Raw genomic sequence first — 99,355 nt, 5'->3', positions numbered from 1 at the left:
GGGTTCACCTGCGGCTGCGGCTTCGGTACTTGATTTAAATTAGGATTCACCTGCGGCTGCGGCTTTGGCACCTGATTTAAATTTGGGTTCACCTGCGGCTGCGGCTTCGGTACTTGATTTAAACTTGGGTTCACCTGCGGCTGCGGCTTCGGCACCTGATTTAAATTTGGGTTCACCTGCGGCTGCGGCTTCGGTACTTGATTTAAACTTGGGTTCACCTGCGGCTGCGGCTTCGGCACCTGATTCAAATTAGGATTCACCTGCGGCTGCGGCTTCGGTATTTGACTCGGCACCTGATGCGGAGTTGGTATCTGAGGCGTAATGACTGGTGGAGTAACTGTTTGCCCAGGTGTTGTTGTCGGTGGAGTCTGTGAACCACTTGGAACCTGGGCCTGTTGTGGAGTTAGACCTAAAAGCTGTAAGCAAAATGAATAATGTTGCGAATTTGGATTATTAACATGACTTTTACAACCAGACGCAGATGGATTAGCAAGAGTAGCTATCGAATATGTAAGCGCCAAAACCAATATAAATATGTTCATAAAGCTCTCTAATCTAAAGGAAAATTATTAAAGTTAATTATCACATATTATGTAAATTCGCCGGTTCTTTTTGCCACTCACATCAACTTTTCTACACAGTGCAATGTAAGAAATAGAGCTATCTATTTATTTTCCCATAGGAATAGATGTAAGAAAGTAAATTTCTTTAGCTAAACAAAATTTTAATTTCAAAAAAGTCACCCTCCACGTTAGAACTGGCCAAATTCAATTAAAACTCAGAGGGAGATTTATGAAAAAATTGGTTCTACTATTAGTGCTTACGGCCCTGACAGCAACGACTTTTGCTGCACCAGAAAGAGGAAGAAGAAATAACAATGATGACGAATTAAGAAATCGTCGCTCACGTGATGCTAGATACAATAGAGACTCACGTCAAAATAGACAACGTGACAGAAGATATGATGATCGTCGAAATGATAGAAGATACGATGACAGACGCTACGATGACCGTCGCAATGACAGACGCTACGATGACCGTCGCAATGACAGACGTTATGATGACAGACGCTACGACGACAGAAGATATGACGATCGTCGCACAACAAGACCTGATCCGACACGCGCTTACCGCCGCTACCGTCACACACCAAACCGTGACTATGTAAGACACAATCGTCGTTGGACAACGGCCCGTGACTATCACAGAACAGTAAGACCAATCTATGTTTATAATAACCGCTGGCTAAGAATTAGTGTCTCTTATGTTGATGGTTACTACTGGGATTACGACTACCCATACTTTATCTACAATGGATACCGTCACCGTTACAGCGCCTATGATACGTGTAACTACGAGCTTGTTGATAGCTGGAGCGATTCAGTTGAGAGAACATTTTACTCATTCTCTTGTTCAACTGGATACGACCTTTGTGCAGATCTGCGCGATGAACTGAATGATTATGAATACGATTACCGTTATTTCTGTGCTGAAAGATATAACTGGTAGATTCAATACTTATATAAGGGCCGCATAGTGTGGCCCTTTTTTTATTTTCGAATGAATCGATTAAATGAAGAAAAAGAAATTAAGATTGAAAGAACGATGATTAAAATAGCAAAACCGATAATTTCAGTAGAGCTGAAAATATAATTTAAATCGAATTGAAGTTTTGCAACAGCATAAGTCACAAGCTGTCCAAGAGTAACTCCAACAACAACGGCACTCACAGACATTAAGGCCATCTCTTTCATAATGGACTTTCTAATCTCACTAAAACGAATCCCAATGATATTGATAAGAGAGATATCTTCTCGGCGAGACTCTAATTGGTGTGCAATGAGAGAGTAGATCACAAGAAGTCCAACAAGAAAGACAATGAAACTCATTGTAACGAGAATCTTTGTGATACTCTCCATAATTGTCGCAACCCTTTTAAGAGAGCTTTGAATATCAATTAGAGACACGTTTTGAAACTTGGCCGCAAAGTCTGATTGAAGCTGATCATTAACATCGCCCTCGCCTTTTCCAATGGCCGCAATGAAAGTCTTTGGAGCATCCTCAAGAACACCTGGGCCAAATGAGATAAAGAAATTTGGCAAGAAGCTCGTCCAACGAATAGAGCGAAAGCTTACAACTTTAGCAATAATAGGCATCCCTAGAATATTATACTCAAGCTCATCACCAAGATTAATCCCCAATCGACTCGCATAGCGCTGCTCTAAAGAAACTTCTGCCACTTCATCAGATTCAAAGTCAAAGCGCTTAGGCATACGCCCTTCGACAATCTCTTCACCTCTTACAAGATGATCGCGGTAACTTAAGTTAGCACTGCGATTACGACTACGTTGCTCCCTTTGCTCTTCTCTTGTTAAATCCCCAAGTTTTTCTGGGTTATAACCTTCACCATTAATCTTTACGAGTCGCCCACGAACCATTGGGCTGATATTGAGAAGATCTAGCTTCTTCTGAGAAACAAAAGTTTTTAGCTCCTCAACTTGTTCAGGCTGAATATCGAAGAGGAAGTAAACAGGGCGCTCCTCTGCAGGCATCGAAAGTTCCGCTCCAATGATATTCTTAACTGAAGGGATAAGAGTCATAAGACTCGTTGAAATGAACAGACATAAGAAGATAAACAAAGTTGAAATCTTATGACGAGTCACATACTTAAAGGCCATATTAGATGATAAGCTAAGTTTTGGATTAAGTTTTCCAAGCCATGAAAGAATAAAACTTCCCACAGGAAAGAAGACCCCCACAATAAGTAGGAAGACTGCAATGAATGCACTACCAACAATTAAGCTTTCAGACAAGTAAATGGCCATCACCCAATAAAAAAGTACAATTGGGATAAATAGCAGGTAATCGGAAATATTATTAGATAAGCTCGTATCATGATCAAAGAGTGCCTTTTGATCGACTCTTAAATAAGGAATAATAAGAGCTGGTGCCAAGACAATTGTAGAGGCAACCCCTACGGCCATTGTGACAAAGAAAGTAGAAAGGCTAAATTCAAGAGCAAAATTAATTCCTAAATTTCGACTGACCATGGTTTGAATAACGGGACTAAATGCCGTCCCAATCGCAATTCCTAAAAGTGAACCAAATAGGCCTAGAAAGAAAAGCTTTAACGTATAGATCTTAAAGATATCTTTCTTTCTCATACCAATAAAGCCAAGAATTGCTAAATCCTTTCTTCTCTTTAATAGAAAGCCTCTAAAGAGGTAGATGAGGCCTAGCCCTGCTAAAAATAGCCCGCATAGAGAAACAAGCCCAAGAAAGTCAGCGAGATAATCCATTGAACGCCCCACTCTTTCAGAATTAGACTGAGGAGATCGGATGCGAATTGATGAATCGATTATTTTAGCTTTTAAATCCTTTTCCGCTTTAACAAGTTCTTTGTCACTTAATTCTTTGGCCATCTTAAAATGTAAACTTCGCCAAATGGTACTTCCAGGTTTGATAAGATCAGTAGCATCTAAGACCTCATTCTTTAGATAGAGTCTTGGGGCCAGCTGTCCCATGGAAAAACCTGCAGAACCATCTTCTTCGACAATCCCCGCGACTTTAAACACTTTTGAACCAATCTTAATTTCTTTGCCAAGATCAAGTCCAAGTTGCCCAACAAGTTCAGGGTAAATAAAGACTTCATTATCTTTTAAATCACGAAAGCTCTTGCCACTCTTTGCTAGGATATCACCATAGAAAGGAAACCCGTGGCCAAGTCCTCGTATATTGACGAGTCGACTTTTTTCGCCGTTAAAGAGCATCGAATAGAGTGAGCGGTTGCGAGTCATCTCACTATAGTCGAGATTAGACTTTGCAATCTCTAAGCTATCTTTCGTGATCGCAATTCGCGAGCTTACTGAAATATCAGAACCAAGAAGAGATTTTGACTTTGCCGTTAAAGCACTATCAAAAGAGGACTTAAAGACCTCAATGGTTGAGAGTCCAACCATTCCTATCGAGAGATTTAGAATAAAGATGATAAAGAACATTGGAGAGCTTCTAAGCTCTCGCATAACCATTTTAAGCTTCAAGACTTAGCACTCCATTTTCTAAGTGATAAATCTTCTCACACCTCTTTGCTAAATCCTTATCGTGAGTGACAAGGACAAGACTCATCTTTTCATCGCGAACGATATCAAAGATTAAATTCATAACTTCATCACCAGTATTCTCATCAAGACTTCCACTTGGCTCATCTGCCAGAAGAACACCTGGGTGAGTAACGAGAGCGCGAGCAATGGCAATTCGCTGCTTCTCTCCACCACTTAATTGATTTGGAAAATGCGTCTTTCGGTGACTCATCCCTACTTTTTCAAGAAAGTAATCCACACGATCTTTCTGATGGCCATTGCCATTTACCTCGAGTGGTAAGAGGACATTCTCATATGCATTTAGATGTTCTAATAAATGAAATTGTTGGAAGACCACACCAATATGCTTTGCTCGAAGATCTGTGATCTCTTCACTATTTAGATCTTTAAGTGAATTATTGCGATATGAAATATCACCACTAGTGGCATCATCAATTCCACATAAGAGTGATAAGAGAGTTGATTTTCCACTACCAGATTTACCTAGGATTGCGATGGTCTCCCCTTCGCTAACTCCAAGCTCAACACCTTTTAAAACATTGAGGATTTCTTCTCCTTGAGAAAAATCCTTTCTAACTTCTTTAAGTGATAATACTAATTCAGTCATTATAAAGCTTTCCTTATAAACGGTGCGACCGTCTTTGCAATAATCTTGTGTCCTTCCTCATTTGGGTGGATGCCATCGTCAATATTATACTGACGCTGTCCTGCTACATCCTTAAGTAAGAATGGAAGTAGTGTAACTCCCTCTTCTTTCTTTAAATCAGGAAACATTTTTTGAAATTCTTTCGTATACTCAGGCCCATAATTTGGTGGAATCTGCATTCCAGCCAAAATAACTTTTACACCCTTACTCTTTGCAAGCTTGATAGCATTTTTTAAATTCTCTTTTGTTGAATGAAGCTTTATTCCACGGAGCCCATCATTTGCCCCAAGGGCAAGTAACATGACATCAGGCTTTCCTCTTAGTGACCACTTAAGGCGAGAAACAGCAGAAGCTGAAGTAGAACCGCTAATACTTGCATTCATCACTTCAATTTCAATGCCTTCTTGTTTTAAGATATCTTTCACAAGATTTGGATAGGCATTCTCTGGATCAATTCCATAACCGGCAGTAAGAGAGTCTCCGAGAAAGAGAACTTTTGGCGCAGCAAATGTTGAAAGGCCAATTAATAGAACTAGTAAAAATTTATTCATAACAACTCCAATCATATTATTTTAGGGCATCACAGCAAAAATAGCGAAGTTCATTTCGCTTTTTTACAAAGATTTAACAAAGCCTTTATTAATGCTTTGCTGGCCCTCTTTCATCAGTTAAACTAGATAAGTGAGTCAAGGAATCGAGATACTTCAAAAAATATTTGGTTATAATGCCTTTCGCGGCAATCAAGAAAAGATTGTGGAAAGTGTCATTGCAGGAAATAACGCACTGGTCCTCATGCCAACAGGTGGTGGGAAGTCTTTGTGCTATCAAATTCCAGCACTTGCCCGCTTTGGGACGGCCATTGTTATCTCTCCCCTCATCGCTCTTATGAAAGACCAAGTTGACGCCCTCATTGAAAAAGGCGTCGAAGCGGCCTACTTAAATTCTTCAATTTCTCATAGTGAACAGGATGATATTGTGGGAAATCTTCTCAATGGAAATATTAAGATCCTCTACGTCTCGCCAGAGCGTATGATGAATGAATACTTTCAGCGAATCTTAGATCGCATTGAGATTTCTCTCTTTGCCATTGATGAGGCCCATTGTGTTTCTCAATGGGGCCATGACTTTAGACCTGAGTATATGCAGCTTGGCATGATCACAAAGAAATTTCCAGACATCCCTCGCATTGCACTTACCGCAACGGCCGGTGAAGCAACACGTGGAGAGATCATTCGCTGCCTAAACCTCCATGGCTCAAGTCTCTTTATCAGCTCTTTTGATCGACCAAATATTACATACGAAGTTCAAAAGAAGACAACGAAAGAAAAAGACTTCTATCGTCTCACGCAATTTGTTCAAGATAATCTTGATGGCCAATCTGGAATCGTCTACTGCCTTTCACGTAAAGGTGTCGAAGAATGTGCAGACAAATTAGTTAAAGCAGGCTTTAAGGCCTATGCCTACCATGCGGGAATGAGTGCCAGTTACCGCGAAAAAGTTCAAGAGAAATTTATCACTCAAAAGAATGTCATCGTTGTGGCAACCATTGCATTTGGAATGGGAATTGATAAAGCCGACGTACGCTTTGTTGCCCATATGGATATGCCAAAGTGTCTTGAGTCCTACTATCAAGAAACGGGACGAGCAGGACGAGATGGCCTCCCTTCTCAAGTTTTAATGTTCTATGGACTAAGAGATCTTGTTCTTTTAAAAAGAATTGCTAATAAAGGCGTTGGCGCAGCAGCTCGTCGCCGCGTAAATGAAGAAAAGCTTGATGCCATTCTTGGTTTTTGCGAGGCCACAACTTGTCGCCGTGAAGTTCTTCTTAATTACTTTAATGACCCCTATCAAGGCCCATGTGGTAATTGTGATATCTGCTTAAGTGAACAGACTAAGCAAAAGCTTATTAATGCAACTGAAATTGCCAAGGCCGTTCTCACTTGTGTTTATGAAACTGACCAGCGCTACAACGTCCACTATATCGTCGATGTTCTCAAAGGAAATATTTCTGGCGTCATTCAAAAAAATGGCCACCACCATATCACAAGCTTTGGTTATGCGAGTAAAGAAGACGAAGGCTTCCTCTATTCTCTTTGTCGCCAACTAATTGCCCAAGGCCATCTTAAGATGATTATGGATGGAAGCTCAGAGATTAAACTTACTCAATCGGCCATCGACGTTATCGAAGATCGCAAAGAAGTCATGATTCGTGCAGACTTTAAAAAAGGTGCGCCAGCATCAAAGTCGGCTGCGACAAAAACAAAAGCAACAAAGAAGAAAGCAGTTCGCAAGAAGGCCACCACAAGAAAGAAAGCTGTCGCCACATATAGGCCAAATGATGGAACTGATAAAACAATGTATGAGAATTTAAAAGTTCTACGCTCTAAACTTGCCAAACAAAAACGCACACAGGCCTTTAAGATTTTTCCAGACAAGACTCTTATGGAGATGGCCGCCCAACGCCCACAAACTCTCGATGATCTCGAAAGCATCTATGGGGTTGGACCTAAGAAGCTTCAGCGCTTTGGGAAGATTTTCCTTGAAGCGTTAAATGGGGATGCTTAAACTACTTCTTACGCGAAGATAACAATTATATTCATCTACGGATTCCTCTAAATTTAATTTATGTGGTAAAATTACATATAGAGGAGATTGAATGAAAAAAGTAATACTTCAAAGCCTAATTTTACTACTAGCAAGTACAACATTTGCAGAAGACTATGGTATTGCAAGATACAATACTCTAGATAAAGTCACAGGTAGTGGAGGCATACTACTTTTTTTCCCTGACAATGATGATGGAAAAAACCTCCTTAGATATGGACCAGGGACGCTTTATCATAAACAATCTAAAGAATGTGCATCAATCAACTTACTAGATACAGACAAACATCCACTAAAAAAGATAAGCTGCCCAAAGCATGTCTTAGAAAAACTCGAACTAGACAAAAAAATGCGAAAACATCACGATTGGGCCTCTTTTAAAAATGACTTAAAAAACTGTCTACAAAAAGAAGACCTTATTTGTCTGCGCGGCTTGATTTCTCCAAATGTTAGAATTTCACCAAATGCACCAGGCTTCTTCTTGAAGAAGGAAAAATTATTAAGAAATGAGCTTGAGAAAAAAGACTTCAAACTTATTTTAAACAAACTAAACAACTTCAAAAAATTCGACACAGGCTTTGGCATTTATTACACTTTAGAGGTAGCCGACCATAATATTTACATAGGGTCTATAGAATCAAATAACGAAAAGTTTTTAATAATAAAAAGTTTTACTACTAGTTCCGATTAAGACTCTTGTCAAAAAGATAGAAAGAACATCCTTCAATGTAACTTGATAAACTCATTGAATTGAATCCGAATAAGTATAATTATCTTTAAGCGTTTAGTTAATCAGCAGTATCATTTGGAGAAATATTGATACCTTCAATAATCCATTTATTATTATAACTCTTTGACTTAGTAAATCCTACACCATAGTGTTCGTCGTCTACAACAAATCTTAAGTATGCAACTCCTTCATTTTTATCTATTTCTAATTGTCCAAGTCTATCGATAATATTTTTCAAACGTTTCTTAGTTAGAATATATTCTTTCAAATAAAGCCTACTATGAATTACACTAGAAATTTGTCTTTCATATTTATATGAAGGGTTTATAAAATAATGAACACACTCCTTAGCCTTCTCACTTAATGCACATCTTTTAAATTCTTTTAGAATCTCTTCAAGTGAATCATATCCTTTAACATATAATAGTTCTTCAGAAACCCTTTCCGGGCATGAAACAACATTATAAGACTTTAAAGCAATTCCCTCTTGCTCTACTCTGATACAATCTCCTGTCTTGTATCGATAAAAGTATCCTGATAAATTTAAACTACTTTCACGCCTATGAGCATCAGTAAAGAGCTCCTTTTTTATTTCGGGGAAACTATCAGGAATGAAGGCGTAAGATATTAAAACAGGAACATTCATATTAATGTTCCAGAAAAATGATCTAGTATCTTTTTTATAACTTTCGAAGAACTCTGGCTCGAGGTCTTTATCCTTACTAGTGCCAGAGTTAGTTCCAAAGACTAACGAAATCCAAAAAATACATAATACGTTTTTTAAAATATTATTCATTATCAATGCCTCTCTCTAGGTGTTTTATCGTAGACGTTATCCAACGGAGAATGCCTAAAACTAATTCAAATATACGACTCAAACTTTTGAACATATGGCCTAAGAGCTTCAATTTTCTTGCAGGTATCTTTATTTTCTTTCTTTAAACAATATTTGATAATCTCAAACTTGTCCTGACTAGAAAACATGACTTCGAATGTTTTGGCCTTATTTCCCTTATTCAGTTTCACATATTTAAAATCATGGTAGCCTAAATCATTTCTAAAAAAGGAAAAGACAACACTGTCTTCAGAAGTCGAATAGTATTTTGTAGGTATCGCTATATACTTCTCATTATTTAATAACTTTTCGATCTTTTCATCAGTTAGCTTTGGATATCTATTTTCGATTTCAAGTTTCTCACAATTCAATTTCTTATAATTACAGTATTCATAAATTTCTAACGGATAAACACTTCTGAACACTCTAACAATATCCTTATCCATATAACGATAATGTATTAATTCACCATTAAAATCCTTTAATCCTTCATAATTAAAAATGAGAATATCCCTACCTGATATCGAAAGTGTAAACTTCTTATAAGTATCTAGATCAAAATCTTTAAGATATTCCTTTCCACATCCACTACGTAACTTTCGATTATCAATTACTACGGGCTTAGCACAATTCATAAAATCTCTTCTAAGCTTTAATATTAATACATCCCAGGAAAATGGTTGCTTAACACTTCTAGAATACGAAGGTGAAGAGAATAATAAGATTAAAATCATCAATATTGATTTTGAATAAAGCGTGAATTTAAGCAAGAATGCCCTCCTATTCATAAATACTTCTTAGTCGCTAATACAGACTTCATTCACTCACAAATATATGAAATAATTATCGGGTATAAATGAACTGAATGTTACCTATTTCCACACAAGTTATATTGAGTCCGAGTTCATCGTATTTAGCAGTGTCAAAGTCAAGAAATTCTAAAGAAAGAGATTCCAGAAACTAGAACTTCTCTCAAAAAAATTGCCAACAATATGAGAAAAGTTGATTGGTATGAATGTGAGTCTGTTGTACGAGGAGATTTGTTACTCAGACGTGCTACTTCCTTCATTTCTAATGAAGGCAGTCTGGTATCATTTATTTGCGATAGAAAAAGAGGAAAGAACTTTGATACACATTACAACTTAACTAGGTGAATAAAATCTCCTGTTTTTTTTTACAACACAAGATGTTACAATATATTTTATCAGGAGAAAGCGATGAGGATAATTATTCGACTACTAATTTTGATAATAGTATCTACTAACGCAATAGCAAGTAATGAATTTGACACAAAAAAATATGAAAGCTCTGCTGGCTACATGGGCGCAGCTTATGAATTCATCTACTTCCCTGAAAATGATACAGGCAAAGGACGCTTAAAGTATGGCAAAGGGACAATGTATCATATTAAAAGCCGAGAATGTGCATCATTGTATGCTACGATGGGCCAAGCAAGAAATATAAAAAAAATAGGTTGTCCTAAGCATGTACTTGATAAATTAAAAAGAAACGAAGAAGTAAGAATACATAATACGTGGGAAGACTTTAAAGCAGACTTCAAGAATTGCTTAACTAAAGAAGATATAGATTGCTTAAGAGGTTTAATTTCTCCAAAAGTAAAGTATAACCCTGGTTCTTTTGGTCATTTTTTAAACAAGGAAGAATTGTTAAGGAATAGGCTTGAATCAAGACATTTTCAATTTCTTCTGGGAAAGCTCGATTCATTTAAAAAAGGAAAGTCATCCAGTGATCTGTATTTTTATTATGAAGATAAATATTATGATATATTTATTGAAGCTTATTCTATTCCTAATACCAATCAAAAAACTCTAGTAATAACTCGATTTTTCACTCAAACATTTTAAAGCGGCTATAAGAATTCGGCTCCAGGAGTTTTTTCATTTTTTCGTTATAAGACATTATTTCTTTGAATTACAAGACAAAGAATAACTTAACTAAGAAACTAAAATGAGCAACAGGCTAATTGTTATAATTATTATAAATCAACCTCCAGCGCTTTTTAACCTCAGGCTCCCCTCTCGACATAAACTTCGCAATCTTATCTTTAGTAAAATTTCGATAATCCCTATAATACTTTACTAAAACAGCACTCAAATACTCATGCGGAAGTTCACAATATTTATCAGGAAACAATTGATACGGGTATTTCTTGAAATCATTATTAGACCTTAAGTAGTACAGTTTATTAATTCTCAATCTTTTTTTGTACTGTTTACCTAGAATTTTTTTATATAATTTTAAATGATAAGCCTTACTCGACTCAACATCATGATGAAACCTATAAGAGATCTCATCATTAGGCATCAAACTTTCTGCATACGAATAGCACCCTTCAGAAAGACTCTCCTTGCGAAGCCATTCATAAACTGCTTTTTCATCATTTAAATTAAGCTCTAGCAAGTCGTAAGTATCATATACCCACTTTTTAGAAAGATACTTCGCTTCAGGAACTCTAAGAGTTTCAGCGATCCACTCCTGAACTTCTAAAAGTTTTTCTTCTTTTGATTTCTTTGCAACTTCACTTTTTTCTTTTTGATTACAACCAAAAAGAATAAACAATAAACTAATTAAGACAATCTTCCTCATTAAACTCATTCCTTATTTCTGAATTATACAAATCATATATTTCCAATATCCACTCCAGGTGTTTTTTCGCGATTAATTATTATCATCAAGATATTTATAAAATTCTTCATAAACTTCTTTCCTCGTTTTTAAATTATCTTTATATTTATTAAAGTCGACATAGTGTTTATATAACTCAGGTTTTTCACTGTAATACTTACGTTTCGATACATTGATTCGTCTTATCGTTCCATCATCGTTTTTTTACTCAAACTTTTGAAATTTAAATATTTGTTGATCAGTAATACCAATATCTGCGCACTGGTATATCCAGCGATAAAAAGAGTCTGCATTTAGACTCAAATCAAATATAAAATCTTTTCTTTGATACAACTCTCTACCTCTAGTATTAAAAGCAAGGCCTGCAATTTGAAGGAACTCATCTTTCTGAGTGTCTTCTACCTGACTATCAGTCAATCTCTTATCGTATTGTAAGCTTACCCAACAAGACAAAGAGTTTAAGTACTTAATTTTTTCATTATCTTCTACTACCCCACGTTTTTTCATCACAACATATAGGTTTTTCAGCCAATTATGATAGGCTCGCATAACAATTGGGTTCCAGTCTTTATATACTTCTTCTCCAAATCGTTCTAGATCATCACGCATCCCGTTATTGTTCGCATCCACCCCTTCGAGAACTTCCGTTTTATCTTCATAGTCAATATCGTAACTGCGTTTATACTCATTCATCAGTGCAACCATAGTCATACCAATCATAAACGGAGCGACAGCAAGTAAGGGTAGTAACATTTTTGCGTTCGCCAATAAAAATGGAAGTGTAAACCAAGCGATAATGGCTTTTACAATTTCTTTTAACTTCAATTTGATTACCCCTAAAACAAGATTCGATAACTACTTATCGGGTAACAATACCTAAATATTACTAGTTTAACAGCTCAGAAATAGGTTTAAATAAGATGGGAGCGATGAATGTCCACCTCAAGAAATGCTAAAGATTTTAATTATGAAAATTGGGTATATGAGAAAACGATGACAGATCTTTTTTGGATAAAATTTGTTACTCATTTTCACTTCGTGAAAATATCGTTCTTTTTATGCGAAGACTTTCCCATTGGCCCTGAGACGAACCGCTCGGGCTTGAACCCTCGCTCTCGACTCTAATCTCTAGCTAAAGAGTTGGGGCCTAGCACCGCAAACAATAGACTGGCTTTGGCCAGTCAATTTTGCGGGTGCTTAATAGCGATCTTTAAAACGTATAATCAAAGATTGATTGATATGAAGGTTTCCGCGACGGTAGTCGATGAATTTTGCACGCATTAAGTTTTTTAATGAGTGAGAGAAGTCCACATCGGCCATGGCAAATTCCTTGTAAGGATAACCGGCCCAAAGGTTTTTAAGTTCTGAGTGAAGGTCTTTTTCTCTTTTTCTGAATTTACCTTGGTCTTTTAGATGGTAAATGATGAAAAGCTCTTCGTCTTCAAGATCAATTCCTAGGCCATAGCAGATGGCACTAAGGGCATGAACTGCTGCGATATACTTCTTATCTTTACCGAATTCATTTTGAAAATTAACGAAGCCTTTAAAGAATGCATCGAGTTTGAATACCATATTTTCATATACGGCATATGTACTTTTCGATGAGTCATTAGAGACGTGGATACACTTATGAAGAAGCTCTTTAAATTGATCCATTTTCTTAAATTCTACTTTTTCTAATATTTCTTCAAATGTTTCTTGTAATTGGTCCATAGTCGTCTTTCTATCACATAATTCCTAAGCTGCCTATTGAGTAATACCGCGAATCTGATACTCTCGTGACGGCTTACGACGGCGATCGTATTCCTTTTGTCCAGGAGAGCGAGAGTCATTATAAATATCCTCTGCTCCATAATAATTACTGATCATACATACATTCAGTGCTGCAATACGATCACATTTTGATTTTACAATTCTCTTATAATTGGCCACGGCCTTTTGATTGCGGGCCTGTCTTTCTGGTGTTAAACGGTAGTATTCTACAAAGAGATTTCTATCCGCTGGATTAATTTCATCCTTGTACACATTGTAAACGAGCTTCTCGCAAGAAACGTCCTTAAGCTCACCTTCAATAGTAGGAAAGTGATTCTTTAATGTTGTTGCAGACTCAGAGCGGAAGCCACCCTGGTCGTTGTCCCCTGCAAAGAAAGAAAGGTTTGAATAAATATCTTCAATCTTGGCGGTCTCATTTTCACATGAGTTAAGCATTTGATCGACTCTTGTTAGAAGCTTCTCAAGATTCTTCTTTGTCACCTCGGCATTTTCATCATCACAAGAAATACACCACTCTCTTTCAGCGAAGTCCGAGTTCACATAGAGCATGGTTGCCAGAAGTGTATTTTCAAGTCCACTCATGGCATCCGCATGGGCAGTTGGAATGATAAGATCAAGGACTGTAAATCTTCGAGTGGCCTTAACTTTTTCAACAAGTTCATCAAAGGCCTTATTAAAATCAAGCTTCTTGAATTCAACAGGACGCTCATTCAAAAGAAATTGATTCTTAACCAGAGTTTCAATGGAATATTGTAATTTGTAGTTACCAACTCTAATGGTGGCCACACCGTTTTTAATCGTTGCAGGAGGGAGCTCACCGATGCCAGTCTTCTTTAGCCAGCGAAAATACTTATGTTGCTCTTTAATATTTTTAAAGGACTGGGCATAGACCTCAGGGTCTTTGCGTCTTTGATTATAGCTATCCGTAATATCCACAAACCTGCGGTAAAAATTCTTTAGAGCAAATTCTTCAACGATGGCCTCGCCAGAGTACTCCTCTTTCTCCACAATCATTTTTGCATGAGTCTGGGGAGCTGTCGCCAAGAGGCCAACAAGCGCTAAGATCTTAATAATCGAGTTCCTCATAATTATCTCCCATACGCTTAACGGAGTAATTATATCAATTATTAAATATTTATGTCAGAGATCTAAAGATATCAGTAAGATAGCAAGGCCATCGACATGGCCTCGCTCTAGTTATGCCAATTAAAATTGTGCTGATAATTGAAAGATAAAAGATGAGCCACATTCGAATTCATCGAGCTGATTGACTCCACAATCCATTGCTGAAACCGAATAGTCCATTGTGAATGAGCCTTTTTCGGTATTCAAATTGAAGCCATCTGCTAAATCAAGGCCTTGGGCCGTAAGAGCTGGAGCGATTGCTCTTTCTAAGTTCTCTGCACTAATTGAGATTTGTTTTAGCTTACCAAATAAAGTCTTCTTAACCACTGCTGGTACCACAATATCAATTTCATGCTCTTCAAAGATAATTTGAACTGCTTTTTTAGAGACAACGTTTAATTTCATTTTATTAAGTATTTGCTTAGTAGGAACTCCTTGCGAGATTTCATTACGTGAGCCTTCAACACTAATAACCATGTCGAAGTCACCTTCAATTGTCGACTTTGTTCCAGTAAGAGCATCTCCCTTAACCTCATAGAAATCCTTACCACGAAGCTCGATCGTAATTTCCATTCCATTTTCAAGGTGATTAAAGCTTGTATTAACAGTCTTAGCTAATTCATTATAGCTTACACCCTTGGCAAGAGCTTCAGTCATTGCCGTTGAACAAGATTCAACCTGCGCAAGATCTCCTCTTTTAAGTAAGGCAGCGGCCTTAGTGGAACCCTCAAGTGCACGAGCATAATTTACTGCAGCTTCACTATTTGAAAAGCGACAACTTGATAGGCCATCATTAACTGATAGTGATGCAAATGCTTGAGTGCTTAATAAAGTGATTGCTGTGGCAATAATAAATTTATTCAATTCAGGCTCCCTTGTACCTTCTTAAAAGTCTGGCAGTAAATTATCATATCTAGGAAATCTATCGAGTTATTTGAAAATTTGCCAATGGATGTCTTAGATTTAGACGCCTATTTTAAACAGGGAGAAATGGTCTTAAAACTTAAGATTTCTCTTAAGTTTCAAGACCTTAGAGCTTATTTAGCCTTCATTTGCTCAATAAATAATCGATACAATGAAGGAAGAACAACAAGTGTTAGAAGTGTTGCAGATATAATTCCTCCAACGACAACTGTAGCAAGAGGCCTTTGAACCTCTGCCCCTAGCCCTGTTGAAAAAATCATCGGCAGGAAGCCGAATATATCCGTTAAGGCCGTCATAAGAACTGGACGAAGTCTAACCATCGTCCCCTCCCTCACAACGTCATCAGGAGATTTTCCATCAGCTAAGAGTCGATTAAAGTATGTCACAAGAACAACACCGTTTAGAATACTAATCCCACAAAGAGCAATAAAGCCAACCCCAGCAGAAATACTAAATGGTAATCCTAAAATCTTTAATGAAAGGACACCACCAATAAGGGCCATTGGTGCACAAAGAAAAATGAGTAAGACTTGTGCATAATTCTTAAAGGCCGCATAGAGCATAACTAAAATGAGAAGCATGGCCAAAGGAACCAGAACACTTAATCTTTCTTTAGCAGAAATAAGATTCTTAAAACTTCCACCCCATTCAATATAGTAACCTTCCGGAAGAGTTACTTCTTTTTCAACAATCTCTTTTGCAACTTTAACAAAGTTTTCGATATCTCGAGTTTGTGGATTAATAAGAATAGCAAGTCTTCGAACTGAGTTTTCACGACTAACTGATGCATATGTTTCAGAAAGCTCAATATCGGCCACATCACTAATCTTAACGGTGTAGCCTTCAGAGATTCCAACTGGAAGATTTGAAATTGTCTCCACATCCTTCCTCTCGTTTGCAGACAAACGAGTCATGATCGGATACTTCTTCACTCCATCATAGATATCCCCAACTTGGGCACCACCGATAGCAGTTGAAATAACATCAAGTACAGGTTTACTACTTACGCCTAGTTTAGCTAGTTCATCAAGCTTTGGCGTGTATTGAATCATTGGAGCGAGCCCTTTTGATTCAACTTCAACCTCTCCTGCACCAGGTGTTTTTGCAATGGCCGCAGAAACCTTAGTGGCGATCTCTTCAATGACTTTTAAGTCTTCACCGTAAACCTTAGCAGAAACTGATGCCCTTGTTCCTTCAAGTAACTCGTTAAAGCGAAGCTCTACAGGTTGAGAGAACATGGCCACTTGAGCTGGTATATTTAAGGCGAGGGCCTTTCTTACTTCCTCCATAAGCTCGGCCTTGTTTTTGATATGTTCATTCTTAGGCCACTCATCTCTAGGCTTAAGCATGACATATGAGTCCGAAATATTGACACCCATCGGGTCCGTACTAATTTCGGCGGCTCCTGTTCTTGCGAAGACCGTCTTTACTTGAGGAAACTCTTTAATAACATCTTCACTTAAGCGTTGAAGGTGAATTGAGTTTTCAATACTAACATTAGCAGGACGGATAAACTGAACAGCAAAGTCCCCTTCATCTAACTGAGGAATAAACTCTGAGCCCATGCCCATAAAAAGAATTCCACCGAGAGCAATAGCAGATACGCCAAAACCTAGGACAGTCTTTTTAAATCTTAAGGCCAATTCTAGAATTGGTGCAAAAGCCTTTTTTGCAAGAAGCATGATTCTTGGTTCACGATCTTTTGTATTAGAGCTTAAGAAAGTTGCAGCTAGAGCAGGTACTAAGGTGAATGAAAGTACAAGTGCTGAGGCAAGGGCCATAATAAAAGTTGTGGCCATTGGACCAAACATCTTTCCTTCAACCCCAGTCAGTGCAAAGAGTGGAATGAAAACAGTAATAACAATAATCTCTCCAAATCCAGCTGCTGAGCGGATTTCAATAGCACTTTCCACAACAAGGTCTTTAATTTCAGCACGTGTTAAGGCACGTCCAATTTCGTTTGTTCTCTTTTGTAAGCGGTGGACACAATTTTCAATAACAATAACAGCACCATCAACAATGATCCCAAAGTCCAGAGCACCAAGGCTCATTAAGTTTCCTGAAACATTTTGCCAGCGCATTAGAATGAAAGTAATTAAAAGTGAAATTGGAATTGTTGCAGCAACAATAATTGCGGCCCTAATATTTCCCACAAGAAGCATGAGAAAGGCCATTACAAGTCCGGCACCTACAATTAGGTTATGCTCAACTGTACTTAGAGTAGCATTAACCATATTCGAACGATTATAAACGATTTCGAGATTTACCCATGAAGGAAGATCCTTTTTAATCTCGTTGATACGCTCTTCAAGTCTAATTGATACAGCACGAGAGTTTTCCCCAAGAAGCATGAAGGCCGTGCCGATGACAACTTCTTTTCCATTATGAGTTGCTGCTCCTGTGCGAATCTCTTTATCAAACTTAACAACGGCCACATCTTTAACACGGATGATATCAAGAGAACCAAGGCGTTTGATAACAATATTTTCGATATCAGAGATATTCTTTAAAAGACCAACACCGCGAACAAGAAGTTGCTCACCAGTTTGAGGAATATATCCTCCCCCAACATTCTGGTTCGTACTCTCAATGGCATTTTCAATATCATCAAAGTGAATTCCAAAGCGGGCCATTTTATCAATGTCTGGCTGGATGAAATATTGCTTCTCATAACCACCAATTGTATTAACTTCTGTCACACCTTTAACAGTTAGAAGTCTTGGCTTGATCAACCAATCTTGGATTGAGCGAAGCTCCATAAGCTTCAGCATCTCCTCTTCTTCAGTTTTTACCTCGCCCTTAAAACTTAAGGAGTAGTGAAAGATCTCTCCAAGGCCTGTACTGATTGGCCCCATCTCTGGTTTTATTCCTATAGGAAGATCAATATTAACAAGTTTCTCTGAAGTAAGTTGTCTGGCACGGAAAATATCCACATCATCATTAAAGATGACAGTAACCTGTGAGATGCCGTACTTCGATACAGATCGCGTTTGCTCAACTCCTGGCATTCCCGTTAAGGCCGACTCAATTGGAAACGTTACCATTCTTTCAATTTCTTCAGGAGTTAACCCTTCAACAGGAGTATTAACCTGCACCTGGGTATTTGTGATATCCGGAACGGCATCAATTGATAATTTATCAAATGAGTAGATACCTCCAATAATTAGAATGGCCGTCGCAATAAAAACAAAGAGACGATTATGAACACTAAATTCAATTATTTTATTCATCATGATTCTTGCCCCCGTCCTTAGTGTGCGTGGCCGTATTCAGACTCATCTGTCGAGAAGATATCTGAAACGCGAAGAAGACCGATGCCGCTAATAACGATTTCATCACCTTTAGCAAATGATCCCGTTAACTCATGCTCGTCTATTAACTTAAAGAAGCCTTCCCTCTTGCGATAAAGAGCGCGCTCCTTTCCAACAACCACGTAGGCGCTATCAGGAATATTATAAAAACCCTTTTCAAAAGATGTCGTCTTTATAGCAAGTCTCTTCTGAGCTTCATGAGACAATTGAAAACCGTGTGTTTCATCAACCTTTGTGATGGCCTTGCCTTCACCAGTTTTTTCGTCACCATGCCCGTGTCCATGGCCATGATCGTCGTGGTCGTCATGTCCTTCGTGATCTTCATGTTCATCATGTTCCTCATGTTCGTCATGGTCAGAATGTTCCTCATGCTTATGTTCATCGTGTTTGTGTTCGTCATGATGAGATTCACAACCAACTAAACCTATCAGTAATATTAGTAAGAATATTTTTTTCATATTTGTTCCTCTAGAATTGTTCCTCTTAGTAAATAGATATTCCATAAAGCTTCGACTGCTCCCATTTCGTAGTCGTTTCGCCTAATGGAAAAGTCCACCATTTGTCTGTGGGCCTCAATAATCAGCGATGTTGAAATCACACCGCGATCAAAGAGCTTTTCTATTCTCTTATGTTTTTTTTCTAAGACGGCCTGAGAAACCATTTTCTTGTAAACTGATTGATAACGTTGATATTTTTGAATCCAATTCCTAAGATCAATTTGAAGATCAAGTTCATCATAACGAATTTGATACTCACCTTTTTTAACTGCGGCCATCCCCTTGGCCTTTGCTCCATCATTTGTATTAAAAACTGGTAAGTCAAAAGTAAGGCTTAGACCAAAGGCATGCTCTTTCTCATCATCAACTTTGGAGTATTCATACATAGGCCCAATAGAAAGATCACTATAAGCATTGGACTTGGCGACATCATACTCGGCCTTTGCAACGGCTAGTTGTGCGAGTCCTTTCTTATAGTCAGTGCTATCTTTTAACTCTAGTGATTTTAAGTTGATCTTTTTAAACTTAAATAATTTTGGCAGAGCACTTTTTGTGACAACACAATTCTTTCCTGCATTTAATTTTAAATGGACTTGTAGGTTTGCTTTTTCAGCAATTAGTTCTGATAGCCTAATGTAGTAATCATCCATCGCAAACGAAAGAGTCTCATACTCGACTTCTTGGCTTGGTGATAATGATTTTCTAATCTTGCTCTTCTTATCTAGCACTTTCTTTAGAGAATCGTAAGATTCTTGATAGACAGGAATGAGTTCTTGAATTTGTCTAAGGCGATACATATTTAGAATATTTTCTAAAACAACCTTTTCCTTTTCACCTTTCGACTCAAGACTTCCAAGCTCTTTTAATCTCTGTGCCCATGCTTTACGTGAACCTCTCTTTCCCCCTAGCTCAAAAGTTTGAGTTAGCTTAATCATGGAAGAGATTTCATTACTCCCTGCAGAGACGACTTCTGTTTCAACCTCAGGGTTATAAACCTGATTGGCCGAATTAATTTCACCATCAAGTATTTCTTCATTGGCCTTTGCCAAGTGATTGACTTGATGATTTGACTTAATTTTCTTCAAAAATTCATTAGCATCTGTGATACGACAACTCTGTCCATAGGTGTTTAAGCCTATGCACATTGCAAGAATCACGACGCTACTTCGACTAGTATTCATCGCATTAATCCTTTTTAAATAAGAATGTTAAAACTTTAAATTTGAAAATTTACGATAAAGAAGGTGGCTTCTTTGCCGGGTCGAGGTATGGGGATTTGAAGAAATCCAATCTTGGTGTTTGTGTCTTATGTATTTCAAGAAGTGGTAATTTTAATTGAACAGTATGTTCGAGATTGGCCAGGAAGTGCAGGCCTGTGCAATGAATATGGCAATGATCAGAACCACTGTCGTGATCATCACAATGTTCTGGATGATCGAGTTTAGACTTCTCGACTTTAGTACTTTCTGCATTATCCACAGAGACTTTAATTTCATGGGCCTCATGAGTGAAGCTCACAAAAATCATAAAGACAGTGAATAGAGAAAGTAGAATTCGCATCATGAGTAAAATACTAACATGCTCAGATATTGGAGTCTAGCCTCCAGTCTGTTTCCACTTTAAATTTTTTTTATCGAAGTGCGCCTTAACCTGATCAAGCTTTTCACCGTGAACTTCGATATAGTCGTTTTTAAAGGCACCTCCAACACCAAGAGATTTTTTTAAATCCTTAGCAAGTTTCTGACACCATTTTTTATTTGCAGGAAGATCGCTAATTTCAACAATCGCTCTTCCCTTTCCTGAAGTTAGTCTTCTAATTTTTAAAACAAGTTCAGATTCATTAACTTCTTCATTAGAATTATTTTTACTATTTTTTTTTCTTAAATCACCGGCCTCATCAGACCACACTAATTTTGCATCTTTCATTCTTAGATCATAACTCAGAAACTAGAATTTGGCATTTTCAAAAAATCAATCTCTTCAGGAGTGGATTCTCGGCCGAGTACTTCATTGCGATGCGGATAACGTCCAAAACGTTCGATAATTCCCATATGCTGATGCATATACTGAAGGGCCATATCATTATCCAATTTTTCAAACAGCCTTAGCCCTTCTTTTTGAATTGTAAGAGATTCACTGTGCATATAGGGCATATAGAGAAAGTGTTTTTTTCTTGTCGTAAAACCTTCATCGGCTTTTTGGAGAATTGCCTCTTGGGCCAAGACCAAGGCCATATCATCACTGGCAAAAGAGCGTGCATCACCACGATAAATATTGCGAGAGAATTGATCGAGAATGATGATTTCGGCCAAACGTCCAAGATGCTCTTCCCTCCACTCAAATAACTCTCCCTTGGCGGCCTTAGTATGAAGCCTACCAAAGCGTTTCTCAATCTCGCGATCAATGCGGGTATCCTTCATCCACTTTTGTTCGTCGGTAAGCTCATCAAACCAAAAATCAAGTACTTCGTGGTACATAAACTCTCCTATTTAATGAAATTTTACCCGATATCTTGTTCAAAATTCGAAATCTGGGTAGAACCTTTTCATGAAAAAATTAATCCTTCTAGTTTGTTTATTTACACTAACAAAATCAGTCTTTGCGGCCGTTAGCAAGGACGAGTACGAGCAAGTCAAAGATGCTCTCTACCAAGCTTATAGTGAACTTGCCCCATCACAAAATGAAGTTTTACAAATTAACTTACCAATTGCAGGTTTACCTGATTCGTATTGGTGGGATATTGATATGATCCATGCCTCATATGTTCAGGCAACAAATCAAGAAGATCAAATTGAACACCGTATTTACTTAATGGGTGGCTTTGGTCGACTTGCGGGAATGACTCCAGATGGGCTTGCCCTAACGGCATGTCACGAGATCGGCCACGGTATTGGTGGAGATCCTAAGAAGGATGATCCAATGAATATGGGCTATCACTCTTCAATGGAAGGGCAATCTGATTACTTTGCCACGAAAGACTGTCTTGCAGTTGTCTTTAAATATCTTCCAGAATTACGTGAAGTAAAAGAGAAGCCTATCTATAAAGATCTTTGTTCAAAACAAGATAAGCATGAGTACTTTACTTGTCTTAGACTTCTAACTGCAATGGAAGCTGATCAGGCCTTCTTTAAAAGCAATGGTGACGAGGTAAGTTTTGGGACCTATTCATCAAATGTGGCCACAGAGCTTAATTCTGATCCGTCTTACTACCCTGCGGCCCAATGTCGCTTTGACACGATGATTAACGGGATTTTAGACCTAGAGCGTCCAGAATGTTGGTATCCAGGTGGTGAGAAAAACGGAACATTGCGCTAAATACATGCAAATTTTCGACATGTTCTCCATTAAATGCTAAGGTTCACACTATTATTAGTAGTATTTAACCAAACAAAGGGTATTTAATGGAAACTCATATGGAAAAAGTAAGCTACATTATCGGTCGCCAAATTGGTTCTGATTTTGTTGCACAAGGAATGGAAATCAACGCTGAAATTTTCGCAAACGCAGTATCATCTGCAATGAAAGGTGAAGCAAGCCAACTATCACCAGAAGAAACTCAAAAAACAATGACTGAGTTCCAAGAGCACATGGCAAGACAACTTGCTGAAGCAGCAAATAAGCTAGCTGAAGAAGGTCGTGCATACCTTGAAACAAACAAAGCAGCTGAAGGTGTATCAACAACTGCTTCAGGTCTACAATATAAAGTTCTAGAAGCAGGTTCAGGTGCAACTCCAACTGCTGAGTCAACAGTAGAAGTTCACTATGAAGGAAAACTAATTGATGGAACTGTATTTGATTCTTCATTCCAAAGAGGACAAACAATCCAATTCCCAGTTGGTGGTGTAATCAAGGGTTGGACAGAAGCGCTTCAACTAATGAAAGAGGGAGACTCTTGGGAACTAACAATCCCATCTGAGCTTGCTTACGGTGAGCACGGTGCAGGAGCTAAGATTCCTCCACACGCGACTCTTATCTTCAAAGTACAACTTATCAAAGCAAACGCATAAGTTTATAGAAGGGCCAAGTCATTGGCCCTTTTTCTTAACTTCCTTATAACCTTTCTTAACCAAACTTAAACTTCTAAATTGTTAATAAAAAGCTACATTTCCATCCATAACTTATGGGAGGATTCATGAAAAAAGTATTAATCTTTTTGGCAGCACTACCATTTTTCTTTAATACTGCTCTAGCAGAAAGAAAAAGCGGAGATGAAACAAAATTATCAACAACTGAAACAGTCGGTGCGATGAAGCACACGAGACGATTTAGAAATTTCTTAAGCGCGGCCCGCATTGCTGGCCTTGATGATATCGTAACGATTGATCATCCGATCACAATCTTTGCACCGAATGATGCAGCATTTGCGAAGCTACCTCCTGAAACAGTTGAGTATCTTCTAGCAAACCCTCTAGAGCTTAGAAAACTTCTTCTTTATCATATTGGTTACGGACGCCACGACAAGAGTGATCTTAGACAGAAGAAAGAAGTTAAGACATTCCATGGAAGAGTTATCCTTGTGGATCAAGATAGTGAGGAATTTATTCTAAACTCAAGTACTCTACGCCTTGGAACTCTTAAGAAGCACGATAGAAATATCATTGTTCACGAAATCAATGAAGTTCTTATGCCTTCAGAAGAGCTTCCAGCTAATAACTTTCAAACTGTTGAGTATGTTGATCTTTCTCGCTACCTGGGAACTTGGTACCAACAGGGTGCATACGATGCTTTCTTTAACCTAAGATGTCAGGGAACAAAGGCAGAGTACACACTTAAGCACCACAGAATTAGAGTTAAGAATTCTTGCCAGCTAGTTAACGGAAAAGAAAAAGTTGATAAGGCATATGCAAAAGTTGTTGATGAAATTTCGAATGCAAAACTTAAGGTTAGCTTTGTACCACTACTTGGATACTTTGGAGTTGGTGGCGGAGATTACCAGATCATCCACCTCGATGAAGAATATACTGAGGCAATCGTAGCGGATAGAAATAGAAATACCCTCTTCATCCTGACTCGTGAAAGAGAGATTGAAGAATCAAAATATGAAGAGCTAGTACAAATTGCAGTTGATCAGGGCTTTAGACCAGAGTACATCAAAAGAACTCCTGTGTATGAAGTAGTTGAGCCAACAGTAGAACCAACTGAGCCTAATGGCCATACAGATGGTGATAGTCATAGCGATAATCATGATGGTAATGATCATCACAATGATCACAACGGTGATAATCATCACGATGATCACGATGGTGATCTTGTCATTAAAGATCCAGTTGAAACTGACGTGATATTTTAAAAAAGAAAAGGGCCAGATTCTGGCCCTTTTTTTATTCGACTCTTACTAGATTTTTACAAACGATGATATTTCTCTCTTTCTTTGGAAAGTGTGGAAAGAGATTGTATTTTGAGGAAAGTGAATCAACCATAAACTTTCCATTTCTCTGCTTCTCTAAAACAAGGTCATTAAAGCCAGTATACTCATCATCATGAAACCAGCGTTTTTCAACACCTGTGTACTGACGATATAATCTAAATTCATCTGACTTATCTATGTCTAACTCACCTTCAAGAGTAAGAGACTTCTCACCTTTTTCAACAGTTGCATGGCAATATCCCTCCTCACACTCGATGCTAACAGAGCATCCGCTAGAGCTTTCATAATTACCCGCTAATTTGGCGGCAGATGAATTAAAAGAAATAAGAGCAAGTAATGCGACTAGTGTAATTTTCATAGTGAACCTCATCAGATTTTTTTTTGAATCTATCAGAAATCGACATGAGATTATATAAGGGTGGTAAGAAATATTATGGTGATTAGATTTTAAACAAGGGGGCATTGCCCCCTTAAGTATATGAAATTATAGAGAATACATTTGAACGATGATAACAGCAAAAAAGATTGCTAGAAAAAGGGCCACACATAAATAGAAACCCCAAACACTTCCCTGCTCTTGCTCATTATTATCATGTTGTCTAACTTTACCTTCATAATCAAATTTCTTTACTTCTACAGAAGTATCTACTGATGCGTTTTCCATACATCCTCCATTGTTTTTAAATCAAATAATTTTTAAATTGTGATAATTGATCTATGACAATGGTGGGCTGAGCCCAGAGTGAATGCCAAAAAATAGACTTGTGACAAGTATTGGTTGTGTGTTTGAAAGTCGACCATAAGAAGGTGCTCTTAGGTCATTATCGAGATGAATTAGATGTAAGTACTCATCAGGTAAGTCTTCTAAAGACTTAAGCTCAGGTGTTCTGGTGTGATTTTCAATTGATGAGCTGGCCTCTTGATTAAAGTCCAAAAAGATCTTGGCACTATCTTCAAAATCAATCTGTGTTGAAGCAGCACTTGCGATACTTCCTAATAGGAAGAACCAGATGAATAGGATTATTTGCTTAATTTTCAAAGCGCCATAGTCCTCTTATATTTGTGACCCCTGTTACGCGCCACTTATCTTTTTTCATTAAACTAAATACGACTTCAACTGGCTTAAGTGTATATTGGCCATCGTTGATATTCTTCATAATCGTCGCATTTGTTTGGGGACGATTTGAGACAAGTGGAGGTCTTGTTAGCTTTAACAAGGCAATCTGCATATCGAATTTATTATCAAACTCTGGCACGATAATAATCGTTCTAACAGTTGCGCGACTTCCCTCTTTTTTCACGTCTACGACCTTAAATGAAAGTAGGCCCTGAATGGCCGAGAGAACTTCCTTCTTAGTCTTTTTGATATTCTTTTCCCATGTCACAACATCTTTTACGAAGCCACGATAGTCAGCAATTTGCTGCTGATTTCCAAAGCCTGGGTCATAGTAATTGAACGTTTCTTCAAAATTGACCGAGAAAGTTTCACGAATCACGCTCTCAACCGTTTCCTCTGGAGTTGGTTTAGAACAACTAATAAATGAAGAAATTAAAATTAATAAGACAAGAAATCGTTTCATCCACACATTATACACTTAGCTTGAGCTATGGCCTAATCATTTCTTTGTTAAATCTCTGTATGGAAATTGACGTCACTAAAACATGGAAAATACTAGAGTACGTATTGCATTTATAAATATGATCTGGTGGAAGCTTCTCCATCAACTCTCTGTGAGCGGCGGCCAAATTTGTATATGGAAGCTCAGGAAAGAGATGGTGGATGGCATGGTAATTAAGTCCATTAACAAAAATAAAAAATGAACTAAGTCCCGACTCTATTGTCACAGTGTCTAAGAGATGTTCTTCCCAACTCATAGGCTCTAGTTTCTCATTAGTATAGAGATGATTGAAGAGTGCGCGATACATATTTAGCGTTGAAGAGATCACCACAATTGCAAACCAAATCCATATCGTACGCATGGGAAGGATTTCAGAAAAAATTAGGGCCCCAATAATGGCCTTATAGAGTACACACATAAGGTCATTTCTAACCATACGGGCAACCTCTTTTTCTTCGTTACGAATTGGTCTCTTATAATCCATAGAAAAAGCGAGGGTGGACATATTTTGATAAACCCAGACCTTCTGTTCCCTAGTTAAGAATGGATAAACAAATGGAAACACCCCAAAGCGAATGACCTGCACGATAGGCAGTGCAACTGATGCCATAAGAGGTCTTGATAAAGTAAGAAAGCTAAACTCTGAAATATACTTATATTCTGGATCTCTCTTGGTACCATAAGTTTTCTTACCGTGGTGAAAGAGATGGGCATCTCCTAGATAGACTGGATAAGCGTTAGGCCAACCAAAGAGAATATTAAAGGCCGTACGATACCCTTTAATCTTCTTTGCGATATGACTCACCTCATGAACTAAGATTGTTCCACGATAGATAAAGAAAATCGCAACAATTAAAGTGAAGATATTAAAATGGAAACATGTGTAGAAGAAAGCACTCCATCCAATAAGAGCGTTAATAAGTAGATCAAACCAAACCCTACCCTTGTTTAGGGTGTGGTGATTCTTTAAGATCTCCTTCATTAGCTGAATGTCATCTCTTTTAGATATTACCTCTCTCATTATACTTTTCTAGCATATGAGAAAAGTATCGATAAGATAGGTAGTGAAAACTTAACCTAATTTAACAATATTGCTCTTTCAAAAACTCAGCATAGCGACTTAAGGTTTCAAACCATTTTTGCAATGAGTCTTCATCCCCATCTTTTAGAGCTTTTTGTAAATTAAATACGATTTGATCCAGTTGAAAAAAGCCATAGGACTTTGCCGAGCCCAAGATCGTATGACAAACGCTACTCATTCCCCCGATATCATTAAGTTTATAGAAAGAGGATAGCTTCTCATAGTCTAGTAAGGTGTACTTGATAAAATCAGGAATTAAGCTCACTAATTCAGGGTCAATATCTGCTTTTACAAAAATCATAAAATCCTCCTAGACCAAATTCAAATATGAGTCTTTATACAAGCAGTTATAAACTGTTTTCTTTAATATCGAGCTTGCAATTGGCTTTTGGATGAACATTGGGAAATCAGTGCCAATACCTTCAATTAGGGCACGATAATTCTTGTCTTGAGAAATAAATATGAATTGAATATCTGAGTCATTTAATGACTTTATCACTCTTCTTATACTCATCCCGTTTGACTCCCCTAGATTAATGTCCAAGATCACAAGATCCACCTCATTTTGAGAGATATACTTAACAGCTTCAAACTCATCATTGAATGTTACGACATCAAACTGAAGGTCAGGCTCCAGAATTGGGCGCAAATAATTTGTGATTCTTGGGCAATCATCGAGAATCACAATTCTCTTCTGATGACATCGAATCTTATTCTTATTGTTATTTTGTAGTGCTCTTGATCTTTGCTCAAAGCTTAATTCTTTTGCCATTAAAACTCTCCATGATTAGGCTTGAGTTAAATACTACATCTAAGCTATGACCCCAATGTGACGAACTTATTAGGCCCCGCTAACAAGTCAATAATATCAACAAGATAAAGCTTGTTTTATGATTCTATTCTTAAAGTTTTTTGGTATAATAGGAAAAGATTGCACCCAAGAAAGAAGGCCGAGTGAAGAATTATCTATTAATTGATGATGATATAAGAATCTATAATCTCATGAAAGTTTACTTAAATAGTGACGAGAATCTTCATTATCTTGAATCCACAGAAGCAGTACAACAAACTCTTGAAGAGAATAAGATCGATATCGTCATTATCGATATACACTTGGAAGAAAGTGATGGGCTTAACTACTTCGTTGAGCAAAGGGATATCTTTACGAAATATAATATCCCAGTATTTATCATCAGCCAAAACACAGACTTAGTAATGAAACTCAAGGCCTTTCAATTTGGTGTTGATGACTATATTGAAAAACCTTTTGAGCCATTAGAGTTATTTGCAAGAATTAGGGCAAAAGTACAAAAAAATAATAAGTCTTCAGATACTCTCTCTTTAGGTGACTTGGTATTTAATCTACAAAGTCGTACTTTAGTCATGAAGGGCCAGCAGGGCCATGAGGACATTCTTCTTTCAACGCTTGAGTTTAACCTCTTACTATTCTTTGCTAAATCTCCTGAAGTCATTCATTCAAGAGAGGGATTACTTGATAATGTCTGGGGTAATAAATTAGATGTAACAGATCGAACGATCGATCATCACATTAGTAACTTAAGAAAGAAAGTAAAATCAAACTCTCACTTCATAAGAACGCACTTCAATCTTGGATACTCATTATCAGAATATAAAAAATAGCGACTAATTAAAATTGGCCAACAAGAAGTTCACGTAGCTTTTAAAAACTTCATTTATTTCTACAGTTTTCTCAAAATCACCAGAGTCAACATGCTTCTTTAGCTCCCTGACAATTTCATCTAGCTGATCAAAACCATATGATTTAGCACTACCTAAAATTCGGTGACACACTCTACTCATGCCATTGTAATCTTTGACACGATAACAAGATTGAAACTCTTTAAAATCAACGACTGTATTTGTGATAAAGTCAGGAATAATTTCTATTAAATCTTTATCGATAACCGGTCTCGTGAACTTCAAAAGGCACCTAATTATTATTCAAAATGGTTGCAACTTTATTCATTAATAACTCATTATCAAAAGGCTTTACGATATAGTCGTCGACACCCATCTCAATGACAGATTTAGCAATCGAATAATCTGGGTTTGCAGAACAAATACAAACAGGCACTTCTTTTAAGCGCTCATTTCTATTTCGAAGAACTAAAAACTCTCCACCAAACTCACTAGACATATTTAAATCGAGTAAGATGAGATCCGGTAAATTTTCATCAAGATATTCATATGCTTCTGTTAAGTTATTAGATGAAGGAACCTCAAAGCCAAAGCCTTCTAAGTGTTTCTTTACGATCTTAATGAATCGATTATCGTCATCAACAACAAGTATACTCTTACCTGAAAAATCCACTTACTCTCCTTTGCTTGCAAGCACTTTATTAATCAGCTTTATGACACCATCTTTTTTTACTGGCTTAATTAAATATTCATCACATCCAATTTCAAAACAACGCTCCTTATCTTCTTTTAAGGCATAAGCTGTTAAGGCAATAATAGAAGCTCGACCAATATTCTCGCTTCTTTCTAAGTCTCTAATCTTTTCAATCGCCTCAAAGCCATCCATGATAGGCATTTGTAAATCCATTAAGATTATATCAAAGTTATTCTCTTTCTTATAAAGATCAAATGCTTCTTGGCCATTTTCGGCTTCGATAATAGTCGCATTCTCATTTTTTAAATAAACCTTAATCAAATTACGATTATTAATAGCATCATCGACGAGAAGTATCTTAAGTTCACTAGCGTCTAATTTTTCTTCCTTATTAGGGCCTTCATTTTGAACTAAAGGTGCTTGCTGATTTTTTTCAACCTCAAGCGCTAAGGAAATCACAAATTCGCTACCGATGCCTTCCCTACTTTTAACATGGATACTTCCTCCCATTAACTCCACTAACTCTTTAGTAATGGCCAGCCCTAGGCCTGTGCCACCATGCTCTCGAGTTGTCGATTTCTTCCCTTGGTCAAATGCCTTGAAAATATTATCTTTCACATCTTCCGGGATACCAATACCAGAATCAATGACATTAATAATTAAGTTCCCAGGAAGATCGGCGCTTGTATTTTCTTGGACTTTAACAAGAATACTTCCCTCGTCAGTAAACTTAATAGCATTACTAATTAGGTTAATTAAGATTTGCATGATTCGAGAAGAATCGCCGATGAAAAAGTGAGCTAAGCTCTCTTCGATAGAATAAGAGAGGGAAATATTTTTCTTCTTGGCCGGCCATGTAAAGATATCCATCACTTCTATTAATAAGTCTTTTAAGTTAAAAGTTCTTTTATCAAGAGAGATGGCCGAGGCTTCAATTTTTGAAATATCTAAAATATCATTTACAAGATTTAATAAAACCTCACTAGAGCTTTTAAGAGAACTAGCATATTCGACATACTCATTTGAAATATCGGCCTTCGATAGAAGATCAGAAAAGCCAACAATTGAGTTAAGTGGAGTTCTGATTTCATGGCTCATATTCGCCAAGAATAAAGACTTTGCCTTTGAAGCCTCCTGCGCACTCTTTGTTGCATCTCTTAGGCTTTTTTCATACTCTAGTTGTTTAGTCGTATCGAGATTAACACCAATATGGCCATAAACTTGACCATCGTTATTTCTTAAAGGGGTTGCAATTGTTTTTGTGAAAGTTATTTCACCTGTCTTTACATTACAAAATTTAATATCGAGATCAAATTCTTTAGAGTTTGCAGCTGCTTGTGCCCACTTCTTACCAACCTCTTGCCTTTGTTCAGCATAAATTGCCTTAATCCAACCTTCACCAAGGGCCTCTTCTTTTGTCATCCCTGCATATTCGAGCCAACGTCTATTCTGATATCGGGCCAAACCATCTTCTGTTGTTAAGAAGACACCAACAGGGAGTAGTTCAGATAGTGTTTGGAATTCATTCAAGCTTCCTTGCAGCTCAGAAAATGCCTTCTCTCTTTCTTTTAATGCGTTCCAAACTTCAATTTTCTTAGAAATAAGTTGTGATAAAATTTCAACAAACCTTATCTCTTCCTTACTGAAGCCTCTTTTCTTTATAATACGTGATGAATAATTTAACGTTCCATAGATTTCATTATTAACTCGTATTGGTGTCCCAATAAAGGATTCAAGTTTCATATTTACGTAGACAGGGTGAGCACACATTTGCTCATCTTCACCAACATTTTCAAAAACAATTGTCTTGTTCTTTTTTATGACTTGATCACAATACGTATCCGCAATATTTGCTTCAAAACCCTTCTCTATTTGATTATCAGGCCCAACAACTTCCACAACATGATAAATACCATCGTTAATATGACTAATGATACCGTACTCTAAATCAAGAACATCCACTCCCCTTGATAAGAAACTTGGAAAAAAGTCGAATGGATCACCTGTTGAAGCAAGATTCAAACGTTGAATCTCCTCCATCATAAGAGAGAATTTACTGACATTATTTAAGTCACTTCTAAGTCTTAGGAGTTGGCATATTTGATTGGCCAAAGTCTTTAACATCGAAATCTGAGAATCATCTAAGCTTCGAGGTTTTGTATCGATAATACATAGTGTACCTAAGCGGTGCCCATCTAATATCTCAAGAGGAAAACCAGCGTAGAAGACAACTTTAGGGCCATCGCAAACAAGAGGATTATCTTTAAAGCGATCATCAACTCTAGCGTCTTCCACAATCAAAGGTTCACTTGAGTGAATTGCATGAGCACAAAAAGATAACTTACGTTGCGTTTCACAAATATCGATCCCAACTTTTGATTTAAACCACTGCCTTTCCTTATCGACAAAGGAAAGTAAGGCGGTTGGAGCATTCGTTATTTCAGAAGCTAACTGAGTGATATTATCAAAAACATCTTCATCTTGTGTATCTAGTATTTTCAAAGACTCTAGTAACGATAGTCTTTCTTTCTCATTCTTTGTTTCTTTGGCCGTTATCATTTTTCTACTTTCTTAAAAAATACTGCTCTACTTCACACCATTCTTAATTTCTTCAACCACTGATGGGTCAAGAAGTGTTGAAGTATCTCCAAAATTATTAAAGTCATGGGCCGCAATCTTTCTAAGAATTCGACGCATAATTTTTCCCGAACGTGTCTTTGGTAGCCCCGAAACAATTTGAATTTTATCAGGGCGAGCAACTGCGCCGATTTCTTTTACGACTGTTGCATTAATAAGCTTCGTTACTTCGGCTTCATCAGTAAGGTCGGTGACAACGTAAGCATAGATACCTTCACCTTTAACGTCGTGAGGGTAACCTACAACCGCACTTTCAGCGATGGCATGATTCTTTCCAATAGCATTTTCAATTTCGGCCGTTCCAAAACGGTGTCCTGAAACATTGATAACATCGTCCACACGTCCAGTGATTCTAAAGTAGCCTTCAACGTCACGTTTTGCGCCATCACCAGAGAAGTAATAACCTTTATATGTTCTTAGATAAGCATTCATAAAACGCTCATGATTCTTATAAACCGTACGTAGCATTCCAGGCCACGGATACTTAATACAAAGCTTTCCTTCGGCCATCGTTTCACCAATCTCATGCCCATTATCATCAACGAGAACAGGAACGATTCCCGGAAGAGGAAGAGTTGCCTTACATGGTTTTGTTTTTGTAAGCCCTGCTAGTGGAGAAATCAAAATCCCACCTGTTTCTGTCTGCCACCAAGTATCAACAATTGGACATTTCTTCTTTCCAATAAATTCATTATACCAGTGCCAAGCTTCTGCATTAATTGGCTCACCTACTGAACCAAGAACCTTCAGGCTTGAAAGGTCGTACTTGGCCGGAACATCATCTCCAGCGGCCATAAGGGCACGAACAGCAGTTGGTGCTGTATAGAAATGTGTTACCTTATTTTTTTCTACGATGTCCCAGAAACGTCCCGCATCTGGATATGTAGGAACACCTTCAAACATCATTGTCGTGGCACCATTTAAAAGTGGCCCATAAGTAATATAAGTGTGACCAGTGATCCAACCAATATCGGCGGTACACCAATACATATCCTGTTCATCCACTTGGAAAACATTGGCAAAAGTATATGCTGCCCAAACCATGTAACCAGCTTGTGTATGAAGAACACCCTTAGGTGTTCCAGTTGATCCAGACGTATAAAGAATGAATAATGGATCTTCGGCGTCATGTTGTGGAGCTTCGTGCTTGTCTGATGCTTTATCAAAAAGCTCATGCCACCAAACATCGCGTCCTTCTTTCATCACGACGTCATTTCCTGCACGCTTGTGAACAATGACGTTCTTTACGCTTTTGCAGGCCTTATCTTCTAGTGCTTCATCAACGATTGACTTAAGCTCAGTCACTTTCGTTCCACGAAGTCCACCATCGTTTGTCACAAGAACACTACATTGAGCATCTTCAACTCTTCCCGCAAGAGCTTGGGCAGAAAAGCCACCAAAAACGACAGAGTGAATTGCACCAATTCTTGCACAGGCAAGAACTGTAAACATTAGCTCAGGAACCATCGACATATAAATGCAAACGCGGTCACCTTTTTTTACGCCAAGTCCTTCCAGCATATTTGCTGTTTTACAAACTTGAGCGTGAAGTTCTTTATATGTAAATTCTTGGTTTGCTTCATTCGGATCGTTGGCAACAAAGACCATCGCCTTCTTATCACCACGAGTCGCAAGATGGCGATCAAGACAATTTTCAGTAATATTTAATTTCGCTCCATGAAACCAGCGGATATCGCCGTCTTTAAAATTACCTAGAGTGACTTCATCCCATTTTTTTGAGAATTGAAAATTTTCTGCAATTGATCCCCAGTATTCTGATGGGTTATTCTTGGCCTGCTCATAGGCAGCTTCATATTCCTCGAAAGTTTTTAAACGAATATCCATATTCATTACCTCGCTAAATTACTTATTAATTTATTATGATAGAGGTAAATTTTCTCGCAACTTTTAAGATACGTCTAGTACTGGTAAGGATTCTTAACTTCTATTATCTTAGATAGTAAGGCCCTTAAATCATTCATTTGCCCATACCAGTAGTTTGGTGATTCAAAATAGCCAAAAGTATACTTGAATGATGGATCATCCCACCTCTTAGCAATCCATGCACTAAAGTGAATTAGTCTTAGAGCTCGTAGTGAAGGAATAAGCTTAAGTTGCTCATAAGGAAATGAGCGAATGCTATCATAGGCTTCTAGAAAGATATTGCGATCAATGACGGATTGTTGATCATCTCCAGGGCAAATAGGCCAAACATCTTGAACCACTGGCCCCATCACCATATCGTCAAAGTCCACAAAGAATGAGTCATCACCTCTTAAGATGATATTTCCTTTATGAAAGTCACCGTGGACTCTTTGATAATTTACATTTTCAAATAGTGGCTTAGACTCACTAATAATTTGCTCACAAATCGTAATGAAGTGCTCGCGAATATCTGTTGGAATATAATTTGTTGAAGCAAGAAATTTTAAATTGGCGACTCCGTATGTTTCAGGAGTGAGCTTAATTCTATGATCAGCGCTCTTTAAGGCACCAACACTATGAATACGGGCCAGAGAACGCCCCATGATTTCAAGCTGCTCGATATTCATCTCTTCTGGGTTTCTGCCCCCTCTCTTTTCATAGAGGCAATAGAAGATCTTGTGATTTGGCATCTCAAATAGAGTTGTGCCATCAATTTCAAGTGGAGCGATTACAGGAATCTCCGCATCATTAAGATCCTTTATGAAATTGTGCTCATCGATGATCTGATCCTTCGTCCAGCGCCCTGGACGATAAAATTTGGCCACAATAAAATGGTCACTTGGGGAGTTAATCTCGGCCTCAGGGCGATCCACCTCGATCTCATAGACACGGTTTTCAATACTATTTAACGGTAAACAGCGCCCCGTCGTCTTGAAACCAACTGCATCAATAGCATCTAAAATTGCCTCTGGATTTAATTGGAAGAAATATTGGGTCTCTTCACTACCCCATACATAATCACTCATGTAAAAAATCATATGCTTGCGCACAGTGCCATGGCAATGAAAACCTAGGGTGTTAGAAAGCGTTATACTTAGGAGAGATTATGTACAAATTTGCACTTTTAGCACTTATTTCAACTTTTAGCTTTGCCGCAACTTTTGAGTTTGTAGGCCCTTGTAAAAGAGGTGCACTCTTTAAAACAGAGATGCAGCTAAAAAATGGTTCAACTGTCGGAAGTGCTACGATTGATCTTCTTAATAATTTTGGTATTGCCTACAAAGGAACTCAAAGGGCGATGAACTCGATCTTTGATACGCCAACAGGACTTGATGCCATGGAAGTCTTAAGTGATACACAAATGAATGCTCACGGTTGGTGCTATTCTGTTAATGGCCAAAGCCCAGAAGTATATCCAGATGAAGTACCACTAGGAAACGGAGACCACGTGATGTGGTGGTTTGGCTATGCTCACTACGATAGTGGTGAATGGCTAACTCAATGCGAGCCAACTTGGAAGCGCGCCCCTTCACAATTTTGCCACTAAGCTCGCTGCAATTAGCTCGAACAACTTAGTGTCGAGCAACCTGGCCTTGATGTCGACCAATCAGGGGCCTTAACAAGAAAAGGTCTTGTGAATTCATTTAACTCATATGGATTAGCAATGGCCTTTTCAAGATTTCGAAGAGATGTTTCATCCCCTTTTTCTAAATCATCTAAAACCATCTGCACAATATAATTACGTGGAATAAAGACAGGATTGGCTTCGTTCATAACACCAAAAGCAATCATTGGATCGACTCTTTGAAGCTTCTGCTCTCGTTGCCACTTCGTTACCCAAGTATTAATTCGTGCATTATCGACATCACTTAAGTCCTTATAGAAGGCATCTTGCCAAGAGACTTCCTTACCTTCCATCACACTCATGAGAGTTCGATAAAAGAGAGTCATGTCGGCCTGCAATTCATATTTTAAGTCAAAGAGCTCATCGATAAATTCACGCGTACAAGTTTTAAGCCCCAACTTCTTGGCCACACTCTCCTGATAGAAGCTGTGAAAGTATTCTGGAAATTGATCAAGAACTTCATCTAAGCTTTCAAGACATACTGTCTGCAGGGCCTCTTTAAGTTGCGCAAGATTCCAATAAGCAATACTTACTTGATTAATAAAACGGTAGCGTCTTTCTCTAAAGTCCGTTGTATTTGGTGTCCAATTTGGATCAAAGCGATCAAGCCAACCATATGGCCCATAGTCTATTGTAAGGCCTAGCATCGAAAGGTTATCAGTATTCATCACGCCATGAACAAAGCCCACACGCATCCACTCGCTCATTAAAAAAGCTGTTCGACGAGTGACTTCTTTAAACATCTCCTCGATGCTCATGCCCGGAAAGTAATTATCAATGGTGAAGTTAACAAGCTCTGTTAGCTCCTCCAACTCATGATTGGCCGCATGGATTTGATAGTGGCCAAAGCGCAAAAAGCTTGGAGCAACGCGAGTACAGATAGCACCTTTTTCATAGGCAGCGTTTCCATCATAGAACATATCACGTAAGACTTGCTCACCTGTTTCAACAAGGCATAGTGCTCGAGTTGTTGGAACGCCTAAATTAAACATGGCCTCCGAACAAATATATTCTCTTAAAGATGAGCGAAGAACGGCCTTGCCATCAGCTCCTCTTGAATAAGGAGTAAGTCCGGCACCTTTTAATTGAATCTCAAGACCTTCATAAAGCCCTAGAGTCATGGCGCGGCCATCACCTAGTTGACCGGCCCAGTGACCAAATTGATGTCCTCCGTAGCGAGTTGCCACCGGAGTGGTATGGTACTCTTCTTGGTTACCACTAAGAAGCCTTAACCAACTCTGTTTGTCTGTCTCATTAATTCCCATTGCCTTCGCAAGATCATTTGACCAGCAAAGCTCTTTAGGAGCGGGAGACTTTTCAGGAGTGACACGACTAAAGTGCGCTCCAGGAGTTTGTTGTGGACGACCAGTGAGGTCTTTATACTCACGCAGTCCCTTATATGCAGCTTCTAATTTAATCATAAGTACCTAGTAATGTGGTGGTTTGAAATCTTTAAGATTCTCAAGAGTCATCTGCTCACCCGAACTATCTCCTTGGTGAGCAAGGAGATTTCTAATATGAGTCACAAGTTCATCAATGATAAACTCTTGTTTAGTAACAACCTCGTTTAGTTGGCCAAGTAAATGATCCTGGTGACAAAACTTTTCTTCTAATGCGATTAATTTCTTTTCAAGTTCTTCATTATTCATGTCTATAAACTACTACATTACTCAACTAGCGTCTATTTCTTAGTCGATGAATACTGTAGTTTTGGGCGCTTACAGCTGTCAAAAAAAATAGGATTTTATTAATAACTCCTAATCCGTTACATGGTACAATTACTGCCATGAAAAAGAAGTGGAATACGGCCACAAATTTCATCTCCATCCTTCTTGTTGGGTTTATTATTTACAAGCAGGCCCCTGCTGTACTCAATAACTTTAAAAAAGAAGGAAGTACTCTTACTCCAAAAGAGTATGTAGATCTTCGCACAAATAAAAAACTCGAGTTTCCAAGTAAGGATTTGCAAAACAGAAGCCTTGCCATCTTTTGGGCAACTTGGTGTGGGCCATGTAAGGTTGAAATGAAGCGCCTTCATCAATCAGTACAAGAAGGAAAACTTGCGGCCCATCAGATCTATGCCATTAACTCCTTTGAAAATGAATCCACAATCAGACGATTCATTGGGCAATCCCCTTATGAGTTTCGTTTCATCTCTTCACCCTATGCCGTAAAAACCCTTGATGTTAAGTCTACTCCCACAACAATTCTCCTTGAAGGCCCTCATGTCAACTCCATGAGTTCAGGACTGAGCTTCATCGGGATCTGGCGCGCTGAACAATACCTTGCCAAGAAGTAGTTTTCTCGACAAATAGTCACTCTCTAGCTACTATTAACAATACTTTATTTTTAAAACGAGGATTCTATGGGAAGAAAATGGGCCAATATCGTCAAGAAGAAAGGCGCTCTTGATAAGGCAAAAAGTCAGATTTATACAAAGCTATTATTTGAAGTAACAAAAGCAGTAAAATCAGGTGGCGACGACCCAGGCTCAAACTTTATCCTTAAAATTGCTCTTGATAAATGTAAGGCAAATAACGTTCCAAAAGATAATATCGATCGTGCCGTTAAGAAAGGCCTTGGCGGAGAAGACGACGGATACGAAGAAATCAACTATGAAGGCTATGGGCCAAATGGTGTTGCGGTATTCGTTGAGGCCTCAACAAATAATCCAACTCGTACTATTGCTAACGTAAGAGTTCACTTCAAGAAAGCTGGTGGTTCAGTTGGAACAACGGGAACACTTCAGTACGTCTTTTCAAGAAAGGCCCTATTTGAAGTTCCAGTTGCACAACTTGATGAAGACGAGTTCACACTAGAGATGATTGATGCTGGTGCAGAAGATATCGAAGTGGAAGATGGCTACTTTTCAATCACAGGTCCAATGGAAGTCTTTGGTTCAATTTCTAAGAAATTAGAAGAGATGGGGATTACACCAGAAGAGGCAACTCTTGAACAAATTCCACAAACATTCAAAGAAGTTGATGATGAGACGTATTTAACTATAATGAAGATGGTGGATGGACTTGAAAGTGATGAAGACGTTCTAAAGGTTTACCACAATATTCAATTTGATGAGCGTTTCGAAAATTTATAATGGATAAAGCAAAACTAACCTATACAAATGAACAAGGACGAGAGGTGAAAACCTCTCAATTCCTTAAAAACCGTGGCTCTTGTTGTAAGACGGCCTGTCTTCACTGCCCTTACGGTTTTACTTTAAATAAGCACGGCATTCAAAGCCAAGAAGTTACTGTCGACTTAATTGCTAAAGCACAGGCCATCTTAGATGCCAATCAAGAGCAATCACAATCAGTGGCCTCCGCACTTATGGGATCGGCCTTTGGTGGAAGCAAGCCTAAGAAAGTCACGATTTCAGAATCAAATTCAAGTGATTTTGCCTTTGTTGAACTTAAGGGTGAGATCTTTGGCCTGATCGAAAAAGGTAGCGTCCAGGCAAAGAAGCTCTATCTAAAAGAACAATTTAAAGAGCAAGGACTTGATCTCGACACAGTAAATTCAGTTATATAGACACTGTTCACTGTTTTTACACGCTCTTCTTTTTTTCAATTTCTCTGTGAAAGATCTGTAATCAATTTATATTGAAACAGATTAAATGGAGAAAATATGAAGAAGATGACTCTACTTTCAGTAGTGCTTACGGCACTTCTTAGCTCACTGACTGCTCAGGCTAGACATGACGAATCGTACTTTGAGAAAAGACAGCGCGAACGTATGGAAGAGCGTCGTAAGGAAAAGGCACTTGAGAAGAGGGCCAACCAAATCAATTGGGGAGCAAATTACCAAGATCTTCTTAATGAGAACTCTCGTTTTTTCAAAAGACTATTTGAACGTTATGAGAATGGAAATATCATAGGCCTAGAGCTTGTGATTGCTTCTAGTTCTTGGTCAAATATTGAAAGTGGTTTTGGCCACACCATGCTACGTTTTGTGGACAATGTAGGAACAGAAGCTGATGACGTGGTTCTAAGCTTTGTTGCAAATGTCGACACCCTAAAGCTTAACTACTTTAAGGGAATCTTTGGCGGCTACCCTGTTTTTCCTCAAGTAAAAAGTCTACGTATGTTTATGGATGAATACAATAATAAACAAAGACGTGACCTTGATCGCTATATCATTATTTCAAATGAAGAAATTAGAAAGAATATAATTAACCAACTAAGAAATCAGTGGGAACAAGTTACTAACCATCGTGTCGAAACACAGAAGTCTGTTCTACAAGAAACTCTTGAAGAGCTCAACCAGTTTTCAACACAGAAGTATGGAGAAGGAAATTACGGCATCCTTCCTCTGCGCTCTGGTACAGGATCGGTCTTTGCACTTACTCCCGTTCCAAATAACTTAACATCAAATTTTAAGACAACTGTTGAAGAAGTCTTTCCTGTTAAATATGAACTACCTGAAAGTAGCGAATTAGGAGATTACACATTCTTCTCTAATAATTGTGCTGGTGCACTTGTTAACTTCTTAAAACAAGTTGGCTACCCATATCACAAGAAGATGGGATTTAAGGGACGTATTCCACTTGCTCTTCCAGACTATCTACAAAGAGCACTTATTAACCCATACCCTATTATTAAGATTCACTCGCTAAGAGAACTTAAGGATAAAGCAGCAAATATTCTCGAATTAAAAGATGAAACTTATCTGCAATACGATATCAACACAGACCAAGTTAAGAAGCTTCAAAAAGCACTTAGTTTAAATGAATTTAGAAAGCTTAATGAAATTGCAACTCTAGATCTTGATGCTTTTAAATACTATGCATCTCAGATTCAAGAAACAAAGGCCGTCTCCTTTGATGAGCTTCACGGAATTACAAAGGCCCCAGATGCTCTTTATGAAATTTGTAATAATTCAAAGTGTGAACAAGATATCATTAAAGGCCTTGAAGAGTTTTACGGAAAAGGTGCCTTTTCTAAGATCAAAGAAATCAACAAGGAAAAGTCACTCAAGGCCATCACGAAGTGGAGACATGACCACAGCACAAAGAGAAGAAAGAAGGTCATCACTCGCCCTTACAAAGGTTTATTAGTTAATAAGAAAATATTAGATCATCAAAAGAGATTCTACCTCCTCGATTCGAGATGGTAAGAAATAGGAGAAATCATGAAAAAGATTATGCTTTTAACATGTCTTATATCAATTCTAATGGGTATTAGTGCTAAAGCATCATGCCTTGAAGTTTATAAAGAAAATCATCGAGCACCAGACTATCAAGATATTGGAGCGATGGCCGGTATTTCTTCAACAATTTCAGGAGTTACTGTAGCAGGAGGAGAATTTGCCCTAGGCCTATCAACAACAAGTGCCGTTGGAATCCTTCATCCAGATAGTGCTCTTAGCGAACTGACGATTTCTAAATCAATTAAAGGTGGTGTCTCATCGACAGTTGACTCTCTTTACTACGGAGCATCTAGTACATCTGCAGCAATGGGAATCATCAAAGATAGTGACTATAGAAAACAACTGAAGCTTATCCAAGCATCTGAGCTAGCACCTAAACTTATCAGTGGTGACATTATCGAGATGACAGGAAAGATCAATGATAATCGTCCAGTGGATAAGAGAGTTTCTGTAAACGAAGTTGCCAGTGAAATTCAATTAGCAAATGAAAGAATGGAATTCTGTCTTGATAGTGAAAATCTTATGACAGTAGATGAAATTCAAAAATATATCGAAGAACAACTATAAAGGAGAGAACAATGAAAAAATCATTAATTGCCCTAGGGCTACTTTGCTCACTAGCAGCTTCAACACAAGCATCATGCCTTGAGCTATACAAAGAAAGAAATAATGCACCTTCAGACAGTGCTCTTGCAACAGGAGCAGCACTTAGTACAACAGGTGTAGCAGTAATTTATGGTGGTGTTGAACTTGCATCAACAACAATTGCTGCCGGTACTGCTCTACTTGAAGACTCTGATAATATCATTATCGACTTAATCGCTCTTGATATCATTGAAGATGGCCTTTCATCATCAACTCACGCTGTCTACCACGGTTCTTCTAGTACACTAGCTGCAACAGGTGTAATTGACGATAGTAAGAGAAACTTCAGAGGACAGATTGAGTTAATTCAAGACGCTCAGCTTTCACCAAAAGTAACAGGATCAACTCTTGCAGAATTTACTGAAGACCTAAACGATAGAAGATCTTCAGGAAACAAGGTTTCTGTTGAGCAAGTTGCAGATGAAATCCGCGTAGCTGATGCACGTGGTGAGTTCTGTATGGATGCGGATGATATGATGTCGATGTCAGAGATCCGTAACTACATCAACAACCAACTTTAATAAGTGTTTAAATAATAGGCCCTATCAAGGGGCCTATTGTTTAATCTCTAGACACTTCCCTCTTCCAAGGCCCTTAAATCACATCACTTAATTGGCACCATCATTGCTCCTTAATATAGGTATCGAAAACTAAATTAGGAGAGAGAAATGAAAAATGTCTACTGCTTGGGACTTCTTGCCACTCTAATTCTAAGCGCAAACGTTAAGGCCGAAAGCTTTCGCGGTAAGCTCTATGATAAAGATGGACAAGCAAGAGCTATTGTTAAAGTAGATGGACAAGAGCAAGACCTATCTCTTAAATTTGATAAACGTTATCACAAGTACATGGATAAAGTTCTAAAGAACTCTCCGGCCTACGTCTTTGAATTTGACGGTGAGGTATCAGGAGATAAACTAGCAATCGATAAAATGCCAAGAGTTGTGGCCGACCTTGAGGACCGAATCGGAACACTCACAAGAGCAAAAGATGGGCGCTATTATATTGATGATCAACTCGTGGAATTTGGCCGTTCGAAAAAAATCTATGGAAGTGAATTCGATTACATTTCTCGCCACTACTTTGAAAATAAGAAAGTTCATACTCAAGGACATATGCAAGATGATACTTTTATCATCAATGCTATCATTCCTGCAGACCTTTTTACGGTGGGAGAAAATCCATATCCAGCAAATGAAAAGTTTAATAAGAATCCACTGAAGTATATCTTAAAAGAGATGCCAAAGAATAAGAACTCACAGTCGCTAGAACCATTTCGAGGAACAATTAGACATCGTGATAATTATGAGGCAACTCCAGGAGACCATGTCTTTATCGTAACTTTAAGTGGCCGCCAAGGGGATGAGCCAGGGGCAGCTGCAGGACACTTTGCTATCGGTATGGGAGAAGTTCAAAATGACCTCTCGATAAAGGGTGAAACTTTTAACTTTTATTTTAAAGGTGAAAAAGAAGTTCTAGCTAGTAACACAGACCTTGTGAGCTACTATGGCCACCTCATTCAAGGACAGGTTAACTATAGGCCGACTTATACCCTAATTGGTTATGCACGTTCAAAAGAAGATATGCTTAAAGTAAGAGATATTTTTGAAGATCAACTACACCGTGTACGCACCGAAGCAGGGCTTGAGATTACGCCATTTTATAATTGTACAACGACATCAAATGATACGATGAGAACAATTGGTATAAAAGGGGCCCATGAATTTGCAATTAGCAATATCTTTGATTACCAAACATACTTACCAATGAGTTCCAAAGCTCCAAAAGATGGGACAAATGCTTCAACTCTCTCTCAACTACGTTATATCTTAAAAAGAGATACTGAGCACTACGTTCCACGAAAAGCATTTGAGTCCTTTGCTAAGGCAATGGTTTATCAAAGTAAAAGACTAAAGCTTAAAAGAACAGATTATATTTTCTTACCACAAACCCCTTCTCAAAGACCGACTGGAGGGATCTCTTATGACGAAGTCCTATCTGAAGGAAAGAAGATTATCGACTTCAAGGAAGAGCGTCTGCTAAGACTTGAAAGAGAGGATAATGCTCGTAAAACACTCGAGAACCCTAACGCTTCAGCGGAGCAGCTTGAAGAAGCTAAGTCGATTTTAGATAATGCTCCTACGAAAGAAGAAGATCAAAAACAAATTAGCGAAATCCTATACAGAATAGATTAAAATTAACTTTCTCCTAAACTTCTATCTTGAGAAGATAGAGTTTAGGAGTTTTTATGTATAAAACCTTAGTAATCATCCTCTTATTTATCCCTCTATTTTCTTATGGAGAATGGAGTACTCACCGCTTCTCTCTTGGACTTGGTTATACCTATCACGACACAACAATACAGGTTGGAAAGAAATCCTTAGGGGCGTTTATTTTAAGCACCGAAGACACTCTTGGACTTGATGATACACAATCTTCAGTACGTTTAAGTTATGAATGGCGCTTTAGTAAGAACAAGAGGCACGCCTTATCAACAGGTTGGTATAGTCAGCACAGAAGTGCGCGAAGAGTTCTCGATCAAGACATAAAATATGTGGACAAAGATAATAATGAAATCATTATTAATGCTGGGACATCTGTCGATACACTCCTAAACTTTGATATAATCCGACTTGCCTACTCTTATTCCTTCTTTCTAGATGAGAGGGTCAATATCTCAACCGGTATTGGTTTCTATATAATGCCTCTAAAGTTTGCAATTGGAGAAACAGGAAAAACCCAAACTCAAAGTGATTTCATTGCACCCCTGCCAACTTTTCAGCTAAAATCAGAAGTTAAGATTACACCAAAGTGGACTCTCTCAAATGAGTTTAATATCTTCTATATTCAAATCGGAGATTATACCGGAAGCATTATCGCAACGAATCTATTTATTGATTATCAATTCTACAAGAGATTTTCAGTTGGCCTTGGCTTTGAGGCCTTTAAGTTAAAAGTTGATATGGAGGAAACATCAGATGTATTTGATGCTGAAGTTGGAGGAGAATTAAATTTTGGAAATAATTCGCTAGTGGCTAGGGTGCGCTACGAATTATAGGTGCTTGATAGATTTTCAAATAAAGATCAATCCAATTTAGCAAGTCCCTTCTCTTTTTATTGAATTGAGTAATTTGCTCCTTACTCAATGTCTTTGAAAATTTATCAAAGAATTTAAAGAATGTCTTATTTTGCTTTAAGACTTCATTTAGAGAAACAATATCTTGGAAATTCTTTTTTAAAAAGTTTTGATAAGCTTTTTGTTCTTTTAGATTCAAGGCCTTAATAAAGTCCTGATGCCAGCTGCTACCTTCCACTCGAGTACTCTTATACTCCTTTGCAAAGTCATTAACTAGCTTAACTTGATTACTAGAGAGCTTCCCAAAGACATTCTCAAGACGCTTGACGCCTCTTTGTTCATAGCTTTCTTCATATTCCTTACGATCATCGATGCGCTTCTTTACAAGCTTCTGCCTTTGTTCAAAGTTAAGGTTTGATAAGACTTCAATCGATATTTTATTAACCTTCTTCATAATTCGGGCATAAGGAGGATATCCCTTAACGATTGCTTCTTTAAGAGAGTCTTTCTCAACCTGATAATTTTCAACGAGGTTCTTTAACTCAAGGACTTCCTTATGATGCTCAAAGAAAGCATTTGTTACCTTGATACGTAATTCTTTTTCTTGTTCGTCATCAAGGGAGAGATAATCATCAATCTTTTCACTTAAGAAATCCGGTGCTTTCTTGAGTATAACTTCACGGTAGCTACAACTGGCAAGAAAGAATAATGATAAAAAAAGAGAGATAATAGTTATTCTTTTGGACACTCAACTTCCTTCCACTTAGAATCGTTTGTGTAGCGAAATGTAGGTGCATTTTCAATCCCAGTTTCTTTTAGCCATACATCCCATCCCCATTGTCGCATAACTTGGTAAACTTCGGGATACTTTTTACTCGTCAGACAAGTATTCGGTTTTCTTCGAATCACAAATTCAGAACAACCCAAAAGAAATAGAAAGGAGAATAGAAAACAAAGCAAGAATTTCATTTAAAACCACTTCTCCACTTGAAAAATAAAGTCTAAATAAGAATTATCCGCCACATAGAGATCACTATTATCAACTTGTAAGTCGTAGCGATCAATTCTTTGATTAACTTTAAAAGTTAGTATTCCAATTCTATCTTCATATTTCAGATAATCAAACTTAAGAAAAAAGTTTTGTTGAGTTGATTTCTCAACATTAACTCTTTGCGACTGCCCAGTTAGAGTGAAAGTATCCGCAGATAAGAACGACATCCCTAAGCTTGCTTTGAAGTATTGAGAAAGATCAATTTGTCCTTGAAATCCAATGACAACTTGATGACTATCCTCGGCCTTTAGATTTTCATTACCAAATTCAAATTGATTAATACCACCATTATAAAAAAATGCACCAACATAGCTCATTAAGTAGAAAGTATTAAAATCAATACCTGCTATCGCATTAATCTGATAATAGTCCTGGCCATCAAATGGGCTAACAGTCCTACTTAATGGTGTTTTCCCGGAGTTTGTCGCCCCCCAAACAACTTTTGTGCTGACATCAAAGAACACTTCATCCTTATCGATAAAGCGATATCTTAACTCAATTGCAGGATCATAAATTCCAAAAGGACTCTCCTCTGGAGTCTCTTCATCCAGTTCGTTTTCAAGATGAGTTTCAAAGTCAGCTATTTCTGCATGTGTACTAAAGGCCGCTAAGAATTTATCAGAGAAAGCATAGCGGTATTCAAGGCCCGCAACGAGAACCGAGCGATCCACCTCAAAGAACTCTTCAAGCCCAGCACTTCTATTATCAAACTCCATTTCATCAAGTGACCAATAGAGCGAATACGTTAGAACACTCTTGCCCTTATCTGGGAAACGATACAAATAATCTAAGCGGTTAACCGCAAAAGCAGAGAATGCTATTAAATAAACTAATAAATACTTCATAACATCATTCCAAAACTTAGAGCATAGCGCTCATTGATAATATCAACAGAAGGAGCAACGACAATATTGCTCTTACTATTAAAGCGGTATTGCCCTTTATCATCAAAGTGAAAGTCATACATGAGATAACTAGTTAGACCACCTATAAATGCCCCCATAGAAACATCTCGAAAGCTGTGTTTCTTTGCATCGATTCGACTCCACCCAATATAAGTTGCGTAAACGAGAGGGAGTGAGGCAACTAAGTAGTTGCGATGAAATCTTTTACTATTAAAGATATCCTTACTCATCCACATCCCTACAGCGAAGGCATGAGTTGTGTGACCGCTTGGAAATGAAAGATAATTTGAGCTATCAGGCCTTTCTTTGTTGGCAGTATACTTAATACCAAATGTTATCCCTTGGGAAATAAGCATCGACTCAGTAAAAACAAATGCTTTTTCAAGGGCAAACTCATCACGACCAAATAGATAGTAACCATACATTCCGGCAGTTAGTAGCTCAGGGCCATGATTTCCCAACTCATATAACCACTTCGGCACAGAGAGGTCATCTTCATTATAATCATAATCTCCCCCTTCAAAGTCTGTCTTAACAAAGGAAGGTGAAATAATCGAATAAGTAATTAGCTCTAGAGCAAAGAAGGCCGACATGAATTGAATTTGAATGGGAGAAATATCCCATTTAGACTTTCTAATATGCTCAGAAGGAGCAACAAAGGCCTGGGTACTTAAGGTAAGAAATAGAAAAGTAATAAATGCTTTTAACATCTATTAATGAAAACAAAATTCACCTAATTCGTCTATTTATTTTACTTTAAGGACAATAAATAAAGAAAGAGTACTACAAATCAAAAAGCCCAATGCAATTGGCGTCACATCACCGCTATACAATTGTCCGATTAGCCCACCAATTGTCGCAGAAATGATAATCTGAACAGAGCTAACGACAGAGTTTGCAGTTCCTGCAATATGGCCCATTGGCTCTAATGCCAGTGCAATGAAATTTCCAAAGAGAAGACCAAAGCTAAAAAGGCTCAGAAGTAGAAAGCCATAAAAGAGAAAGAATGGAGGTAGTCCTCCAGTAAAGAATAGAATGATATTAAATGTAATGGCGATTAAAGAAATTGTCGTTAAAGCAAGACGACATAATTTCTTCATGCCAAACTCTTCAACAAGTCTAGAGTTTAAGAATGATGACAGTCCAATAAATGAAGCAAGCACACCAAAGGCCAAAGGAAAGTCCTCTCCTAGTCCGTACTTAATTTGTAGAATTTGTTGAGAAGTATTTAAATAACCAATAAATGCTCCAAATACTAATCCTGAAGCAAGTGTGTAGCTAATTGTAACAGGATGACTAAGGGTCTCAATTGCAGCATCCTTAATCTTCTTATATGAAAGAGGCCTGCGATACTCTTCATGTAGTGTCTCTTCTTGTCTTAGCGTAAACCAAGTAAGACAGATAACAGCAATAACAAGCATAATTAGAAAGATATCGCGCCATCCCCCAAAGCTAAGAATCACTTGCCCAATAGTCGGAGCAAGAGCGGGAACGAGGACGAAGATGATCATAATTAAAGACATCGTCTTGGCCATGAGCTTACCGCTAAAACGATCTCTAACCATTGCTGTTGAAATAATCTTTGCCGATGCAGCTCCTAGACCTTGCGTAAAGCGGCCAACTAACATCATTGTAAAAGTATGTGCGTTTAAAGAAATAAGTCCGCCAATAAAGAAAATAGCAATCCCAATATACATGGCAGGCTTTCTTCCTATTGCATCAGAGATTGGGCCAAAGAAGAGTTGTCCGACTCCCATCCCTAAGAAAATAAAAGAAATAATCATCTGGTTATCATTAGGATTTTGTACTCCTAAACTTTGACCAATTAAATTAAGTGCCGGCAACATTGCATCAATTGATAATGCAGCAAATGACATAAGAGCGGCCATAAGAGTGATAAATTCACGACGGCCTATTTTTTTTTCAACTTCTTCTACTGATAAATCCACTAGCTTAAATGTCCCATTTTTCCTGATTGATAATCTTCAAAAGCTTGTACGATCTCATCTCTTGTATTCATCACAAAAGGGCCATGTGAAAAGACTGGCTCATCAATAGGCTCACCATTTAAGATCAACAGCTCTGCGCCTACATTACTTGATAACTCAACCTCTTGGCCATCCCTTTCAAAGATCACTAATTGGTGTTCGTTAACTTGATTACCATTTACTGCAACACTTCCTTTTCGTACGAGAACAAGTAAGTTTGTTTTATCCTCTAATGAAAGTAGGAAGTTAGAATTCTTTTGCATTTTTGTTTGAATAAGATTTATTGGTGTATAGGTCTGACAAGGCCCAACTTTACCTGCATATTTTCCTGCAACTAATTTCAGTTCAACATCATTCGTTGGGTTAATCACTGGAAAAAGCTCTCCTTTTATTCCCTGATAGCGAGGAGCTGTCATCTTGTCTTTCTTAGGTAGGTTTACCCACAATTGCACCATTTCAAAAAGACCACCTTCCTGAGCAAATTTCTGAGAATGAAATTCCTCGTGAACAACACCGCTTGCGGCCGTCATCCATTGAACATCACCGCTACCAATAATGCCTCCACCGCCAGCAGAGTCACGATGCTCAATTTCACCTTCAAAGGCAAAAGTGACAGTCTCAAATCCACGGTGAGGATGCTCTCCTACACCTCTCTTTGTTTGGGTTGAAGAAAACTTCTTTGGAGCTGCAAAGTCCATCATTAAAAACGGAGTCGTGTAGTAATAGATATCATAACCTGGATGAAACATTGTATGGACGTGAAAACCATTTCCTACCCAATGTTTTTCAGGTGGGTTTAAAATATACTTTATTGCTTTTTCTTTCATTTATTTATCCTTAAAAAATTTCGCTCGGCCCTAGGGCAACAATACGATATGGATTTAAATCATCATGACTATAGAAATAGTGTCTTTTAATATGATCAATATTTGTCGTCTCTTTAATTGCATCAATTGAATAAAGATCTCTTACATAGCGAGAGAGATTCTTATAATCCTTAATGCGCTTAAGATTACATTTAAAATGGGTCACATAAACACAATCAAATCTTAGTAAAGTAGGAATTAGTCTTAAGTCTGCTTCAGTTAACCTATCCCCTAATAAGAATTTTTGACCTTCAAGTATTTCTTCCACACGATCTAGAGATGAGAATAGTTTTTTTACTGCTACTTCATATGCTTCTTGAGTTTTTGCAAAGCCACTTCGATAAACACCATTATTGATATCGGGATAAATAAAATCATTTAGCTCGTCGATTTTGTTCGCTAACTCTTTTGGGTAAAAGTCATCAAGGTTTCCTGTAAGATCATTAAACTCATTATTAAAAATTCGAATAATTTCAGATGACTCATTATTAACAATTGAATGAGTTTTCTTGTCCCAAAGCACTGGTACTGTAACAGTTGTGCTAACCTTAGGGTCGGCCTTTAAGTAGAGTTCTTGCAAGTGATTTAGTCCATATAACTCATCACCCGTTGCACCTTCATATGACTTATCAAAGCTCCAGCCAATCTCTAACATATCAGGAGAAACAACGCTGACTCCAATATGAGACTCTAGTGACTTTAACTTGCGGTAGATAAGTGTACGGTGTGCCCATGGACAAGCATAGCTAACATAGAGGTGGTAGCGTCCACTTTCAGGTTGGAACTTTGGGTGGTTACTACTTATTGTCTCTCTAAATGATCGAGGTACACGATCATAGGCCCCACTTTCGTCACTCGTAATGACTGAAGAATTGATCCACTTTCCATCGACTAAACGTCCCATACTTAATCCTTTGTTTGATTAATACGGGTACAGAATAACGAACAAATAGATCGATTAAAAGATCATTTACCTGATCGAGATGTACTATTTATAGATCATTTAGTATTAAGCTGACCGCAGGCCGCAAGAACATCGTCACCCTTAGTGGTACGTACCATTGTTGGTATCTTATACTCTTCTAAAACCAGCTTGAATTCATTAACACTTTCTAGCGCTGGCCTCTTATACTGGGTTCCTGGAAATTCATTAAATGGGATAAGATTGATTAATGCACGTCGATCCTTAAGTAGTTGCCCTAAGGCCACAGCATCTTCTTGGCGATCATTTAAGTCCTTAATAATGAGATACTCATAAGTCACAAATTGTTTATGACGTAGAGGTATTCCATCGATATAGTCGAGAACTTCTTCTAATGGATACTTTCTATTGATTGGAATTAGTTCATTTCTGATCTCATCAAATGGCGAGTGCAGCGATAGGGCCAAGTTAACTCCAGGAATTTCATCCTTCCATCTTTTTAACCCTGGGATATAGCCACTCGTCGATATTGTGATTTTTTGATGGCCAATAGAAGTTCCATATTGAGATGTAAAAATATCACATGCCTTCTTTACTTCATCGAAATTATGAAGAGGCTCACCTTGTCCCATAAAAACAATATTAAGAATTCTCTCTTCACCCGGACGATTCTCTCTTAGCCAATGCCAGGCCCCTAAAAATTGCCCAATGATTTCTGCTGCCGAGAGGTTTCTCTTTAGCCCCTGTGTTCCAGTAAAACAAAAAGAGCACTTCATGGCACAGCCAACTTGCGAAGAAAGGCAGATTGAGTATTTCTTATTAAATGGAATTAGAACACTTTCAACTTTAGAACCATCAGATAATTCAAATAGAAATTTTACCGTCTTATCTTCGGCCTGCTGAACTTTTACGGCCTTTGGTAAAATAAAGTTGAAGTTATCTTCGATAAAAGAAAGAGTACCCTTGGCAATATCAGTAATGGAATTGCTGTATTCATTTTTTCTTTTATAATACCAATTATAAAGAAGATTAGCGGCCGAGACATTGAGGCCGTTTTGTTCCAATAACTGTTGTAACTCATTGAATGTAAGTTGAAAAAATGACTGCTTCACAAACCTCACATTATAAGAATTAACACATATAGTCCATGCCAAAGAGGCAAAAGGGGTCAATAATGAAAGTTTTATTAATTAGTTTATTTTTAATTCTTACTTTAGCCCAAGAACTAGGCCTTGGCGTAGGTATGAAGTCCCCTAATATCGAAATTAAAAATATCGAAGGCAAAGAAATCATTCTCGATGATATGGATAAGAAAACAGTTCTCATATTCTACCGTGGCTCTTGGTGTCCATATTGTATGAAGCAGCTTCAAAGTATTCAGAAAGAGATTATGCCAAAACTCGATAAAAACTCTAAAGTAGTTGCCATTAGTGTCGATCAAAAAATCATCGCAAAGAAAATGCAAAAGAAATATCAATACACTTTTGATATCGTCTCAGACCCTAAGGCGGAGTTACTTTTGGCCTTTAATATCGTCAATAAACTCGATGATAAACTTGTTAAAAAGTATAAGCAATCATACAAAATTGATATTGAAGGAGATTCAGGTCAAACTCATCACATGGTCGCTCATCCAGCGGTCTTTGTTATCAAGAATGCAAAGATCACTTATCAAGATATCCATAAAGAATATAAAGATCGAACGAAGAATGATGATATTTTGGCAGCACTTGAGTAAGTTCTATTTTGAAAAGAAAGTTGCGATTCTTCCTTCCACTAGAACGAACTGATCTTTTTTATAAACGGCCAGTGCCTGAAAGTTTCCTTTTGGTAATTTTATGGCACCAGAGAAAGCTGCAAACTCATTATCAAGAATAAGTATTTCATTACTATTTGGATCCAATCCAAATAAGATAGAATCGATAACCTTGAGACTAGAGACAACAGGACCTAAGTCATTGTCATCAATAAAGATTTCTCTTTCACTATTTAAAAGAAAATCGGTGGTTGAGAATCTTGTGGCAATAACTCTATTATTTTTTTCATTTGGGATTGAGAGAATCACTAATTCTTGAGTTTTCTTATCATAGGCAAGACATCTGATATAAGCGTATTTTGAACGAACGCTTGATAAACGTCCGCGACTCTTTTCTTCAATACCATTGCTTCCTTCCAAGAACCCCGCATACTGATCCACAATCTTGGCCCTGTCATTTATTCGAATAATAACGAAAGATTTATTAAAACCTATTAACATGATTCGTTTTGGACTGATAAAACTTACACCCACAAGAGATTTAATATCGATACTATAGAGTGGATCAATACGAACATAATAGAGAATATTTTCTAATTTCTCGTCTAATAGATACAGATAAAACTTATCCGTTACAATGGCAAAAAGCTTAGATTCAACATGATAGTCGATATCTCTAACCTCTCCCCTTATATTACTTGGAAGAGTGATATCCTTAACCTTAACTAAATCATCCCCACTTTGAAACATGGCAATTTTTCTTCTTACATCATGTTTAAAATAAGGCTTTTCAACAGAGTAATTTCCTCTCAGACTAAAAGGCTTAAGAAGCCCATTCCAATTCTTAGTCGACCAATCCCAGTTCTTTGGAGTCCATGAAAACCTCACAGGATCACTATGTCCGATGAAAGGAGGTGGCCCGACTTGAGTAAACGCTTGAATCGAATTAAAAAATAAGATGACAAAGAAAGAAACGAAGGCCAACGATTGAAACCTACTGAGGTAGCGAACTTCACCATCTTCATTATCGACAAGGTTATTACCAAAGAAGAAAAGAACGATGGAGAGGATGAGAAGAATTGACCAAAAGATAACAACACCCCAAGTGTAAGTGTGTAATCCAAAGATTTCAAGTGCGAAGCCTTGGCCTATATCCCGTAAGAAATGTCCTCCCGTATGCCTTAGGGCCATAAAAATGCCAATCGTTGAATAAAATATCAAAAGTCCAAGATATTTTGGTCTGAGTCCGTAGCGCATAATAAAGAGAGTTGTTAATGTAACAAACATAAGAGCGGCCCTCTCCTGCCAGCATAGAATGCAGGGATTATCTCCGAGGCCAAAACCTAATATCACACAGGCAATTCCAACGGGCAAGAGAATCAGGGCCATCGATGCTAAGGCAACGACATTGTAAAAGCGCTCAGATTTATCAGTCATAGGCATCTCAGTAATTTCCAGGAGGAAGAATCATCGACTTAGTTGCAACAAACCAAACAAGTAACATTAAAAAAGTCGCACTATAGAGAAACTTTTCTGCTTGTTTCTGGTTTTGCGGTCTTTTCCACACGAGAAAACCGGCAATTATTAACAGTATTATTTCTAAAAATTCCATGAAATCTCCTTCTATAAGCTCGATTCGGATTTAATAAAAACTTAGCTAAGTTAAATTCCCTTAAATTTGGCCATGAAGTAAAATAAAGAGACGACTAAAGGAGTAGTAATGAGAAGTACTAAGCTAATTTTTCTAATGCTTATTTCAACTGTATCACTTGCAAAATTTGGTGCTAAATCACAACCACTATATCACTGTGTAAACTACGATGAGAGTTCTGTTGTGACAGATGCAATTATTCATCAGTCTCGTTTTGGACGAGGTCCACTCTTTCATGAGATTGAGGTATTTGTTGAAGATGTAAATCAAAACAGAGAGTTTTCTTACCGTAAAAAGGTAAATTATATTCCAAAATATGATGCAAAAGTTGAATCATTTACCACTGGAAGTTTTAGAATCAGACTTGATCATGTGGTTGGTGGAATTGACGGAAATATTTGGGCATTCGTTAGGATTCCAGACTATGGAGTTCATTCATTTGACTGGTCATGTAAGGTAGTAGAGGGACAATAAATGTCCCTCTCAAAAAATTAAACTTTTTTAACTTGAGTTGCACAAGGTCCACGCTTACCTTCCCCAAGCATATAAGTTACTTTATCGTTATTATTTAACTTATTGCCACTTTCAATAGCTGAGATATGGACAAATAAATCACCTTCTCCACTATCTGGTTTAATAAACCCAAAACCCTTTGTTTCATTAAAAAATTTAACTTTACCTGTTTGCTCTGTATTCATAATCTTCCCTATTTTTCCAATACCGACAATCAGTTGCCGGGAACTAAATTAACAATAGAAAAGTTATCGCCAATACAACGAGATTTGAGAATTTAAAATAAGTTAAGATTTTCAAATTAAAAGAATTTTAAACATCTTCTCCAGTTATAAGACAAGATTGTTTTCGATTTTAATAAGAATTGACTTGACCTAAGAAAAGGCAATTTAAAGAAGTCGCACCTTATTAAGTGCGACTTATTTTTATTTTAACAAGAAGTGGTAGCAGTACAATTGGAACAATCGTAAAGACTACCACAATAATTGCACCAGCTGGAAGATCGTAGAAATAACTCAATGCCATTCCCAATAAGCTTAAAACTAACCCTATACCCCAACCAATTAAAAGTTGAGATCTAATACTATGAGAGAGTAAAGTACTAATAAGGGCCGGTACGACCAAGAATGAAAACACAAGTAATATTCCTGCAATACCAACAGATGATGTTATGACAACACCAAAAAGAGAAAAGAAAATAAAGTCCCAAAAAGCAGAGCTATTATTTTTATCAAGCGTAGATCTTAGGATCTGTTTTCTGAATATATAGTGAATTATAGCAACAATACTATAAATAACACCGGTTTTAATAACATCGGCCCAAGTTACCCATAATATTTTTCCAATAAGTATTTCTTTAATATGTTCTGCACCATGGGCCATCATGTTTACGACAAGTATGACAGCAGAAGAAGCGAAAGCATAAACTAAAGCAATTAAGACTTCCTGTGATATATACTTTTCAAACTTCTTGGCCCAAGCAAAGTACGCTGCGGCCACAAAAGTGAAGCCTAATGAAACAAAGTAATTAAGCCCACTATGGTGATCAAGATGCAGGAGTAAGGCGACCGTTGAACCAAGGCTTGCAACTTGTGCAAGTGAGAGATCGACAAAGATCACACCCCTTCTTAGAACATGAAGTCCTAAGTAGCAGTGAATTCCCACTAAAATTAAACACATGACAAACGGTGCAGCTAAAAAAGAAATTACTTCCACTAATCCTCCAGTGCTTTAGCGAGAATATTATAAAGAGAGAAAATATCACGGGCCTCAGAGCTACCATCGACTGCAACAGGAACATTTCTAATCTTTACATCTTTGATCGTTGTACGAATTCTCTTTGCCACACTATCATCAAAATAGTTTTCCACTAAAATGTGACGAATCCCTTCCTTCTTCATCTCTTTAATAACAGTGATTATATGAGATGCCGTAGGAGGTATTCCTGGCTTAGGTTCAAGAACATTTTGAACTTGAATCCCAAATTCATCTAAAAAATAAGTTAGCGTACGGTGAAACGTTATAATCTTAGTTCCTTTCTTAATCTTGGCGCTAAGATCTTTTATCAATTCTTTAGTGCGTTTTTCATATGCTATGTAATTATTTTCGTAAGCCTGCCTATTACTTTCATCTAACTTAATGAATCGATCACGAACTCCCTTCGCAACTTCTAGGGCCTTACTCGGTGAAAGCATAAAGTGAGGATTTCCTTCCGGATGAACATCACCATGAGCACGCGTTAGCTTCCCCTTAACCTCATCTGTTAGTTTCACAAGAGCGTATGCTTCAAGTCTTCCTTCTTGTCCGATACGAACTTTTGGATTGCGACTTCCTCTAACAACAAGCGGGAGCCAACCGACTTCTAGGCCCGCACCGATACTAATTAACAGATCGGCCTTAGCAACTTTAAAAGTATAGCTAGGTTTTGCTTCTAGGAAGTGAGGATCTTGAGTACCTTTAGCAAGAGAGTGTACACTCACACTCTCTCCACCAATTTTTTTTGCAATATCTGCTAAATTTGTCGTCGTTGTTACAATTCTCAATTGAGCGTAAGAGCTCATACCTAGAACAAGTAACAACCCTATAAGAATTGACTTCATTTTAGCGACCTAGTACTGGTGTGCCGGGTGGGCACCGATACTAAAGCTTAACTGAAGACTTACTCTTTTTTCAGGACGATCTTCACCATCATGAATTTCATCGTATTGCATTCTTACAGCTGAGAATTCAGTAGGAACAAATGCTAAAAGTGCAGTATATGCATTTTGATCTGCAATTGACTCATCCTTAGCAACACCTAGGAATTCATATTGTGCTTGAGCAAACCAGCGTGGTGCAAATTGATAACGTAAGAATGTCGAATAACCACCATTTTTAACTTCGTTTGTTCCCTGAACATCTTTGTGGATAAACTCAGTTGACCAAACAAATGACGAATACTTACCTTTTTTAACTGGACGCCATTTTAATGTTAAGTCTGTTCCTAGGACAGTTGATTTCTCAGCTTGTTCTTCAAAATAAAGACCTGAAAGACCCCACTCTAGAGTTAGTGACTCAGATAAATCCCAAAGGTTTTTTAGGTTAGCGACTGTAGTGATCGAGTGTGGATCTTCAACAAATAATTCTTCATTTGTTGGCTGAAGAAACTGAACAGTTAAATCACTATACCATGGCAGTGGCGCTAGATATGATACACTTACACCAACTTCATTTAGTCCTTCTTCTCCAAACATATACTCTTGAACAAGACCACGGTAAATGAATGGCTGAGCGTGAGAATGTACCATATTGTACTTACCAAATTGGGCATAGAACTTCCCTAACTTTACTGTAAAATCAGGAATTGAAATTGTTTCAGCAAATACTTCTTCAGGCTCAAATGCATAACCATGCTCTTCCTCGCCACCCTCTTCATGATGTTCCTTGTGAACAGCAAAAGTCGCCTCAGCTCTAAAGTATGCATCAACATCTGCACTAAACTGAAGCTCTGCTTCTTGTAGAGAAAATCCATCGTGATCATTATCACGAGACGAGTTTTTATAGATAGTTAAAGCATTTAAACCGATGGCAGGATTAAACCCATTGCCTCTTGAATTGTCAGAAAGAGATTGCGCAAAAGTGTTTGAGCCTAGTAATAAAATAGAAATATAAAATAAGTTTTTCAAAATAAACCTCATTGAAAATTAATTAATTAAATTTAAAAAATAAAAAGTGAATGTAATTAAATTAACAATGAGTTGGTGGCCCTCGAGGAGCTGTTTGAATAGATAGAGATTGTAATGTGTGACCGACTAGGGTCTGATAACGATCTGTAACGAGAAAAAGAAAACTTGCTTCAAGTTCTTCAGAGAAATCAGAATTACTAGCATCATATTTGAATTGAGAAACTTTAATACAGAAATGGCAAGCTTGATCTAACTTACTAGTCTCATGCTCATTTTCATGAAAATGCAGGCTCGCTGTAAGAAAGCTTACAAGAAAAGTTGCCGCAAATATGAATCTAAAAAATCTCTGCATTAACTCAATACTAGCAAGACTAAATTTAGAATGTCTTGTTTTTTTTTAACAAAACAATCTATTTAGATACTTAGCATCTGCCCAATATAGAGATTACTAGACCTTAACGAGTTCCTCTTTCTAATTTGGAAGGTCGTTGTATTATAGAGCTTGGCAATACGTGTTAGGTTATCTCCCTTCTTAACACGATAGTGAAAAACTCTCACGCCCTTAGTCACATCAAGCTTTTGACCAACGTAAATATTATTGCCATGAATTCCATTTAGCCTTCGCAAGTAAGAAACACTTAGGCCATAACGTCTTGCAACTCGCCCTAGGAAATCATTCTTTTTAACAAAGTAGAACTTCTTTCCAACAACACCCTTATACTCATTAGCTCGAAGGGCCAATCTTTGACCTGGATAGATACGACTACTTTTTAAATTATTAATACGCTTTAGACGATTAAGTGAGACTTTGTAGCGACGAGAAATCTTTGTTAGAGAGTCTCCTCTTCTCACACGGTAATGAGTTGGAAATGAGTTAAGCTTTCCCCACTGACGACTACTGGCAAGTTTATTTTGAATCTCTTTAATATTTTGATAATCTTTTCTTGGAAGCCAAATCGCATACTGTTTAATCCAATTTGGCGTACGCTTATACTTTAGAGCAGGATTGATTTTTTCAATCTCCTCTCTCTCAATATTAAAATGTTTTGCAACATCTTTAATATGAACTCCACCAGGAACTTCGACTAATTTTAAATCAGGATAAGTTGGTGACTCTGCAATGATCTCTTCATCAAAGCCAAACTTTGCTAAGTTTTCTCCGACATAGGCCGCTGCCAAGAACTTAGGAACATAATTTCTAGTCTCTCTAGGAAGTAGTTTACGATCAGCTAACTCCCAAAAGTCACGAGTTCTTCCCTTCATAATGGCACGTAGAACTCTCAGCTCACCACAATTATAGGCAGCAATAGCAAGTTCCCACGAATTAAAAACAGTATAGAGATCCTTTAGATACTTTGTTGCGGCCTCTGTACTGTGGACAGGGTCTCGCCTCTCATCGACTACTCGGTTCACAGCAAGCCCATAACGCTTTCCAGTTGCTTTAATAAATTGCCAAGGCCCTACAGCACCAGCATGTGAAAGGGCGGTTTTATTATAACCACTTTCAATTAATGGTAGATAATAGAGTTGATAAGGAAGTTCCTCTTCTTCAAGAACTGTTTGTATAACTTCTTTGTAATACATTCCTTTTTTAATGAATTGCTCAAATCGAACACGGTCTTTGACAGCAAAGTAATTGATCCATTTTTGGACTCGCTCATTTTGATAGAGCTCCATTTCATGCTTGATGCTATCTTCATCTTGATATGAAATGGTGTTACTACCAGCAGGGGCCTGACCAACACTCTCCTTCTCAGGTGAAGCACATGAGAGAAGAGTTATTGAAAGAATTATAATTGATAAGTACTTAATTGAATTCAGAGAGTTAATTTTTTTCATACGAAAATTCTACGGGAATTTGTATGATTTTAAATATACTCTGAATCAAATTAGAATTTTCCGAATCTAGTTTAGTAAGTCATCGGAAACATCAGAAACTTCGATCTGTAGATCCACATCTTCGTAACGATCCGGCACATTTGACAGCTTTGACTGAAAGAGTTCTTGCAGCTTACGGATAGAAATCAGTCCTTCATCAGACTTCTTCCATATAGCATAGAGTGACATACGAATTGGTTCACCTAAGTGGAAAGTTTTTAATCCCAAATATTCTTCTAATGGATTCTTTGGTAAGAACATGACACAGCGGCCTCTTAGACAAAGTTTATGAACAAAGTCGATATGATCGCTATAAACTTTCTCTTTTGGTATCACACCATTTTTTCTTAAGTGCTGATAGATGATGCGATTAAGGTTCTTATCCCAATTACTTTCTGCAAATGGAATATTTACCAGTAAGTCTTTTTCATCTCTAAATTTATCATAGAGTTCTGTTGAGCAACAAAAGACAATTTCAAAGGAGCCAATTTCAGCAACATTTAAACTCTTTCTCTTGGGCTTTCTAAGAGAGATCCCCCAGTCGATATTTCCGTGAAGAATATTATCCACAAGTACGTCGTGATCGCCCTGTCGGATGGTATTTACTGTTCCATACTTTGTATAAAGGTCCCAGTACTGAGAAGCAAATTCAGTTGCAAGATCATAAGAGATCGTCTCTTCAATTCCAATTGATACAGGATAGCCACCCACAACATCTTCAGAGAAGTGCTCAAGAAGTTTACTTCCCTCTTCAAAGATACCTTTAGTTCTCTCAAATAATTGCTGCCCCTCCGGAGTCAAAGATAGACCTTTTGAACTACGATTAAAGAGCTTCATATTGAATTTATTTTCAAGACGCTTAAGTTGCTCACTAAGAGTTGGTGAAGATGTACCGATAATTTCAGCACCCTTTTTAAGTGATTGAACTTTGGCCACTTCATAAAAACAGTAGAGATGATTCCAATTGATATCTTTTAGTTTTTCCAAGCATATTCCTCGATTCATTTAACTTTGCTCCTTACCTTAACAAGTCCATCACCAATTAGCAAAAACCGAATATCCCTTAAGGCGCATAACTGCTTAAGACTCGGAAGAAAGTGGAAAAACCTGATTTAAAATGAAAAGGATCATTTTTATAACGTGTTCAAAAATCTTATTAATTAAATTCATCATATCAACCTCTTGTCGTTCTTAACTTTTAATATTGAGCTTATGAAATTCAATCTGTGCACTTTGCAACTCGATATAGAGCTGAGTACGCATATCATTTCGAAGCTCCCATGCATCACTAGGGTTTTCTGCCCAAGCGGCCAACCAGCACTCAATGGCGTCCTTTTCTAATTTCATCACCCACATTGTTGGCTCTTCAACATCACAAAAATAATCAGACTTCTTTGCCACTCGATGTGCAATTTCACGAACTAACTTGAGATCTGAGTTTGGCGCAACATAGAACTCAATATGGGTCCATACAAAGTGATCATTCATGGTGAAGTTTTGTATCTCTTTTTGAAGTAACTTAGAGTTTGGGATAACAAGCCTTACCCAATTCCACTTCTTTACAACTGAATAGGTCAGCCCGATCTCTTCAATTAGGCCGTAGTGGCCATCAATAGTGACGGTATCCCCGATCTTAATTGATCTAAAAAAGGAAATAATCACACCCGCAAAAAGGTTCTCTAGAAAAGGCCTTAGGGAGAAACCAGCAATTACCGAAACAATGGCAGCAATGATTGAAACATAGACAGTTGGAATTTTCCCTAAATAAGGAATGGAAACAAAGAGCGACCAAAGTATAAAAAAGAGTACAGGAAGAGCTCTCATCATAAATGAGAAACGACCTTCAATTCCTTCTACCCCGTGTGACTTTAGCTCTTTTTCTTGATCATCAACTGGCGAGTCTGTTTCAACAGCATCACTAATATCTCTCTTACGGATATTCTTAAGCTTTCTCTTTTGAACTCTTCTAATATTTAAGAGAGCAAGGAAATACCCCCCTAAGAATAGGAGGGTAATGGTAATCGGGTATAAATAGTCTACCAAGGAGTTAGCTATTGGCTTCATTTATAAGCTTTGAATTCTTCATTCTATTATCAACAACCTTATTACCAGGAACGATATCGTTTAATGGCGTATGAGATAGAACAAAATATGTAATTAAACCGGCCATGATTCCAGGAGCAACTTCATAAATCGTTGCACCGTAACCAAGGTTCATCCAAACAACAGTAACAATTCCACCAATGAGAACCATCGAGATGGCCGTAATTTCAGATACCTTCTTACCAATTGCATAGATAAAAATTAATGGACCAAAGCAAGCTGCTAGTATCGACCACGACAATAGGACGAGCTCAAATACGTTCTTACTTCCATAGAGGGCCACGGCCAAGGCGATAATAGTCGTCCCAGCAGTTGCAACTTTTGTCAGATAAATATTGTCTGATTTCTTCGGCAGGATATCTCTTGTAAAAGCTGCTGAACAACTTAGAACTTGAGAATCTGCTGTCGACATTGTCGCGGCAAAGATTCCCGCTAGAACAACACCAATAAGAATTTCAGGAAGTAGCTTTTGACTCATTAGAGGTAGTGCTAGTTCGGCATCAAAATTTGCAGAATTTGGAAGTAGAAGTCTTGCAGTAAGCCCTACTCCAATAGTCATAATAGTAAAGGCGATGAACCACGCATAGTAATAAAGTCTTGTCTTATTCATATTCTTAGTATCATCAATTGTCATAAAACGAATCATGATATGCGGTTGGCCAACAACACCAAAACCTGCAAAGACCCAACCAAGAATAAATAGTGAAATCCCCGTTCCTCCAGGAACATTAAGTCCTGTTGGTGTAAAACTTAAGAAGCCAGGAGATACAGCACTTAGCTTAGAAACATAAGCATCATAACCACCTACTTCGTTAATACCAACAAAGAATAAGATCCCCATTGCAATAATCATAACAAATGACTGGGCAGCATCTGTCCAAATCGATGCCCTAATTCCACCTGATAAACAGTATGCAAAAACGATGACAGCACCAATAATTGCACCAGTACTATAATCCCATCCAAAAAGAACGTGTAATGCTTTAGAGCCGGCCTTAAACTGAGCAGCAGCATAAACACCCAAGAATAAGATTGTGATAATTCCGACAAGAAGTCTTAACTTTTTAAAGCTTGTCCCTCTTTGCCATCTCGAAAGGACACCTCCAAAACTTAGCAGATTTTCTTTTTCTGTAACCTGTCTCAATTTCTTATGAACAAAGAAACTCATGACAATATCACCAACAATCCAACCTATCATAACCCATGATGACTGAAGTCCACTGGTGTAGGTATAACCAATAAGTCCAATAAACATATAACCACTGTTATTAGTGGCAACAGCTGACAGGGCCGCTAACCATGGCGGAGTACTATGACCTGCAAGCAGGTAGTCAGAATTATTTTTCTTACTTTTTAAACTTGAAGAAACTCCAATCAAAACGAAGAGGAGTAAAAAAAAGAGGAAACTGTAAACAATCATTTAACAATCCTTTTTTTGGCATAGCTATCCATCCACTAAAAAAACACAAAGCGGTAGCGAACAAGATAGCTCTTGCTAATTAATAAAATACTAATTTAAAAACTTATTATTTAGAGTATTGAGAGGCAATTCTCTTCATCTTCAATTAGGCTTCGACGAAGAAAAGATGTCTCTCTTAACGCCTTACCGTGCCCCTCTTCACAAATAGAAGTCTTTTTTTGTACTTTAGATGTGCGGGACTGCTTCTTATCAACGACGCTATAACTTACTAACTGTACTAACTTTTCAGATTTCTTATTGTTCATTTAATTACCTTAACATTCTATATATTCATTAAGAATTGATTAATTTACTAATTAGGTTATCCCTAACCTCTTCGTAATTCACTTGAGCGATGAACCGCTTTATCCACGCCCATTTTCACAAAGGCATCAATCCCACTGCTTCTAAAACTATCAATGGCCTCAATTGTGACTCCCTTCTTAGAAGTCACCTTGGCGATTAAATCATCAAGCTCTGTCTCACAATTTATTAGTGCACTCTTTGCACTTCCCCTAAAGAGCTGACTCGTTATTGCACGTGATTCGATAGCACCAAGGCCCCACTCCTTTAGAGAATCTTCTAATGCATTCATAAAATAATAAATAAATGCAGGCCCAGATGCAGAGACGACAGTCACTTTGTCAAAGAGTTCCTCTGTCTTCATTTTTAAGATCATCGAACTTTCACCAAGAAGATCTTTTAAGAACTCAATTTCACTTTCTTCAACTTGCTCAGTGGTACTTAACAGGCAGATACCTTCTCCGTACTCCATTGGTAAGCTAGGCATTAGCCTAATTACTTTTGATGTACCTAATAAATTGCTAATTCTTTCTTGATCGATTCCGGCCATGATCGAAATAACAACTTTACTTGAAAGGTCGATGCCTTTAAGCATTTCTGATAGCTCTGTGAATTGTTGTGGCTTACAACCAATTAAGAAGTAGTCTGCATCGGCCGCTTCATTTAATTCAACAATCGCCTCACCTTCAACCTCTTTAGCAAGTTCGATTGCTCGTGTGCGACTCGGCGTATATGTGAGATATTTGTTCTTAATTTTTTGGCCCTTATACATTGAACGAACAACTGCACCGGCCATATTTCCACAACCAATAACCGCAATTTTCTTCATGATAACTCTCCTATTATTTTAACTAAGATCTAATCTGCCCATCACCAACAACGACGTAGCGTGAGGTAGTCATTTGCTCAACCCCCATTGGCCCATAGGCATGTAATTTTGTTGTCGAAATTCCAAGCTCAGCTCCAAGACCTAACTGTCCTCCGTCGTTGAAACGAGTTGAAGCATTTACCATGACACAACTTGCATCAACACTTTGTAAGAACTTCTGACAATTCTCTTCATTATTAGAAACAATACACTCTGAGTGATTACTACCGTATTCACCAATATGATCGATGGCCTCATCAAGAGAAGAGACTGTTTTGATTGAAAGGATATTGTCCAGGTATTCTGTTGACCAATCCTCTGGTGTCGCCTTAACAAAGCTACCTTTTGTTTGATTTGCAAACTCTTCATCAACTCTTAACTCACACCCCTTTGCAAGGAGCCTCTTGGAAATCTTGTCATTTACCTTTGGTAAAATATCTTTATGAATAAGTAGCGTTTCAATTGCGTTACAAACACCTGTTCTTTGAGTCTTTGCATTTTCAACAAGTGTTACGGCCTTTTCAATATCCGCTTCACTATCAATATACATATGACAAAGCCCTTGATAGTGAGCAATCACTGGCATCTTTGCATTTTCAAAAACATGATTGATTAAACCGTGACCACCACGAGGAATAACAACATCGATATCATCCTTAAGGTTTAGTAGATCATTTAAAACTTCACGATTATCAGATGCTAGAACTTCTACAACATTCTTGTTCACATATTTAGAGATCGCATCCTGAATGATTTTTCCAAGAACTTCATTTGAGTGCTTGGCCTCTTTTCCACCTTTTAAAATAATGGCATTTGAGGACTTAAGCGCAAGAGCTGCACAATCCACAACAACATTAGGACGACTCTCAAAGATCATAAGAATAACCCCTAGAGGGACTCTTTGACGCTTGATCTTTAAACCTAGATCATTTGTAAATTCATTATAGAAAGATCCTACGATTTCAGGTTGATCCTTAATCGTCTTAACTCCTGAAATAATGTCGTCTATTCTTTCATTAGTAAGTTTTAAGCGGTCAACCATTGCCTTCGAAAGATCATTCTTAAATGCAGCATCTAAGTCGAGTTGGTTCTTTTCTAAGATAAGCTCGCGATTTTCATCTAAGGCCTTTACTAAATCATCAAAGATTAGGTCCTTAGTTTCTTTATTTAGCTTCAAAAGTTCTTTTGATGCTTTTCTTACTGTACTAGCTAATTTTTTCATCGATTATATCCTTTTCTAAAATTAAGTTAATTGTATGGACGACTTCAATTGATGTTCTAAAACCAATCAGGTCTTCAATTTCATCACTGTGACGTCCCATAATTTGTTCAACTTCACAATGTCCATATTCACAAACACCAGAAGCAAAGACTTCACCGTCACAAATGATGTCAACGCAGTCCCCTTTGTAAAATTGGCCGTAAACATCAACGATGCCTTTTGGAAGAAGTGATTTACTTTCATTAAGGGCATCAAATGCACCTCTATCAACTTCGATATAGCAATTAGGCTTCTTCATTGAAAGTAGCCATGCCTTTCGCTCTTCTGGGTCATAAGCGTTCTTAGGAGCAAAATAAGTTCCTAGCTCCTTTGTCAGGGGATCCAAGATAAGTCGCTCATTATCCATCGAGCTAATAACGGCCTTAATACCAATTGGTGTAATTTTTGTGATGGCGTGAACCTTAGATTCCATTCCACCTTTTCCCACTGCTGTCTTTCCCTGATAATTCACATCTTCTAAGACATCACTACCAAATGGCACCGTTTCAATTCTCTTAGCATCTTCATACGCCGGGTCCTTATCATAGAGGCCATTAGTTGAAGTAATCATAAGAAGTGCGTCAGCATTAATCATTTGCGCTGTTTGTGCAGCCAAGTGATCATTGTCACCCAGTGCAATCTCAGTAAAAGAGATTGTGTCATTCTCATTTAAGATCGGTGTAATATTATTCTTTAAGAGAACGTTGATACTTTGCTTGGCATGCAGGTTTCGTTTTCTATTTCTAAAATCATCATGTGTTAGAAGAATTTGTGAACAAATCTTTTGATTCTCTTCAAATAGTCGAGAGTATGTATTTAGAAGCTTTGGCTGTCCGACTGCACTAGCTGAATGCTGAAGATCTAACTGACCTCTTCTTGGTAAGTGCTCTTTTAAAAATGACTTCCCAACACTTACGGCACCTGAGCTGACAAGGACAACTTCAATCCCCTCATCAATGAGCTCACAGATATCCTCTACAATTTTTCGCACCTTTCTAGTATCTAACTTGCCACTTCCTTTTGTAATAACATTACTTCCAACCTTTACAACAAGGCGTTTTACTCCCTGTAGTTCTTTACGAAGTCTCATTCTTTCCCCTTATCTTGTTAAAAAACAACATGACATAAATTCCAAAAAACCAAAAGCGAGTCGGACACAAATTAGGGAATGCCAAACAAGACAATTTCCGAGCAAAACAATCAACATATGCTCAAAAAATATTGATAGGCCTTAAAATTTTAATAAAAATCACAAAATATTCGCTACATGAGAAGGGTTTGAGATTATAATATTTCCATTAACTTATGCTTTAAAAATACAATTTGGAGAGAACTTGAAAAGAAGAATTGAAGTTATTAAGCCTGATAATTTTGAACAAGAAAATCACTTTTATCCTAAGGTACTAAACGCACAACTACACCCTTTAGTGAGCCATTTTTTTAATTTGGATCACGAAAGAATTATTAAAAGATATAGTCATCTTAACCCACAAATTTGTACTGATACCTTAAGGGATATTCTCTCATATGAGTGTAAGCACTTCTTCTGGGGTGGATCTGACTTATTCTATGTTACAACACAAGCTGGAAATAGACGCATGGTTGTTCTTGAAACAAACTCTTGTCCTTCAGGTCAAAAGTCAATGCCACCAAGAACCGATGCGGATGAACATAGAGGATATAAATTCTTAATTGAGAACTCTTTTCTTCCTGCACTTAAAAAGAGAAAGAAGAGACTTCCACAAGGTGCACTTGCTGTCATCTATGATAAGAACTACATGGAGACATCTGGCTATGCTTCAACAATAGCAGATCTAACAGGTGAAGATGTTTACCTCGTTCCACACTTTAATGGTGAAGAACAAATGGCCGATTTTGAAAATGGTGTTCTACATATCACTCTTGAGACAGGAGAAAGAATTCCTATTAGAGCGGCATTCCGTTATGTTACACAGAAGCCATGGAATCGCATTCCAACAACTTCAAAAACATTCATCTTTAACTCAACTCTCGTTTGCCTTTCTGGTGGACGCAATAAGCTTTTAGCAAATAAGGCCTATGAGCTTTATAACTCAGAGATTGCTGAATCAGGCCTTAAGATTAATATGCCTGAGACGATTAAAGATGTTAATAAGTTAGAAATTCCTCTTTGGGTTCAAAAATTTGGTGGAAAGGCCGTTATTAAGATCCCTTACTCAAATGCAGGACAAGGTGTTTTTACAATTACGAATCAAGATGAGCTTGATGCCTTTATGCAAATGGATTACCCATATGATCAATTCATTGTCCAAAGTTTAATTGGTCACTACGAATGGAGTTCCACAAGTGAGCATGGTAAATTCTTTCACATCGGAACAGTACCGAATAAGAAAGGAAATATTTATATTGCTGACTTAAGGCTTATGGTTTACTCATCACCAAAAGGTTTCATGCCTTGTGCAGTCTATGCACGACGTGCGAGAAAGCCTCTTGAAGCAAGCTACCCTGAGGATAGCTGGGAAGTTCTAGGAACAAACCTATCAGTTAAAACAGGTGAAAACCAATGGGATTCAGATACATCAAGACTGATGCTTATGGATCAAAAAGATTTCAACTCTCTTGGTATTGGTACTGATGACTTGATCGAAGCATATATTCAAACAATTCTTACAGTTGTTGCGATTGACAAAATGGCAGAACAACTTATTAGTAAGAAAGGGACTTTCAGAACGAAACTCTTTAGAAGTTTAGATAATGATAAGTCACTCTTTAACGAGATTATGATCTCATAGCATAGGAAGTATTATGGGTGCAATACAAGTCATTAAGACAACTGAAGAAATCGATTTAAATTCATTTGCGCATGGTGAAATTCACCGCTTACAAATACATCTCTCAGATAATGCTCTCGGTGTGCCTTGGCGTGTACCAATTATCATTATGAAAGGTGTTGAGGACGGCCCAGTACTTGGTATTACAGCAGCAGTACACGGGAATGAGCTCAATGGTATCTCAACAATTTTCAAACTGATTGAAGAAGTCGATCCTAAAAAGCTAAAAGGAACAATCGTTATGGTTCCAATTAGTAACGTTCCGGGCTACCTAACAAATCAACGTCGATTTATTGATAATATTGATTTAAATAGAATTATGCCTGGAAAACTTACTGGAAATCCAAGTAATCTCTACGCACATTACTTTACGCAAAAGATCGTTTCTAAATTCAACTACCTTCTTGATCTACATACAGCAAGTCATGGCCGTGTAAACAGTCTCTACCTTAGAGCTGACTTAGAGAACGAGGAAACAAGAACCCTCGCCTTCCTACAGAATCCACAAATTATTGTTCAAAAATATGATGAAGAAGGAACACTAAGAGCTTGGGCCAATGAGCAAGGAATCCATGCAATTACCGTTGAAATTGGTAATCCAAATGCTTTTCAACACGCTCTTATTGATGAAACCCTCGATGGTATAAAGAATACTCTTCGCTACTTCTCGATGATCGAAGGAGACGTTCAAGATATGATTACAGATGCCACAATCTGTGACCACTCTTATTGGATCTACTCGACAAAAGGTGGAATTGTTGATGTTCTTCCAAAGCTCACACATCGAGTAAAGAAAGGCGAAGTTATTGCAAAAGTTTACGATGTCTTTGGACAAGTAAAAGAAGTTATCTGTGCAGACCGCTCAGGTGTTGTTATTGGTAAAAACGTAAGACCTAATTGTGAAGCAGGACAAAGAATTCTGCACCTAGGAGTTGATCTTAAGGAAGCACTTCCTGAAGAAATTCCTGGCCACGATGATTTTGAAATATCTGAAAAATAAGAATAAGAAAGGGGGATTTAGATCCCCCTCTTTTTTATAAATTTACATTCATTGTTAGGCCAATATTTGTTCTATCAGCTCTAATATCTTCCGCAATAAAGCGCATATTTGGTGAAATCGAAATATCACGAGTAAAGAAATAAGTCATTGCTATCGTTTGCTGAAGAACTTTCTCATTAATACGCTCACTCCTAAAATGATCGGCCGAGTAAAGATCAGTGATTAACCTTAGAGAAAGAGAGCGAGAAAAGTAAAGCTCACCAGCAAGGCTTAATGAGAAAGAACGGTTTACTTGCCTGTCTTTACCTGCAATCTCCATCCCATTAAATGAAATTGTACTCTTATCATAGAAGTACTGTGTCGCATTCCCTGAAAGAGCAATATAAGCGGCCTTCCATACTTTATAGGCCAAAGAGTGGCTAACATTAAAAACAGAGTTAATACCGAGGTCCTTATAGTAGTCCCACGTAGCATATTGGTATTGTAGAAACGTTACATTTTGAATCCCCAAAAGGTAGTAAGTTTTAAAGTAACTTAGAACAGGGTTATCAATATTTAAGCTATCACCGTAAGTATCAAGTTCATACTGAACCATTGGATTTTCTGAATCAACACTCCCATGAAAAGGGGCCTTCTTTTCGATCCCCACTTGAAGAGATAGGTTATCTGTTTTTGAAAGACGATACTTTACACCAAAATTCCCAGTAAAATTAGTTAGTGAAGTTGTATTCCCAGCATTTCTAATATTAGGCCTTTCAGCGTCATTGAGGTTATCAAGAGCACCAGCATTGTATTTAAATGAAGAATAAAAAGACCATCTCTTTAGCGATCCTGATAATGTCTTCAGTGTCGGGTTATCTAATACTTCTTCCTTCGTGTTGAAGCTCTTTGTCTTGGCCTCTCCTTCAGACTTAGCAGCAGGTGCCGCAAAGGTAAAAGTTGAGATTAGCATAATTATTAATAACTTCATTTTCTCTCCATTAATTAAAAAAGCTCAAAAAGCTTTCACTATTATTTGTTGTTTTATACTTAGTTTCACCCACGAGGTCGTTTGCGATCATGGCCGATCGCCAAGACATCAAACTAGTCTGAGGATCAGCAACCCCATGGCCGTGACGACTAAAGTTCATCGAATAAATTTTTCCATTCTCAATCGTTGTTTGAATACTATAGTCCTGCCCAACAATAATTCGTCCTTGAGAATCCTTGGCAATTTTATCTGATAGCCCCTCTAAGAAGCTTGGTAGAACACTCTTGAATCCAGTTGCTAAAATAACAATATCAGCTTCAATAATTTCTTTGTTTTGATTAAGAAGATTATCAACCTTAAGCTTATAAGACTCACCTTCCTTTTCAATTTCATTAAGCCAACGCATAGGTGAAATCGTGTAATCAGGAAGCTTCTTTAAGTAGAAACGATCAAGATATAACTCGTTATACATCTCCTGTAGATACTGGGGAGTATTTCCATCACTAGCTAGAAGTTGACTTTGTGTATATGAATCTTTTTGCTCTTGAGATAAGGAATGGAAATTTAAAACAAATTCAGGAGTAAAGATCTCATTAGTAAATGGTGCTTCATCAAGAGGCTGTAAATTATTTCGGCCACTTAAAAGAGTTACCTTTTCAACTCTTCCCCACATGCCATTGAGAGCATTTCTAAATGTTTCAACGCCTGTTTGTCCTCCGCCGACAACAACGACTTTCTTACCTTCTAAATCGAGAGTCTTCATTTGCTTAGACTTTGCATGAAATAACGTATTTGAAAGGAATGGCTTCGCACAGTCAGGAATATTCTTAGTTGGCCCAGATGCAACACAAATATTTTTTGTAAAGTAGCTGCCCCCCTCTTTAATGACTTCAAATTTCTCACCATCGTGTTTGATGTCGATTACTTTAGAATCAAAGTCAATGTCATGACAAAGTTGTTTTGAAACCCATTTACAATAGTCTTGAAACTCGTATCGATTTATTGATTTTCTGTCTGTATTTAAAAAGTGATAGAATTGTCCATTTTCAACAAGATAATTCAAGAAACTAAATGAACTTTTAGGGTCAACCGGTGTCACAAGATCCTTTAAGAAAGATGTTTGCATCATGGCGTCCCCAAACATTAGTTCAGGATGCCAACTAAACTCCGGCTTATTATCTAAGAACTTAGTATTAATATTACTTAGTGGATTCAAAAGTGCCGCTAAGCTTAGATTAAATGGCCCAAGGCCAATTCCAACAATGTCATAAATATTGTGCATATAACTTCCTCAACTCAACCCTAACTATTTCAAACAAGAGGATTTTTAATATTACTTCCTAGCATTGGTTTTAAACGCTCCCCTGTTTCGCTATAACCAGCAACAAAACGAACAGTATTAACCAATACTTTCTCAAGTTCTTTTCTTAATAAATTAACTTTATCCGCAACCTGACGATCACCTTGGTAGTCAGAAATAACTTCACCAAGTAAGTGATAGAAGTCTCTTTCTTTAAATTCGAGAGATTCTTCTATTACTCTTGATAAATAACGTAATACTGTAACAAAGTGACCTGTGATAAGATCGTGAATCAAGTACTCTGCTGGTAACTGATCAAGCTCAACTCCAAAGTCAGCATCAATATGCTTTGAGTTTGAGGCCATTCTAAAATCACCATGAAAGTCCTTTATGATTAACCTTTGTGGCCTTCCCTCTTTCAGAACGAGAATGGTATTTTGCCCATGAGCGACTAGGCCTAGACCGTGCTCTACTTGTAGGTGGTAAAGAGGTATAACAACAACACTGAAGTACTCTTTGATCCATTCCGAAACACTTAAACCAGATGACTTAATATACTCAGCAACCAGTGCATTACGATCTTTAGTAAAGAGAAGTGCTGCTGTTGGAATGGCAATTTCATCATTGGAGATTCTATTCTCTACGCTTTCACGCCAAACACAGCCCAGTAATTCTTTATAGCGATATGATCCACCTTCAATACGATTAAACTCTGGTAAAGGACAGCTTACTGCTGCAACTTCCTTTAGGACATCGACCTTATTCTTAAGAAACTTATCTGAATCAATAATTTTCTCAATCTTTTCAGATAAGAGATAACCCTTCTTAATATATTTTTGAGGAATTCCTCTTACACATGAAGTATTTAAGATAGAGATGGCCACTTTTACATCATACTTACTTGTAAATGAATTAGAGGATAAAGTTCTAATCGATACTTGTGGTGTGTATTCATGGCCCATCTTTCCAAGAGAAATAATTCGTCTTTGAAAGACTAAGTGATTAAATTGAACACTTATATACTTACTCCACTGCCAAGGATGAACCGGAATAAGAATATAGTCATCAAAGCTCCCTGAGACTTCTTGAACTTTCCTTTTTGCAAAATCCACTTCAGCATCAGTAAGGGAGTCGGAATACAGGTCTTCAATTTTTAATTGATCGAGATTCATCCCCCATTCTAGGCAATCTCGCTTAATCGCACACCAATGAAGCTTATAACTACTTCTCGATTCTGGAGCATATAATAAAAGCTCATCACTTCCCCAACCGAGACGCCCTTTATTCATGATGATTTTTGGGTGTCCTGATAAAATCTGGTCAACTTTTTTAAAATTAAACTTAGATATATCTTCAATGGTAATATCTTCTAATGAAGTCGCTTGAATGATATCACCATAAATTGTCTGATTGCCTTCTTCAATAAACTGAGCAAGTGTTTCATCACTCATCTTACAAGTATCTTGTACCTCAAAGAAGAAGTCCGCAAGAGTATACTCATCGATAATTTTTCCAGCACTATACTTTTTAAAGCTATCATTTTCTATTTGTAGATTTCCCCAAACACTAATACGGCCTTGAAAACTATAGTAGGTCTCATCAGAAATTCTAAAAAAGAAACGATCGTGGCAATACTCAACATCAAAGAGCTCTTCAAATTGAAGTTCTTCAATTGCTTTAATGATAAGATTTTTATGAAGCTCAAAGAACTTTCTTGTATTCATCATGACTTCATCTCACTAAAAAACCTTGTACGATCGGCTTCTAAAAGATTAGAGGTCTTATGAGGAAAACTAAAGACTCCCTTGTGTTCCCATCCAGGAAGTAGTCTTGCGAGAGTTAAAACCTTCTTATTATCGACTCGTGGTTCTCCCCACACCTTTTGAGTCCTACTATCATCTTCAAAAAGAAATTTTGTTAAGTGAAAGATTGAATCAAAAACAGCACGCGTTCCAAGAAATTTTTCCTCACCAATGAGAATATGGATTCCACGATCATATAAAGAGGCGTTACAGTAAGGAGCAATCCTATCATCAAATCCCCAATAGACTTCGAAGTATCCGGCCTGCTCACCATCGATATCAACAATAATTGGCAGTTGATAAGGAGAATCCTTGAGCCCTTGTACATATTCTCTGAGTTCCTCAAGAGGCTTATTCATTTCCCAAAACTCGTAGACATATTTCTTATTATGCCATTCGTGAAATATCAAAAGATCCTTATCCATATCAAAAGCACGAAGGACTATTTCATGATTGTGCTTTGAAGTAGCTCGATATAATTCTCCTTCATAAACACGTGGTCTTCTTAAAAGGGCCTTGATTGGATTCGAGATTCTATTATAAATATCCCATGGGTTTTTAATTGTATTTTCGTTGATATTAGAGACACAACACCTGAAATTTCCCTTTTGGTAGAGAAAATCACTTTCAATTAAGTAGCTCAAAAATGAAGAACGAGAGTGATTCTTATAAATAAAATTCCTAAATTGTGTTAAGTGAAATAACTCGGCCTTAGCATCTCCATTTGCTAGGGAAATGATTGTATTAAACACTGAATTTATAATGAGATAGTAAGTATAAACTTTATTAACATCCTCGGGAGATAAAATATTCCCCTTAGACTCACTGATGAATTCATACTTAGTACCAAATCGTTCAACACTTTTAGCAGTGAAGCCAGTACCCTGACAATCACGATAAATTGTTCCAACAGGAAGTCCATCATTCATTTTAAGAATGATATTTTGCATATGGGCACCAAGAAGAATTCCGTGATCTTCAGACAGAGTAATGAACTCTCCGACTACATTTTCAAGAAAAGCTTCAAACCAATACTTTCTTGCAAGAAAAATATTTCCACACGCTCTTTGAGCATTATCTTCGACTAGACTTAATAAGTGAGACTTACCAGTATAAGGATTCTCTTCGGCCAAAGTGCCAAGTAAGAGACAATTATCTGAAACGAAGTTTTCACGTAATTGAAGAGTCGATTCAATAATAGGACTTCCAACTTCACCTCTTAAGGCAACATAGAAAGGTTCATAAAGAATATGAAACTTATCGCTAAATTTTGAGACTCCTTCGTTTTTAAAAACTGTCTCCATCTGCATTCCGCGGATGGCCTCCTCTGGTTGAAGATGTCTTATCGAATTTGTAAGCTTCACATCCATTGAATACTTAACTAAGTATGGCGCGTCGGGGTTATAAAGAGATCTAAGAGAAGAAAGAGCAAACCAGTTATTTTTTCCACTTGATACTTCAATAACCTTACAGATGTCTTGTCTTTCTTTAAAACTACTCAAACGACGCCATTGCCATGGATGCATCGGAATATAGACAAAGGAATTATCAACTTCCTCTAAGTCGAATATTGCCAGCTTATTTAGTGCGCTAACAACATCATCAAGTGTCCCATTTGATTGAATCATATCCTTTTGACACTTAATCCAAGTTAACTTGAAGCCATTTGATAGTTCTGGAGAATATTGAAATAAATCCTCTTCATTCATTCCTTTCTTGCATTTCGGATAAGGATGAAATGGATGACCAAGAAGCATCTTTTGTTCACTGCTAAGATAGCTATCAATCTTTACATCTGAATTATGACTTAGGATAAGTTCAATATTATTTCTCGAATTAATAATATTTTCAATAAAGGTTGGGTCTGCATCAGGAAAGTGACTTATCAATTCAGGAAGCATTTGATCGAAGTCAATAGAAGCTCCATTTAAATAAATTTTTCCTGTATAACGATGGCCACCTAATGGAGAAAATGAATCAATCTCAAATGAAAGATCTCCTATTCTCACATGGCCATTTTCACGATCAACTTCAACAAGTTTATCTTGCACGTAATCTCTTGCCATCGAGTTAATGAGTGATCGAAGACTATACTTATCAGCAAGTTGCCTAGTGTTTTCACTAACCATTTGTCACTCCACCAAAACCTTCTTCTGTATAGAAAGTGTTATATTTTAAGCTTATGAAAATTGCGGCAATAACCAGAGCAACAAAGAAAATAAGCATATAATTAGTCAATTGAAATTTAATAATCACCCCTGAAGAGAGTGCGCCAAGAGCATTTCCAAGAGTTTGATAAAAGCTGATCTCACTGGCCACAACCTGTTTAGGAGTAGCAGGATTGAGCTTATAAATTTGTCCCATATAAAGAATAGGTACTATCGCTGCTCCAAATGAGAACAAAATGATAAAACCGTACAATGTTCTTAAATCATCAATTCGATAAAATGAATAAAAGCTAGTTAAAAGAGCAATGATTGCTAATATTGTGACAAATTTAGAATTAATAAGATTCATTTTCTTTAGGATCAACTGAGTCACAATAATAACAAGTGATGCAATAGTTAGAGTCCAGTAAATCGTAGCAGATTGCTTAATTTGCCCTATGAAAAGATCACCCACAATATCTGTCATACTCATATGAAAGAAAGAAGTCATAAATGTATAGGCCAGTGGGATTAAAAGTAGCGGTAGAATTATTTGTCTTAAGTTCTGATCTTGCCTTACTGAGATCATCTCGATTTCACTTTGCCCTCTTTCAAAACCAAGTAATATTGAGAGAAGGATTAGTCCTGCCAGGATAACAAGTCCCATATATAGGTTATATGCTAAAAGTCCTCCTAAAATTAATCCAATAAGTCTTCCTATATTTAAGAAAACAGTGGTTTCTAAGACACCTCTTTGTGCATCTTTAAAGCGCTTAATTTTAACGACCTGAGAGAACGGAATAATAGAACTTGCAGTCATCGCGTAGATAACTCGAGAAAGAATGAAACATGCTAGAGATAACTCAACATTGCCACAAGTGAAAGTTGCTAGTAGAGCAAGTGTTGATAAAAGAAGTCCATAAAGCCCAATTCGGTAAATATTCTTAGGCTGGATTCTTGAAAAAAGTGCGGCCCACTCCTTTGTCATAAAAAGAAAGAAGAAGATTGAAATACCATAAATAATTAGAACTGAAGTGATATCCAGATTTGTTACCATGGCAATTTTCGGTATAAGACCAAGAAGTATTGTTTGGGCCGCACCAAAAACAAAACAAAGGCATGAGATGGCCTTAGTAAAATTATTAATTTTTAATTGAGAACTCAAGAAACTCTCTCCTTTGGTCTCCTCGCTTTATTCCTAAAAGAGATAAGAAAAAGCACAAGATCTCGCCAAGAGAAGATTAAATAAATAAGAAAGAGTGCGCTTAAGATCCACTTAAAGTCAGATGTAATAAAGAAGATCACAAAGACAAACATCGTTGGAAGTAAAACTTCTAGAGTTGATACATTCGTATCGTTTAAAAGACGGCCATCATATAACCCTGCTTTCACAGCAAGGTGTTTCCTTCTAAACAAAAAGATATAGATTCCACTTATTGGAATAAAAGAAGAAATTAGCCCCAGAACACTCCAAATAATCTTTAAGATAACTCCACCGTAGTCACCAAAGTGTAGTGGCTCTGAAAGAATAAGAAGCTCTAAATACCATGGAAGAGATACTGTACGATTTAGCTTGCCTGTTATGCCATCGACATAAGCGATTTCATGATGATGTTCTTCATTCTCCATTAGAACAACAAATTGGTTGGGAACAGAGAATTCATTATCAGGATAAGAAATAAAGTCGTATTCTAAATGTGGAAGCTTTGTTTCAAGTTCTTTTAGAACTGTCGTTACTGAGACATATTTTGCATTTTCAATAACGATAGCATTTGCTTGATGTGCCCTTACGTTATCTCTTAGAAAGAGACCAATTAATGTGCTATTAAATGCTAGAATTGCTCCCGTGAATGTGACGATTAAAAGCCATGCTAACGTCTTGACTCCAATAATCTTATGAAGACGCCCTAGCAGGATACGAGAATTCATCGTCTTTACATTACGGTAGAATTTATTAGCAATAAGAGCACCACTTAACAGAGCAATAAGAAAGAAGAGGCCCATAAGCCCAATTAGAATCTTCCCCTTTCCTCCTAAGAGTAACTCTCGATGAAGTTTTAAGATAAAGTCAATGAAGGCAGTAGGCTTGACTTGATTTGAAGATAGTACATTTCCAGCAAGGTCAAATTTTAACCTCATTGCACCCTTGAACTTTTCAATACCTGGTTCTGTAACACGTGCTTGGATATCTCCGTCATCACCTTTAAAAATTGAAAGTACTTTTTTATCTTTGTAACTTTTATTTTCAGATAAGTAATTTTCGATTTTTGAAAGTGACGATTCCTCTGAAATAAAGACACTCTTTTGCTCAACTGTTTGAACAGGAGAAAGCTCATGGCGCCAAACGAGAACGACTCCAGTTAGCCCAAGAACAAGGAAGTTGACCGCTAGGACTAAACCTAGAATGCGATGAATTTTTAATAATTTTCTTACTAATGTACTCATAAAAACTAAAAAAAGCAGGGAAGTTTATACTCCCCTGCTTAATATCAAGGATTTTTTATAGTTTTTTATAAACCATAAAATCGATACCAATATGTGTTGCCTCTGCTCCACAAACATCAGCGGCACCAGTAGCTGGAACCATGATCGTTGCGTGGTGAGGGTGCCCCCAGTAAAGATAGTCATTGTCTGCAAGTTGAGCATCAAGGATTGCCTTTCCTTCAGAGCAGTCAGCAGAAGCATTTACTTTTGAGAAAGCTCTTGAATCAACAAGTTCGATCGTAGAAGCAGCATTGTCAGCAAATAGAATTGAAGAGTAAGAACACTCAACACCATCTACATTTTCGAAAGTTGCCTTAATTAGAATATTATCAAGCGTGTAATCAGTAGAAAGCTTTTCAAATTTAACATTCATGTTGTTGTGAGTAGCTGGTGCGTTTGTGTAGTCAGTAAATGCTGCACATACGTAACCTTTATGCTTTGCAACCCATCTCTCACCTTCAAGAATTAGGTCAGAATTTGCGATAGCTGAAACTGATAGTAGTGATAATAAAGCTATAAGTGATTTTTTCATCATGTTTATTCTCCTTTAAGTTTATGAAGAATAAATATCTGAACGAGTTTGGCATGTCAAACTATTATCTACGCATTTAAACAACTGATTGTTGATAGCGACATTTTTTGTAATAAATACATGAAATCTGGTGTAAATAGGCCCTATTTGGAGACTTAAATAGGGCCTATTATAAGATTTAGCGGATTGGATCGCGTCCTTCGATCTTACTAAGGATACGAGTTTCGCCAGATTTCTTATACTTTGACTTGAGGGAATTAGTAGAATGAACCATTTCATTCTCTAGATTTTGATGTGAGCTCACCTCTTGTGAATTATACTTATGTTCACAAAGGGACTCTGCTGATGCTGAAAAACTCATCATACTCGCACCAATAATTAGTGTCGTAAATAATGTGTGAACTTTCATATCCATCTCCTTTGATGATTGATTATCTGTTAATTCATCATCGCAAGGAATGGGAGCGAAATAAAATATCGAGTCTTTATGACATCATAGAGATTTCCTATTAGGCCATGAAATAGACTTCATTCCATTTTTAACAAGGCCAAGGTAGCTCTTAATACGATTGTTTTGAAATTTGTGTTTTTCACCAATAAAAGAAATAACTTGTTTACGATTAAAGGCCATGGCCCAGTCATGAGCACTCATCCCGGAGTCATTTAATTCACCAAGCTTTGCACCATATTGAATGAGTAATTTTACGATTCTTAAGTTACCCTTTAGTGAAGCAAACATAAGAGCATTATTACCTAGGCCGTCTGTAGCCTTGGGATTGGCCCCTGCACTCAATAAAGTGTGACAGAAGTCAAAGTGTCCATATTGGGTAGCCTCAAGAAGAGGCGTATATCCTTTCTCATTAGTAATCTCTAAGTTGCACTCTTCATTCGTTAGTAAGAAAATACTTAACTCACCAACATCACCATTCTTGGCCCAATCAAAAATCTTAGACATAACTTCTCCTAATAGATAATTCTACGGAGAAGTCATCTCTTCTAAAAAGTGAAGAAGAGATAAGTTTAATTAACTCCCTTAATGGTTATTTGGGTATTATTTGTTGATTTAAGCTATATTGGCGCTATATGCAAAAATCTTTCTTGTTGTTTATTAAGATTTTATTAAGAAATCCATTGATCTTTCACATCAGTCTTTAGACAATATTAGTCTATAAAAAAACATACACATGGAGTGATTATGAGAACAATTGTTAAAAGTTCAAAGTTACTTATGCTAATTCTAGCAGCTGCTATGACGGTTCAAACTCATGCTCAAGAAGAAGCAAAAAGTAAAAAAGATGGAGACATCGACAGTGAAATTACAAACGCAAGACTAAGAGCACAGTCTGGTTCAAAATCTGACTACAGCTTAAGTCTTTCACTAGGTTACAATGGTGGTACACTAGATGATATTTTTGGTGAAGAAAGACCAGATATCTATGGTGATCCAGAAACAGAAACGAAGACATCTTTTGGTGGTAGCTTCGCAGGTAGATACCGTTTCAACAAAAATGACAGTATGACAGTTGGTGCAGGTTTTTCTGTACTAAACCCATGGGGACACTCAGAAGGTAACGTTGATAACCCATACGTTGGTTACTCAAGAATTTACAAAATTGGTGACTTCCAAACTTCAACTTCAGCAGATATCACTTTTGGTACAGCAGAATCATATAAAGCTGTAGACCTTAAGCAAGTTGTTAGTGCATCTCACAACATGATGAAGCGTTTTGAAGGAACAAACCTAACGCTAGGTGCTTCAGTTTCTCTAAGTGCATACTTCTACGGTTCAGAGCCAGAAGTTGCGGTATCTAAAGATGCAATGACAGAACTTGCAGTTGGTTTCTACCCACAATTAGAGTACGTATTCAACGATACATTCTCATTTAGAACTGTATTTGGTTACTTTAACTACCAAAAGTCTAGAGGTGAAGATTCTAAACTTCTTAGAGCATACGAATACCAATCAGTTGGTGTTGGTATTTCTGTAACAAGAGATATCTACGTTTATCCAAACGTACAATTCCTTGCTGATGATATTGATTCAGACAAGACAAATTTTGCAATCTCTGCAGATATCAATATTCTTTAATAAATTTAAAGTATACTTAGGCCCGATTATTCGGGCCTTTTTTTTTGCTTAAAATTCAAAACCTCACTATAATTTCAGTATGGATGTTTTTAAAGGTTTAAAGAATACACATACTGAGATCAAACGAATCAATGGTTATCTGAAAGAAGTCGTTACCTTCTTAGATGATACTGGAAAACCCATTGGCCATGTTATCAACCCTCTTATGGTTGAGCTTCGATTACGCGATGTTTCACAGATATTTGTGGGGGCCTTTCTTGTCGCTTCGCCACTGTGTTTTACTGAAGAAGTCTGGAATCTAAGTGTTTCTCTTAAATTTGATAATATCTACTATCTACTAGCATCTTCAATTGTTATCGTGACGTTTTTTGTCTACTTTAACTTCTATCGTTTTAAGCTTAAGGGGAATATTGCTGAATTCGTTAAGAGGATAATTGCGATTTACTTAATCACAACTTCGAGTGTTGTTTTCATTCTATTCTTGATTGATAAATTCCCTGTCATGACCGACCCAGTACTTGCTTTTAAACGCACAGTCATTATTGCATTTCCAAGCATCTTTGGAGCGGCCATCACAGATTATTTAAAGTAATTAGAACTTAGTATCTTTTTGTCCGCAGTGAGGCATATTTGAAGCATATGGATTGTGAACTTTGTCCTGTTTTGACGAGTTTTGTACCCACTTCTTCTTTACCATTGGACATGAGTAAGCGTTATACTTCTCCCCTACATCATACGTATTAATGATATGAATAAGGGCCATTGAAACAAGATGGTAGTTCTGGTTATTATCAGCAGTTGAATTTGATGCCTTAATCTCAGAAAGCTTAGTTTTTGAGAAAGTTAAAAGCTTTTTGATTTTTTCATCGCTAATCTTATCAATTGCATTGGCAAGATCTTTTGCAGCTTTCTCAACCTTTGCACCATCGTAATCAAAGAAGCTTGCATGAAGGCCCTCATTTAGCTCAAGAACTTTTACAACTTCTTTCTTAGTGTTTTGTGCCATCTCAATACGTCCAGCGGCAAATAAATTAAAAGCAATCATACTTACAATAATAAATTTATTCATGTGTTTCTCCTTTAAGGTTCTTTTGTTCAAAATATGAATATGTAATAGGCACAACAAATAGTGTAATTAATTCGACGAGCATCCCTCCAAGCGTAGGAATCGCCATTGGTTTCATCACTTCACTTCCTGTACTTGTCGACCACATAATTGGAACTAAGGCCACTACTGTTGTCGTAGTCGTCATAACAAGAGGTCTAATACGTCTTGAACCAGCATTGACAATAACTTCCTTGAGTTCCCCCCAATTACTTGGCTTAATTGATTTAAACTCCTCTTGCAGATAAGTCATCATCACGACCCCATCATCGACAGCGATACCGAATAGAGCAATGAAACCAACCCATACAGCAACAGAAGTATTGAATCCTCCAATCCATAAAAGGATTAGACCACCTGCAAATGCAATTGGAACAGCACTGAAGACAATGGCCGCATTACGAAGGTTTTTAATACCAAAGTAGATAATGATTAAATTAATAACGAGTGCTAATGGCACAAGAAGCATTAGGCGATTATTTGAGCGAACCTGATTTTCATATTGTCCGGCCCAAACAAGAGAGTATCCCTTAGGTAACTCGACCTTTTCTTCGACGGCCTTCTTAGCTTCTTCAACAAAGCCGATAAGGTCACGATCTTGAACATTTAAAAGAACAAGTGAGCGTAACATCCCATCCTCAGACTGAATCATTGCAGGGCCTGTCACAACTTCGATCTTTGCAAGCTGCTCTAATGGAATATGTTGTCCAAGAGGACTTGGTACAAGAACTTTTTTAAGCTCATCAACACGGTCTCTTAGCTCTTTCTTATAACGAACACGTATTGGAAAACGCTGTCTCCCATCGTAGAATTGACCAATTGTCATTCCCCCAACCGCAGTTTGGAGAATCTTATTAATTGTTCCCGTATTAATTCCGTAACGACTCGCGGCCACACGATCAATATCAAATTCAATATAAGGCTTACCAGTGATTTGCTGAGCATAGACACCACTTGCCCCTTTTATTCCCTCGAGAACGTGACCGATCACTTGCCCTATTTTTTCTAGTTTCTCAAGATTATCACCAAAGACCTTTACACCAATTTGTGTTTTGATCCCAGTCGAGATCATGGCGATACGATTTTCAATTGGAAATAGCCACGCATTAACGAGTCCAGGTACTTGAAGCTGTTGATCAAGCTCGGCCATGATATCATAAATAGAAGTTCCACTAGGCCATTCATCTTGCGGAACAAGCTTAATCACTGTTTCAAACATGGCAACAGGCGCTGGGTCTAATGCAGTTTCAGCTCGTCCCAGTTTACCAATAGCACTTGCCACAAGCGGATGCTTAACGAGCTCCTTATCTGTATACGCCAAGAGTTCACGTGCCTTTGTCATTCCAACATCAGCTGTTGTTACAGGCATATAAAGAATTTCCCCCTCATTTAAAGAAGGCATAAATTCCTTACCAAGTTGAGAGTATGCAATACCACCAAGAATAAAAATTAGAGTTGGGAAGATCGCAAAGATCTTACGATTTTCAAGCATCCATCTTAGAACTGGCTGATAAGTATTTACTATTTTTAAACTTACAGGATTCTTCTCAATTGGTTTCAGCTTTCCTTTTAAAAAGAAAACACTTAAGGCCGGAACTAGAATGATTGCCACAACTACTGAACCAAACATTGCCAAGGTCTTTGCCCAAGCAAGTGGTCCAAAGAGCTTCCCTTCACTTCCCTCGAGTCCAAAAACAGGAAGGAATGTCACAATAGTCGTTGCAACTGCTGTTAAAATCGCAGGTCCAACCTCACGGGCCGCCTTCACAACGATCTCAACACGTTCAGACTTTGAGAGATCACGATCTTCATTAGCAAGACTAGAGTAGATATTCTCAGTCATGATAATACCCATATCGACCATTGAACCGATGGCAATAACAAGACCTGATAAACTCATAACATTAGAATCAATGCCAATGAATTTCATAAGAATAAAACTAATCCCAACACCAAATGGAAGTGTTAACGAAACAAGAATCGACGACTTAAAGTGTAGTAAGAAAAGAAGGATCACAATAACAGTGATAAAGATCTCTTGTGCAAGAGCGGAGTAAACTGTTCCAATCGTTCTCTCAATAACTTCAGTTCGGTCATAGAAAGGACTGAACACAACCCCTTTTGGAAGTCCTGCCTTAACAATATTAATTTTTTCTTTTACATTATCAATAACTTCTTTAGGGTTTTCACCAAAGCGCATGGTAACAATTCCACCAACGGCCTCTGTTCCATCCTTATCAAGGGCCCCACGACGAAATGCTGGCCCTGTCCCAACACTTGCCATATCTTTGATACGAATTGGAGTCTTATTCTTAACGGCCACAACAACATTTTCAATATCGGCCAGAGACTTAAAGAATCCTTTCCCACGTACAATGAATTCGCGGTCACCATCTTCAATAACTTCGGCCCCAACATCGATATTACTATCTTGAATTGCTTGAATGATTGCCGTTAAGTGAATATCGTAGGCAATAAGTTTATTAGGGTCGACATCAATTTGATACTCTTTAACGAAACCACCAATACTAGCAACTTCACTAACCCCCTCAACACTTTGCAGAAGATAGCGAACATAGAAGTCCTGAAGAGTTCTTAGCTCTTCTAATGAAAGTGGTTTGTCGCTATCAGGAGCATTATCAAGAGTATACATATACACTTGTCCAAGTCCTGTAGCATCTGGGCCCATTGCCGGATTTACACCATCTGGGAGTTCGTTCTTAGCACTTGTAAGCTTTTCCAAAACACGTGATCTTGACCAATAGAAATCAACTTCATCATTAAAGATTACATATATTGTAGAAAATCCGAAAGCAGACGTTCCGCGAATATTCTTAACACCCGGAATCCCCTGTAGCATGACACTCAACGGATAAGTAATTTGCTCTTCAATATCTTTTGGAGAACGACCTGCCCAATTAGTAAAAACGATTTGCTGGTTTTCACCAATATCAGGGATCGCATCAATTCGAGCAGTTGATAAGCTAAATACAGAAAGTAGTGCAACTAGGATAAAGAGAAGAACTACTGTTACGCGATTTCGAATAGATAATTCAATAATATTCTTAATCATTAGTATGCCCTTGATGAGGGTCAGATGTATTCATATCCTCATATCCACCAAATAGTTGTGCTTGTGCATCAAGAAGGAAGTTACCTTCAATAACAACTTGATCACCATCTTTAAGCCCTGCTTTAACTTCAACATAACCTTCCGACTCATGACCAGTCTTAATAACGATAGACTTAAATTCTTTATCACTCACCTTAACCCAGGCAACTTTTCTCTTACCTGTATCGATAACAGCAGAGCGAGGTATAACAAGAGGCATTCCCTCTAATTCAAATGTAATTTGAGCATTTGCAACCATACCAGGCTTAAGCTTCCCTTCTTCATTTTTGATCGTCGCACGTACTTTTAATGTACGAGATTGTTGATCTAGGACAGGGCTCACAAAATCAATCTCACCTGTTGTTGTTTTCCCAGGTATTGCAATAAATTCTAGTTCAACTTTTTGTCCTAGCTGCACAAGAGCAGAGTCTTGCTCGTATACATCTAGCTCTACCCAAACATCACTTAAGTTTGAGAGCTCAAAGAAGTTTTGCCCTTCTTTAAAGTATGTACCAACAGTTGCACTTCTCTTTTGCACAATACCTGTTGCAGGTGAAAAGATTGTGATCTTATTTGGAACCGTCCCCTTCTTGGCCCAAGCTTCGTATTGTTCTTTCTTGATTCCCCAAAGCTCTAGCCTCTCCTGACTTTGCTTATAAAGATCACGAAATTCACGGCCTCTGTTCCTCAGGTAAGTCTTACGAGCAAGAATATACTCCTCACCTGCAGAAATTAATTTTGGACTATAGATATCAACAACAGGATCACCAGTTTTCACAAAACTCCCTGTTGATTTGACATAGACCTTTTCCACTCGTCCATCGATGCGAGCAGGGATATTACTCTCTTTCTCTTCTGACTGAAGGACTTGACCAAGAAGTCTAATCTTCTTTGTCATCTTCATCGTCGTGACAGGAAAGTATGAAGGTGAAAAATGTTTTAACTGAGACTTTCTAAGCTTCACACTAGCGACAACCTTGGCAGCATTTTCTTTTCGTGTGTTAACTTTAACCATTGGAGTTCCATCCATTGGACATACGTCTTCTTTTTCACTTGTTACATCTGGAAAATCTGCACAACGCCAAAGCTCCTTCTCTGGCTCAACTTGTGTCATTGTCGAGTGATCATGGTCATCCTCGACTTCAACCTTTGTCAGGTTCATATGACAGATTGGACATTTCCCAGGCTTATCCTCTTTAATTTGAGGGTGCATCGAGCATGTATAGTATGTTTTCACCTTAGATTCGCTTTGTGTACTCACATCTTCCTTTGGTGAGCACGCAACAAACCCAAGAAGAGTTGAGAATGCAATAATTTTAAGTAACTTATTCATAGAGAGACTCTCCAAGAGTATATTTATAATCAACCTTAGAAGTTGCTAATTGAGCTTCTAACATCACCTTTTTTAATAATATTGTTTGTAGTCTTAATTCACTTTGTAAGAGTTCAACGTAAGAACTATTCCCACGGCCATATGATTTTGAAGTAATCAAACGTGAGTTCTTTGCAAAATTCACAGATTTTTTCGTAATGATTTCTAATTCAGATTTTAATTTTTCGATATTATCTTGAATGATATTTAAATCACGACTCTTTTTAAGTTTATAATCCTCAAGCTTTTTAGTCGCAGCATAGCGATTGGCCACGGCCGCTCCCTTAGCGCCTCTCTTGTCATCTGAGACAGGGATTGGAAACGTAATCTGAGCACCGACAAAGTCACCATTATTGTCGATTTCATCTGATCGAAATGTATAACCAAGAGAAACAGTAATATCTGGGATATAAGCAAGACTTGCTTGCTCGACAGCAAACTCTCCAGCAATCTTTCCTTCTTCAAGCGCCTTTAGGCGATTATCCTTTATCACTTCTTCATTCTTTGATTTTTCTAATAAGCGCCAAGGAACGCTTTTATAATCAAAGCTAGCAGCTTGATTACCTAGTAAGTATTCAAGCTGGGCCTTATTCTGTTTTAGCTCAAATGTTTTATTACTGAACTCACTTTCAATTTCTGACTTTCTAATTTGAATATCAAGTAGTGCCTGTTGAGTGATTCGTCCATTAGAGTAAAGCTTCTTGCTAACCTTTAGGATATTATTAATCCAAGCAAGGTTTTCTTTGAGGATATAGAGTTCATTTTCAATTTTTCGATTTCCAATAACATTTCCCCACAACGCCTTAACCAATGCCTGCTCATAATCTAGTGCCGAATAATTCATCGCTCTTGCTTGAGCATTGACGCTTTCAGATGCCTTTCCATACTTATTTGAAAGGGCAATTTTTTGAGAAATTCCAAGCTCTAGCCCCGTCATTGGAGTTTGGTTATAATCCAATGTTTCAACAGGAAAGTTCTTTGCAGCAACTTTAAACATTGGGTCACCCCAAGAGCTTTTCTGTTTTGAAGATTCAACAAGAGACTTAGCACTCCCTTTAATTGCTTCAACACTATTATGTTTACTCAACTGCCCTACTGCCTGTTTAAAAGAAAAGGCCATTGAGCATGTGGAAATGAAAGTAACTAAAGCTAATTTAAGCATAATAAAACCTACGACTTTGCTGATTTTTTTAAAAGTTCCATAATCTCACTTATTTTCTCTTCAGAATCTTTTTCTGAGCCAGACTTTATGGCCTTCATGACACAGCTATTTAGGTGAGATTCTAGAATCACGTGTTCAAGGCCTTTAAGAGCACTTCTAATCGATTTGATCTGAGTCAGAATATCCACACAATACTTGCCATCTTCAATCATATTCTTAATGCCACGTACTTGCCCTTCAATGCGATTGACTCTTGTTAGAGTAGCTTTGTGATCTGGGTGTTTACTCATATTAACTTCCTTATTCTTAAACTATTTGAAACGACTGAAATACTACTTAATCCCATGGCCACACTTGCAAGAACTGGAGGCATTGTTGGACCTCCAAAAATAACAAGGACACCGGCCGCAACAGGTATAAGTAGAGTGTTATAAATCATTGATAAAAAGAGGTTTTGCTTGATGATCTTCATTGTCCCTTTAGCAAGTTCAATGAATTCTACGGCCTTTGCGATATCCCCTTTAACAATTGTCACATCTGATGCACTAATCGCAACATCTGTTCCTGTTCCCATCGCCATTGACAAGTCTGCTTTAGCAAGCGCAGGAGCATCGTTAATTCCATCACCAATCATGGCGACTTTTCGGCCTTCTTTTTGTAAGCGCTCAATTTGTGATGCCTTCCCAAGAGGAAGAGCTCTCGCGATAAAGTGGTCGACACCAACCTCTTCGCTTACACTCTTAGCGACAATTTCATTGTCACCTGTAATCATCCAAGTCTCAATTCCCAGTGACTTAAAGTGATCAATTGCCTCTTTTGCACTAGGTTTAATCTCATCACCAACAATAAGAGTTGCGACGTGCTCTTTATTTCGAGCAACAAAAATATAACTTCCTACTTTCTCTGACTCTAAATCAATATCTCTTTTGATACGTAAGTCATCTAATAAGGATTCATTTCCAATATGATATTCAAGATCATCAATCTCAGCGATAATTCCTTTCCCCTTAATAACTTCAAAGCTATCTGGTTCGCTTAACTCAGCACCCTCTTCATTTGCATAATTAAGAACTGCTTTTGCGAGTGGGTGTTCAGAGAATTGTTCAATTGATGCAAGATGAGTAAGTACCATCTTACTATCTTCACCCTCTTTATAAAGAGAATCGATTACTGAAGGACGGCCAAAAGTAATCGTTCCTGTTTTATCAAAAATCACCGTGTCAATTTCAACCGCTTTTTCAATAACTTCACCACCACCAATAAGGAGACCTTTTAAAGATGCTCGACCTGTTGAAACAACAACTGCCGTTGGAGTCGCAAGCCCAAGAGCACAAGGACAAGCAATAACAAGTACTGCAATAAAGTTCGAAATCGAGTTCCCCCACCTTGGTTCTCCTCCATAGAAGTACCAAGCAAGAAAAGTCACAACAGCTATAACAATAACCACTGGAGTGAAGACTCCACTAATCTTATCTGCATATTTTTGAATATTTGGTTTAGAAGACTGGGCCTCTTCAACGAACTTAATAATTTGTGAAAGGAAAGTATCGCTACCAACTTTTGTGGCCTTGTAATCAATAACGTGATCTCCATTGATTGTTCCAGCAAAGACTTGCTCTCCTTCACCTTTCTTAACAGGTAGAGGTTCTCCCGAGATCATTGATTCATCAATGGCACTACTACCTTTGATAATCTTTCCATCAACTGCAAATTTTTCACCAGGACGAACTCTAAGAGTATCACCGGCCTCTACTTCACTAATGGCAACTTCAACAAATGAGTCCCCCTTTAGAATCGTTGCTTTCTTTGCCGATAATTTAAAGAGATCATTTAGAGCTTCTTTTGTTTTCTTCTTCGCTCTTTCTTCAAAATACTGTCCAAGGAAGACAAAAGAAGTAATGAAACCAACGGCCTCAAAATACACTCTCGTCGTCAATCCAAGATCACGACTTAGATCTGTAAAAAGAGTGATAAAAACACTATAAAGGAATGCTGCTGTTGTCCCAAGCCCAATAAGAGTATTCATATTGGAACGACCACTTCTTAGAAATTGTAGAAGTGAGCGTTGGAACTTTAAACCAATCCATGCCCAAATAGGTGTCGTTAAAACTAACTGAATATACCAATTGGCCTTCTTTGAAGGCCATCCCTTAAGAGGTCCCATCTCAAACATAAAGACCGCAATCGCAAGACTCATTCCGATAACAAACTTATGAAAATTATCCTTTTCAATAGATTTGGCCGGTTCTGAATCACTTAGTTCTTCCTCTTCAGATTGGATTGTATAACCAAGTTCAACGATTTTATTTTCAATATCATCTAAGACACTCTTATTCTCAAATTCAAAGTGTCCACTTTCAATTGCATAATTTACACTTGAAAGTTTAACACCATCAATTTTTGAAACTTCATTTTCAATTGAAGCTGCACAACTAGCACAGCTCATACCTGAAATTTTTAAGTTTACACTATTTTGTGTTTCCACTCAGTCTCCTAAGCCTCAAGTTTTTTCATGCTTGTTACAGGAAATCCGATTTCCCCTAGCATTGACTTGATTTGCATATTTGAAAAACCTTGCTCTCCACTAACAAGAACTTCTTGGTTTTCGATATCAACATTTATATTTGTCACTCCTGAAAGATCCTTTAGTTGTTTTTCAACTTTACCTACACATCCTCCACACTTAATTCCACTGACAACAAATTTAACTGTTTTCACTTCATCTCTCCTCTCTATGAATAACAAAACCATATACCCCTATAGGGTATACTAGAATATTACGCCCCTCCTAAAAATAAAGCAATTAAAGATTTGTTAATTGACATAGAAATGACAAAGACCCTAAAAAGAGGGCCCTAAGTACTTGAATTAATTTATAATGAGATATTTATTTCTTATTTGGCAGCTTTGGCCCAACAAAGCGGTCATCATTATAGACCATATCAACACTTGAAGGGCCGCGTACCTTTTCCACGCTCTTATGTGCTATTAGGGCCACGATCATATCATCAGGCTTCATTTGGTCAAAGATATGGCCAACAATAGACTTTCTCAGCTTTTCATCATCCTCACAACAGATAAGCTCCCTAATACTAGGAGAAACAGCTTCACTTATTTTAGCTTGGATAACGGTTTCCTCCTGAATGGGACCCACAAAGTCTTGGCCATACTCCTGAACTTCTAAGCAGCGAATCTGTGCAACTTCGCTACAACGTAATAAGCTATCAAGTTGAGAACCTTGGGCGAAGCCAATTGTTGAATATATTAGTGCAAAATAGAGAATTGCGAATTTTAATAAGATCATGCTCCCTCCTGGCCAACGTACAACATTCAAGTTAGCAAGATGATCAATAATGTATATTGTAGCCTTCTTTTGAAAATCAATAAGATAAGATTCTAACCTACTGAAATCTCAATACTAACGTTAACATGTTAACAATAATTTTTGACTAGTTTTTCGGGCAAAGTGGCATATCAGGATCCTTCTGACAGAGGTAGGCCTTAAGAATCTCATTCTCTTCTTTAAGTGTTTCAACCTGCTCCTCTAAAGAGGCCACACGACGAGAAATCCCTTCTTGCATAAGGTTTAGCATGCGCTTATTTTCATCAAGCTGAGTCTGTTGCTCTTTTGTCGCATTAATAAGTGCCAAGAAGATTGGATCGTTATCGACAGTTAGATAATCATCAGTTGTTTTTCTAACAGCTTCTGGAATAACCTTCTGAATATCCTGAGCAATAAAACCAGAGTGCTCTCTTTCATTGAGAATACCAAGAGCGTTATTATCTTTATAACGATACTTAATTGTATCAATGGCCATAATAGCATCTAGGCCATAAGTGAATTCACCTGTTAAATCTTTTAAACGAGCATCTGAATAAGTTGCCCAAGAACCACCACCTGGTTTTGCGGCCGTTCCGTTAACAACTAATCTCTCTCCATTTTCAGCTAATTGAACACTTGCTGAGGTACCAATTGCAACCCCACGATAGTGAGTGCTATCACCAACATCTGGTTGAAGATGAAGTGTTGAGAAGTAGCCTCCATACGTGTCCGTTGTAGTATGTCTAGCAATGATCCACGCCCTTCTTCCGTTTAAATCGCCATTAGTCCCAATCTCAACGGCGTTATTACTATTAGAAAATTTCGCAACAATATTACCTTGTGCAATACTAGTTGGATATGAAGCAGTATTGTCTCCTGCATGAGCGTGCATCGTAGCCGCAGGGTTTGTCGTTCCCACTCCTAGCTTTCTTGACGAACTTAAAGTCATTGCATACATATCATCAAACTGAGAGGTCGCATCTTTTGAACCATCATCATCTGTATCAAAAGTAAAATAGAGCTTTCCTTCATCAAGTCCAAGCCTAAAGTCATCTGCATTAACCGAATTATCTTCAAGAACAAGTCCTGGCCTATAGGAAAAAATTCTAACATCTGATGTATTATTGGCAGCAGTAGCATCTTCAAAAAGCGCCATTGAACTTCCATTATCAGAAACTCGTCTTACTTCAAATTTTGAACTTGGTGTCACTGTTCCGACTCCAACATTTGCAGATTCACTTATATAGAAATCTGGATCAGCATCGCCAAAAGTTGCAGTATTGGCCTTAAGTCCCAGTCCTTTACTTTGACCTGATTGAATAAGTCCTGCACCATTTCCACCATTAAGACTTACATCAAGTCCCATATATAAACCTTGATTATTATCTCTTACAGAAATAAATTTATCATTTAAGCTACCATCTCCAAAAAGTGCAACATTACCGTTAGTTCCAACATCTAGAGTTGTACGTGGTATCGTTTTTCCAATCCCAACATTACCAATTACAGGATTTAAAAGAAGGTCGTGAACTGCTGCCCCTGAAGATTGAGTTTGGATAATCTTCTTTCCGGCAGAATCGATATAAACATCAAGATATTCATCATTTGTCCCATCACTATTCTTATCAGCGATTAGTCGAATACCTTCATAATTATCAGCGACTCCACTTTGCTGAATTGAAAGACGTGCAGAAGGAGCAGTCGTTCCCATTCCAATCTTTCCTGATGCATGATCCACAACAAGACTCTTACTACCCGCGAGATCTTCTTTTTGCCCCGTAAAAATTTTCACATTTCTAAGGTTTGAATTTGCTCTAATTTTAAAATTAGAAAGTGGAAGGCCTCCTGTATCAACTGCACCACTGGCCTTAGTGAAAGCGCCATTAGGCTTAGTAATTTTCCAAGTGATGATATTATTAGTAATATTCACATGGCCTTTTAAGCCCTTCTGTCCAGAGACATAAGTGTGACCGACATTTCCAAGCACTGTAGAAACACCTGCAATTGTCTTTCTAACCGTCTGCTCATTATCACCTTCATGTGAAACACGGTAATAGTTATTACTATCTAAACCAAATTGAAATGGATCTGAACCAGTACTGTCAAAGTCAAATGTAATATTGATTCCTGTGGCCGTTGCACCAGCGGAAAAATCGTAAGCAGTATCACTCCACTCACTTGCAGCAACAAGAAACATTGGATCAATTGATTGAACACTAGTTCCCTTAATTGTTCCCACGACATCTAATGTCGTAGTTGGTGTTGTTGTTCCAATCCCTACCTTCCCAACACTCTCTGCAAGGATGACATCACCATCACCTTGTAAAATCATCGAACTTCCTGCACCAGCATCAGAAACATCAAATGTAGCATTCCCACCATCAATTCCAATAACAAGATGCTCATTAGTTCCACCTTGATCTGTATCCGTTAATCTAAATGTTGGAGCAGTTGAAGCGACATTTAATAGTGAACCAGGAGTAGCTGTTCCGATACCAACATTACCTGAGTTATCAACTGTCATCTTAGTTGTACCACCAGTTTCAAAATTAATAGCTCCAGTTCCGTTGACATCAGTATCAGCAGAGATTGTATTATCTGCAATATTAGAAGATGATGACGAGTTAACTCCCGTTAAGCTTGAACCATCACCAATGAATGCCGTGGCCTTTACGTTTCCACTAACTTCTAATTTTTCACTTGGAGTCGTTGTTCCAAGACCGAGGTTGCCTGCTTTTGTATAATAAAGGCTTCCACGAATTCGAGAATACTCTTTAACATTTAAAACAGCTGTTAAATCAGCATCGTCTTCATTAATAAACTTAAAGGCATCAGCATCTGCTTGAGATCGAAAACCTTGGAATCCAATATTGTTAGCATGAAAGGTACTGTCCGCATCGTAGCGTAGCGCCCACCATGTTTCACCCTTATAAGTAATTTCGGCCAAAGCAATCTTTGCATCAACGCGATAAGCGTTTGTGATCTCTCCTACATCTGTATAAACAGAAGATGTATCAATCACAACATCAACAAAGTAAGGACGAGGAATGGCCGTCGCACTCCCACGATGTCCGTAGATACGTCCATAGACTTTGTCTTCACTAGATGACTTAGCAAGTAAGAAGTACGAAAGATTAGTATAATTGTAATTAGCGTAAGTGACCTGCTCACTTGTATAAAAACCAGAAAACTCTGCATCACCATCAACTGATAATTTTGCAGTTGGTGCAGTTAGACCAATTCCGACATTTCCGGTTTCATCAATTGTCATTCTCGTAATATTATTTGTTCTCAGTCCATACTTATGATTAGTCATGGCACCAGAGAAAGCTTCTCCTGCGATGCTTGTTCCCATTGCAAATTCGATATCATTTGCTACATCTCGACCACCATAGAATGCTCCACCACTTCCTTGCACCATAACCATTCGATCAGCGGCTATACCAACAGTGGCCGAGGCTTCAGGCGTAATTCCAGGTTCTTGAAATAAAGCGATAAAATCATTTCCGTCGACTGCATCATCAGCAACAACATGAAGTTTTCTTGTAGGAGATGCTGTACCAATTCCAACATTGCCACCAGTGTATGAAATATCACTTCCACTAGTCGCCCACTGAGTCGCGCGATCATCAACATAAGTCTTTATCGAACTAACCGATGGAGCTTGACCCATTTCTGTACCGGCCATTGAATTGATAACAAGATTTGAATTTGCTGCAATCGAAGTTGAATGAGCATTTAATTGCCCTTGAACTTTTCCAAATGCTTCTAAGATTGTATCAGTTGCCGCAACACTTGAAGCGGCACCAGTTGAGAAGCCAGTTAAAGCAACATCAACTGCAGGGTTATAATTAATAATTGAATCCGCAAGCTTATCTCCTGCTCCAACTTGAGCAATCTTGCCGTTTGTTGTCCCCACATCAACCGCAAGAGTTCCAGTTGAAGTAATGGTTCCACCAGTTAGACCTGTTCCACCAGCAACAGAAGTTACCGTTCCACCACTTCCAGTAGGCCACGATGTTCGACAATCACCACCTATACAAAGTTCTGTCCCTTTTACTCTACCAACAACTTCAAGCATTTCAGATGGGTTTGTAGTCCCAATACCCACATTACCGTTACTACTTATTCGCATGACTTCATCACTAGCAGTGATACCGTTGCTAAAAATAATACCACTCGTATCAAGTTTTATTCGGCGGGAGTTATCCCCAAGCTTGATATAACCTTCATTTGTGCTACTGGTAATGCCTCCGACCTCAAGTCCATTAATTCTTGCGTGGGCATAGCCCGTTGAATTAGAAGCAGAAAAGGGAACATAATTGCCCGAAGAATTATAAGTAATGGCCCCTGAAGAGTTTAGACCACCAGCGGTAATTACACCATTAACAGTGAGCGGGCTTATTGGCGAAGTTGTTCCAATACCAACTCGTCCGCTATCAAAGTAGATATCACTTGCAGAATTTGTCCACTGAGATTGATTAACACCAGCAATTTCAGTTGTGACATAATTTTTCATGGCATCCACTGAAGCCGCTTGCCCAGTCTCATTACCTGCCGTCGAGTTAATAACTAGAGTTGAATTTCCAGCAATCGAAGTTGCGTGAGCATCAAGTTGCCCCTGAACTTTAGCAAATGCCTGTAAGATTGTATCTGTTGCCACGACACTTGATGCCGCTCCAGTTGAAAAACCAGTAAGTGCGACATCAATGGCAGGGTTATAATTAATAATTGAATCCGCTAGTTTATCCCCTGCTCCAACTTGAGCAATTTTGCCATTGGTTGTTCCCACATCAACAGCAAGAGTTCCTGAAGAAGTAATCGTTCCACCTGTAAGTCCTGTGCCACCAGTTACAGATGTAACTGTTCCAGCATTTCCAGTTGGCCAAGCTGTGCGACAGTCGGCCCCAATACAAACTCCTGTTGCTTTGATATTGCCATCAACATCTAATTTTTGCGTTGGCGCTAAAACACCAATACCTACTCGCCCAGCATTTGTTACTGCTAAACTTTCAATTTGAGTTGCATCCACATCACTTACAATTCTTAGTGAGTGATAGGCATTATTAACACCTTCGTTTGCAATGAGAAGACCCGACATATTAGAAAGATTTGTAAGACTTGAGATATCAGCATCAGTTGCACCAAAGCGCATGACACTTAAGTCATTGGCAGAACCCACAACATGTAATGGACCCATCGGAGTATTTGTTCCAACACCAACATAGCCAGTGTTAAAATAAATATCCAGTCCAGAATCTGTCCACTGCGAAGATGTGATCCCTCCAGTCTGTGAAGTCACATAAGTTTTAACAGCATTTACAGAAGGAGCAATTGTCGTTTGCACCCCACTCATATCATCAATTACTTTCGCATCTGCAATTGCCCCGGCCGTTGTATCAACATAAGTCTTAACAATATTCTCTGTCGCAACAGCAGAAGTCGTTCCAAGAGGGCCAGCACTATTAACAGTTAGGCCAACATCATTTGGAGTTGCCCCTGTCTTGTTAATCTTTGACCAAGAAATCGCTGCGTTCGTATTGATATCAGCATCCACAATTAAATTATCTTGAATATCACTTGCCGTTGTTGAAGGAGGAGTCGTTGTTCCTCCAGTTACTCGTCCATAGTCGTCAACAGTTACAGAATAATATGTATCCCCTGTCACAACAGTTGGTAGACCAATCACTCCCGCATTATTCACAAGAGTTGAGTCAACAGCAACTGCTGCTGTTTGATCCACACACTCAAGTTCATTTGAAGCATTTACTGATACAACTTGTCCAGGAGAGCAAGTAGCTGCGACAACTAAATTTTCTGCCACCGCTGCGTGATTGGCGTAAACTGAAATTGGAGTCGCTAGAATATTTTGAAAGTCATAGACAACTGGATTCATTGCATCCGTTATGTCTGTTACCTGAATCACTAAAGTTTCATTTGTTGGGATACCATCGATCACTGTAGCAATACCTGAAAAGTCTAACTCGACAGTATAGATTCCGTTTGAAAGTGGAACCGCATTGATTGTCTCAGTTCCCCTATTAACTCCAATCGAGCCAGAGTAATAGAGATCAAATTTAAGATCAGGAGTTCCTGTTACCGGTGTGCCATTTGTTTGCACAAGACGGCCAGAGTAACCAAGCTTAGTCGTCGATGCAATAGCACTTAGGTTTAAGAATAGCCCTAAACAAATTGCTAAAATAAATGTTAATTTTCGACTAACGTACAACCAAGATCCCCTGTTAATACAGTGGCTTATCGTCAGTATAGAATGGTTTCGTTAAGATCAATAATTAAATGTCATTTAGAGGACTTATCTGCCGGTGGTGATTCTAAGTAGCCTAAATTCGCCTTGATTTTGGGCCAATCAAATAATTATTACTGTCCACAAAAAGGAGCTTCAGGGTCTTTTGAACATAGATAATCTTTAAGCATCCTATTTTCGGCCTTAATCTCAGCATTTTCTTCTTTAAGGCTTGCGATTTCTCGACTATTTTCATCTACTTTTGTTTCAATTCCACTACTCATGAAGTTAAACATCTTCTTATTATCTTCAATCATATGATTTAGATCTTGAAGTGCATTGATAATATAAGGAGTGAACTCCCCTTGATTAAGAGTTAGGTATTCCCCATCCTCTCTATGCTTATCTACAGTTACTGCATGAGGAATTGCCTCTTGTACTTCTTGTGCAATAAATCCGTAATTAATCTTTTCGCTTTCATCCGCATTCCAAACATAAGTACGTGGACGTAGCTTCATGATCACGTCGATACCATCTTTGAAATCTTCAATATCATGCTTAAGTCTTCTATCTGAAGAACATGTGAAAGTTGCAGAACCTCCGGCCTTTTCACAAGCTGATCCAGTCCCAGAATATGTTCTAATACGTCCATCAGCGTAATTAATAGCATAGGCATCAGAAGAACAAGAGCCTTCACAGCCTGCACCTACCCAACCAGTCGCTCCAATATTCCCAGTAACATGAAGTGCATTTGTAGGGGCCGTCATTCCAATCCCAACATTTCCATCCCAAATGAATGTATTGGTATTTAGATCCATATAACCAGAAACTTTATCTGCATCTGTTTCAACAAAAGTTATCTGAGCATCAGACTCAATACTCATGGCATTATCATAAGGAAGAGATGGACCTAGTCCAGTTTTTGACTTTTGTCCCAAGAGATGTGGGTAGATCGCATACTTATCAGTTGTTGAAGTTAGATTATATCCAAGAGCATAATCAGAAGCCGTTGATATATTTCCAGCAGCGACATTTATTGCATTAGTATGTATAGCGTTTTGTGAGAATGTTGTAACGCTTGTGACATCTGTATCATAGACAAGTCTTAATTGCTCTACTCCTGTAGCATTATACGCGTAACCAGTAAAAGTTGCGTTATACATCGTCGAGTTATCAGGAATAGCAAGAGCAACATACTTTACGCCACTATAAGTAACATAAGCAAGATAAGTGTATTCACCATAGTTGATGATATTTCCTCGACAGCTATCATACGCACAGGCCGTATTAACTTGTGCTGAAACTTTTCGATTCCATGCAGCCGTTCCACCTCGCCTTAAATTAATCTCACCATTTACATAGTGCTCGTCTAAGAGAGCTCCATCATAGGCACGGTGAAGAAGAATATAATTTATCCCTGTTGAGTTTTCTGTTTGCGAGTATCCGTCAATCTTGCGATTAACGTGGTAATGCTTACCATTTTCATAAACATGTAAACGAGATGATGGAGTGCTTGTCCCTACCCCTACATTCGCCGTTTGACGACTTATGCTGATAGCATTGGTATCACTTGCTGTTAAAAGGTCGGCCGTCTCATGAACACCAATATGAAGATAATCTGGCCCCGTTCCATCATAGTGAATATATCCACCTTGGAATGTATTATTAGGCTCAGCAAAACGAATACGACCGCCTTCAAATTGATTACTTACATCTCCAGCAAGAGTTAGTGTTGGTCCATTAGTGACATCATCAGCTCCACGTACCGTAAGTTTTGAAATAGGCTCAGATGAACCGATACCAACCTTACCATCATTTGCGATGATCATTCTTGTTTGCTCTGATAGAGAACCGTTCGTTACTGTTTTAAAATCGAGATCAGTCCCTCTAGTCGTTGGAGTCCAGTTTTCTGAAGCTCGCCCTGAAATTCCGGCAAGCGCAGTTGTTGCCCAACTTGATCCATCATAGCCAGTAAAAGAAATTCGTCCCACTTCATGATTCTCTAATGGAGCTGTCTCTGCACCAATACTTCCCTTAGCTCCACGTAGGAGTAAGTGAGAAGGATTACCTGAAACGCGGTCAAAGAAGACAGGCTCTGTTCCGAATGTATGAATTTGACCTTGAGGAGTATTCGTCCCGATACCTACTCGCCCAGTGTTTTCAACAATTATACCAGTTGTACTATTCCAAGGAGCAGTTCCAAATGTCATATAAAGTTTCTGTTGAGTTGTTGCACTTCCTAGTAGCCCAAAACCTGCAAGCCCATTACTAGTAGAATCAACACTTCCATCTGGTGTATAGTGCATACCACGGGCCCAACTACCTGCCGTTACCGGTCTTTGTAAAGTAAGGTATCCACCTTTTAAAGTCATACTTCCATTTACTTCAAATTTATCAATCGGTGATGCTGTTCCAATCCCAACTTTTCCAGTGTTATAGTATATATCACTTCCCGAAGTCGACCATTGAGTCGCTCTTGCATCCACATAATTTTTAACAGCACTCACTGATGGCGCCTGAGTTGTTTCACTACCGGCCGTCGAGTTAACAA

The 99,355-nt window shown here is 37.9% G+C and carries 95 protein-coding genes and 1 pseudogene (1 of these 96 running past the window's edge); 23 read left to right on the top strand and 73 right to left on the bottom strand.

Going from position 1 to position 99,355, the window contains the following annotated elements:
- Nucleotides 1–542: pseudogene (locus tag ABMA72_RS14805) on the bottom strand (hypothetical protein); the annotation flags it as partial.
- Between the two features lie 250 nt (nt 543–792).
- Between ABMA72_RS14805 and ABMA72_RS14800 the strand changes: the two are divergent.
- Entirely contained in the window at nt 793–1,509 is a 717-nt protein-coding gene (locus ABMA72_RS14800) for a hypothetical protein (protein WP_393057717.1), read from the top strand.
- Between the two features lie 41 nt (nt 1,510–1,550).
- Here ABMA72_RS14800 and ABMA72_RS14795 read toward each other — a convergent pair whose 3' ends face one another.
- Genes ABMA72_RS14795 through ABMA72_RS14785 form a run of 3 tightly spaced genes read right to left on the bottom strand, consistent with a single transcriptional unit; the run spans nt 1,551 to nt 5,297 of the window.
- Nucleotides 1,551–4,040 carry an ABC transporter permease gene (locus ABMA72_RS14795; protein ID WP_393057715.1) on the bottom strand — a complete coding sequence of 830 codons (2,490 nt, stop codon included), beginning with the start codon at nt 4,038–4,040 and terminating at the stop codon, nt 1,551–1,553.
- The gene (locus ABMA72_RS14790) at nt 4,030–4,707 is read right to left on the bottom strand and encodes an ABC transporter ATP-binding protein (RefSeq protein ID WP_103218076.1); all 678 of its coding nucleotides are present in this window, start codon (nt 4,705–4,707) and stop codon (nt 4,030–4,032) included. The genes ABMA72_RS14795 and ABMA72_RS14790 overlap by 11 nt, the downstream gene beginning before the upstream one ends.
- Nucleotides 4,707–5,297, bottom strand: a complete 591-nt coding sequence (locus ABMA72_RS14785; RefSeq protein WP_393057713.1) for an arylesterase — start codon at nt 5,295–5,297, stop codon at nt 4,707–4,709. The genes ABMA72_RS14790 and ABMA72_RS14785 overlap by 1 nt, the downstream gene beginning before the upstream one ends.
- 130 nt (nt 5,298–5,427) lie before the next feature.
- Between ABMA72_RS14785 and recQ the strand changes: the two genes are divergently transcribed.
- Both recQ and ABMA72_RS14775 read left to right on the top strand, forming a co-directional pair.
- Nucleotides 5,428–7,311 carry a DNA helicase RecQ gene (gene recQ / locus ABMA72_RS14780; protein ID WP_393057711.1) on the top strand — a complete coding sequence of 628 codons (1,884 nt, stop codon included), beginning with the start codon at nt 5,428–5,430 and terminating at the stop codon, nt 7,309–7,311.
- A 91-nt stretch (nt 7,312–7,402) separates the two neighbouring features.
- Nucleotides 7,403–8,041: a hypothetical protein gene (locus ABMA72_RS14775; protein ID WP_393057709.1), complete on the top strand. Its 639-nt coding sequence runs from the start codon at nt 7,403–7,405 to the stop codon at nt 8,039–8,041.
- Between the two features lie 97 nt (nt 8,042–8,138).
- On the opposite strand, the gene ABMA72_RS14770 is transcribed toward ABMA72_RS14775, so the two are convergent.
- Entirely contained in the window at nt 8,139–8,876 is a 738-nt protein-coding gene (locus ABMA72_RS14770; RefSeq protein WP_393057707.1) for a hypothetical protein, read from the bottom strand.
- A 65-nt stretch (nt 8,877–8,941) separates the two neighbouring features.
- Entirely contained in the window at nt 8,942–9,550 is a 609-nt protein-coding gene (locus ABMA72_RS14765; RefSeq protein WP_393057705.1) for a hypothetical protein, read from the bottom strand.
- A 582-nt stretch (nt 9,551–10,132) separates the two neighbouring features.
- Here ABMA72_RS14765 and ABMA72_RS14760 point away from each other — a divergent pair.
- Complete coding sequence (locus ABMA72_RS14760) at nt 10,133–10,780, top strand: hypothetical protein (RefSeq protein WP_393057703.1); 648 nt, start codon at nt 10,133–10,135, stop codon at nt 10,778–10,780.
- A gap of 115 nt (nt 10,781–10,895) precedes the next feature.
- Here the strand turns inward: ABMA72_RS14760 and ABMA72_RS14755 are convergent, their stop codons facing one another.
- The 11 genes from ABMA72_RS14755 to ABMA72_RS14705 all read right to left on the bottom strand — a co-directional run bounded on the left by ABMA72_RS14755 (nt 10,896) and on the right by ABMA72_RS14705 (nt 21,668).
- On the bottom strand, nt 10,896–11,522 hold the full coding sequence (locus tag ABMA72_RS14755; protein ID WP_393057701.1) for a hypothetical protein: 627 nt from the start codon (nt 11,520–11,522) through the stop codon (nt 10,896–10,898).
- A 243-nt stretch (nt 11,523–11,765) separates the two neighbouring features.
- Nucleotides 11,766–12,386, bottom strand: coding sequence for a hypothetical protein (locus tag ABMA72_RS14750; protein ID WP_393057699.1), 621 nt, complete (start codon nt 12,384–12,386; stop codon nt 11,766–11,768).
- A 372-nt stretch (nt 12,387–12,758) separates the two neighbouring features.
- Nucleotides 12,759–13,274: a hypothetical protein gene (locus tag ABMA72_RS14745; RefSeq protein ID WP_393057697.1), complete on the bottom strand. Its 516-nt coding sequence runs from the start codon at nt 13,272–13,274 to the stop codon at nt 12,759–12,761.
- Between the two features lie 33 nt (nt 13,275–13,307).
- Complete coding sequence (locus ABMA72_RS14740; RefSeq protein ID WP_393057695.1) at nt 13,308–14,420, bottom strand: hypothetical protein; 1,113 nt, start codon at nt 14,418–14,420, stop codon at nt 13,308–13,310.
- Between the two features lie 120 nt (nt 14,421–14,540).
- On the bottom strand, nt 14,541–15,323 hold the full coding sequence (locus ABMA72_RS14735) for a hypothetical protein (RefSeq protein ID WP_103218086.1): 783 nt from the start codon (nt 15,321–15,323) through the stop codon (nt 14,541–14,543).
- 173 nt (nt 15,324–15,496) lie between these two features.
- Nucleotides 15,497–18,616 carry an efflux RND transporter permease subunit gene (locus ABMA72_RS14730; RefSeq protein ID WP_393057693.1) on the bottom strand — a complete coding sequence of 1,040 codons (3,120 nt, stop codon included), beginning with the start codon at nt 18,614–18,616 and terminating at the stop codon, nt 15,497–15,499.
- A gap of 17 nt (nt 18,617–18,633) precedes the next feature.
- Nucleotides 18,634–19,152 carry a hypothetical protein gene (locus ABMA72_RS14725; protein WP_393057691.1) on the bottom strand — a complete coding sequence of 173 codons (519 nt, stop codon included), beginning with the start codon at nt 19,150–19,152 and terminating at the stop codon, nt 18,634–18,636.
- Nucleotides 19,149–20,372 carry a TolC family protein gene (locus ABMA72_RS14720; protein ID WP_393057689.1) on the bottom strand — a complete coding sequence of 408 codons (1,224 nt, stop codon included), beginning with the start codon at nt 20,370–20,372 and terminating at the stop codon, nt 19,149–19,151. The genes ABMA72_RS14725 and ABMA72_RS14720 overlap by 4 nt, the downstream gene beginning before the upstream one ends.
- A 49-nt stretch (nt 20,373–20,421) precedes the next feature.
- On the bottom strand, nt 20,422–20,754 hold the full coding sequence (locus ABMA72_RS14715; protein WP_393057687.1) for a hypothetical protein: 333 nt from the start codon (nt 20,752–20,754) through the stop codon (nt 20,422–20,424).
- A 33-nt stretch (nt 20,755–20,787) separates the two neighbouring features.
- Entirely contained in the window at nt 20,788–21,117 is a 330-nt protein-coding gene (locus tag ABMA72_RS14710; protein ID WP_392859786.1) for a hypothetical protein, read from the bottom strand.
- A gap of 14 nt (nt 21,118–21,131) precedes the next feature.
- Complete coding sequence (locus ABMA72_RS14705) at nt 21,132–21,668, bottom strand: DUF924 family protein (RefSeq protein WP_392859784.1); 537 nt, start codon at nt 21,666–21,668, stop codon at nt 21,132–21,134.
- Between the two features lie 70 nt (nt 21,669–21,738).
- Between ABMA72_RS14705 and ABMA72_RS14700 the strand changes: the two genes are divergently transcribed.
- From ABMA72_RS14700 to ABMA72_RS14690, 3 genes are all read left to right on the top strand, one after another.
- Nucleotides 21,739–22,506, top strand: coding sequence for a hypothetical protein (locus ABMA72_RS14700; protein ID WP_393057685.1), 768 nt, complete (start codon nt 21,739–21,741; stop codon nt 22,504–22,506).
- An 86-nt stretch (nt 22,507–22,592) separates the two neighbouring features.
- Nucleotides 22,593–23,198, top strand: coding sequence for an FKBP-type peptidyl-prolyl cis-trans isomerase (locus tag ABMA72_RS14695; protein ID WP_392859777.1), 606 nt, complete (start codon nt 22,593–22,595; stop codon nt 23,196–23,198).
- A gap of 125 nt (nt 23,199–23,323) precedes the next feature.
- Entirely contained in the window at nt 23,324–24,481 is a 1,158-nt protein-coding gene (locus ABMA72_RS14690; protein ID WP_393057683.1) for a lipocalin family protein, read from the top strand.
- 31 nt (nt 24,482–24,512) lie between these two features.
- Here the strand turns inward: ABMA72_RS14690 and ABMA72_RS14685 are convergent, their stop codons facing one another.
- The 7 genes from ABMA72_RS14685 to ABMA72_RS14655 all read right to left on the bottom strand — a co-directional run bounded on the left by ABMA72_RS14685 (nt 24,513) and on the right by ABMA72_RS14655 (nt 28,031).
- Nucleotides 24,513–24,917: a hypothetical protein gene (locus ABMA72_RS14685; protein ID WP_393057681.1), complete on the bottom strand. Its 405-nt coding sequence runs from the start codon at nt 24,915–24,917 to the stop codon at nt 24,513–24,515.
- Between the two features lie 126 nt (nt 24,918–25,043).
- Nucleotides 25,044–25,223: a hypothetical protein gene (locus ABMA72_RS14680; RefSeq protein WP_392859770.1), complete on the bottom strand. Its 180-nt coding sequence runs from the start codon at nt 25,221–25,223 to the stop codon at nt 25,044–25,046.
- 51 nt (nt 25,224–25,274) lie between these two features.
- The gene (locus ABMA72_RS14675) at nt 25,275–25,598 is read right to left on the bottom strand and encodes a hypothetical protein (RefSeq protein WP_393057679.1); all 324 of its coding nucleotides are present in this window, start codon (nt 25,596–25,598) and stop codon (nt 25,275–25,277) included.
- A complete protein-coding gene (locus ABMA72_RS14670; protein WP_393057677.1) occupies nt 25,588–26,139 on the bottom strand; it encodes a hypothetical protein in 552 nt (183 codons plus the stop codon). The genes ABMA72_RS14675 and ABMA72_RS14670 overlap by 11 nt, the downstream gene beginning before the upstream one ends.
- Before the next feature lie 25 nt (nt 26,140–26,164).
- Nucleotides 26,165–27,199 (bottom strand): fatty acid desaturase, encoded by a 1,035-nt coding sequence (locus ABMA72_RS14665; protein WP_393057675.1) that lies wholly within the window; start codon nt 27,197–27,199, stop codon nt 26,165–26,167.
- A 61-nt stretch (nt 27,200–27,260) separates the two neighbouring features.
- Nucleotides 27,261–27,560: an Hpt domain-containing protein gene (locus ABMA72_RS14660; RefSeq protein ID WP_392859760.1), complete on the bottom strand. Its 300-nt coding sequence runs from the start codon at nt 27,558–27,560 to the stop codon at nt 27,261–27,263.
- A 9-nt stretch (nt 27,561–27,569) separates the two neighbouring features.
- Nucleotides 27,570–28,031 (bottom strand): two-component system response regulator, encoded by a 462-nt coding sequence (locus tag ABMA72_RS14655; RefSeq protein ID WP_393057673.1) that lies wholly within the window; start codon nt 28,029–28,031, stop codon nt 27,570–27,572.
- Between the two features lie 182 nt (nt 28,032–28,213).
- Here ABMA72_RS14655 and ABMA72_RS14650 point away from each other — a divergent pair, with 182 nt between their 5' ends.
- Entirely contained in the window at nt 28,214–28,900 is a 687-nt protein-coding gene (locus tag ABMA72_RS14650; RefSeq protein ID WP_392859755.1) for a response regulator transcription factor, read from the top strand.
- 3 nt (nt 28,901–28,903) lie between these two features.
- On the opposite strand, the gene ABMA72_RS14645 is transcribed toward ABMA72_RS14650, so the two are convergent.
- The 5 genes from ABMA72_RS14645 to ABMA72_RS14625 all read right to left on the bottom strand — a co-directional run bounded on the left by ABMA72_RS14645 (nt 28,904) and on the right by ABMA72_RS14625 (nt 35,200).
- Nucleotides 28,904–29,203, bottom strand: coding sequence for a hypothetical protein (locus ABMA72_RS14645; RefSeq protein ID WP_392859753.1), 300 nt, complete (start codon nt 29,201–29,203; stop codon nt 28,904–28,906).
- Nucleotides 29,204–29,210: 7 nt separating this feature from the next.
- Entirely contained in the window at nt 29,211–29,591 is a 381-nt protein-coding gene (locus ABMA72_RS14640) for a PleD family two-component system response regulator (protein WP_392859750.1), read from the bottom strand.
- Entirely contained in the window at nt 29,592–32,171 is a 2,580-nt protein-coding gene (locus ABMA72_RS14635; protein WP_393057671.1) for a GAF domain-containing protein, read from the bottom strand.
- A gap of 27 nt (nt 32,172–32,198) precedes the next feature.
- Nucleotides 32,199–34,094, bottom strand: coding sequence for an acetate--CoA ligase (gene acs / locus ABMA72_RS14630; RefSeq protein WP_392859745.1), 1,896 nt, complete (start codon nt 34,092–34,094; stop codon nt 32,199–32,201).
- A 74-nt stretch (nt 34,095–34,168) separates the two neighbouring features.
- Nucleotides 34,169–35,200 carry a serine/threonine protein kinase gene (locus tag ABMA72_RS14625; protein WP_392859743.1) on the bottom strand — a complete coding sequence of 344 codons (1,032 nt, stop codon included), beginning with the start codon at nt 35,198–35,200 and terminating at the stop codon, nt 34,169–34,171.
- Nucleotides 35,201–35,280: 80 nt separating this feature from the next.
- Here ABMA72_RS14625 and ABMA72_RS14620 point away from each other — a divergent pair, with 80 nt between their 5' ends.
- On the top strand, nt 35,281–35,721 hold the full coding sequence (locus ABMA72_RS14620; RefSeq protein WP_392859741.1) for a DUF4430 domain-containing protein: 441 nt from the start codon (nt 35,281–35,283) through the stop codon (nt 35,719–35,721).
- A gap of 11 nt (nt 35,722–35,732) precedes the next feature.
- Here the strand turns inward: ABMA72_RS14620 and ABMA72_RS14615 are convergent, their stop codons facing one another.
- Together ABMA72_RS14615 and ABMA72_RS14610 are read right to left on the bottom strand one after the other, a co-directional pair.
- Nucleotides 35,733–37,220: a YdiU family protein gene (locus ABMA72_RS14615; protein WP_393057669.1), complete on the bottom strand. Its 1,488-nt coding sequence runs from the start codon at nt 37,218–37,220 to the stop codon at nt 35,733–35,735.
- A 6-nt stretch (nt 37,221–37,226) separates the two neighbouring features.
- Complete coding sequence (locus tag ABMA72_RS14610) at nt 37,227–37,448, bottom strand: SlyX family protein (RefSeq protein ID WP_392859736.1); 222 nt, start codon at nt 37,446–37,448, stop codon at nt 37,227–37,229.
- Nucleotides 37,449–37,585: 137 nt separating this feature from the next.
- Between ABMA72_RS14610 and ABMA72_RS14605 the strand changes: the two genes are divergently transcribed.
- The 8 genes from ABMA72_RS14605 (at nt 37,586) to ABMA72_RS14570 (ending at nt 44,647) form a co-directional block, all read left to right on the top strand.
- Nucleotides 37,586–38,098: a TlpA family protein disulfide reductase gene (locus ABMA72_RS14605; protein ID WP_393057667.1), complete on the top strand. Its 513-nt coding sequence runs from the start codon at nt 37,586–37,588 to the stop codon at nt 38,096–38,098.
- 66 nt (nt 38,099–38,164) lie between these two features.
- Nucleotides 38,165–38,896 (top strand): YebC/PmpR family DNA-binding transcriptional regulator, encoded by a 732-nt coding sequence (locus ABMA72_RS14600; RefSeq protein ID WP_392859730.1) that lies wholly within the window; start codon nt 38,165–38,167, stop codon nt 38,894–38,896.
- Complete coding sequence (locus ABMA72_RS14595; protein WP_392859728.1) at nt 38,896–39,330, top strand: DUF5522 domain-containing protein; 435 nt, start codon at nt 38,896–38,898, stop codon at nt 39,328–39,330. The genes ABMA72_RS14600 and ABMA72_RS14595 overlap by 1 nt, the downstream gene beginning before the upstream one ends.
- Before the next feature lie 96 nt (nt 39,331–39,426).
- Nucleotides 39,427–40,914: a DUF4105 domain-containing protein gene (locus ABMA72_RS14590; protein WP_393057665.1), complete on the top strand. Its 1,488-nt coding sequence runs from the start codon at nt 39,427–39,429 to the stop codon at nt 40,912–40,914.
- A 15-nt stretch (nt 40,915–40,929) separates the two neighbouring features.
- Nucleotides 40,930–41,514, top strand: a complete 585-nt coding sequence (locus tag ABMA72_RS14585) for a hypothetical protein (RefSeq protein ID WP_393057663.1) — start codon at nt 40,930–40,932, stop codon at nt 41,512–41,514.
- 11 nt (nt 41,515–41,525) lie between these two features.
- Nucleotides 41,526–42,113, top strand: a complete 588-nt coding sequence (locus ABMA72_RS14580) for a hypothetical protein (RefSeq protein ID WP_392859719.1) — start codon at nt 41,526–41,528, stop codon at nt 42,111–42,113.
- 147 nt (nt 42,114–42,260) lie between these two features.
- Nucleotides 42,261–43,784, top strand: coding sequence for a hypothetical protein (locus ABMA72_RS14575; protein ID WP_392859716.1), 1,524 nt, complete (start codon nt 42,261–42,263; stop codon nt 43,782–43,784).
- A gap of 53 nt (nt 43,785–43,837) precedes the next feature.
- Nucleotides 43,838–44,647, top strand: coding sequence for a hypothetical protein (locus ABMA72_RS14570; RefSeq protein ID WP_392859713.1), 810 nt, complete (start codon nt 43,838–43,840; stop codon nt 44,645–44,647).
- Here ABMA72_RS14570 and ABMA72_RS14565 read toward each other — a convergent pair.
- From ABMA72_RS14565 to rlmN, 8 genes are all read right to left on the bottom strand, one after another.
- Nucleotides 44,625–45,413, bottom strand: a complete 789-nt coding sequence (locus ABMA72_RS14565) for a hypothetical protein (protein WP_393057661.1) — start codon at nt 45,411–45,413, stop codon at nt 44,625–44,627. The genes ABMA72_RS14570 and ABMA72_RS14565 overlap by 23 nt on opposite strands.
- Nucleotides 45,398–45,634 carry a hypothetical protein gene (locus ABMA72_RS14560; RefSeq protein WP_392859708.1) on the bottom strand — a complete coding sequence of 79 codons (237 nt, stop codon included), beginning with the start codon at nt 45,632–45,634 and terminating at the stop codon, nt 45,398–45,400. Before ABMA72_RS14560 ends, ABMA72_RS14565 begins: the two co-directional genes overlap by 16 nt.
- Nucleotides 45,635–46,561, bottom strand: a complete 927-nt coding sequence (locus tag ABMA72_RS14555; RefSeq protein WP_393057659.1) for a hypothetical protein — start codon at nt 46,559–46,561, stop codon at nt 45,635–45,637.
- The gene (locus ABMA72_RS14550) at nt 46,558–47,331 is read right to left on the bottom strand and encodes a phosphatase PAP2 family protein (protein WP_392859702.1); all 774 of its coding nucleotides are present in this window, start codon (nt 47,329–47,331) and stop codon (nt 46,558–46,560) included. Before ABMA72_RS14550 ends, ABMA72_RS14555 begins: the two co-directional genes overlap by 4 nt.
- Before the next feature lie 36 nt (nt 47,332–47,367).
- The gene (locus tag ABMA72_RS14545) at nt 47,368–48,570 is read right to left on the bottom strand and encodes a multidrug effflux MFS transporter (protein ID WP_392859700.1); all 1,203 of its coding nucleotides are present in this window, start codon (nt 48,568–48,570) and stop codon (nt 47,368–47,370) included.
- On the bottom strand, nt 48,570–49,436 hold the full coding sequence (locus ABMA72_RS14540; protein ID WP_392859697.1) for a pirin family protein: 867 nt from the start codon (nt 49,434–49,436) through the stop codon (nt 48,570–48,572). Before ABMA72_RS14540 ends, ABMA72_RS14545 begins: the two co-directional genes overlap by 1 nt.
- 10 nt (nt 49,437–49,446) lie before the next feature.
- Nucleotides 49,447–50,379, bottom strand: coding sequence for a glutathione S-transferase family protein (locus tag ABMA72_RS14535; protein WP_393057657.1), 933 nt, complete (start codon nt 50,377–50,379; stop codon nt 49,447–49,449).
- Nucleotides 50,380–50,474: 95 nt separating this feature from the next.
- A complete protein-coding gene (rlmN, locus tag ABMA72_RS14530) occupies nt 50,475–51,509 on the bottom strand; it encodes a 23S rRNA (adenine(2503)-C(2))-methyltransferase RlmN (RefSeq protein WP_392859691.1) in 1,035 nt (344 codons plus the stop codon).
- Nucleotides 51,510–51,571: 62 nt separating this feature from the next.
- Here rlmN and ABMA72_RS14525 point away from each other — a divergent pair, with 62 nt between their 5' ends.
- Nucleotides 51,572–52,135, top strand: coding sequence for a peroxiredoxin family protein (locus tag ABMA72_RS14525; protein ID WP_393057655.1), 564 nt, complete (start codon nt 51,572–51,574; stop codon nt 52,133–52,135).
- 3 nt (nt 52,136–52,138) lie between these two features.
- Here the strand turns inward: ABMA72_RS14525 and ABMA72_RS14520 are convergent, their stop codons facing one another.
- Together ABMA72_RS14520 and ABMA72_RS14515 are read right to left on the bottom strand one after the other, a co-directional pair.
- Nucleotides 52,139–53,590 carry a disulfide bond formation protein B gene (locus tag ABMA72_RS14520; RefSeq protein ID WP_392859686.1) on the bottom strand — a complete coding sequence of 484 codons (1,452 nt, stop codon included), beginning with the start codon at nt 53,588–53,590 and terminating at the stop codon, nt 52,139–52,141.
- A 7-nt stretch (nt 53,591–53,597) separates the two neighbouring features.
- Nucleotides 53,598–53,765 (bottom strand): hypothetical protein, encoded by a 168-nt coding sequence (locus ABMA72_RS14515; RefSeq protein WP_393057653.1) that lies wholly within the window; start codon nt 53,763–53,765, stop codon nt 53,598–53,600.
- A 108-nt stretch (nt 53,766–53,873) separates the two neighbouring features.
- On the opposite strand from ABMA72_RS14515, the gene ABMA72_RS14510 reads away from it, so the two are divergent.
- Complete coding sequence (locus ABMA72_RS14510; RefSeq protein WP_392859680.1) at nt 53,874–54,278, top strand: hypothetical protein; 405 nt, start codon at nt 53,874–53,876, stop codon at nt 54,276–54,278.
- 17 nt (nt 54,279–54,295) lie between these two features.
- On the opposite strand, the gene ABMA72_RS14505 is transcribed toward ABMA72_RS14510, so the two are convergent.
- The 13 genes from ABMA72_RS14505 to proB form a co-directional block, all read right to left on the bottom strand.
- Entirely contained in the window at nt 54,296–54,502 is a 207-nt protein-coding gene (locus ABMA72_RS14505; protein WP_392859677.1) for a cold-shock protein, read from the bottom strand.
- 223 nt (nt 54,503–54,725) lie between these two features.
- A complete protein-coding gene (locus ABMA72_RS14500) occupies nt 54,726–55,532 on the bottom strand; it encodes a metal ABC transporter permease (protein WP_393057651.1) in 807 nt (268 codons plus the stop codon).
- A complete protein-coding gene (locus ABMA72_RS14495) occupies nt 55,532–56,416 on the bottom strand; it encodes a metal ABC transporter substrate-binding protein (protein ID WP_392859671.1) in 885 nt (294 codons plus the stop codon). The genes ABMA72_RS14500 and ABMA72_RS14495 overlap by 1 nt, the downstream gene beginning before the upstream one ends.
- 9 nt (nt 56,417–56,425) lie before the next feature.
- The gene (locus ABMA72_RS14490; protein WP_393057649.1) at nt 56,426–57,481 is read right to left on the bottom strand and encodes a hypothetical protein; all 1,056 of its coding nucleotides are present in this window, start codon (nt 57,479–57,481) and stop codon (nt 56,426–56,428) included.
- Between the two features lie 61 nt (nt 57,482–57,542).
- Nucleotides 57,543–57,833 (bottom strand): hypothetical protein, encoded by a 291-nt coding sequence (locus ABMA72_RS14485; protein ID WP_392859668.1) that lies wholly within the window; start codon nt 57,831–57,833, stop codon nt 57,543–57,545.
- A gap of 62 nt (nt 57,834–57,895) precedes the next feature.
- The gene (locus tag ABMA72_RS14480) at nt 57,896–59,320 is read right to left on the bottom strand and encodes a LysM peptidoglycan-binding domain-containing protein (RefSeq protein WP_392859666.1); all 1,425 of its coding nucleotides are present in this window, start codon (nt 59,318–59,320) and stop codon (nt 57,896–57,898) included.
- Between the two features lie 66 nt (nt 59,321–59,386).
- Nucleotides 59,387–60,346, bottom strand: a complete 960-nt coding sequence (locus ABMA72_RS14475) for a LysR family transcriptional regulator (protein ID WP_392859664.1) — start codon at nt 60,344–60,346, stop codon at nt 59,387–59,389.
- Nucleotides 60,347–60,550: 204 nt separating this feature from the next.
- Nucleotides 60,551–61,423 (bottom strand): mechanosensitive ion channel family protein, encoded by an 873-nt coding sequence (locus ABMA72_RS14470; protein WP_392859662.1) that lies wholly within the window; start codon nt 61,421–61,423, stop codon nt 60,551–60,553.
- Nucleotides 61,407–62,882 (bottom strand): sodium/proline symporter, encoded by a 1,476-nt coding sequence (locus tag ABMA72_RS14465; protein ID WP_392859659.1) that lies wholly within the window; start codon nt 62,880–62,882, stop codon nt 61,407–61,409. The genes ABMA72_RS14470 and ABMA72_RS14465 overlap by 17 nt, the downstream gene beginning before the upstream one ends.
- A gap of 110 nt (nt 62,883–62,992) precedes the next feature.
- Nucleotides 62,993–63,187 (bottom strand): hypothetical protein, encoded by a 195-nt coding sequence (locus ABMA72_RS14460; RefSeq protein ID WP_392859656.1) that lies wholly within the window; start codon nt 63,185–63,187, stop codon nt 62,993–62,995.
- A gap of 62 nt (nt 63,188–63,249) precedes the next feature.
- Nucleotides 63,250–64,053, bottom strand: a complete 804-nt coding sequence (locus ABMA72_RS14455; RefSeq protein WP_392859653.1) for a pyrroline-5-carboxylate reductase family protein — start codon at nt 64,051–64,053, stop codon at nt 63,250–63,252.
- Between the two features lie 22 nt (nt 64,054–64,075).
- Nucleotides 64,076–65,314: a glutamate-5-semialdehyde dehydrogenase gene (locus ABMA72_RS14450; protein WP_392859650.1), complete on the bottom strand. Its 1,239-nt coding sequence runs from the start codon at nt 65,312–65,314 to the stop codon at nt 64,076–64,078.
- The gene (proB, locus tag ABMA72_RS14445) at nt 65,298–66,443 is read right to left on the bottom strand and encodes a glutamate 5-kinase (RefSeq protein ID WP_392859648.1); all 1,146 of its coding nucleotides are present in this window, start codon (nt 66,441–66,443) and stop codon (nt 65,298–65,300) included. The genes ABMA72_RS14450 and proB overlap by 17 nt, the downstream gene beginning before the upstream one ends.
- A 244-nt stretch (nt 66,444–66,687) precedes the next feature.
- Here proB and ABMA72_RS14440 point away from each other — a divergent pair, with 244 nt between their 5' ends.
- Both ABMA72_RS14440 and ABMA72_RS14435 read left to right on the top strand, forming a co-directional pair.
- Nucleotides 66,688–68,124 (top strand): hypothetical protein, encoded by a 1,437-nt coding sequence (locus tag ABMA72_RS14440; RefSeq protein ID WP_392859645.1) that lies wholly within the window; start codon nt 66,688–66,690, stop codon nt 68,122–68,124.
- Between the two features lie 13 nt (nt 68,125–68,137).
- Nucleotides 68,138–69,163: a succinylglutamate desuccinylase/aspartoacylase family protein gene (locus ABMA72_RS14435; protein WP_392859642.1), complete on the top strand. Its 1,026-nt coding sequence runs from the start codon at nt 68,138–68,140 to the stop codon at nt 69,161–69,163.
- A 34-nt stretch (nt 69,164–69,197) separates the two neighbouring features.
- Here the strand turns inward: ABMA72_RS14435 and ABMA72_RS14430 are convergent, their stop codons facing one another.
- The 9 genes from ABMA72_RS14430 to ABMA72_RS14390 all read right to left on the bottom strand — a co-directional run bounded on the left by ABMA72_RS14430 (nt 69,198) and on the right by ABMA72_RS14390 (nt 79,353).
- Nucleotides 69,198–70,133, bottom strand: a complete 936-nt coding sequence (locus tag ABMA72_RS14430; protein ID WP_392859640.1) for a hypothetical protein — start codon at nt 70,131–70,133, stop codon at nt 69,198–69,200.
- Between the two features lie 10 nt (nt 70,134–70,143).
- The gene (locus ABMA72_RS14425) at nt 70,144–71,415 is read right to left on the bottom strand and encodes a lysine N(6)-hydroxylase/L-ornithine N(5)-oxygenase family protein (RefSeq protein WP_393057647.1); all 1,272 of its coding nucleotides are present in this window, start codon (nt 71,413–71,415) and stop codon (nt 70,144–70,146) included.
- 29 nt (nt 71,416–71,444) lie between these two features.
- Entirely contained in the window at nt 71,445–73,160 is a 1,716-nt protein-coding gene (locus tag ABMA72_RS14420) for an IucA/IucC family protein (protein ID WP_393057645.1), read from the bottom strand.
- Nucleotides 73,157–75,364 carry a GNAT family N-acetyltransferase gene (locus ABMA72_RS14415; protein WP_393057643.1) on the bottom strand — a complete coding sequence of 736 codons (2,208 nt, stop codon included), beginning with the start codon at nt 75,362–75,364 and terminating at the stop codon, nt 73,157–73,159. The genes ABMA72_RS14420 and ABMA72_RS14415 overlap by 4 nt, the downstream gene beginning before the upstream one ends.
- Nucleotides 75,357–76,547, bottom strand: a complete 1,191-nt coding sequence (locus ABMA72_RS14410) for an MFS transporter (RefSeq protein WP_393057641.1) — start codon at nt 76,545–76,547, stop codon at nt 75,357–75,359. Before ABMA72_RS14410 ends, ABMA72_RS14415 begins: the two co-directional genes overlap by 8 nt.
- Nucleotides 76,544–77,827, bottom strand: coding sequence for a PepSY-associated TM helix domain-containing protein (locus tag ABMA72_RS14405; RefSeq protein WP_393057639.1), 1,284 nt, complete (start codon nt 77,825–77,827; stop codon nt 76,544–76,546). The genes ABMA72_RS14410 and ABMA72_RS14405 overlap by 4 nt, the downstream gene beginning before the upstream one ends.
- A 55-nt stretch (nt 77,828–77,882) precedes the next feature.
- Complete coding sequence (locus tag ABMA72_RS14400) at nt 77,883–78,401, bottom strand: hypothetical protein (RefSeq protein WP_392859628.1); 519 nt, start codon at nt 78,399–78,401, stop codon at nt 77,883–77,885.
- A gap of 175 nt (nt 78,402–78,576) precedes the next feature.
- Complete coding sequence (locus ABMA72_RS14395) at nt 78,577–78,807, bottom strand: hypothetical protein (RefSeq protein ID WP_392859627.1); 231 nt, start codon at nt 78,805–78,807, stop codon at nt 78,577–78,579.
- 84 nt (nt 78,808–78,891) lie between these two features.
- Nucleotides 78,892–79,353: an ankyrin repeat domain-containing protein gene (locus ABMA72_RS14390; RefSeq protein WP_393057637.1), complete on the bottom strand. Its 462-nt coding sequence runs from the start codon at nt 79,351–79,353 to the stop codon at nt 78,892–78,894.
- Nucleotides 79,354–79,593: 240 nt separating this feature from the next.
- On the opposite strand from ABMA72_RS14390, the gene ABMA72_RS14385 reads away from it, so the two are divergent.
- Nucleotides 79,594–80,487 carry a hypothetical protein gene (locus ABMA72_RS14385; RefSeq protein ID WP_392859621.1) on the top strand — a complete coding sequence of 298 codons (894 nt, stop codon included), beginning with the start codon at nt 79,594–79,596 and terminating at the stop codon, nt 80,485–80,487.
- 79 nt (nt 80,488–80,566) lie between these two features.
- A complete protein-coding gene (locus tag ABMA72_RS14380; protein WP_393057635.1) occupies nt 80,567–81,079 on the top strand; it encodes a DUF2391 family protein in 513 nt (170 codons plus the stop codon).
- Here ABMA72_RS14380 and ABMA72_RS14375 read toward each other — a convergent pair whose 3' ends face one another.
- The 10 genes from ABMA72_RS14375 to ABMA72_RS14330 all read right to left on the bottom strand — a co-directional run.
- The gene (locus ABMA72_RS14375) at nt 81,080–81,556 is read right to left on the bottom strand and encodes a hypothetical protein (protein ID WP_392859617.1); all 477 of its coding nucleotides are present in this window, start codon (nt 81,554–81,556) and stop codon (nt 81,080–81,082) included. It abuts the gene before it with no gap.
- A complete protein-coding gene (locus ABMA72_RS14370; RefSeq protein ID WP_393057633.1) occupies nt 81,549–84,665 on the bottom strand; it encodes an efflux RND transporter permease subunit in 3,117 nt (1,038 codons plus the stop codon). The genes ABMA72_RS14375 and ABMA72_RS14370 overlap by 8 nt, the downstream gene beginning before the upstream one ends.
- Entirely contained in the window at nt 84,658–86,037 is a 1,380-nt protein-coding gene (locus tag ABMA72_RS14365; protein WP_393057631.1) for an efflux RND transporter periplasmic adaptor subunit, read from the bottom strand. The genes ABMA72_RS14370 and ABMA72_RS14365 overlap by 8 nt, the downstream gene beginning before the upstream one ends.
- The gene (locus ABMA72_RS14360) at nt 86,030–87,238 is read right to left on the bottom strand and encodes a TolC family protein (RefSeq protein ID WP_393057630.1); all 1,209 of its coding nucleotides are present in this window, start codon (nt 87,236–87,238) and stop codon (nt 86,030–86,032) included. Before ABMA72_RS14360 ends, ABMA72_RS14365 begins: the two co-directional genes overlap by 8 nt.
- An 8-nt stretch (nt 87,239–87,246) precedes the next feature.
- The gene (locus ABMA72_RS14355) at nt 87,247–87,528 is read right to left on the bottom strand and encodes a metal-sensitive transcriptional regulator (protein WP_021267828.1); all 282 of its coding nucleotides are present in this window, start codon (nt 87,526–87,528) and stop codon (nt 87,247–87,249) included.
- On the bottom strand, nt 87,525–89,723 hold the full coding sequence (locus tag ABMA72_RS14350) for a heavy metal translocating P-type ATPase (protein ID WP_393057628.1): 2,199 nt from the start codon (nt 89,721–89,723) through the stop codon (nt 87,525–87,527). Before ABMA72_RS14350 ends, ABMA72_RS14355 begins: the two co-directional genes overlap by 4 nt.
- A gap of 8 nt (nt 89,724–89,731) precedes the next feature.
- Nucleotides 89,732–89,956, bottom strand: a complete 225-nt coding sequence (locus tag ABMA72_RS14345; protein WP_392859607.1) for a heavy-metal-associated domain-containing protein — start codon at nt 89,954–89,956, stop codon at nt 89,732–89,734.
- A gap of 169 nt (nt 89,957–90,125) precedes the next feature.
- On the bottom strand, nt 90,126–90,542 hold the full coding sequence (locus ABMA72_RS14340; RefSeq protein WP_393057626.1) for a hypothetical protein: 417 nt from the start codon (nt 90,540–90,542) through the stop codon (nt 90,126–90,128).
- A 145-nt stretch (nt 90,543–90,687) separates the two neighbouring features.
- Entirely contained in the window at nt 90,688–96,789 is a 6,102-nt protein-coding gene (locus tag ABMA72_RS14335) for a tail fiber domain-containing protein (RefSeq protein WP_393057624.1), read from the bottom strand.
- Between the two features lie 149 nt (nt 96,790–96,938).
- Nucleotides 96,939–99,355 carry the 3' portion of a tail fiber domain-containing protein gene (locus ABMA72_RS14330; protein ID WP_393057622.1) on the bottom strand. Its footprint extends 3,370 nt past the window's final position, so only the last 2,417 of its 5,787 coding nucleotides appear in the window; its start codon lies off the right edge, out of view; the stop codon is at nt 96,939–96,941.

The organism is Halobacteriovorax sp. CON-3, from assembly GCF_043196995.1.
Lineage (GTDB): Bacteria > Bdellovibrionota > Bacteriovoracia > Bacteriovoracales > Bacteriovoracaceae > Halobacteriovorax_A.
The sequence above is the reverse complement of the archived record's forward strand: the minus strand, read 5'-3'. Positions and strand labels throughout refer to the sequence as shown.

Excerpts from the sequence above, each read along its gene's own strand:
- ABMA72_RS14800 (WP_393057717.1), top strand. The coding sequence starts at position 793 with ATGAAAAAATTGGTTCTACTATTAGTGCTTACGGCCCTGACAGCAACG.
- ABMA72_RS14790 (WP_103218076.1), bottom strand. The coding sequence starts at position 4,707 with ATGACTGAATTAGTATTATCACTTAAAGAAGTTAGAAAGGATTTTTCT.
- ABMA72_RS14785 (WP_393057713.1), bottom strand. The coding sequence starts at position 5,297 with ATGAATAAATTTTTACTAGTTCTATTAATTGGCCTTTCAACATTTGCT.
- ABMA72_RS14775 (WP_393057709.1), top strand. The coding sequence starts at position 7,403 with ATGAAAAAAGTAATACTTCAAAGCCTAATTTTACTACTAGCAAGTACA.
- ABMA72_RS14770 (WP_393057707.1), bottom strand. The coding sequence starts at position 8,876 with ATGAATAATATTTTAAAAAACGTATTATGTATTTTTTGGATTTCGTTA.
- ABMA72_RS14765 (WP_393057705.1), bottom strand. The coding sequence starts at position 9,550 with ATGAATTGTGCTAAGCCCGTAGTAATTGATAATCGAAAGTTACGTAGT.
- ABMA72_RS14760 (WP_393057703.1), top strand. The coding sequence starts at position 10,133 with ATGAGGATAATTATTCGACTACTAATTTTGATAATAGTATCTACTAAC.
- ABMA72_RS14755 (WP_393057701.1), bottom strand. The coding sequence starts at position 11,522 with ATGAGGAAGATTGTCTTAATTAGTTTATTGTTTATTCTTTTTGGTTGT.
- ABMA72_RS14745 (WP_393057697.1), bottom strand. The coding sequence starts at position 13,274 with ATGGACCAATTACAAGAAACATTTGAAGAAATATTAGAAAAAGTAGAA.
- ABMA72_RS14740 (WP_393057695.1), bottom strand. The coding sequence starts at position 14,420 with ATGAGGAACTCGATTATTAAGATCTTAGCGCTTGTTGGCCTCTTGGCG.
- ABMA72_RS14730 (WP_393057693.1), bottom strand. The coding sequence starts at position 18,616 with ATGATGAATAAAATAATTGAATTTAGTGTTCATAATCGTCTCTTTGTT.
- ABMA72_RS14725 (WP_393057691.1), bottom strand. The coding sequence starts at position 19,152 with ATGAAAAAAATATTCTTACTAATATTACTGATAGGTTTAGTTGGTTGT.
- ABMA72_RS14720 (WP_393057689.1), bottom strand. The coding sequence starts at position 20,372 with ATGAATACTAGTCGAAGTAGCGTCGTGATTCTTGCAATGTGCATAGGC.
- ABMA72_RS14715 (WP_393057687.1), bottom strand. The coding sequence starts at position 20,754 with ATGATGCGAATTCTACTTTCTCTATTCACTGTCTTTATGATTTTTGTG.
- ABMA72_RS14710 (WP_392859786.1), bottom strand. The coding sequence starts at position 21,117 with ATGAAAGATGCAAAATTAGTGTGGTCTGATGAGGCCGGTGATTTAAGA.
- ABMA72_RS14705 (WP_392859784.1), bottom strand. The coding sequence starts at position 21,668 with ATGTACCACGAAGTACTTGATTTTTGGTTTGATGAGCTTACCGACGAA.
- ABMA72_RS14700 (WP_393057685.1), top strand. The coding sequence starts at position 21,739 with ATGAAAAAATTAATCCTTCTAGTTTGTTTATTTACACTAACAAAATCA.
- ABMA72_RS14695 (WP_392859777.1), top strand. The coding sequence starts at position 22,593 with ATGGAAACTCATATGGAAAAAGTAAGCTACATTATCGGTCGCCAAATT.
- ABMA72_RS14690 (WP_393057683.1), top strand. The coding sequence starts at position 23,324 with ATGAAAAAAGTATTAATCTTTTTGGCAGCACTACCATTTTTCTTTAAT.
- ABMA72_RS14685 (WP_393057681.1), bottom strand. The coding sequence starts at position 24,917 with ATGAAAATTACACTAGTCGCATTACTTGCTCTTATTTCTTTTAATTCA.
- ABMA72_RS14680 (WP_392859770.1), bottom strand. The coding sequence starts at position 25,223 with ATGGAAAACGCATCAGTAGATACTTCTGTAGAAGTAAAGAAATTTGAT.
- ABMA72_RS14670 (WP_393057677.1), bottom strand. The coding sequence starts at position 26,139 with ATGAAACGATTTCTTGTCTTATTAATTTTAATTTCTTCATTTATTAGT.
- ABMA72_RS14665 (WP_393057675.1), bottom strand. The coding sequence starts at position 27,199 with ATGAGAGAGGTAATATCTAAAAGAGATGACATTCAGCTAATGAAGGAG.
- ABMA72_RS14660 (WP_392859760.1), bottom strand. The coding sequence starts at position 27,560 with ATGATTTTTGTAAAAGCAGATATTGACCCTGAATTAGTGAGCTTAATT.
- ABMA72_RS14655 (WP_393057673.1), bottom strand. The coding sequence starts at position 28,031 with ATGGCAAAAGAATTAAGCTTTGAGCAAAGATCAAGAGCACTACAAAAT.
- ABMA72_RS14635 (WP_393057671.1), bottom strand. The coding sequence starts at position 32,171 with ATGATAACGGCCAAAGAAACAAAGAATGAGAAAGAAAGACTATCGTTA.
- acs (WP_392859745.1), bottom strand. The coding sequence starts at position 34,094 with ATGGATATTCGTTTAAAAACTTTCGAGGAATATGAAGCTGCCTATGAG.
- ABMA72_RS14625 (WP_392859743.1), bottom strand. The coding sequence starts at position 35,200 with ATGAGTGATTATGTATGGGGTAGTGAAGAGACCCAATATTTCTTCCAA.
- ABMA72_RS14620 (WP_392859741.1), top strand. The coding sequence starts at position 35,281 with ATGTACAAATTTGCACTTTTAGCACTTATTTCAACTTTTAGCTTTGCC.
- ABMA72_RS14615 (WP_393057669.1), bottom strand. The coding sequence starts at position 37,220 with ATGATTAAATTAGAAGCTGCATATAAGGGACTGCGTGAGTATAAAGAC.
- ABMA72_RS14610 (WP_392859736.1), bottom strand. The coding sequence starts at position 37,448 with ATGAATAATGAAGAACTTGAAAAGAAATTAATCGCATTAGAAGAAAAG.
- ABMA72_RS14605 (WP_393057667.1), top strand. The coding sequence starts at position 37,586 with ATGAAAAAGAAGTGGAATACGGCCACAAATTTCATCTCCATCCTTCTT.
- ABMA72_RS14600 (WP_392859730.1), top strand. The coding sequence starts at position 38,165 with ATGGGAAGAAAATGGGCCAATATCGTCAAGAAGAAAGGCGCTCTTGAT.
- ABMA72_RS14595 (WP_392859728.1), top strand. The coding sequence starts at position 38,896 with ATGGATAAAGCAAAACTAACCTATACAAATGAACAAGGACGAGAGGTG.
- ABMA72_RS14590 (WP_393057665.1), top strand. The coding sequence starts at position 39,427 with ATGAAGAAGATGACTCTACTTTCAGTAGTGCTTACGGCACTTCTTAGC.
- ABMA72_RS14585 (WP_393057663.1), top strand. The coding sequence starts at position 40,930 with ATGAAAAAGATTATGCTTTTAACATGTCTTATATCAATTCTAATGGGT.
- ABMA72_RS14580 (WP_392859719.1), top strand. The coding sequence starts at position 41,526 with ATGAAAAAATCATTAATTGCCCTAGGGCTACTTTGCTCACTAGCAGCT.
- ABMA72_RS14575 (WP_392859716.1), top strand. The coding sequence starts at position 42,261 with ATGAAAAATGTCTACTGCTTGGGACTTCTTGCCACTCTAATTCTAAGC.
- ABMA72_RS14570 (WP_392859713.1), top strand. The coding sequence starts at position 43,838 with ATGTATAAAACCTTAGTAATCATCCTCTTATTTATCCCTCTATTTTCT.
- ABMA72_RS14560 (WP_392859708.1), bottom strand. The coding sequence starts at position 45,634 with ATGAAATTCTTGCTTTGTTTTCTATTCTCCTTTCTATTTCTTTTGGGT.
- ABMA72_RS14555 (WP_393057659.1), bottom strand. The coding sequence starts at position 46,561 with ATGAAGTATTTATTAGTTTATTTAATAGCATTCTCTGCTTTTGCGGTT.
- ABMA72_RS14550 (WP_392859702.1), bottom strand. The coding sequence starts at position 47,331 with ATGTTAAAAGCATTTATTACTTTTCTATTTCTTACCTTAAGTACCCAG.
- ABMA72_RS14540 (WP_392859697.1), bottom strand. The coding sequence starts at position 49,436 with ATGAAAGAAAAAGCAATAAAGTATATTTTAAACCCACCTGAAAAACAT.
- ABMA72_RS14535 (WP_393057657.1), bottom strand. The coding sequence starts at position 50,379 with ATGGGACGTTTAGTCGATGGAAAGTGGATCAATTCTTCAGTCATTACG.
- ABMA72_RS14525 (WP_393057655.1), top strand. The coding sequence starts at position 51,572 with ATGAAAGTTTTATTAATTAGTTTATTTTTAATTCTTACTTTAGCCCAA.
- ABMA72_RS14520 (WP_392859686.1), bottom strand. The coding sequence starts at position 53,590 with ATGACTGATAAATCTGAGCGCTTTTACAATGTCGTTGCCTTAGCATCG.
- ABMA72_RS14515 (WP_393057653.1), bottom strand. The coding sequence starts at position 53,765 with ATGGAATTTTTAGAAATAATACTGTTAATAATTGCCGGTTTTCTCGTG.
- ABMA72_RS14510 (WP_392859680.1), top strand. The coding sequence starts at position 53,874 with ATGAGAAGTACTAAGCTAATTTTTCTAATGCTTATTTCAACTGTATCA.
- ABMA72_RS14505 (WP_392859677.1), bottom strand. The coding sequence starts at position 54,502 with ATGAATACAGAGCAAACAGGTAAAGTTAAATTTTTTAATGAAACAAAG.
- ABMA72_RS14495 (WP_392859671.1), bottom strand. The coding sequence starts at position 56,416 with ATGAAGTCAATTCTTATAGGGTTGTTACTTGTTCTAGGTATGAGCTCT.
- ABMA72_RS14485 (WP_392859668.1), bottom strand. The coding sequence starts at position 57,833 with ATGCAGAGATTTTTTAGATTCATATTTGCGGCAACTTTTCTTGTAAGC.
- ABMA72_RS14480 (WP_392859666.1), bottom strand. The coding sequence starts at position 59,320 with ATGAAAAAAATTAACTCTCTGAATTCAATTAAGTACTTATCAATTATA.
- ABMA72_RS14470 (WP_392859662.1), bottom strand. The coding sequence starts at position 61,423 with ATGAAGCCAATAGCTAACTCCTTGGTAGACTATTTATACCCGATTACC.
- ABMA72_RS14465 (WP_392859659.1), bottom strand. The coding sequence starts at position 62,882 with ATGATTGTTTACAGTTTCCTCTTTTTTTTACTCCTCTTCGTTTTGATT.
- ABMA72_RS14460 (WP_392859656.1), bottom strand. The coding sequence starts at position 63,187 with ATGAACAATAAGAAATCTGAAAAGTTAGTACAGTTAGTAAGTTATAGC.
- ABMA72_RS14455 (WP_392859653.1), bottom strand. The coding sequence starts at position 64,053 with ATGAAGAAAATTGCGGTTATTGGTTGTGGAAATATGGCCGGTGCAGTT.
- ABMA72_RS14450 (WP_392859650.1), bottom strand. The coding sequence starts at position 65,314 with ATGAAAAAATTAGCTAGTACAGTAAGAAAAGCATCAAAAGAACTTTTG.
- proB (WP_392859648.1), bottom strand. The coding sequence starts at position 66,443 with ATGAGACTTCGTAAAGAACTACAGGGAGTAAAACGCCTTGTTGTAAAG.
- ABMA72_RS14435 (WP_392859642.1), top strand. The coding sequence starts at position 68,138 with ATGGGTGCAATACAAGTCATTAAGACAACTGAAGAAATCGATTTAAAT.
- ABMA72_RS14430 (WP_392859640.1), bottom strand. The coding sequence starts at position 70,133 with ATGAAGTTATTAATAATTATGCTAATCTCAACTTTTACCTTTGCGGCA.
- ABMA72_RS14425 (WP_393057647.1), bottom strand. The coding sequence starts at position 71,415 with ATGCACAATATTTATGACATTGTTGGAATTGGCCTTGGGCCATTTAAT.
- ABMA72_RS14420 (WP_393057645.1), bottom strand. The coding sequence starts at position 73,160 with ATGATGAATACAAGAAAGTTCTTTGAGCTTCATAAAAATCTTATCATT.
- ABMA72_RS14415 (WP_393057643.1), bottom strand. The coding sequence starts at position 75,364 with ATGGTTAGTGAAAACACTAGGCAACTTGCTGATAAGTATAGTCTTCGA.
- ABMA72_RS14405 (WP_393057639.1), bottom strand. The coding sequence starts at position 77,827 with ATGAGTACATTAGTAAGAAAATTATTAAAAATTCATCGCATTCTAGGT.
- ABMA72_RS14400 (WP_392859628.1), bottom strand. The coding sequence starts at position 78,401 with ATGATGAAAAAATCACTTATAGCTTTATTATCACTACTATCAGTTTCA.
- ABMA72_RS14395 (WP_392859627.1), bottom strand. The coding sequence starts at position 78,807 with ATGAAAGTTCACACATTATTTACGACACTAATTATTGGTGCGAGTATG.
- ABMA72_RS14390 (WP_393057637.1), bottom strand. The coding sequence starts at position 79,353 with ATGTCTAAGATTTTTGATTGGGCCAAGAATGGTGATGTTGGTGAGTTA.
- ABMA72_RS14385 (WP_392859621.1), top strand. The coding sequence starts at position 79,594 with ATGAGAACAATTGTTAAAAGTTCAAAGTTACTTATGCTAATTCTAGCA.
- ABMA72_RS14380 (WP_393057635.1), top strand. The coding sequence starts at position 80,567 with ATGGATGTTTTTAAAGGTTTAAAGAATACACATACTGAGATCAAACGA.
- ABMA72_RS14375 (WP_392859617.1), bottom strand. The coding sequence starts at position 81,556 with ATGAATAAATTTATTATTGTAAGTATGATTGCTTTTAATTTATTTGCC.
- ABMA72_RS14370 (WP_393057633.1), bottom strand. The coding sequence starts at position 84,665 with ATGATTAAGAATATTATTGAATTATCTATTCGAAATCGCGTAACAGTA.
- ABMA72_RS14365 (WP_393057631.1), bottom strand. The coding sequence starts at position 86,037 with ATGAATAAGTTACTTAAAATTATTGCATTCTCAACTCTTCTTGGGTTT.
- ABMA72_RS14360 (WP_393057630.1), bottom strand. The coding sequence starts at position 87,238 with ATGCTTAAATTAGCTTTAGTTACTTTCATTTCCACATGCTCAATGGCC.
- ABMA72_RS14355 (WP_021267828.1), bottom strand. The coding sequence starts at position 87,528 with ATGAGTAAACACCCAGATCACAAAGCTACTCTAACAAGAGTCAATCGC.
- ABMA72_RS14340 (WP_393057626.1), bottom strand. The coding sequence starts at position 90,542 with ATGATCTTATTAAAATTCGCAATTCTCTATTTTGCACTAATATATTCA.